The organism is Streptococcus orisratti DSM 15617, assembly GCF_000380105.1.
Lineage (GTDB): Bacteria > Bacillota > Bacilli > Lactobacillales > Streptococcaceae > Streptococcus > Streptococcus orisratti.
In genome coordinates, this window is record NZ_KB904471.1 from 1 (window position 1) to 83,387 (window position 83,387).

The 83,387-nt window shown below is 38.7% G+C and carries 75 protein-coding genes and 1 pseudogene; 21 read left to right on the plus strand and 55 right to left on the minus strand.

Annotation, left to right across the window (positions count from 1 at the left end; translation table 11 throughout):
- Positions 1–151: 151 nt before the first annotated feature.
- Complete coding sequence (locus tag A3I7_RS0106245) at positions 152–538, minus strand: YwiB family protein (protein WP_018375930.1); 387 nt, start codon at positions 536–538, stop codon at positions 152–154.
- Positions 539–929: 391 nt separating this feature from the next.
- Between A3I7_RS0106245 and A3I7_RS0106250 the strand changes: the two genes are divergently transcribed.
- Positions 930–2,231, plus strand: coding sequence for an HD domain-containing protein (locus A3I7_RS0106250; protein WP_018375931.1), 1,302 nt, complete (start codon positions 930–932; stop codon positions 2,229–2,231).
- 261 nt (positions 2,232–2,492) lie between these two features.
- Here the strand turns inward: A3I7_RS0106250 and A3I7_RS0106255 are convergent, their stop codons facing one another.
- Positions 2,493–3,041, minus strand: a complete 549-nt coding sequence (locus tag A3I7_RS0106255; RefSeq protein ID WP_033418611.1) for a GNAT family N-acetyltransferase — start codon at positions 3,039–3,041, stop codon at positions 2,493–2,495.
- Positions 3,042–3,185: 144 nt separating this feature from the next.
- Here A3I7_RS0106255 and yidA point away from each other — a divergent pair, with 144 nt between their 5' ends.
- Genes yidA through A3I7_RS0106270 form a run of 3 tightly spaced genes read left to right on the plus strand, consistent with a single transcriptional unit; the run spans position 3,186 to position 6,441 of the window.
- Entirely contained in the window at positions 3,186–3,995 is an 810-nt protein-coding gene (yidA, locus tag A3I7_RS0106260; protein ID WP_018375933.1) for a sugar-phosphatase, read from the plus strand.
- Positions 3,995–5,206, plus strand: coding sequence for an aminoacyltransferase (locus A3I7_RS0106265; RefSeq protein ID WP_018375934.1), 1,212 nt, complete (start codon positions 3,995–3,997; stop codon positions 5,204–5,206). Before yidA ends, A3I7_RS0106265 begins: the two co-directional genes overlap by 1 nt.
- Complete coding sequence (locus A3I7_RS0106270) at positions 5,206–6,441, plus strand: aminoacyltransferase (RefSeq protein ID WP_018375935.1); 1,236 nt, start codon at positions 5,206–5,208, stop codon at positions 6,439–6,441. The genes A3I7_RS0106265 and A3I7_RS0106270 overlap by 1 nt, the downstream gene beginning before the upstream one ends.
- Positions 6,442–6,534: 93 nt before the next feature.
- On the opposite strand, the gene tpiA is transcribed toward A3I7_RS0106270, so the two are convergent.
- The 5 genes from tpiA to ftsW form a co-directional block, all read right to left on the minus strand.
- Positions 6,535–7,293, minus strand: a complete 759-nt coding sequence (tpiA, locus tag A3I7_RS0106275; RefSeq protein ID WP_018364060.1) for a triose-phosphate isomerase — start codon at positions 7,291–7,293, stop codon at positions 6,535–6,537.
- A gap of 231 nt (positions 7,294–7,524) precedes the next feature.
- On the minus strand, positions 7,525–8,721 hold the full coding sequence (gene tuf / locus A3I7_RS0106280) for an elongation factor Tu (protein ID WP_018375936.1): 1,197 nt from the start codon (positions 8,719–8,721) through the stop codon (positions 7,525–7,527).
- A 119-nt stretch (positions 8,722–8,840) separates the two neighbouring features.
- Positions 8,841–9,821 carry an anti sigma factor C-terminal domain-containing protein gene (locus tag A3I7_RS0106285; protein WP_018375937.1) on the minus strand — a complete coding sequence of 327 codons (981 nt, stop codon included), beginning with the start codon at positions 9,819–9,821 and terminating at the stop codon, positions 8,841–8,843.
- Positions 9,808–10,314, minus strand: coding sequence for an RNA polymerase sigma factor (locus A3I7_RS0106290; RefSeq protein WP_018375938.1), 507 nt, complete (start codon positions 10,312–10,314; stop codon positions 9,808–9,810). Before A3I7_RS0106290 ends, A3I7_RS0106285 begins: the two co-directional genes overlap by 14 nt.
- A gap of 247 nt (positions 10,315–10,561) precedes the next feature.
- Positions 10,562–11,839 (minus strand): cell division peptidoglycan polymerase FtsW, encoded by a 1,278-nt coding sequence (gene ftsW / locus A3I7_RS0106295; protein WP_018375939.1) that lies wholly within the window; start codon positions 11,837–11,839, stop codon positions 10,562–10,564.
- Between the two features lie 305 nt (positions 11,840–12,144).
- On the opposite strand from ftsW, the gene A3I7_RS0106300 reads away from it, so the two are divergent.
- Positions 12,145–12,597, plus strand: a complete 453-nt coding sequence (locus A3I7_RS0106300; protein WP_018375940.1) for a universal stress protein — start codon at positions 12,145–12,147, stop codon at positions 12,595–12,597.
- A gap of 48 nt (positions 12,598–12,645) precedes the next feature.
- Here the strand turns inward: A3I7_RS0106300 and A3I7_RS0106305 are convergent, their stop codons facing one another.
- Entirely contained in the window at positions 12,646–14,043 is a 1,398-nt protein-coding gene (locus tag A3I7_RS0106305; RefSeq protein WP_018375941.1) for a Cof-type HAD-IIB family hydrolase, read from the minus strand.
- A 68-nt stretch (positions 14,044–14,111) separates the two neighbouring features.
- On the opposite strand from A3I7_RS0106305, the gene A3I7_RS0106310 reads away from it, so the two are divergent.
- Positions 14,112–15,080, plus strand: coding sequence for an asparaginase (locus A3I7_RS0106310; RefSeq protein WP_018375942.1), 969 nt, complete (start codon positions 14,112–14,114; stop codon positions 15,078–15,080).
- A 35-nt stretch (positions 15,081–15,115) separates the two neighbouring features.
- A complete protein-coding gene (locus A3I7_RS14300; RefSeq protein ID WP_018375943.1) occupies positions 15,116–15,289 on the plus strand; it encodes a hypothetical protein in 174 nt (57 codons plus the stop codon).
- A 448-nt stretch (positions 15,290–15,737) separates the two neighbouring features.
- Here the strand turns inward: A3I7_RS14300 and A3I7_RS0106320 are convergent, their stop codons facing one another.
- The 12 genes from A3I7_RS0106320 to celB form a co-directional block, all read right to left on the minus strand.
- Positions 15,738–16,652, minus strand: a complete 915-nt coding sequence (locus A3I7_RS0106320; RefSeq protein ID WP_018375944.1) for an aldo/keto reductase — start codon at positions 16,650–16,652, stop codon at positions 15,738–15,740.
- A 656-nt stretch (positions 16,653–17,308) separates the two neighbouring features.
- A complete protein-coding gene (locus A3I7_RS0106325) occupies positions 17,309–17,665 on the minus strand; it encodes a hypothetical protein (RefSeq protein ID WP_018375945.1) in 357 nt (118 codons plus the stop codon).
- 343 nt (positions 17,666–18,008) lie between these two features.
- A complete protein-coding gene (gene recG, locus A3I7_RS0106335) occupies positions 18,009–20,024 on the minus strand; it encodes an ATP-dependent DNA helicase RecG (RefSeq protein WP_018375947.1) in 2,016 nt (671 codons plus the stop codon).
- Between the two features lie 45 nt (positions 20,025–20,069).
- Positions 20,070–21,494, minus strand: coding sequence for a CHAP domain-containing protein (locus tag A3I7_RS0106340; RefSeq protein ID WP_033418614.1), 1,425 nt, complete (start codon positions 21,492–21,494; stop codon positions 20,070–20,072).
- Between the two features lie 245 nt (positions 21,495–21,739).
- Complete coding sequence (gene alr, locus A3I7_RS0106345; RefSeq protein WP_018375949.1) at positions 21,740–22,843, minus strand: alanine racemase; 1,104 nt, start codon at positions 22,841–22,843, stop codon at positions 21,740–21,742.
- A 314-nt stretch (positions 22,844–23,157) separates the two neighbouring features.
- Positions 23,158–23,514 (minus strand): holo-ACP synthase, encoded by a 357-nt coding sequence (gene acpS / locus A3I7_RS0106350; protein ID WP_018375950.1) that lies wholly within the window; start codon positions 23,512–23,514, stop codon positions 23,158–23,160.
- A 70-nt stretch (positions 23,515–23,584) separates the two neighbouring features.
- Positions 23,585–24,646 (minus strand): 3-deoxy-7-phosphoheptulonate synthase, encoded by a 1,062-nt coding sequence (locus A3I7_RS0106355; RefSeq protein WP_018375951.1) that lies wholly within the window; start codon positions 24,644–24,646, stop codon positions 23,585–23,587.
- A gap of 1 nt (position 24,647) precedes the next feature.
- Entirely contained in the window at positions 24,648–25,679 is a 1,032-nt protein-coding gene (locus A3I7_RS0106360) for a 3-deoxy-7-phosphoheptulonate synthase (RefSeq protein ID WP_018375952.1), read from the minus strand.
- Positions 25,680–25,869: 190 nt separating this feature from the next.
- Positions 25,870–28,398, minus strand: coding sequence for a preprotein translocase subunit SecA (gene secA / locus A3I7_RS0106365; RefSeq protein WP_018375953.1), 2,529 nt, complete (start codon positions 28,396–28,398; stop codon positions 25,870–25,872).
- A 121-nt stretch (positions 28,399–28,519) separates the two neighbouring features.
- The gene (manA, locus tag A3I7_RS0106370; protein ID WP_018375954.1) at positions 28,520–29,470 is read right to left on the minus strand and encodes a mannose-6-phosphate isomerase, class I; all 951 of its coding nucleotides are present in this window, start codon (positions 29,468–29,470) and stop codon (positions 28,520–28,522) included.
- A 75-nt stretch (positions 29,471–29,545) separates the two neighbouring features.
- Positions 29,546–30,271, minus strand: coding sequence for a GntR family transcriptional regulator (locus A3I7_RS0106375; protein ID WP_018375955.1), 726 nt, complete (start codon positions 30,269–30,271; stop codon positions 29,546–29,548).
- A 38-nt stretch (positions 30,272–30,309) separates the two neighbouring features.
- A complete protein-coding gene (gene celB / locus A3I7_RS0106380; RefSeq protein ID WP_018375956.1) occupies positions 30,310–31,578 on the minus strand; it encodes a PTS cellobiose transporter subunit IIC in 1,269 nt (422 codons plus the stop codon).
- A gap of 146 nt (positions 31,579–31,724) precedes the next feature.
- On the opposite strand from celB, the gene A3I7_RS0106385 reads away from it, so the two are divergent.
- Complete coding sequence (locus A3I7_RS0106385; protein WP_018375957.1) at positions 31,725–33,122, plus strand: glycoside hydrolase family 1 protein; 1,398 nt, start codon at positions 31,725–31,727, stop codon at positions 33,120–33,122.
- Between the two features lie 297 nt (positions 33,123–33,419).
- On the opposite strand, the gene A3I7_RS0106390 is transcribed toward A3I7_RS0106385, so the two are convergent.
- From A3I7_RS0106390 to A3I7_RS0106415, 6 genes are all read right to left on the minus strand, one after another.
- Entirely contained in the window at positions 33,420–33,833 is a 414-nt protein-coding gene (locus tag A3I7_RS0106390; RefSeq protein WP_018375958.1) for a cupin domain-containing protein, read from the minus strand.
- Between the two features lie 64 nt (positions 33,834–33,897).
- Positions 33,898–34,212: a PTS cellobiose transporter subunit IIA gene (locus A3I7_RS0106395; RefSeq protein WP_018375959.1), complete on the minus strand. Its 315-nt coding sequence runs from the start codon at positions 34,210–34,212 to the stop codon at positions 33,898–33,900.
- A 10-nt stretch (positions 34,213–34,222) separates the two neighbouring features.
- Complete coding sequence (locus tag A3I7_RS0106400) at positions 34,223–34,537, minus strand: PTS cellobiose transporter subunit IIB (protein WP_018375960.1); 315 nt, start codon at positions 34,535–34,537, stop codon at positions 34,223–34,225.
- A 30-nt stretch (positions 34,538–34,567) separates the two neighbouring features.
- Entirely contained in the window at positions 34,568–35,446 is an 879-nt protein-coding gene (locus A3I7_RS0106405) for an ROK family protein (RefSeq protein ID WP_018375961.1), read from the minus strand.
- Positions 35,447–35,635: 189 nt separating this feature from the next.
- Positions 35,636–36,517, minus strand: coding sequence for a fructokinase ScrK (gene scrK, locus A3I7_RS0106410; RefSeq protein WP_018375962.1), 882 nt, complete (start codon positions 36,515–36,517; stop codon positions 35,636–35,638).
- Positions 36,518–36,661: 144 nt separating this feature from the next.
- Complete coding sequence (locus A3I7_RS0106415) at positions 36,662–38,599, minus strand: sucrose-specific PTS transporter subunit IIBC (protein WP_018375963.1); 1,938 nt, start codon at positions 38,597–38,599, stop codon at positions 36,662–36,664.
- 203 nt (positions 38,600–38,802) lie between these two features.
- Between A3I7_RS0106415 and A3I7_RS0106420 the strand changes: the two genes are divergently transcribed.
- From A3I7_RS0106420 to A3I7_RS0106430, 3 genes are all read left to right on the plus strand, one after another.
- A complete protein-coding gene (locus A3I7_RS0106420; protein ID WP_018375964.1) occupies positions 38,803–40,242 on the plus strand; it encodes a sucrose-6-phosphate hydrolase in 1,440 nt (479 codons plus the stop codon).
- Positions 40,242–41,207 carry a LacI family DNA-binding transcriptional regulator gene (locus A3I7_RS0106425; RefSeq protein WP_018375965.1) on the plus strand — a complete coding sequence of 322 codons (966 nt, stop codon included), beginning with the start codon at positions 40,242–40,244 and terminating at the stop codon, positions 41,205–41,207. Before A3I7_RS0106420 ends, A3I7_RS0106425 begins: the two co-directional genes overlap by 1 nt.
- Positions 41,208–41,842: 635 nt before the next feature.
- Entirely contained in the window at positions 41,843–43,192 is a 1,350-nt protein-coding gene (locus A3I7_RS0106430) for a hypothetical protein (RefSeq protein ID WP_018375966.1), read from the plus strand.
- 119 nt (positions 43,193–43,311) lie between these two features.
- On the opposite strand, the gene nusB is transcribed toward A3I7_RS0106430, so the two are convergent.
- From nusB to A3I7_RS0106465, 7 genes are all read right to left on the minus strand, one after another.
- Entirely contained in the window at positions 43,312–43,740 is a 429-nt protein-coding gene (gene nusB / locus A3I7_RS0106435; protein ID WP_018375967.1) for a transcription antitermination factor NusB, read from the minus strand.
- Complete coding sequence (locus A3I7_RS0106440; RefSeq protein ID WP_018375968.1) at positions 43,733–44,122, minus strand: Asp23/Gls24 family envelope stress response protein; 390 nt, start codon at positions 44,120–44,122, stop codon at positions 43,733–43,735. Before A3I7_RS0106440 ends, nusB begins: the two co-directional genes overlap by 8 nt.
- Positions 44,123–44,156: 34 nt before the next feature.
- Complete coding sequence (efp, locus tag A3I7_RS0106445; RefSeq protein WP_018375969.1) at positions 44,157–44,717, minus strand: elongation factor P; 561 nt, start codon at positions 44,715–44,717, stop codon at positions 44,157–44,159.
- Positions 44,718–45,214: 497 nt separating this feature from the next.
- A complete protein-coding gene (locus tag A3I7_RS0106450; RefSeq protein WP_018375970.1) occupies positions 45,215–45,673 on the minus strand; it encodes a deoxycytidylate deaminase in 459 nt (152 codons plus the stop codon).
- 157 nt (positions 45,674–45,830) lie between these two features.
- Entirely contained in the window at positions 45,831–46,892 is a 1,062-nt protein-coding gene (locus tag A3I7_RS0106455) for a M24 family metallopeptidase (protein WP_018375971.1), read from the minus strand.
- Between the two features lie 337 nt (positions 46,893–47,229).
- Positions 47,230–47,706, minus strand: a complete 477-nt coding sequence (locus tag A3I7_RS13165; protein ID WP_018375972.1) for a class I SAM-dependent methyltransferase — start codon at positions 47,704–47,706, stop codon at positions 47,230–47,232.
- Between the two features lie 182 nt (positions 47,707–47,888).
- Complete coding sequence (locus A3I7_RS0106465) at positions 47,889–49,037, minus strand: low temperature requirement protein A (RefSeq protein WP_018375973.1); 1,149 nt, start codon at positions 49,035–49,037, stop codon at positions 47,889–47,891.
- Positions 49,038–49,211: 174 nt separating this feature from the next.
- Between A3I7_RS0106465 and A3I7_RS12585 the strand changes: the two genes are divergently transcribed.
- Positions 49,212–49,703 (plus strand): GNAT family N-acetyltransferase, encoded by a 492-nt coding sequence (locus A3I7_RS12585; protein ID WP_018375974.1) that lies wholly within the window; start codon positions 49,212–49,214, stop codon positions 49,701–49,703.
- A gap of 1,162 nt (positions 49,704–50,865) precedes the next feature.
- Here the strand turns inward: A3I7_RS12585 and A3I7_RS0106475 are convergent.
- From A3I7_RS0106475 to A3I7_RS0106505, 7 genes are all read right to left on the minus strand, one after another.
- Positions 50,866–51,345, minus strand: a complete 480-nt coding sequence (locus A3I7_RS0106475; protein ID WP_018375975.1) for a hypothetical protein — start codon at positions 51,343–51,345, stop codon at positions 50,866–50,868.
- 11 nt (positions 51,346–51,356) lie between these two features.
- Positions 51,357–52,862 (minus strand): J domain-containing protein, encoded by a 1,506-nt coding sequence (locus A3I7_RS0106480; protein ID WP_018375976.1) that lies wholly within the window; start codon positions 52,860–52,862, stop codon positions 51,357–51,359.
- 62 nt (positions 52,863–52,924) lie between these two features.
- A complete protein-coding gene (locus A3I7_RS0106485; RefSeq protein WP_018375977.1) occupies positions 52,925–54,646 on the minus strand; it encodes an Hsp70 family protein in 1,722 nt (573 codons plus the stop codon).
- Positions 54,647–54,960: 314 nt separating this feature from the next.
- Positions 54,961–55,380: an acyl-CoA thioesterase gene (locus A3I7_RS0106490; protein WP_018375978.1), complete on the minus strand. Its 420-nt coding sequence runs from the start codon at positions 55,378–55,380 to the stop codon at positions 54,961–54,963.
- 9 nt (positions 55,381–55,389) lie between these two features.
- Positions 55,390–57,726 (minus strand): endonuclease MutS2, encoded by a 2,337-nt coding sequence (locus A3I7_RS0106495; protein WP_018375979.1) that lies wholly within the window; start codon positions 57,724–57,726, stop codon positions 55,390–55,392.
- 459 nt (positions 57,727–58,185) lie between these two features.
- Positions 58,186–58,722, minus strand: a complete 537-nt coding sequence (locus A3I7_RS0106500; RefSeq protein WP_018375980.1) for a CvpA family protein — start codon at positions 58,720–58,722, stop codon at positions 58,186–58,188.
- A 2-nt stretch (positions 58,723–58,724) separates the two neighbouring features.
- Positions 58,725–59,033: a hypothetical protein gene (locus A3I7_RS0106505; RefSeq protein WP_018375981.1), complete on the minus strand. Its 309-nt coding sequence runs from the start codon at positions 59,031–59,033 to the stop codon at positions 58,725–58,727.
- Positions 59,034–59,153: 120 nt separating this feature from the next.
- On the opposite strand from A3I7_RS0106505, the gene rnhC reads away from it, so the two are divergent.
- The 4 genes from rnhC (at position 59,154) to A3I7_RS0106525 (ending at position 63,747) form a co-directional block, all read left to right on the plus strand.
- The gene (gene rnhC / locus A3I7_RS0106510) at positions 59,154–60,059 is read left to right on the plus strand and encodes a ribonuclease HIII (RefSeq protein ID WP_018375982.1); all 906 of its coding nucleotides are present in this window, start codon (positions 59,154–59,156) and stop codon (positions 60,057–60,059) included.
- A gap of 10 nt (positions 60,060–60,069) precedes the next feature.
- Positions 60,070–60,663 (plus strand): signal peptidase I, encoded by a 594-nt coding sequence (lepB, locus tag A3I7_RS0106515; protein ID WP_018375983.1) that lies wholly within the window; start codon positions 60,070–60,072, stop codon positions 60,661–60,663.
- 54 nt (positions 60,664–60,717) lie between these two features.
- Complete coding sequence (recD2, locus tag A3I7_RS0106520) at positions 60,718–63,165, plus strand: SF1B family DNA helicase RecD2 (protein ID WP_018375984.1); 2,448 nt, start codon at positions 60,718–60,720, stop codon at positions 63,163–63,165.
- Positions 63,166–63,273: 108 nt separating this feature from the next.
- Positions 63,274–63,747 carry a hypothetical protein gene (locus A3I7_RS0106525; protein ID WP_018375985.1) on the plus strand — a complete coding sequence of 158 codons (474 nt, stop codon included), beginning with the start codon at positions 63,274–63,276 and terminating at the stop codon, positions 63,745–63,747.
- A gap of 61 nt (positions 63,748–63,808) precedes the next feature.
- Here the strand turns inward: A3I7_RS0106525 and dinB are convergent, their stop codons facing one another.
- Positions 63,809–64,903, minus strand: a complete 1,095-nt coding sequence (dinB, locus tag A3I7_RS0106530) for a DNA polymerase IV (protein WP_018375986.1) — start codon at positions 64,901–64,903, stop codon at positions 63,809–63,811.
- A 17-nt stretch (positions 64,904–64,920) separates the two neighbouring features.
- Complete coding sequence (locus A3I7_RS0106535; RefSeq protein ID WP_018375987.1) at positions 64,921–65,580, minus strand: hypothetical protein; 660 nt, start codon at positions 65,578–65,580, stop codon at positions 64,921–64,923.
- A 227-nt stretch (positions 65,581–65,807) separates the two neighbouring features.
- Here A3I7_RS0106535 and pflB point away from each other — a divergent pair, with 227 nt between their 5' ends.
- From pflB to A3I7_RS0106555, 3 genes are all read left to right on the plus strand, one after another.
- Positions 65,808–68,135, plus strand: coding sequence for a formate C-acetyltransferase (pflB, locus tag A3I7_RS0106540; protein WP_018375988.1), 2,328 nt, complete (start codon positions 65,808–65,810; stop codon positions 68,133–68,135).
- Positions 68,136–68,204: 69 nt separating this feature from the next.
- A complete protein-coding gene (locus tag A3I7_RS0106545) occupies positions 68,205–68,645 on the plus strand; it encodes a GNAT family N-acetyltransferase (RefSeq protein WP_026217160.1) in 441 nt (146 codons plus the stop codon).
- A gap of 215 nt (positions 68,646–68,860) precedes the next feature.
- On the plus strand, positions 68,861–69,553 hold the full coding sequence (locus A3I7_RS0106555) for a DUF975 family protein (RefSeq protein WP_018375991.1): 693 nt from the start codon (positions 68,861–68,863) through the stop codon (positions 69,551–69,553).
- Positions 69,554–69,629: 76 nt separating this feature from the next.
- On the opposite strand, the gene A3I7_RS0106560 is transcribed toward A3I7_RS0106555, so the two are convergent.
- The 5 genes from A3I7_RS0106560 to gla all read right to left on the minus strand — a co-directional run bounded on the left by A3I7_RS0106560 (position 69,630) and on the right by gla (position 73,550).
- Positions 69,630–70,244 carry a DUF1269 domain-containing protein gene (locus A3I7_RS0106560; protein WP_018375992.1) on the minus strand — a complete coding sequence of 205 codons (615 nt, stop codon included), beginning with the start codon at positions 70,242–70,244 and terminating at the stop codon, positions 69,630–69,632.
- A 107-nt stretch (positions 70,245–70,351) separates the two neighbouring features.
- On the minus strand, positions 70,352–70,885 hold the full coding sequence (locus tag A3I7_RS0106565) for a DUF1697 domain-containing protein (protein ID WP_018375993.1): 534 nt from the start codon (positions 70,883–70,885) through the stop codon (positions 70,352–70,354).
- A complete protein-coding gene (locus A3I7_RS0106570) occupies positions 70,886–71,815 on the minus strand; it encodes a serine hydrolase domain-containing protein (RefSeq protein WP_018375994.1) in 930 nt (309 codons plus the stop codon). It lies immediately after the preceding gene.
- Positions 71,812–72,564 (minus strand): CppA family protein, encoded by a 753-nt coding sequence (locus A3I7_RS0106575; RefSeq protein ID WP_018375995.1) that lies wholly within the window; start codon positions 72,562–72,564, stop codon positions 71,812–71,814. The genes A3I7_RS0106570 and A3I7_RS0106575 overlap by 4 nt, the downstream gene beginning before the upstream one ends.
- Before the next feature lie 122 nt (positions 72,565–72,686).
- Positions 72,687–73,550 (minus strand): aquaglyceroporin Gla, encoded by an 864-nt coding sequence (gla, locus tag A3I7_RS0106580; RefSeq protein ID WP_018375996.1) that lies wholly within the window; start codon positions 73,548–73,550, stop codon positions 72,687–72,689.
- A 120-nt stretch (positions 73,551–73,670) separates the two neighbouring features.
- Here gla and A3I7_RS0106585 point away from each other — a divergent pair, with 120 nt between their 5' ends.
- On the plus strand, positions 73,671–75,950 hold the full coding sequence (locus A3I7_RS0106585; protein WP_018375997.1) for a Xaa-Pro dipeptidyl-peptidase: 2,280 nt from the start codon (positions 73,671–73,673) through the stop codon (positions 75,948–75,950).
- A 246-nt stretch (positions 75,951–76,196) separates the two neighbouring features.
- On the opposite strand, the gene A3I7_RS0106590 is transcribed toward A3I7_RS0106585, so the two are convergent.
- The 7 genes from A3I7_RS0106590 to A3I7_RS0106620 are packed head-to-tail and all read right to left on the minus strand — an operon-like array spanning position 76,197 to position 82,538.
- Positions 76,197–77,849 (minus strand): ATP-binding protein, encoded by a 1,653-nt coding sequence (locus A3I7_RS0106590; RefSeq protein ID WP_018375998.1) that lies wholly within the window; start codon positions 77,847–77,849, stop codon positions 76,197–76,199.
- Positions 77,842–78,519 carry a winged helix-turn-helix domain-containing protein gene (locus A3I7_RS0106595; RefSeq protein ID WP_018375999.1) on the minus strand — a complete coding sequence of 226 codons (678 nt, stop codon included), beginning with the start codon at positions 78,517–78,519 and terminating at the stop codon, positions 77,842–77,844. The genes A3I7_RS0106590 and A3I7_RS0106595 overlap by 8 nt, the downstream gene beginning before the upstream one ends.
- Positions 78,516–79,169, minus strand: coding sequence for a phosphate signaling complex protein PhoU (gene phoU / locus A3I7_RS0106600; RefSeq protein WP_018376000.1), 654 nt, complete (start codon positions 79,167–79,169; stop codon positions 78,516–78,518). The genes A3I7_RS0106595 and phoU overlap by 4 nt, the downstream gene beginning before the upstream one ends.
- Positions 79,166–79,915: a phosphate ABC transporter ATP-binding protein PstB gene (gene pstB / locus A3I7_RS0106605; RefSeq protein ID WP_018376001.1), complete on the minus strand. Its 750-nt coding sequence runs from the start codon at positions 79,913–79,915 to the stop codon at positions 79,166–79,168. The genes phoU and pstB overlap by 4 nt, the downstream gene beginning before the upstream one ends.
- A complete protein-coding gene (gene pstA / locus A3I7_RS0106610) occupies positions 79,908–80,786 on the minus strand; it encodes a phosphate ABC transporter permease PstA (RefSeq protein ID WP_018376002.1) in 879 nt (292 codons plus the stop codon). The genes pstB and pstA overlap by 8 nt, the downstream gene beginning before the upstream one ends.
- 2 nt (positions 80,787–80,788) lie before the next feature.
- Positions 80,789–81,634, minus strand: a complete 846-nt coding sequence (gene pstC / locus A3I7_RS0106615; protein WP_018376003.1) for a phosphate ABC transporter permease subunit PstC — start codon at positions 81,632–81,634, stop codon at positions 80,789–80,791.
- A 10-nt stretch (positions 81,635–81,644) separates the two neighbouring features.
- Complete coding sequence (locus A3I7_RS0106620; RefSeq protein ID WP_018376004.1) at positions 81,645–82,538, minus strand: substrate-binding domain-containing protein; 894 nt, start codon at positions 82,536–82,538, stop codon at positions 81,645–81,647.
- A gap of 250 nt (positions 82,539–82,788) precedes the next feature.
- Between A3I7_RS0106620 and A3I7_RS0106625 the strand changes: the two genes are divergently transcribed.
- Positions 82,789–83,088 carry a YbaB/EbfC family nucleoid-associated protein gene (locus A3I7_RS0106625; RefSeq protein WP_018376005.1) on the plus strand — a complete coding sequence of 100 codons (300 nt, stop codon included), beginning with the start codon at positions 82,789–82,791 and terminating at the stop codon, positions 83,086–83,088.
- 156 nt (positions 83,089–83,244) lie between these two features.
- Here A3I7_RS0106625 and A3I7_RS14060 read toward each other — a convergent pair.
- A pseudogene (locus A3I7_RS14060) lies at positions 83,245–83,387 on the minus strand (IS4 family transposase); the annotation flags it as partial.

Genomic DNA, 83,387 nt, shown 5'->3' on the forward strand with positions numbered 1-83,387 from the left:
GCATTTTAGGCAAAAACAGAACTTAGTCTGAGACTAAATTCTGTTGGTTTTATGCAGTTTTCTCAGAGTAACTTCTGGAAGGACGGGAACTAGAACTTACTTTGAGAATTTACCAAAACAAGCAATCTTTCTCAAAAAGTCAAGTCGTATTTTATTGCCAACTGAGTTCTAGTTGATACTCTGCAAAAAGCGCTTCAGTCTCTAATTGTCTTAACTGATAGTCAATGGCTATCATCTGTTTTTCAAAATCAGTATAAAATTTCTGAGTAACCGTTACTAATTGTTGGAGTCCTAAAGGTGTAGGTATAGTCACAAGAGCTGGACTATCACGATGAAAACGCATAATAGACTTCGGAAGTGAGTAACGAGTCATGAGCATTTCATTTTTTGAGCATTTAATAATTACTTTTTCATTTTCCTCGTTGGTATAAATAAGGTACAATTGATGATTTTTTTCAGTGACTTCAACAGTATAAACTTGTTTGATAAGCTCTGTCTGATCATCAAGATTGATTCGATTTTTGATGGTAAGTTGCACTTTTTCTCCTTTTCCTATATGGCTTTGCCATTTCTGAGAACCAATAATCGCTATAAGCTATTGTAAATTAAAGTCAGGTATTTGTAAAGAAATCACAAGTAAACAACCATGACATACGCATGAAGAAAAAAGTTCCAATAAATTTCTGAAATACAAAAATTTATTCTAAAAAGTTAAGGTGTCAAAAATAATAGTTACAGAAAGCAATTTTTTCAAGAGCTATTTTTGGAAAAGAAGACAACCATTTTTGAGTAAACTCTCTCGAAATACCTAAAAATTTGAGATTTTTAGGTTTTCAAAAGTTTTTCAACAAATGATTTCCTTCATACATTTGTTCTGAGTAAACAACCTATTTTCAGGCTTTTTCAAGACTTTTTGTTATAATGAAAGCATGAATGAAAAAGTTTTCCGTGACCCCGTTCACAATTATATTAACGTTAACAATCAGGTTATCTACGACCTCATCAACAGTAAAGAGTTTCAACGCCTTCGCCGAATCAAGCAAGTGCCAACAACTGCTAGCACTTTTCATGGTGCTGAACACAGCCGTTTCACCCATTGTTTAGGCGTTTATGAAATTGCCAGACGAGTGACTAATATTTTTGACCGCAAATATCAAGAGTTTTGGAATCCAGATGAGTCTCTGCTTACAATGACAGCAGCCTTACTCCATGATGTCGGTCATGGTGCTTATTCTCACACCTTTGAACGACTTTTCGAGACCGATCACGAAGCCTACACACAGGAAATTATTACTAGCCCAGAAACAGAAATCAACGCCATCTTAAAACAAGTATCTCCAGACTTTCCCGATAAAGTGGCCAGCGTCATCAATCACACCTATCCAAATAAACAGGTTGTACAACTAATTTCTAGCCAGATTGACTGTGATCGTATGGACTACCTACTGAGAGATTCCTATTACAGTGGTGTTAGCTATGGACAATTTGATTTGACACGCATTCTTAGAGTCATTCAACCTGTTGTCGACGGAATTGCTTTCAGCTCTAGCGGTATGCATGCTGTAGAAGACTACCTAGTCAGTCGCTATCAGATGTATATGCAAGTTTATTTTCATCCTGCTAGCCGTGCGATGGAAGTACTCTTACAAAATCTTCTCAAACGTGCCAAGTCACTCTATCACCTTGATCAGGGCTTTTTTCAAAGAACCTCACCCAATCTCATTCCTTTTTTTGAAAATAGGGCTGAGCTAGCTGATTATTTAGCTCTGGACGATGGCGTGATGAATACCTATTTTCAAACATGGATGACATCAGAAGATAGCATTTTAGCTGACCTCGCAAGTCGGTTCATCAATCGAAAAATATTTAAATCCGTCACTTTCAACCAAGAAGCAGAAACAGAATTACATCACTTATCAGAACTTGTCAAATCTGTCGGTTTTGACCCAGACTACTACACAGGTATTCATGTCAACTTTGATTTGCCATACGATATCTACCGACCTGAAAAGACGAAACCTCGCACCGAAATCAACATGCTACAAAAAGATGGGACAGTTGTAGAATTATCAAATCTTTCAGCACTTGTACAAACACTAATGGGCACAAACTATGGAGACCGCCGTTTCTATTTTCCAAAAGAAATGTTGATCCTTGATGACCTCTTTTCATCCGACAAAGAAACCTTTATGTCCTACCTATCAAACGAACACTTTAATCCTGAAAATTGATGTAAGATTAACTTTTTAAGATGTTTTGACTGACAGACAAATTAAAAATTTTTATCAACCACTCTTACGCCAGGCAGATAAAAAAAAGAAATTTTCTACCTAGAATCGTTAAAAACGCTTCTTAGTTTGTCATATACTCTTTTCATCCATCTATTAAGACTTCTACGACTGAGGACTTCGATTCCTGATTTGCCACTTCAAATCGTTCACTGGACATAGAACTCCCTAATCTCGCACTAAAAACGACATAGTAGGTTATGCTTAGTGGGATTTCAACTCATAGGTATAGGTTAAACAAATCTCACCGCGGCTATTGTTTGCTTGGTCATCTTGCGCAATCTTTTGAAAACCACATTTTTTAAGCAAAGCAATTGACGCGTGATTGTCAGCGATAACTGTTGCTTGAACGGCCTGCGCAGCTATTTTATCAAAAGCCAACTGACAAAGAGCACAAACAACTTCAGTCCCCAAACCTTGCTGCCAATAATCCTTGTTCAAAGTATAACCAATTTCCAAGACTCTTTCTTGAGTTGGGCGCAGACTAGCATTACCAATTAGCTTCCCTTCAGATAACAACTCAATACCATAGCGCCCCAATGGCTGAGATAAATTCCACTTAACCAGAGATAATTCACTCTCAGCCAAATTTTTATGAGGGAAATAGTCAAATTTGAGTACCTCTTCATCAGATGTGTACTCATGGTAGTCGGTCAGATCTTCTATTGTCATAGGTCTCAACTGTAGCCGTTCAGTTTGCAACTGCCTATTTTTTGAAAAATCAATTAAAACCTTATCTTGCCACTTCATCATACTCCTCCTTTTCTTGTTTTAGTATAGTATAGTATAAACCTATTCTTTTGGCAAAACATCCACATTTCTACATCACCCATGACAAATATCAGGATTTTTAGTAAGATAGTAGATAGAAAATTTATGAGATAAATGGAGAAAATCATGTCTATCAAACTAGTTGCTGTTGATATTGACGGCACCCTCATTACAAGTGACCGAAAAATAACACCCGAGGTCTATCAAGCTATTCAAGATGCAAAAGCTCAGGGAGTCAAGATCATCATTGCTACCGGTCGTCCCATTGCTGGGGTACAAAATTTACTTGATGAACTTAATCTCAAAGATGCGGGTGACTATGTGATTACCTTCAATGGCGGTCTAGTACAAGATACCTCAACTGGTGAGGACATTGTCAAAGAAATCATGACCTATGAAGATTATCAGGACATTGAATTTCTCAGCCGTAAATTAAATGTTCATATGCATGCCATCACCAAGGAAGGAATCTATACTGCCAATCGTAATATCGGCAAGTATACCGTTCATGAGTCAACTCTGGTTAATATGCCAATTTTTTATCGAACACCCGAAGAAATGGCTAACAAGGAAATCGTCAAAATGATGTTCATTGACGATCCAGAGATTCTAGATGATGCCATTGCAAAGATTCCTCAAGAATTTCATGACAAGTATAATATCGTTAAATCAACACCTTTCTACCTTGAGTTTATGAACAAAAACACAAGCAAGGGGAATGCTATCATTCATCTCGCTGAAAAGATGGGGCTTAGCAAGAATCAGACCATGGCCATCGGTGACGCCGAAAATGACCGCGCCATGCTAGAGGTCGTTGGTAATCCTGTCGTTATGGAAAATGGCACAGCAGAACTCAAGAAAATCGCTAAATATATTACCAAATCAAATGAAGAAAGTGGCGTTGCACACGCTATTAGAGAGTGGGTATTAAAATAATGTACACATATAAAGTTGGGATTTCAGCCCAAGAACACGATGAATTTGCTAAGTCGAGTTCACAAACTAATTTATTACAAAGTTCAAATTGGGCAAAAATCAAAGATAATTGGGGCAATGAACGCCTCGGTTTCTATCAAGATGGGAAATTAGTTGCCTCTGCATCAATTTTGATTAAGTCCTTGCCACTTGGATTCACTATGCTCTATATTCCACGTGGACCAATCATGGACTACAATAATAAAGAATTGGTTGACTTTGTGGTTAAATCGCTAAAAAAATATGGGAAAAGTAAACATGCTCTTTTTATTAAGTGTGATCCGGCTCTATTATTGAAACAGTATAAGATTGGTGAAGATGTCGAAGAAAATGCAGAGACGTTGGCAGTTGTTGACAACCTCATCTCTGCAGGAGCTGACTGGACAGGCAGAACAATGGAAATTGCTGAAAGTATCCAACCACGTTTTCAAGCCAATGTTTACACACAATCCGATATGACCTCTGCTTTCCCAAAACACACGAAACGCCTCATGAAAGATGCTATCAATCGAGGTGTTGTTACTAGCCGAGGAAATATTTCCGACGTGAAGGCTTTTGCCGATGTCGTTGCTCTAACAGAAAATCGTAAAGGCGTTGCTCTCCGAAATGAAGAATACTTCCGAAAAATGATGGAAACCTATGGTGACGATGCTTACCTCCATCTTGCAAAGGTTAATCTTCCAAAACGCTTAGTAGAGTATAAAGAACAGTTAGCACAAATCGAAAAAGATTTAGCTGAGACTGCTGAGCACCAAAAAAAACGCCTAACTAAACTTACCCAACAAAAAACATCTGTTCAAAAATATGTAACAGAATTTGAAGAATTTGTTGGTAAATACCCAGATGAACTCATCATTGCAGGCATCCTATCTGTCTCATTTGGTAATGTTATGGAAATGCTCTACGCTGGTATGAATGATGAATTTAAAAAATTCTACCCACAATACTCTCTTTATCCTAAAGTTTTCGAAGATGCCTTTGCTGATGGCATTATCTGGGCAAATATGGGAGGAGTTGAAGGCACTCTTGACGATGGATTAACGAAATTTAAATCCAATTTTAACCCAAGTATCGAAGAATACATTGGTGAGTTTAACATCCCAGTCAGCCCATTTTATAAACTTGGCATGCTAGCCTACAATTGGCGCAAAAAAGCAAGGAGTAACCATTAATGGCATTAGAAATTCTAACACCAGAAAGTTTTCAAGAATTCTGTGGGAAAGCCCAAATCAAGTCCTTTATGCAGTCTCTGGAAATGGCTGAGCTTCTTTCAAGACGTGGTTGCAAAGTGACTTATCTAGGCCTTAGACATGGTGGCAACATTCAAGTAGCTGGAGTACTATATAGTCTTCCTATGACTGGTGGACTTCATATGGAAATCAATTCTGGGCCAGCTTCTCTTGACCAAAAATATCTGGGACAATTTTACCAAGAACTCCAAAATTATGCCAAAACAAATGGTGCACTTGAGCTTATTGTTAAGCCATACGACACCTATCAAACCTTTGACACAAAGGGAGAACCAGTTTCCGGTGAACACACGGAACTCATCCAAACTTTGACAAAGCTCGGCTTTAGCCACGACGGGCTCTTGACGGGTTATCCTGGAGGTGAACCTGATTGGCACTATGTCAAGGATTTATCAGGACTAACACCAGATACTCTGCGTAAATCTTTCAGCAAAAAAGGACGCCCCTTGGCTAATAAAACGGCTTCTTTTGGTATCAAAATTCGCAAATTAAAACGCGATGAACTCCATCTGTTCAAAGAAATTACAGCAGCTACCTCTGAGCGGCGTGAATACGCAGATAAATCACTAGATTACTATCAAGATTTTTATGATAGCTTCAAAGATTCTTGTGAATTTGCTGTTGCAAGTATTAATTTTCAAGATTACATTACCAATCTAACCCAAAATCAACAACAACTTTCAAAACAAATTTCTAATCTTACATTACAATTGGAGAAAAATCCTACTTCGTCTAAGAAAAAAAATCAGAAACGTGAATTGCAACATCAATTTGATACATTTACAGATCGTATCTCTGAAGCTCAAGAGTTTATGAATCAGTATGGTAACAAAGATATTATTTTAGCTGGTAGTCTCTTCATCTATACACCGCAAGAAGCTATTTATCTGTTTAGTGGATCATACCCTGAATTCAATAAGTTTTATGCCCCTGTTGCACTTCAAGAGCATGTTATGCTAGAAGCTATCAAACGAGGAATCACCTTTTATAACTTCCTTGGTATTACTGGGGAATTTGACGGATCAGATGGGGTTCTTCGTTTCAAACAGAACTTCAATGGTTACATTGTCCGCAAAATGGGGACCTTTCGCTACTATCCAAGTCCTATTAAATACAAATTTATTCAAGGAATTAAAAAACTCCTTGGACGTCATTAACCATATCTCTCCTTTATCCAAGGAGAGATTTTTTATAAAGCAAGAATACAAAAAAGCCCTAGCCTAGCTAGGACTCTCCTATTTAATTAAAACTTATTTGACAAAATCAAGCAATGCAAGGAAACTTTCTGGGTCAAGTGATGCACCACCAACGAGAGCACCGTCCACATCAGGACAAGCCATGTATGAAGCAACGTTTTCAGGTTTAACTGAACCGCCATATTGCACACGAACTTTGTCAGCTACAGCTTGACCAAAGTCTTTCGCAACTACATCACGAACAACTTTACACATTTTTTGTGCATCGTCTTGGCTAGCTGATTTACCAGTACCGATAGCCCAGATTGGTTCGTATGCGATAACAAGTGATGAAACTTGCTCTTCAGACAATCCTGCAAGTGCTGCTGATACTTGAGCACCTACAAATTCTGCTGCTTTACCAGCTTCGTAAGTTTCAAGCGTTTCACCACAACAAATGATAGGAAGCATACCATTTGCAAAGATTGCTTTTGCTTTTTTATTAATATCTTCATCAGTTTCGTGGAAGTATTCACGACGTTCTGAGTGACCAATAACAACATAGTTAACGCCCATTTCAGACAACACTTTTGGAGAAGTTTCACCAGTGAAGGCACCAGCATCTTCAAAGTAACAGTTTTGTGCAGCAACCTTAAGTTCTGAGTCTTTAGCGAACCAAAGCAAAGCATTCAAATCAACTGCAGGCGCTGCGATAGCAGCTTCTACTAAGTCAGCAGAAGGCAATTTTCCTGCAATGGCCTCAACAAAAGCTTGTGCTTCTTGAGGGTTTTTGTTCATTTTCCAGTTACCTGCGATAAATGGTTTACGTGACATTTCACATACCTCTTCTTTTTTTATTTACACCCTTATTTTATCATACTTTAGCTATCTTTTAAAGATAAAGCAAAGCTTTTCTGAAAATTTCCTAGCTTCAATCCACAAAATTCTACTGTTCTTTATCGAAATAAAATTTGCACTATTTCTTTATCGAAAAAAGGCCTCCAACAAGGAGACCTTCACAAATAAAGTGTCTGGCTTTAATTGTTCAATGGGAACTTAATTTGATTAAGCTTCGATTTCTGAAACGATACCTGAACCAACAGTACGTCCACCTTCACGGATAGAGAAAGTAGTACCTTGTTCAACAGCGATTGGGTGAATCAATTCAACGTCAATTGTAACGTTATCACCAGGCATTACCATTTCAACACCTGCTGGCAATTCGATTGAACCAGTTACGTCAGTTGTACGGAAGTAGAACTGTGGACGGTAGTTATTGAAGAATGGAGTATGACGTCCACCTTCTTCTTTAGAAAGGATGTAAACTTCACCTTTGAATTTAGTGTGTGGGTTAATTGAACCTGGTTTAGCAATAACTTGACCACGTTCGATTTCATCACGTTGCACACCACGGAGAAGCACACCAACGTTATCACCAGCAAGACCTTCGTCAAGTTGTTTACGGAACATTTCAACACCAGTAACAACTGCTTTACGGATTTCGTCTTTGATACCAACGATTTCGATTTCATCGTTGACACGAACAGTACCACGGTCGATACGTCCTGATGCAACAGTACCACGTCCAGTGATTGAGAATACGTCTTCGACTGGAAGAAGCAATGGTTTATCAGTATCACGTTGTGGTTCTGGAATGTATTCGTCAACAGTATCCATCAATTCCATAACGATATCTTCATAGTGAGTATCGCCTTCAAGAGCTTTAAGAGCTGAACCTTGGATAACTGGAAGGTCATCACCTGGGAAATCGTATTCTGAAAGAAGGTCACGAATTTCCATTTCAACCAATTCAAGCAATTCTTCGTCATCAACCAAATCAACTTTGTTCATGAAAACGATAAGGTGTTTAACACCAACTTGACGTGAAAGAAGGATGTGTTCACGAGTTTGTGGCATTGGTCCATCTGTAGAAGCTACTACAAGGATAGCTCCGTCCATTTGGGCAGCACCAGTGATCATGTTTTTAACGTAGTCCGCGTGTCCTGGAGCGTCAATGTGAGCATAGTGACGTTTAGCAGTTTCGTACTCAACGTGTGCAGTGTTGATTGTGATACCGCGTTCGCGTTCTTCAGGAGCAGCATCAATAGACGCATAGTCTTTTGGTTGGTTAACTGCTGAAGGCAAACGACGTGCCAATACAGTAGTGATAGCTGCTGTCAAAGTAGTTTTACCGTGGTCAACGTGTCCAATTGTACCAATGTTAACGTGTGGTTTACTACGATCGTATTTTTCTTTTGCCATTTTAGGAAAAGCCTCCAATAAAATATATTTTATAGATAGACAGTAGGCAATACGGTCTAACTTTACCTTACTATTTTAACAAATTATAGCGGAAATGCAAGTATTTTATGCTGAATTCTTTATTTTATAAGTTGATGATATGGTTGTATGGTTACGCTTTGTCCAATGTTTGATGCAAAAATCCATTTAGCGCTTTCAAGTTGTGCAAAATTTTCAGAACGACCGGTTAGAATAACTCCTGAAAACTTAGCAGTTTTTAGTTTTTTATTTTTATTAAGGTATTTTTGAGCATCCTCAGCCAAATTAAATGTCTGTTTTTTCCCGTTTTGATCACTACCATTTTCTGTCATATCTAGATACCCTTTGCTTACTGCTTTCTCTAAATTCTTTCTAAACAGAGAGTAACTGTAATCATTTAGTTGTTCCCCATCATATGTAGAAATCCCCAATTGCTTGTCAGGTGTACGTTCCGCAGTATCAAAATCACTACTACTTCCAATCCAATACCAGTTCACAAGAAGGTTCTCTGGAATCATTTTTTGTATTTCTTGGTAAGTGTAGGGTTTATCAAATGTTATTGCCATTTCTATAGCTTGATTAGACATTTGTGCTGCAAGAGAGATGTCGTTTGTAGGAGCGAGGTCATCTTTATTTGTATAATCATGGTTAATATTATAAAACATAGGAGATTTATAGTAACTACTATGCGTATAGGCAGATTTTTTATCAGATGACATCGTTAACCAAACATTAGTATCATACGAGTCTGCGAATCTTATTGAATAATAAGCTTCCATTTTTTCATATGGCACCTCAATACCATCTATATTTTTAAATCGATCTGAATGAAACTGTCCTGTATAGCTTGACGTTGCGTTAAAATACCAATTGTTATAAGAGATATTTGGATAGGCGATTTCTGACATTAGCAGGTATGTGTCTTTGACAGCCTCTCCATGACGGCTCGCAACCTCCGTTAAGCACCTAACAATTATTCCTAAACTAGCTAGGGCAACTAGAGTACTCAGGACAACTAGTTTAATTCTATTTTTCACTTTGCTTCTTTGTGCTATTTTTTCAAAATCATTAAAAGTCTTCATAACAATAACCTTCTTTCTCTAAAATCTTTCTAAGTTCCTGACGTCCACGCATAAGATCGACTTTGACCTTGCTTACAGAGACATGAAGAACTTTTGCAATTTCCTTGATGGATAAATCTTGAAAATAATATAAATCAAGAACTATGCGAAATCTATCTGATAGTTTCTCAATAGCTTGATGAAGCGGAAGATAATCAGGGGTTTCAAATTTCAGGTCATTCGCTTCATGGAAGAAATCACGTTGTAAAATATCCAAATATTTCTTATCACGTCTGTAATAATCAATATAAAGACGAATAGCGGCACGATACATCCACGCTCTCATTTTTTCAAAAGGGAGTACAATATCACTTTCCAACATTTTCACCAAAATATCTTGACTAATGTCTTTGGCCTGTTCAGGACTAGCACCCGACTTTCGTAAATAGTAGGAAATCTCCTGTGCAAATCCTACTAATTCTTTTTCATAATCATCCAGTTTAATCCTCTTCACCCCTCTCTTTAAAAATGATTACTTCCATTCTTCGCTAATATAACGAACAACTCTGAGTTTGGTTACAATTTTTCATTCAAAAGAAAAAATCTCCAAAGGGAGATTTAGAACTTTTATTCATAGGCGGATTCTTCCGTTTAAGACTAGATTTACACTACTCATCATTCTTCAAAAAACTATCCTGAGTATTTTAAAAACTTCCTTAAATCAAAATACGATTCTCACCTACAAATACAATTTCTTGGATTTAATAAAAATCATCAATGTGAACAATTTTGTCATCGGCAACATCCTCTGGCATCGTCTGAAGTTCTACTTCTGCATCTTTTAATATCCGTTCTCGCTTCTCGCTGGCATCAATATTAAGAACAAAACCAATTGCCGCTGATAAAACTAAGAGACTGTTTCCTCCTTGTGAAAGAAACGGAAAAGTAACACCTGTAGAAGGAATTAGACCAGAGATACCACCAATGTTAACAAAGATTTGCATCAACATCATGCCTCCAACACCCAGAGCAATCATTGAATTAAAGGCATTTTTTGATTTTAAACCAACATTCATGATACGTAGAATAAGGAAAAAAACAAGGGCTAATATCAAACCGGCACCAATCAAGCCGAGTTCCTCAATAACAATAGAAAATACAAAGTCTGTTTGTGCTTCTGGTAAATAGCCGCGTTTTTCAATTGAATTTCCTAGGCCAAGCCCAAACCAACCACCATTGCTCATGGCATAGTAAGAATTCGCTAATTGATGTCCTGAGTCACCAAGATCATGAAAAGGATTAAAGAAAGCGCTAAAACGTTTAGCAACGTAACCAAAAACAGGAACTTTACCAACATTATCAACGCCAATAATCGCAATGCCACCTAAAAAAGCTGCCGACAAGGCTGTAATTGTTGTTAGTATAGCGGAAAACCATCTATAGCCAATCCCACTCAACGAATACATAATCAGTGAGGTTAGTACAATAATAGCAGCATTTCCCAAGTCTGGCTGAATAGCTACCAAACCAATCATAAGAAGGGAATAAACCCGCCAATCCCTCAAATCACTCCAGCTATGGAACCACCAGCGACGCCTTGTCAACGCCTGATAATCATAGATACCAATTTGTTCTTGCTTTCTTGCAAAGGTAAAAGCTAGATACCAAACTATAATAATCTTCAGGTATTCCGCTGGTTGAAAACTAAGTGGTCCTACAACAATCCAACCATGTGCTCCGTTAATCTTTGCAGCAAACAGCCTCGCATAGCCTAACATTAGTATTTCGATTAACATCACAACGGTTAGAACTTTAGAGTTTTTTAAAAAGTTTAATTTTAACTTATAGATAAACACGATAGCTATCAAACTAAGAATCCAAAAAGCGCCTTGATTAATGACCGATCTAAATGGATTAAGACCTTTTTGGATAAGAGTGGTACTTGTCGTTGAATAAACAACAATCAAACCAATAACCGATAAAATTAAATACGGTATAAGTATAGAATAATTTAGCAGATGCCTCTTGTCAATTTTCATAGTGTCCCCTACATTCGAGATAGTCTCCTAGCATTATACCATCTTTCTAAATTTAAAAAAAGTAAAAGAAAATCTACTGATTGTGGTAAAATTTAAAAAAATTTCAGGAAAATCCATAAAACGCTTTCATTTTGGGTTCTAAAGGAGTATAATTAAGCTGTAAGGATTTTGATTAGCTAACTTACTGCTAAAAATCTAGTTATACTCTGTAAAAATCAAAAGACTATGTTCAAACTCACTTGAATTGCGATTCCATTATCGACTTTTGGTTTTCACTGAGCGCCATTTGCTAAGGAGGGTACAAAATGTTACAAAAATATGAACGTATTATGGTTGCCATTGATGGCTCTTATGAATCTGAACTTGCTTTTGAAAAGGGAATTAACATTGCCCTCAGAAACGATGCTGAATTATTATTAGTGCATGTTATTGATACACGTGCACTCCAAAGTGTAGCCACTTTTGACACTTATATCTATGAAAAACTAGAACAAGAAGCAAAAGATGTTCTGTCAGACTACGAAAGTCAAGCCCGTAAACGCGGTTTAGAAAAAATCCGTCAGATAATTGAATTCGGCAACCCAAAAACTCTTCTGGCACACGATATTCCTGATAAGGAAAGTGTTGATTTGATTATGGTGGGTGCAACAGGTCTCAATACGTTTGAACGCCTTCTCATTGGATCATCTTCTGAATACATCATGCGACATGCGAAAGTTGATTTATTGGTTGTTCGTGATACTGCCAAAACACTTTAAAGCTTTTACTATACTATTCAAAATGAAAAGCAAAAGACAGCCGGATTTTTAGTATCCAGCTGTCTTTTGACGTTTAAATGATTTTTGAATCTGCCGATCAATCTCACGTTTGATGGCTGGTTCTGGAGCAAAGCGCTCCTCCCAATCATCTGGCTTGAGGATTTTATGGCTAATCGGATCAAAATGGGCCTTCCCATCTGGGAATATCTTACCCATATTGGCTTCGTGTACAGTATCAAATAGTGGTTTAGGATCAACTCCCATCAATACGAAAGAACCATATGTAAGGTATAATAAATCTGTCAAGGCATCAACCTGACCAACCAGTGGCGTTTCTGGATGTTCTTTTGATTGAACTTTTTCAGCAGCCTTATCAATCGCAGCATGCAAATTCAAGAGGGCTTGAGTGAAAGTTGCTTTATCTTTTTGACTAGCAGCATATAAAAATTCGACAATTTCTTCAACTTTAAAATCTGAACGATGTCCTGCCTCAACAACGTCATAAGTCCTTGGAGTCTCCAAAGTTTCACCATCCATGAGGTGATGAAAATCTTTAACTTTGTTGAAGTTTTCATCGCGACTTCTGAATATCTTGTCGCTATCTAAGGAAATCAAACCGTAATGAGCCAGTGCTTTCGAAATGCCATCATTATTATTTGTCGCTGTTGTGTAAATTGCCCTTTCTTTAACAACATCAGCTGCATTTCCCATAGCAACCCCTATTCCAACACCAGAAAGCATTTCCAAGTCATTTTCTGAGTCACCAAAAGCCATAACTTCAGACAAATCAAATCCAAAAATCTTACCAAGGCGTTCAATTCCTTTTATTTTGGATTGACCTTTAGAAATTAAATCTGCTGAGTAGGGGCTACTCCTCGTCACCTTCAATTGAGGGAATCGTTTCTGAATATTGGCAGTCTCATTTTCGGTTGCGACCAAAACAATTTGATAAATTGGCTCCCTAATCATCGTTCTAAAACTATCAAGGCTTTGAGGTTTAAAGCGACGAATCAGATGTTTGAAACTACGTTCAACAGTTTTCGCCATTTTTTGGGGAACAACGCTACTCAATATCTGTCCCACCTGGCTGGTACCAATTCCAATAATTCGTGAACCAACCAGACCAGAAGCTGTTCCTAAAGAAATCTCACGACGTTTATCAATGGCGTAACGTACAACCTTATATATTACAGGCTTGGTAAGCTGATTATCATAGAGCACCTGATTACGGGTAAAAATATACTGGCCATTATAGGTAACCGCAAAATCTAACCCTAGATTTTCTAAATAGGGTTGTACAAAAGCCGGTCCGCGCCCCGTTGCCACGCCTACAAATACGCCTTGCTGTTTAAGACTTTGAATAGCTTTTTGTGTAGATTTTTGCACATTTTTTCGATCGTTGACCAGTGTACCGTCAATATCAAAAAAGACTGCCTTTATCGTCAAATCAATTCCTTACTTTCTATTCTTTATGATAAAATAAATTATAACATATTTTTGAAAGAAGTATTAGAATGACAAAGAAAATCCTTGTATTACATACAGGTGGTACAATTTCCATGCAAGCTGATGATTCCGGAAGCGTCAAGCCTTCTACTGACAATCCCATGAATCACGTTGGATTTGAGCTTGATGATGTTGAACTAACTGTTATAGACTTTTTCAATATTCCCAGTCCTCATATCACCCCCTACCACATGATGGCCCTTTACCATAAAATTAGAGAAACTACTGGGCAATACGATGGCGTTGTCATCACGCATGGCACTGACACTTTGGAAGAAACAGCATATTTTTTGGATACTATGGCCATTCCTGAGATTCCTATTGTTTTGACAGGGGCAATGCGAAGCTCAAACGAGCTTGGTAGCGATGGCATTTACAATTACCTTTCTGCTCTGCGCGTGGCCATCCATCCAAAAGCTGCTGACAAGGGAGTGCTGGTTGTTATGAATGATGAAATTCATGCCGCTAAATATGTCACCAAAACCCACACGACCAATGTTGCAACCTTTAACACCCCAACGCACGGTCCGCTAGGCATCGTCATGAAACATGATATTCTTTTCTTCAAGACAGCCGAACCACGAGTCCGTTTTGACCTCAATCAAATATCAGGTACGGTCCCTATCATCAAGGCTTACGCAGGCATGGGATTAGGTGAAGGCATTATCAGTTTACTGGATCCTGATAAGATCGACGGGGTCGTCATCGAAGCCTTAGGCGCTGGAAATCTCCCGCCCGAAGCCGCTCAGGAATTGGTGCGTTTAATGGCAAAAGGTGTTCCAGTTGTACTCGTCTCCCGTTGCTTTAACGGCATTGCTGAACCCGTTTATGCTTACGACGGAGGTGGCGTTAAGCTTGCCGAATCTGGTGTTATGTTTGTCAAAGAACTTAATAGCCAAAAAGCTCGACTTAAACTGCTCATCGCACTCAATGCTGGCCTCAAAGGACAAGATTTAAAAGAATACATCGAAGGCTAAAGCACCGCCATTTCCCAAAAGAAGGGTTGAAAATCATGAAACTAACCATCACTGCTACCGACAAACCCAAAGAACAAGAATTCCACTATGAGTTGGAAATCTCAAACAAGCAGGTTATCACAACGACCATCTGCACTACTCTCATCATCTGCTCAGCCATCTGGACCAAAGCATCCTTTAAATCAACTATAGCGGTTAGTCACCTTTGACAAAATATCAAATAAGAGAAAATTAGACACATCCTACTTAAAAAATACTTACAAGATGCCTCACAATTGCTCCAGTGAAAAGGAAAGCCCCAAAAGACCGTAACTGATGAATAATACTTACTAATGTTCAGAGAAAAAAATAAGTAAGGTCTTATAAAACTCACGTAAAACGGCAATTGGTAGTCTGGGTTGCTCAAACAGGTCAAGGCAAATAATCTGACCATTATAGTGACAAGTTACATGAGTAGAGTAGCGCTTTGGAATTCAATGTTTTTCGAGTTTACTGATATTAGCAAATTTAACCTTATTCGGATAAAAAAAGTCTACCGAGAAGAGCAGACTTTTTCGACTTCAAGAACGAAGGATGACTTTTAGAAAATACTGCAAAGCTAAAAATTTTATAACTCTCTCCAAACTCTTATAATTATCAATCCTCTTGTTTTCACTTTTAAGGTAAGCTGTTACCTGCACTGCGATAAATGTCGTACCACTCTGAACGACTTAAAATCACTTGTTCTGCCGCAGCAATTCTAGCAATACGCTCAGGATTCATGGAACCAACGATAGCTTGCATTTTAGCAGGATGACGCAAAATCCAAGCCACAATGATTGCTTCAGAAGATAGGGCATACTGCTTTGCATATTTTTCAATTGTTGCTGTCAACTCTTTATAGTTGGGATTTCCCATAAAAAGGCCGCGTCCTAAGTCAATTTGGAAAGTTGACCAAGCCTGAAGAGTAATATGGTGTAAGCGACAATAATCAATAACACCGTTATCACGGTCAATAGCAGAGCTATTTTTCATATTCACGTTCAAACCAGTATCAATCATCGGCGTATGAGCTGGCGATAACTGCATCTGATTGACAGCCAAAGGTTGATCAAGATAAGCTTGCAAAAGAGCAATTTGGTGAGGATTTTGATTACTGACACCAAAATGTTTCACCTTACCAGCTTTTTTAAGCTGATAAAAAGCCTCTGCCACTTCTTCTGGCTCCACCAAAGCATCTGGGCGATGCAAAAGTAGAAAATCGAGGTAATCTGTTCCTAAACGCTCCAAGATACCATCCACCGAGGACAAAATGTACTCTTTTGAAAAATCAAAATATCCCTGACGGATACCGCATTTGGACTGTAAAAGATATTGCTCTCTGGACAGACCTAGAGTCTTCACAGCCTCACCAAAACGTCTCTCCGACTCTCCTCCGCCATAAATATCAGCATGATCAAAAAAATTTATATCATGATTTAGAGCACTGGCGATGACTTCTTGTGCCGCAGTTGTATCCAGAGCCGCCATTCGCATACATCCAAGAGCGATACGTGACCCCTCAAGTCCCGATTGTCCAATTTTTTGTTTCATAAAAGACTTCCTTTAATTTTCTTAGAACCTGTATTCACAAGCGAAGTGCTTGTAAATAAGAGATAGTTTTTCACTAATCAAGGCAGTTTTTTGGGGGGAGTACTAATTGTACTTTGAAAAAAACTAACGATGAGTAGCTGAAAAATTAGCCTTAGATAAAGGTGCTGAACTGTGAATACAGATTCTTATTATTGTAACACTATTTGAAACCGTTAACAAGAAAAAGGGTACTAACTTACCACAAAGGCATACAAATATATTTTCTGTAACCTGTTCCATCTAACCACTGTTAAAATAAAAATATTTTACTTTTTTGAAGTACCCAACAACCTAAGAAATGAAGCATAGTTAACGAAAATCAAAATAACACAAAAAACTTCGCTAAGATTATATTTCTAGCGAAGCACTTTTTTTTATTAACTGTCATTATTTTATGGACAATTACATATCAATAGGCCTATTCTTTGACATCATTTTGAATGATAATAAAGATAGAGTTGCTGTGCTGTGTTCTGTTTAACAAATGTCTTCTTGTAATTCACTTTGATTTTCATAAACATGACCCCATTTCTTTTTAGTGATTTTAGTATAAAGGGAAAAACTTAAATATAGCTTTCAAAAAACTTACAAAAATCTTAAGGTAGCCTAGCAACACACTACCATTTAAATTGCTTCAGATTATCATGAATACTCTCAATCTTTTCAGCATCTAAATCGTTTCTGTCCTTACTTTCTGGGTCTAGTGCCTTGAGAGTTTCTGTAAAAACATCCACGAGATATTGATACTGATAAGGACTCAATCGCTTGATTTGGTGATTAATAAAAGCAATAGCTAAATCAAATTTTTCATCAATGACTAATTGATTCAAATAATCATTTCCATTTACTAAACGTCCCTCTTCGTCCTCTGTCATCCCCAAATCAATCTGGATATTTTCCAATTTGAAGACTTTTCCAATCATATTCGCTGTGCCTCGGATTTGACTAAGGAGCCAATCACTGTTAAAAACCATATGCAACCTCCTTTTCTAAGAAATCGAAATACCGATTCTCTTTCCATTGTAGCATTTTTAGTTTTATAAATAAAGCGTTTTCATTTTTGGTCACACCGTTCGCATGAAGAAAATGCATGTAGCTGTTTTCCAGTTACATGCATTTTTTCAAAAATATTTTCATGAAATTTACATAGTTGCTTTGATTTATCCTCGTTTTCACTGACATTATAACAAAATTTTATGATAAAAATATAATTTTTTATGAAAAATCGTTATCTGAAAACAAAATTTTCTTCATGCATTTGTCGTAATTTTGGGGCTTTTTTAAATCTCCAGCCTATGAACCAGAAATTTAAAATTTTTAATCAAACTCACCCTTTTCACGTAGATTTCGGACGATAGGTGCCCAACGTTCATTAGTCTTCCAATTTTTGTCAGAGACAATCTCCGCTGCAACACGGCGAGCTTCCTCTAAAATATTGTAATCTTCTACGATGTCTGCCACTTGAAACTCTGGAATACCAGATTGGCGTGTACCAAAAATCTCTCCTGAACCACGCATTTTGAGATCTGCTTCTGCCAATACAAAACCATCGGTGGTCTCGCACATGGCTTTCATCCGCTCCTTGCCACTATCTGTCTTAGGATTGGCAACCAAGATACAATAAGATTGCTTATGACCACGACCCACGCGACCGCGCAGCTGGTGCAGTTGGCTGAGTCCAAAACGGTCCGCATCCATGATAATCATCACAGTGGCATTTGGCACATTAACCCCAACTTCAATCACGGTCGTGGAAACCAGAATTTGGGATTTCTTGTCCTTGAAATCTTGCATGATTTGGTCTTTTTCCTCATTTTTCATGCGACCATGCATGAGGGCAACCGTGGCTTGACCCGCAAAACGGTCAGACAATTCTTGGTGCAGAGCGACAGCGTTTTTCAAATCCAAGGCCTCAGACTCCTCAATCAAAGGTGAAATCACATAGATCTGAGCTTCTTTGGTCAGCTCTTTCTTTCCCCAATCCAAAACCGTATCCAGCTGCTCATGCCTGACCCAACGCGTGATGATAGGCTTGCGTCCCGCAGGCATCTCGTCAATAATGGACACGTCCATCTCACCGAATGCCGTAATGGCCAAAGTCCGTGGAATAGGTGTTGCAGTCATCATGAGAACATCAGGATTTTCACCCTTTTCACGAAAAATACGACGCTGATTGACCCCAAATCGGTGCTGTTCATCCGTGATAACCAACCCGAGCTTGTGATATTGAACGGTGTCCTGAATAAGAGCATGCGTTCCCACAACCATGTCCACAGAGCCATTGGCAATCTGCTCTAAAGCGGTGCGCCTAACTGGTGCTTTCATGCCAGATGTCAAGATAGCAATAGACAAGTCAGGAAAGAGCTGTGACAAACTTTCAAAATGCTGCTCAGCTAGAATTTCCGTGGGCACCATGAGAGCAGATTGAAAGCCAGCCGTGTAAGCAGCATACATGGCCAGACTAGCAATAACAGTCTTCCCAGAGCCCACATCTCCTTGCAAAAGACGGTTCATGTGAGCACCTGAGTGCATATCTGCCAGAATTTCCTCTAAACTGCGCTTCTGAGCAGTTGTCAATGGAAATGGCAGAGCTGCAATCTGATCAGCCACTGCATGTTCATCATAAGCGATGACTTGACCATTTGTTTCCGATTTATTTTCTGCCTTTAAAACTTGAAGATTCATTTGGAAGTAAAACAGTTCTTCAAACTTAATACGACGCAAAGCCTGCTTATAGTCTGTCAAATCTCTTGGAAAGTGCATAGCAGCTGTCGCCTGACCGCGACCAAGTAGCCTGTATTTGTCAATCAAGGTCTGGGGTAAATTTTCTGGTAGCCAATCCACTGCGCCAGCATCAAAAGCTGCTTTGATAGCTTTAATCAGAGCAGTCTGTGAGATGCCTTGAGCAACTCGATAAACAGGTTGCATGTCATCTTCCACCTGTGCCAAGATTTTCATCCCCGTCAAAGCAGACTTAGCTGTATCCCATTTGCCAAAAATAGCCACATCTTGCCCCAATTCAACCTTATCAGCTAGATAGGGCTGGTTAAAGAAAGACACAGCAATCACTGCCTCCCCTTGCTTGATTTTAAAGGAAAGACGATTACGCTTGAAACCATAATATTGAACATTGGCAGGTGTGATGACGGTTCCCGTGACAACTGCCTTCTCACCGTCAGTCAATTCAAAAACCGATTTACTCTTAAAATCCTCATATCGAAAAGGGAAATAAAGCAACAAATCCTCAATGGTATAGATACCCAATTTATAAAATTTTTCAGCAGACTTAGGCCCCAGCCCTTTGAGTTCTGCAAGTGATGATTGTAAATTCATAGTTTAATTATAACAAAAAGACGCACCAATAGACGTCTTTCAGATTTATTTTTGTCCAATAACATATGTCAATTGGCTAGCTTGGGCTGCAGTAAAAGTACGGTACGACACCACACCACGTCCAACAGCATTCGATTCAGAAATGAGAATTGAACCGTCTTCTCTTACCTGCTCAACAATGGCTACGTGACCGTATGTGCCATCAGCACCTGCCTGACCAGGAGCGAAAGAAACCGCATAACCAACTTTTGGTTCATGAGTTGTTTCATAACCAGCTTTCAATCGCCAGTCACCACCGTTACCCATGTAAGGGTCAAAACTATAACCAAGTTCCTTAGCGCGGTTGTAAACATACCAAGTACATTCTCCCCAAGCGTAACTTGTTGCACTGTAAAGTGTTGTATTAACTGCAATATCAACATCAAAACCTTCAGGAATACTTGTCAAACTAACAGTGTCGAGTTGACGTAATTCTTCAGGGATTTCAGGTGTTCCTCCATGCTCATCAATCCAGCGATCCAAATTCTCCATAATTTGAGCACGTCGTTGACCTGTACCAGAAATATCAGTAAAATAAACTCCACCATCCACCGCAAGGTTAAGAAGACCCGAAGCAGCCTTTTGTGCCTTTTGATCTTGAACTTGGAAAGTTAAGTTTTTATTTTTGATAATGGTTTCAGTAGCCAACTTACGAATAGCCCTATCATCATTAAAATTCAAAGCAGTTTCGGGAGATAAATCAAAGGCAGCATACCCAAACATATTGGCACCACGATATGTAGCTATTCCCTGAGTTCCAAGTGAACTTTCAGCCATAGCAATTGCTACAATAGCACGAACGTCCAATCCACTCTTTTTTTCCCACTCTAACAATTTAGTACCATTGATACGTTGGCTGTCGTAAGCAATTCCTGTAGATTTCAAAAAACCATCTAACTGCTCAGCGGTAATACCATAGCGATGTGACAATAAATTATGACTATAAGCATCCTTACCAGACCAATGCTCAACATAAGTTGTGTACGTTAATATATTGTTATCATCAAGAACGGTGTCCTCGTAGTTATTTGATACAGCGTAAAAAGAATTAAACTGTCCAAGTGTGGGTTGGATGGATTGCTGAAGCTGTGTCTCTATCGGAGTTTCAGAAGATGTGACTACTCGCTCTGAATTAGTTCCACTAGATGGAGTACTAGAAGTTTCTACCTTATCTGATTTTACCTCTTGTGACGAAGAAGGAAGTGTCTCATTGGTTTCTGATGATGAACTTGGAAGTGTAGTACTTTCAGTCTGCGAAACATCACTAGAATTTTTCGTGACTGTCCCGACAGAATTTGAAGAGCTAACTTCACTTTTTACATCGGTTGAACCAGAGGTTTCATTATTCGTCGTTTCAGGATTAGGATTCAAGATTGTCTCTACTATATCTGTCCCTACTGGTAAACTTGTCTGTAAATTATTTGAAACAATTGCTGCTTCTGTTGTGGTTTCAGATAACTCCGGAACACTTTCTTGAGTTGAAACAGCCGTACTTTCAGTGCTAACTTCTTCAGCTAATACAGGGAAACTCGATACATTTGAAGACAGTAGAATAACTAATAAACCTAGTGCGCTCATCTTATTCTTTGTCATAATTTGTCCTTTCTAAGACATACCTATTGCTATCATTATATCACAAAATGCTAATTTTTCCTAATATTTCTATCGTATTAGCACTACTCATAATACCTAGGAATACGATCACTCAATAGGCACAAAACTTCGTAGTTGATTGTCTTACGTTTCTGAGCCACATCTGTTGCTGAAATTTCATGATCCCCTTCATGACCAATTAAAACGACCTGTGTCCCCAACGGATAATTCTTAGGTAGTCTAACTGTAATCTGATCCATTGAAACACGCCCTACAATTTCACAAAATTGCCCATCAATTAGAACTGAAAAGCCTTGCAAATCTCTTGTCCAGCCATCTGCATAACCAATCGGAATGGTTCCAATAAATTGTTTTTCTTTAGCTACATAAGTTGCCCCATAACCAACACTTGAACCTGGAGCAATTTCCTTAACATGGACTAAGACAGATTCTAAGCGCAAAGATGGTTTTAAAGGGTAAGGTAAAGCCAGTTCCGTTCCACTTGGATTTAAACCATAAATGACAATTCCTAAGCGAACAGCGTTAAAAATTGTTTCACTATGCCAAATACTAGTAGCTGAGTTACTAGCATGAACTAGGGTAGGTTTATCTGAAAGATTGTTGACTAAATTGGTGAAGAACTGTAACTGTTCATTGAATTTTGTCTGATCAACTTCATCAGCCGTTGCAAAATGCGTAAAAATTCCTTCGACTTCAGCACCAGCCTTTTTTAGACCAGCAATTAGTTTTTCTGCATCATCTAAAGAACGTACACCAATGCGTCCCATGCCAGAATCCACTTTAACATGAGCTTTGAGCCCCTTCAACGAAATTCCTTCTGATAAAGCTAATTCTAACCATTCTAAGCTCGCAACTGCTATGCTAATGTTACATTTAACAGCCAAAGGTACTTCGTCAGGCATGACAACCCCTAGTATCAAAATAGCTTCTTCTATATCTGCCTCACGCAGCTCTAAAGCTTCATCAATATTTGAAACACAAAATCCATCAACTAAGGAATGCACATGCTTAGCAACTTTAACAGCCCCATGACCATAGGCATTTGCCTTGACAACTGCAAAGCTTTTTTTTCCTTGTGGAATATGCTTCTGTACTACCTTTATATTTTCTGAAATAGCATTCAAATCAATGATCGCCTTGGTAGGGCGATGAAAACTTGAAATCATCTGATTTCCTCCTTCTTTCAAAAAGCCAACAATCAAAAAAGGCTTTTAGTCACTTTTACTCAACATTATACTCTTTTTGCTTATCTTTAATGGCTTAAACTTTATTTCCCGCTTTTTCTCTTCCGATAATTCAGCTAATTATTGGAAATTGCTTTGCCATGCTCTAGTACAACATACGTCCGCTATGATGGAGGGAAGCTAGAACCACTCCCTTTCATCAACATAGCTAGACAGTACACTACGATTGCTATGCTACTTTCTACTAGATAAAAGTAACCTCAAAGACTATATTATTACTAACAAAAAACTGATTTTTACTTTTCTTCTAAGATAACACTTGCTTGTGCAAAACCGCCACTATGCGCAATGGACAAAAAAACAGTTCCACCAAAAGGAGACTTAGTTACAGAAGGGCGTTTTTTCTCATCAGGCAAAATCTCTATGTCATGAAAGCCAAGTTTTCCAATACCTGTTCCCACAGCTTTTGAAAAAGCTTCCTTGGCAGCCCAGCGACCCGCTAGAAATTCGATTTGTCGCTTATCGGACTTAAACGACAAAAATATAGCTAGTTCATTATCAGTCAAAACACGTTGGGCAAATTTAGGATTTTTTTGATAAGCTTTTTTTACTTCGGAAATATCCTGTAAATCAATTCCATGTCCTATTATCATAGTTACTCCTCTTATAATGCACAAAAGGAAGAAGCTGAGATTTTTCCCAGCTCCACTCCTTTATCATGTCTTAGTCTTTAACAATAATATCTTCACTAGATGTTTGACTTAATGTAGCATAGATTTCATGGATTAATTTTTCGGTCTTATCCCAACCTAAGCATGGATCTGTAATTGATTTTCCAAATACTTCAGGACTATTTTGACGTCCATCTTCCAAATAAGATTCAATCATGAAACCACGAACATAACGACGAATATCTTCATTCCATTCGCGATTTGTCAACGTTTGACGCACAATACGAACTTGCTCCAAATAGTCTTTACCTGAATTATCATGGTTAGTATCTAAAACGATAAAAGGATTCTTCAAGCCCATTTTTTTATAACTAGCTATTGCCTTTACCAAGGTATCGTAGTAATAGTTGGGTTCATTTTCACCATGTTCATTGGTTGCACCACGTAAGATGGCGTGTGCTAAAGGATTACCATCCGTCTCCACCTCTGCATTATGGTAAATGAAATTTTGTGAATTTTGAGCTGCGTAAATGGCATTGAACATGACATTAAGGTTTCCTGAGGTAGGATTTTTCATTCCGGTCGGAGCATCAATTCCAGAAGCGACGAAGCGATGTTCCTGATCTTCAACCGAGCGGGCACCAATCGCGTGATACGATACCAAATCATCTACGAGTGGCAAATTAGCTGGATAGAGCATTTCATCGGCTGTTGTCAACCCCGTTTCAGTAATGACACGGTAGTGTAAATGACGTACAGCAGCAATACCGTTAATCAAATCAGGCAACTTGGAAGTATCTGGTTGATGCATCATACCTTTATAGCCATCACCATTTGTCCGCGGCTTAGCAGTATAAACTCGCATAACCATAAAAATTTTATCATCAACTTCTTTTTGAAGGGCAGACAGACGTCTGGCGTATTCCAGAACAGCCTCTTCATTATCAGATGAGCAAGGACCTATAACCAATAGCAGACGTTGATCATCTCCATTGATAATAGCCTGCAATTCCTGATCTCTTAACTCTTTCCGCGTTAAAAATTCGCCTTCAAGTTTAGAAAGTTGCTTAACCTGTGAAATGTTAATACTTTCACTTTTTTGATGTATTCCCATCTTATTCTCCTAAAGTCTTGTAAATTTCACGAATAAGTTCCTCAGTCTTATCCCAACCTAAACAAGGGTCAGTGATAGATTTTCCGTAGACATCAGGCTGATTTTGACGACCGTCTTCTAAATATGACTCAATCATGAAGCCACGAACATATTTCCTAATTTTATCATTCCAGTCTTGATTAATTAAAGTTTGACGGACAATACGAATTTGTTCCAAATAATTCTTACCTGAATTATCGTGGTTGGTATCAATAATGATAAACGGATTTTCCAGTCCCATTTTCTCATACTGTTCAATGCTATCAAGCAAATTATCGTAGTAATAGTTTGGAATATTTTTCCCGTATTCATTAACTGCACCACGCAAAATAGCATGAGCTAGAGGATTTCCTGAAGTCTCAACTTCTTCACCGTTAAACAAGAAATTCTGTGAAGATTGGGCCGCGTAAATCCCATTAAACATGATATTAAGATTTCCTGAAGTAGGATTTTTCATGCCTGTAGGCACATCAATACCTGATGCTACAAAACGGTGTTGCTGATTTTCTACTGAGCGTGCTCCGATGGCAATATAGGATACCAAATCATCAATAAGTGGTAAATTTTCAGGATAGAGCATTTCATCAGCTGTTGTTAAACCTGTTTCTGTAATGACACGATAGTGCAAGTTTCTAACTGCACGAATACCATTAATCAGATTAGGCTCACCCTGTGCATCTGGTTGATGGACAAGACCTTTATAGCCATCACCATTTGTTCGTGGTTTAGCAGTATAGACACGCATAACCATGAAAACACGTTCCTTAACTTCTTCTTGGAGTTTTGCCAAGCGGTTAGCATAATCTAGGACAGCTTCTTCGTTATCTGATGAACAAGGTCCAATGACCAAAAGTAAGCGGTCATCTTCACCTTTAATAATAGCTTCTAATTCACGATCACGCGCCTCTTTATTTGCAAGAATACTACCAGTTAAAGTTGATTCTTCTTTAACCTTTTTGAAATCAATTTTATCACCAAGAGCCTTAAATGACATTGTTTTTCCCTTTCAACTTACTGAATATGTAAACCAATAGATTTTAAAAGTGCTTTAGACACACTCCTTGTGCGGTCACCGAAAAAAGTATCTAAATCAATCTATTGAAATTTTTAAATTTTTTCTATTATACCATTTTAGAACTCTTTTTCAAGAAATTTTTCAGAATTTTCAGCACAAAGCCACATCTCTAAAACTTTTTACGTCCATGACAGTTTTTAAATTTTTTCCCAGAACCACATGGACAGAGGTCATTACGACCAACATTTTTAAATTCTGTAGTTTCTTGTGTTCCCTCAGAGATAGTCTGAGCTGAGATATTTTTTTCTGCTGTTGTGGTTGCCTTTTGGCTAGCATGTTCACGTTCGCGTTCATGAATTTGTGCTTTCATCATGGTACGAGTCACATCAAATTCAATTGAACCAATCATATCTTGGAACATGCGGAATCCTTCAGACTGATACTCAACAACTGGATTGTTTTGAGCGTAGCCTCGAAGTCCTACAGCTTGTCGCAATTGATCAAGAGCATCAATATGATCAGTCCATTTATTGTCAACAACCATCAAAATTAGGACTTTTTGGAATTCCAGTTTAGCATCTTCATCACGCAACTTAGCCATCTGGCTGTCATAGACTGCTAATGCACGGTCGTAAAGTTCAGATTTTATTTCACTAAATTTCAATTCTTCAATGTCCGATAGGGTGATTGATTCTTCTGGAACCAAACTTGTTTTAGCAAAATTTAAAATAGCTTCTAGGGCTTCTTTTCGATCGTTGCTACTATGTCCATCAACAGTCCTATTGATAGTTCGTTTAATCATAGCTTTAATTTCAGGGCCAAGATCACGTTCAGCAGTGATAACATCGCGACGCTCCGCATAAATGATTTCACGTTGTTCGCGCATAACATCATCGTATTGGAGGACTTGTTTACGTGTATCGTAGTTGTTACCTTCAACACGTTTTTGAGCGCCTTCAACTTGTTTAGTTAACATACGTGATTTAATAACCACGTCCTCTTCACCATCACTCAAACGTTCCATGAAAACTTTAATGCGATCTGAGCCAAAACGGCGCATCAAATCATCTTCAAGTGAGAGATAAAATTGTGATTCTCCTGGATCACCTTGACGTCCTGAACGTCCGCGTAGCTGATTGTCAATACGACGGCTTTCATGGCGCTCTGTACCAATAACACAGAGTCCGCCGAGTTCACGTACACCCTCGCCCAACTTAATATCAGTACCACGACCAGCCATGTTGGTAGCTATAGTAACAGCTCCGCGCTGTCCAGCGTTCATGATGATTTGAGCTTCCTTAAAGTGGTTTTTAGCATTAAGAACTTCATGCGGAATACCAGCTTCAACCAACTTTTTAGAAATTAAATCAGAAGTTTCAACCGCTACTGTACCAACAAGAACAGGCTGCCCTTTGGCATGGCGTTCTTTCACATCTTCAATTACTGCTCTAAATTTAGCTTCCAATGTTGGGTAAAGAAGGTCAGTGTTATCAATACGAATAACTGGACGATTTGTCGGAATTGGAATAATTCGCATGTTGTAAACTTCACGAAATTCTTCTTCTTCTGTTTTCGCTGTACCCGTCATCCCTGCTAATTTTTTATACATGCGGAACATGTTTTGATAGGTGATGGACGCACTTGTTTTTGACTCTTCTTGGATTCTAACCCCTTCTTTAGCTTCAATAGCCTGATGAAGACCATCTGAGAAGCGGCGTCCTGGCATGGTACGACCAGTAAATTGGTCAACGATGAGAATTTCTCCATCTTCAGAAACCACATAGTCAATGTCCAGAAGCATAATGTAATTTGCACGCAAAGCATTGTCAATGTAGTGAGTCAAAGCAACATTTTCAAGGTCATAAAGATTTTCCAAATGGAAATAATCTTCCGCTTTATCAATACCATAATCAGTCAAACCAATGGTTTTTGTTGGAACATCTATGATATAGTCTGTACTTTCCAACGTTTTCACAAATCGGTCTGCCCTAATATAAAGCTGACTTGTTTCTGAGCTAACTGCCCCTGAAACAATCAGAGGAGTACGTGCCTCATCAATCAAAACAGAGTCAACTTCGTCGACAAGTGCAAAGTTAAGCGGACGTTGCACCATGTCTTCTGCACGAACAACCATATTATCACGAAGGTAATCAAAGCCTACCTCTGAGTTAGTCGAATAGGTGATATCACAATTGTAGGCTTCACGTTTTTCAGCAGGTGATTTTGCGGCAAGGTTAATCCCTACAGAAAGACCAAGCCAGCTATAAACTTCACCCATTTCAGTTGCATCACGTGTTGAAAGATATTCGTTAACTGTAATAACATGAACCCCTTCTCCAGCAAGTGCATTTAAATAAACCGGCATAGTAGCTGTCAAAGTCTTACCTTCACCAGTACGCATTTCTGGAACATCACCGTTATGGAGAACAATCCCCCCCATAATCTGAACATGATAAGGATAGAGCCCTAAAACACGTTTTGCCGCTTCACGAACAACTGCAAAAGCTTCCGGTAAAAGCTGATCTAAAGTTTCTCCTTTTTGATAACGTTCTTTAAATTCTGGTGTCTTTGCTTGTAGTGCTTCATCAGATAAGGCAGACATCTCATCCGCGTATGCCTCAACTTTTTTAGCCATTTTTTCTAATCTTCTTAATTCGCCTTTGTCATTTTCAATGACAGTTCGTAGAATATTTGCCATCCTAATTCCTTTCGAAAGTCTTATCAGTTCATTTTATCACAAAAATACAGTCAATTCAAGGATTGTATGCATTTCAAAAGAGCCAAAGCAAGCTTTGACTCTCGTATTTCATAATCTTTTATCAAACGTTGTTTGGATGGCTAACAATCATCTCTAAATTGCCATCAAATTCCCATTCTGAAATCGTATGAGGTAAGATTAAATGGCTTCCTTTTTGAAGATTGTACAACTTATTATCAACAAGTAAACTCCCTTGCCCATCAATCACACTAAGCAAAAGATATGGAGCTACTCGGCGCATTTGAACAAGTCCTTCAACCTCCCATTTATAAACTGTAAAAAATTGATTTGAAACTAAACAAGTTGTTCTTAGATGATGAAGCTCCAAGGTTGCCGGAACACTATTTTCAGGCTCTCCGATATTCAAAACATCAATAGATTTTTCAATATGTAATTCACGAAGGTTCCCTTGCGCATCTTTACGATCAAAATCATAAACACGATAAGTTGTATCACTAGATTGTTGCGTTTCAAGAATAAGAATTCCTTTGCCGATGGCGTGCATCGTTCCACTTGGTACATAGAAGAAATCACCAGCTTTGACTGGAATGCGCGTTAGCAAATGCTCCCAATCTTTTTCTTCAATCATCTGACGTAGTTCTGCTTTAGACTTAGCATTGTGACCATAAATAATCTCAGCTCCCTCATCTGCAGCAATAACGTACCAACATTCTGTCTTTCCCAATTCTCCCTCATGCTCTAAACCATAGGCATCATCTGGATGGACTTGGACGCTAAGCCAATCGTTAGCATCTAAAATCTTAGTCAGTAGGGGAAAGACTTTCTCTTTTGGATGACCAAACAAAGTCGGTTCATTTCGATAGAGTTCATCGAGCTGATGCCCTTCAAATTGACCATTTGCTACTACCGAAACACCATTGGGATGAGCGGAAATAGCCCAATACTCTCCAGTAGTTTCTGTTGGAATATCATATCCAAAAACCTCTCTCAACTTGGTTCCACCCCAAATTTTATCGTGCATTAGCGATTTCAAAAATAAAGGTTCAGACATTGTTCTCCTCTTTTCTTTTAGTTAAGAATAATCACTAAGAAACCAAATTTCAATCAGGTTTCCTAGTGATTCATGTTAAATATTTTTGACATCCAACAGTGAGTATCCTCTGGTGTCGAAACGATTGCGACTCCGTGAATATTCAATCGGACGTCCATTTTCTAAATAAACAACTTGTTCAACTTCCAAGGTCGGATCATTATCCTTGCAGTTCAAGTATTGCTTATCATAGTTATCAGGCTTATCTGCCGTGATGTGTTTATAAGAACCGGCAAATTTTAATCCCAGATGATTGATGAGAAAATCATAAATAGAACTCTTCAAAATGGACTCATCCAATCCTGGTACTAAATCCACAGGCATGTAAGTATGCTCTATAACATAAGGTTGATTATCAAGAAGTCGAAGACGAACAATGCGATATACAGGAGCAGTTGCATCAAGCTGCAATCTTTCTGAAACTTCTTTTTTGGGGAATTCAACCTCAAATTCAATCACTTCGCTGCTCAAACTGACTGCCCGTTCCTTCAGATCCTTGCTAAGACCATTGTTGTTATTAAGCCGAAACTTAGCATCTTCCTTATCCCAAAATGAAGAATTAAGAACCTTTGTCCCATTTCCCTGTTTCGAAAATACCAACCCTTCAATCGTTAGGATTTCAATTGCTTTTTTAACCGTCATACGACTAACACCAAATTCTTTGGCTAAATCTGACTGAACGGGTAATTTTGTATCTACTGGATAGATTCCTTCGGAAATCCTCTCTCTGATTATTGTGGCTATTTCTTCGTACTTGGGCATGAGCTACTTCCTCGCAACTTTGATTACTTATTACATCATTATAACTCAGAATCTACCTGTCTGTCCAGTACAAGAAGGAATGGATACCAGATGATACCAACCAGAAGCACATCAATCAGTTGGAGAATACCACCCATAATAGAGTTCGTAGCCATCATACCACTAAAGAATACTGGCACCGTCCATGGAACAGATACCCCTGTTGGCGCTGGAACAATACCTAGAGCCATTACGGAATAATTGAGCGTTGTTACAATTAAAGGAGCTATTAACCAAGGAATCAAAATGGTAGCATTCATCACGATTGGAAGACCAAAAATAACAGGTTCATTCACGTTAAAAATACCAGCTCCGAGTGCTAAACGACCAACATCTCTGTACATTTTTTTCTTTAACACAAAAGCCATGATGATGATAACTGCTAAGGTCATACCAGAACCGCCCAGACCGACAGTGAAGGTTTCCATAAATGCTTTTGAAATGATGTGCGGAACTTCTTTTCCAGCATTGTATGCTTCAAGGTTTTCAAGATTAAGTGTATTCCAGATTGGATCCATAACAGAGTTAACGAGAATTTGACCGTGCAGGCCAAAAAACCACAACAATTGAACAAAGAACAGAGCAATCAAAGTCGCTCCAAGGCTAGAACCTAGCCCCACTAAAGGTTTTTGGATAACTTGATAAATAACATCGTGCAGATTAACATTGAAAACACCTGTTACAATAGCATTTATTCCTAAGAAGATTGATAAGGTCAAAGTGCCAGGAATCAATGCTGCAAATGATTTAGCCACTGCTGGTGGTACCGTTTCTGGCATCTTGATTTGCCATCCCTTATTACTAAAGCGACTATACAATTCAGCAGCGATAAAAGCGGTAATCATTCCAAGAAACATTCCTTTAGCTCCTAGACGATCAAGACTAAGAACGTTTGAAACAGTTTCTCCACCATCTGTCTGAGTGTGAAAAGGTGTCAACAAAAGGAAACTAGACAAAGCAACTGCTCCACCAAAGACCCCCTCAACGTTGTAACTTTTTGAAAGATAGTAGCCAATACCAAAAACAACAAAAACTGTCATAATTGACATCGTTGCCAACTGACCATTACCTAACAAGTCATATAAAGTTCCTTTTAGATTATCACTAAAGAATGGCAGATTGTTAATAACAACAATGATAGAACCAAACATAGTGATAGGGAACGCCAACATGAAAGCATCTCGCAATACTCCCAAATATCTGTTGGAGCCAAGAACATTCGCTAGCGGAAGTAACTTCGCACTAATTGCATCTAAAAACTTATTCATAAGTTTTACCTACCTTTTTTGTTATTTGTTGATTAAATTATATAATATTATTAAATAAATATCTATACATTTTATATAAAAAGATTGATTTTTTTAAAAAAAGATATATAATATACCTATAAACAAAAATAAACAAGGAGTATTTTATGTCAAAGTATACTTTTCCGAAAGGATTTTTCTGGGGGACTGCATCAAGCGGGCCTCAAACTGAAGGGCGTTTTGAGGGTGATGGAAAAGGCGATAGCATTTGGGATTACTGGTATGAAAAAGAACCTGAGCGTTTCTTTAATCAAGTAGGACCAGATAAAACCTCTTATAACTACAAACGCTATAAGGAAGATGTCCAATTAATGAAAGCAACTGGACACAATTCGTTTCGTACTTCCATCCAATGGAGCCGCCTAATTCCAAATGGTGTCGGTGAAATTAATCCCGAAGCTGTTAAGTTCTACAACGCCTATATTGATGAGCAAATTGCAAACGGTATTGAACCTTTCATAAACCTTTATCATTTTGATATGCCAATGGTTCTGCAAGAAAAAGGAGGCTGGTTAAATCGAGAAACAGTCGATGCTTATGTCACTTTTGCCAAAACCTGTTTTGAACTTTTCGGTGACCGTGTCAAATATTGGTTCACTCATAATGAGCCTGTTGTTCCAGTTGAAGGTGGTTATCTCTACGACTTCCATTATCCAAATGAAAAAAATCTCAAGCACGCTGTTCAAGTTGGTTTCAATGAAATACTCGCTAGCGCACTTGCCATCAAAGCATATCATGAAACACAGGATGGAAAAATCGGTATCATTCTCAACCTGACCCCAAGCTACCCACGCGATGAAAAAAATCCCGAGGATGTCAAAGCTGCACAAATTGCCGATGCCTTCTTCAATCGCTCCTTCCTAGATCCAGCTATTCACGGCACATTCCCAGAAGAACTTTTAACAATTGTCAAAGAACTCAACATTGTACCTGAACATAGCACCGCAGATCTTGAAAACATTAAAGAAAACACTATCGATATCCTCGGTGTCAACTACTATCAACCCCGCCGTATCAAGGCTAAAGAAAATCCTGCAGACAAAGATCCTGAAAATCCTATGCCTGAAGATTACTTTGATAACTACGATATGCCAGGTAAAAAAATGAACCCTTACCGAGGCTGGGAAATTTACGAAAAGGGTATCTACGATATTATGATTAATGTCCGTGACAACTATGGTAATATCCCTTGCTATATCTCAGAAAATGGTATGGGAGTTGAAGGAGAAGAACGTTATGTTAACGCAAAGGGGCAAATTGAAGATGACTACCGTATTGAATTTGTCAAAGACCATCTTCGCTACCTTCATCAAGCTATCCAAGAAGGAGCTAACTGCCTAGGATACCACATGTGGACATGCATGGATAACTGGTCTTGGACCAACGCCTACAAAAACCGCTACGGCCTCATCGCCGTTGACCTTGATAAGGAAGGCAAACGTACTATTAAAAAATCAGGTTACTTTTTCAAAGAACTTGCTGATCAAAACGGTTTTGAAGACTAAATCAGTTATAAAACGCAAGAAGCTGGACACTTTCGTTCCAGCTTTTTATGTTTTATAAACTTTTGCCTCGCACAATGCAGTAGTTAGGAGATATTTTTCTTTGAAGGTTAAATTCAGACATTCTTGTCTTGATTTGACGAGAGAAAATCTCCAGTAGAGGTTTTCAGCCTGTTACCTCAAAATTATAAAGAAACATAATTCTGTCTGCGTCGCATGGTCTAATTTTGATTTTCAGTAAGCATTAAAACAGAGGCTACGAAGCAAATATCAAAAAGGTCTGAGATAGATTATTTCTGTTCAGTTTTTCAACATTGTTTTGACAAGTTCTTCGCAGTCACATTTGTCATTCTTTATGATATCGGCTTGATCAATTCCTTGAGGAACAAATCGAAACACAATAAAAGAGGCAGATTCACGATTTCTATTCACCAGTCGATGGATGCTATTTTTCACACGCAGAACATCGCCTTGATTCACTTCTCTTGTTTCTATTTTTTCATTTTCTATTGCCTCTACAGATATTTTTCCGCTAGTAACGACAATTACTTCTTCAATACGATGATGGCGATGCCAATCTTGAATACTTCCTGCCGGAATTTTGTTTGTATGTACTTCAAATTCTGGATATAAAAAATAATGAACCTCTGTCCCATTTTCCTTAACGACCGAAAGAGCTTCTTTACTTTGTTTGATTTCAATTTCTTGTGCCATTATTTCCCTCCAAATCAAAAAACTCTATTGAAAGTAAATCAATCAGTAGAGTTTTTTTAATGCGCTAAACTACTTTTTTGTAGAGCTCCAACATCTCTAATGCTACTTCACGAAGGGTCATTGTAGTCATCAGATGATCTTGAGCATGAACCATGATAATTTCCATGTTAATCTCAACACCACCAGCGTAATCTTGCAGCAATTTTGTTTGAGCATGGTGCGCTTCAAGTAATTCTGCATTAGAGGTTTCAAGTTTTTCAGCTGCTAAGTCCAAATCGCCCTCACGCATAGCAGCAAAAGCCTCGTGAACCGTTGTTCTAGCATTACCACTGTTTAGGATAATTCCAAAGGCCGCAAGCTGTAATTCTTCTTTATCCATGGTACCCCCTTTAAATGCTATCTATAATCAATTTAGCCATCTTTTCAACCCCCATTGGAATTGGAACATAGGCTTGAGGCGGAACTTGAACAACTGGTTTACCAACTGTCTTACCGAGTTCTGCAAATTGATTGAAATACATTTTTGTTTGAGGACTGATAAGGTAAACATCAAACTGCGCTTCACTAATCACTTTATTGCCTTCGGTCGAGCTGATAGCTTCTACAGTAATATCTTTTCCTTCTTTTTGAAAAAGTTCCGTTGTTTTTTTAGCCATTAGAGATGAAGACATCCCTGATGCACAGATAATTAACGCTTTTGTCATAATAAAAACTCCTTTTTAGTTATTAAATCATTACAAATTTGGGAAGGTGGACATAAACTTACTCACTGCACCGAGCAAGTTGGCATCACTTCTGAAATGACAAATTTCCAACTCAAATGATAAATCAGATGCCCCTGTTTCTTTTTGAATCTGCTGAATTCGCTGAATCAATGCCTCTCTTAGATTTTTTCCAGCAGAGACAGCACCACCTATTGCAACCAGCTCAGGGTTGAGGACAACGAGGGTATTGAAAATGCCTCTCGCCAAATCATCATAAAATTGATTGACAACTGCATTAGCAGAGACATCTCCCTGTTCAGCCAAATCAAACAGGTCTTTACCAGAAAAAGATTCACCTAGTCCATGTTTTTGAGCGTAACGCTTTGCTACTTGAACTGGGCTAACCGTTTCACTCAAAGTATCCTTGCTTGTCAGTCGCATAAGACCAAATTCTCCAGCAAACAAATCTGGACCTTTTCTCAACTGCCTATCAAGAACGACAGCTCCTCCAACACCCGATCCGATAATAAAGAAAAGAGCATCCTTAACATCCTTTGCCACTCCGAATGTAAGTTCAGCCAAAGCAGCACAGTTAGCATCATTTTCAATACTTACCGGCAAACCAAGAAGAGATTCAAGCGCTTCCAAAATTTTGAAGTGATGGATATAAGGAAGCGCACTTAGTCCTTTAACAATACCATTCTCAGAATCCACTGCACCAGGTGAACTGATAGCTACACCTTGCAATGGAAAATCTTTACTAAATTCTTCTTTCAAAGAAAGTAACTGCGCTGTCATTTGTTCCCAGGTTTCTGGTGTTTTAAAAGACGATTTACGGTGTAATTCATCATCTTCATAGACAGCATACTTTACCGCCGTTCCACCAATATCAATTGTCAATATTGCCATAACAGCCTCCTTATCTTTATGTTTTAATTATACCATTCCCTTGATTAAATGTATAGTCTTTTTTTATAAAAAATATATATTTTAAAAAGGATTGAAATCATTTCAATCCTTATACAATATAAAAAGCTACAGTGAATGCTAAAACTTATCAAAATAAATCAACAACTATAAATTATAACCAACTCAATCTTATCGTTCAGATATTTTCTTAGCTAAAGCAAAATTACCAAATGTTGCTGAGCCATTTTCAGCAATAGCCGGTGTTACAATATAATCTTCAAGATCTGGCACTGGAAGATATCCGTTCAATAGCGAATCAAATTTTTCCCGAACACGTTTAAGCATATGTGGTTGCGCCATAACACCACCACCAAACACGATTACTTGTGGTCGATAAAGTAATGTAGCCTGTACTGCGGCTTGTGCAATATAATAAGCCTGAACATCCCAAACATCAGAATTCTTCTCAATCAACTCTCCACGAATCCCCGTACGTGCTTCAAGTGAAGGACCAGCAGCCATCCCCTCTAAACACCCTCTATGGAAAGGACAAACACCTGTAAACTCGCGTGCAACATCATGCGGATGAAGTGAGACATAGGTGTGACCAGCTTCTGTGTGGCCACTTCCACCGATAAACTCACCACGTTGAATAGCACCAGCACCGATACCTGTACCAATAGTATAATAAACCAGACTATCCACACCCTTGCGCACCAAAGTTTCTCCATAAGCAGAACTATTAACATCCGTCGTAAAATAGAACGGAATTTTGAAATCTTTGGCAATTAGACCAACTAGATCAACGTTAGCCCAATTTGGTTTTGGTGTTGATGTAATATAACCATAAGTATCTGAATTTTCATCAATATCAATCGGACCAAATGAACCGATAGCAACTGCTGCTAATTGATCCTCAAAACGTTTAAAGAAAGCAACGGTCTTTTCAACCGTTTCATAAGGCGTTGTCGTAGGAAATTGTACTTTTTCCACCACTTCAAAATTTTCATCACCAACGGCACAGACAAATTTTGTACCTCCAGCTTCCACGCTTCCGTATAGTTTCGTCATAACTTCTCCTTGTTCAGTAATTAGTATATACTTATTATATGTTTTTTCTTAGATTGTTGCAACTTTCTGTTTGAACACATTTTTAGAAAATCCCCCTCTAATATCAGCAAAAAGAGGAATAGTTTCCTACTCCTCAGTTGGAGGCTATTTAACCTCTAATAAAGCATCACCTGTTGCAACTTTTCCTGAAGCAATTGAAGCAACATCTGCATAATCAGCTGTATTGGTCACGATAACCATTGTTGTATCATCAAGACCTGCTGCCGCAATTGCTGCACTATCAAATGTTCCAAGGACATCACCTTTTTTAACCTTTTGATCAGCTTTCACTTTTTGATTAAAACCTTTTCCATCCATAGAAACTGTATCAATACCAATGTGGATGAGAATTTCGGCACCGTTATCTGATTTGATACCATAAGCGTGACCTGTTGCAAAAGCAATTTGTACAGTACCATCAACTGGTGAGACTACTGTGTTTCCACTTGGTTTAACAGCAATACCTTTACCCATTGCTTCTGAAGCAAAAACTGGATCATTTACAGAAGTAAGAGCAACTGTTTCACCAGCAAGTGGAGCAAAGATTGTTTCGGATGTTACCTTAACAGCATTGTCAACTGTATCAGAAACAGTTTTTGCTTCAACTGTTTCATTTACCGAAACGCTTGCAACCGCTGCTTCGGCTTCAAAAACACTCGCTGCTTTTGTCTTTCCATAGAAGTAAGTAATTGCAAATGCCGCAGCAAAGCTAATAAGTTCACATACTACATAGAACGGAATAGAGGTTGCATTAATTGACAAGAAACCTAGGAATCCAGCTGAACCAAGTGAAACCGCAACAACTTTAAGCAATCCTGCCACTGCCGCTGCAATAGCAGAACCAATCAAAGCACAGAAGAACGGGAAGCGATATTTCAAGTTAACCCCAAATAGAGCAGGCTCAGTGATACCAAGAAGTGCCGATACACCTGCAGATGAGGCCAAACCTTTAGTTTTAGAGTTCTTAGTCAAGAACCAAATAGCAAATGTCGCAGCACCTTGTGCAACGTTTGCCATGGAAGCAACTACGAAAATGAAATCTCCATATCCGACACCCTTTTGCCATGCTGAAAGCAATTGTGTCTCAATTGCTGGAAATGATTGATGAAGACCAGTCATAACAATGAGAGAGTATGTGCCACCAAAGATACCCATTCCAATAAAGCCAGTTGTATTATACAACCAAACAATAGCATCAGTAATACCATTAGATACAAGTAACATTACTGGACCAATAACAGTAAAGGTTAAGAAACCAGTAATCATCACCGAAAGTAATGGTGTAAAGGTAAAGTCAACAGACGATGGAAGTCTCTTGTGAAAGAACTTTTCCAATACTGATAATAACCATACAGCTGCTAATACTGGAATAACTTGATAGGCATAATTCGTTTGTGCCACGTGATAACCAAAGACATTCCAATACTCACTTGCTCCACCGAGGTCTGGAGTGGTCATAATCATACCAATCGCAGCACCTAGAAATTGGTTTGCTCCAAATCTTTTTGCCGCCGATATACCGACTAAAACTGGTAAGAACATAAATGGTGCAGCTGACATCAATTGAATCATTGCAGAAATTCCCTTAATTGCAGGGTACATCTCTTCAATTGACTTAGGTCCGAATAAACCAGCTGAAGTCAAAAAGTTCCTTAAAGCCATCAACAAACCACCTGCAACCAGAGCAGGAATGATTGGCACAAAAATATCTGATAGTAATTTTATCAATGCCATAATTGGATTGAACTTCTTACCGTTGCTGACAATTTGTTTCAAATCATCAGTTGAAACCTCTGACAGACCTGTTTCTTTAATAAGTTCATCATACACAAAGTTTACATCTCCGGCACCAATAATAACTTGATATTGTCCATCAATTTTGAATGTACCTTTAACATCGGGGTTATCATCCAATGCTTTTTGGTTAACTTTTGTATCGTCCTTCAATACCAGACGAAGCCGTGTCGCACAATGTGCAGCTGCAACAAGATTTTCTTTTCCGACTGCTTTAACAACGTCGGAAGCTACCTTAGCATAATCCATCACAGTAACTCCTTTTTACATTTTTCTTTTCAGCGATCGCTTTTTGAAAGCGTTTCACTTTATTACACTATCTATTCTAACATCTTTTAAAAATATGTCAAGCGTTTTGCATATTTTTTTGATTTTTGCGTTAAATTATTGATTTTTAAGTAGAAAACGTTTACTATATAGATAAAGAGTTTTACACAGAAAAGGAGATCCTTATGAATCTACCAACGGAAGTCCGTTACCGCCCCTACGCAGATTGGAGCGAGGATGAAATCAAACAAATAAATGAAAATGTTGCGCGCTCTCCTTGGCATGCGACCTATCACATTGAGCCAAAAACTGGGCTTTTAAATGACCCAAATGGCTTTTCCTTTTTTAACGGGAAATTTACTTTATTCTTTCAAAACTGGCCTTTTGGTGCAGCCCATGGGTTAAAATCTTGGGTTCACACTGAAAGTACTGATCTTGTTCATTTTAAGGAAACTGGTGCTATTTTACTTCCTGATAATCCTCACGATAGTCATGGGGCTTATTCTGGTTCAGCTTTTGAAATTGATGGTCGCCTTTTCCTCTTTTATACAGGCAATGTTCGAGACGAAAATTGGGTTCGTGATCCTCTTCAAGTAGGCGCTTGGATGGATGCAGATGGAAAAATTGAAAAATTCGATGACGTTCTGATTCAACAACCCAGTGACGTTACAGAACATTTCCGTGATCCTCAGATTTTTGATTACAAGGGACAATTTTATGCCATTGTTGGCGCCCAAAGTCTTGACAAAAAGGGATTTATCAAGCTGTATAAAGCGGAAAATAATGATGTTAAAAATTGGAAATTCATCGGAAATCTGGATTTTGGTGGCACAGGTTCAGAGTACATGATTGAATGTCCGAATCTTGTTTTTGTTGATGATAAACCCATTCTACTCTACAGTCCACAAGGTCTTGATAAATCAGAATTAGATTATCAAAATATTTATCCGAACACCTACAAAATCTGTCAATCGTTTGACAGTACTCACGCCAAACTTATTGGTGCTTCTCAAATTCAAAATCTTGATTACGGTTTTGAAGCCTATGCCACACAAGGTTTCAATGCCCCTGATGGACGGGCTTTAATTGTCAGCTGGATAGGACTACCTGATGTTGATTATCCAACCGATCAATATGATTATCAAGGTGCTATGAGTTTGGTGAAAGAATTATCTCTAAAGAATGGTAAACTGCATCAATACCCCGTTGATGCGATTAAAACTTTACGTATAACATCAGAAACATTTTCAAATAAAGTAAAAACCAACAACACCTACGAACTTGAATTGACTTTCCCAGCTGGTGAAAAATCTGAACTCCTTCTCTTTTCTGATGGAGAAGGAAATGGACTTCGTCTAACAATCGACACTGAAAACGGTCAGATTATCCTTGATAGAAGCCAAGCGGGTATTCAATATGCAACAGATTTTGGTACAACTCGTCAGTGTGACATTGATAAGAAAGAGACAACAGCTAACATTTTTGTTGACAAATCAATCGTTGAAATTTTTATTAACAAAGGAGAAAAAGTATTTACAAGTCGTGTTTTCCCTGAAAACGAACAAAATGGTATCCAAATAATCTCTGGTCAGCCAACCGGTAAATACTTTGAACTGAAGTACTAATGGTCGCCAAATTAACAGACGTTGCAAAACTTGCTGGAGTTAGCCCAACAACTGTTTCGCGCGTCATCAATAACAAAGGATACTTGTCTGAAAAGACAATCCATAAAGTAAGAGAAGCCATGAAAACCCTTGGCTACAAGCCCAACAATCTTGCTAGAAGCCTGCAAGGAAAATCTGCGCAGCTTATTGGGCTTATCTTTCCTAATATCAGTAATGTCTTCTATTCTGAATTAATTGAGCACCTTGAGATAGAACTCTTTGCTCATGGCTATAAATCCATTATCTGCAATAGTGAAAATAATCCTATAAAAGAAAAAGAATACCTTGAAATGCTAGAAGCTAATCAAGTTGATGGTATCATCTCCTCTAGCCATAACCTAGGTATTGATGATTACGAACGTGTCGAGGCTCCAATTATTGCTTTTGACCGTAATCTTGCCCCTAATATTCCGATAATTTCCTCAGATAACTTTGAAGGTGGAAAATTAGCAGCTAAAACACTACAAAAAAATGGTTGTAAAAAAATTATCATGATTACTGGTAATGACAACACAGATTCACCAACAGGATTACGTCAACTCGGATTTTCTTACCAACTGAATAAACAATCTGAGATTATCAAGCTTCCAAATAACCTTTCGACGATTCGACGTGAAATGGAGATTCGTTCTATCTTAGCAACACGTCAGCCTGATGGCATCTTCACATCGGATGATCTGACGGCCATTCTCACAATGAAGGTCGCCAAACAATTGGACATGTCAATTCCTGATGATTTAAAAATTATTGGGTATGATGGCACTAAATTTATTGAAAACTATTTCCCACAACTCACAACCATCCAACAACCTGTACAGGAGATTGCTCGACTAACTGTTGAGGTTCTTATCAAAAAAATCAATGGTGAAAAAACAAGTAAAGACTACGTCTTGCCTATCACCCTACTCCCAGGCGGTAGCATTTAGCTGATGAACCTGTTTAATGTAGATAAAAGTCAGTTTTTAGTAACCCTTGATTTTGCACCAACCTTAGAATAAATGAAAGATTTCCTAGGTAGGTTTGGCATGCTAATTTTTCGCATCTTCTTCAAATTTTGAATTTGCTAAGTCTTTGCATTATCTTTATAAAATATAAGCTCCATTTTTTCTGTGTTGCCTAACCTTCCTCAGAAACGATGGAGTTTTTTGTAGTACTATAGCAGAAATCTACGAATAGAAGCACCAAAGAAAAAACTTGTTAGAAGCCGCCCGCAAATGTTGAAACAAAAAGAAATCACCTCATAATACGTCATTACATTTTTCTATTATGACCATCTGAAATTTAACTTGAGGTAAGAGCAAACACAGCACAATATCTCGTATAAGCGCTGACCATACCAGATTAAAACTGAAAAATTTATCTAATATTTTACTAAAGTTGGAAGTAAAAGAGAAATTATAAATGTATTATTTCCTATAATGAGCATTACCAAGAAGAACAAAAAGAAGCCATGCTCGTTAGTTTGTTAAATGATATTTTTAAAAACCAACAGTTCTAGCAAAACTTGTCGTTTTATTCTGATCATAATGTTTTATAATAAGAATAAATAGGAGGTATACACATGCTTGAACAATTAAAACAAACAGCCAATAAATTAGATCGTATGCGTAAAGAACATCTTATCAACCAATCAGGCTCAACTGCTGATGATAGCTTGGATAAGGTACGTTCAGGACAATCTTATCTTTATATGAGCCAAGGCATGGACAGTGAGGTTTTTGAGGTTCGTTTTAAAGAACGTGTCTCTGGTAGCGATTTAACTGAAGCCATTCGTTATGCTTTAGTGCGTTTTCCTTACATCAATACACGTTTGATTGAATTAGATGGTGACTTTTACATCGTGCAAAATCCTGTCGCCATGGTTGCACATCCCACAAAAAACCTTGGAAAGCTTGGCAGTCTGCGTACTAATGAACACTTGGTAGAAGTAACTTATCATAAAAACTCTGCTTATTTTGCTTTTCACCATGCCCTTTGTGACGGTCGCGGTGTCAAGCCATTCATTGAAACAGTCATTTACTACTATTGCCAACGTTTTTATCATCCTAATGCTCAAGCCGAAGGCATTCATCTCAAAGATATGCCACTTTTACCAAATGAAACCGCTGATGCTTTCTGGGAGTTTTACGATTATGATGACAGCAAAGACTTTCCAACTTTCTCTCGTGATGCCTATGAAATTCCTGAAAGCAAGCCAAATGATGACAGCAACGACTATCGTTTTGAGATTACCATTCCACAAAGTGACTACATGGCAGTTGCAAAAGTTAACAACGCAACACCTGTCATTTTACTAAGCTATGCGATCAGTCAAACCATTGCCAAACTTTTCCCTGATTTTGATAAACCAATCAATGCTAACATTGCCACCGATATGCGTGCAGCACTTGGTTATGAAAACACCTTTAAAAATACTGTCAAATCAATGATTCTACCATACACTAAAGACGATACAAGCAAAACGTTTAAGGAAATTGCAACTAATTATCGTACCTATCTCAATCAACAAAAAGATATTGATTTCTGTAAAAGAGAAGCCAACAATATGGTAATGCTCTTTAATAAACTAGATGAAGCACCATCATTTGAAGAGAAACAAAAGCTATTAGCTTTCATGGAAAATATCCACCTCAACACCTATACCATCAGCTATATTGGTCAATTTATTCTCAACGAAAACGAGCAATATATTGATAGTATTCACCTTTATAGCGCAGGAACAATCGGCCTTTCTATCAATATGATCTGCGCTAGCGATAAATTCACTATCAATGTCAAACAAAACTTTCCAGAAGATACCTACGTCAAAACCTTTCTTGAAACCTTGGCTGAATTGGGTGTAGCAAATGTCCAAGTTTCTGAAAGTATTCCATTTACCACACCAAAGGACGGTTTAAAAAAGCGAAAATAAAAGGACTCAATAATCTCTATAGTCGGGAAATTACGCTTTAGCATTATTGAACCGAATAAACCCCAGAAGCGACCGACACTTCTGGGGTATTTTTAATTGCGATCATTGACATTACTTCGTTAATTTTGAACGAATTGGCTTAGCAAACCATTCACAAACTTTGCCGATGTGTCATCTGAATATTTTTTTGCTATTTCAATAATTTCATTCACAGCAACACGATCTGGCGTTTCATCGAAATAGTTAATTTCATATAGTCCTAGGCGCAATAAATTCTTATCTGTCAGGGTCAGACGTGATAGTGACCATCCAGCTTTTAATTTACTTTCAATAACGCTATCTAACTCTGTTTTATGAGAGCATACACCATTTACCAGATTAAGTAAAAATAATGGAATGTCTAAAACCTGATCTTCAGGTAAATTTTTGTCATACTCATAGGCAAATTGGGTGGCTGTTAAAGCTTCACCACCAAATTCAAGGCTAAAAAGGGCTTGAAAAGCACGTTCACGTAAATCTCTTCTTGAATCAATAAATACCTTAGTCATCCAGAAAATCCTCATCAAATAAGGCTTTCAAATCTGGTTTCGGTGTCTTTTCTGGAACAATGCCCACAACGTGGACATTAACCGCAGTAATGGTGACTTCTGCCATGTCAAAAACAGCTGCTTTAACGGCTTGTTGGATAGCAATAGAAACTGCTGGAACATTTACACCATATTGTAGATAGACATAGATGTCAGCATTAACAGTACCATCTTCATCTGTGCGCAAGTAAACACCTTTACCAAGTGTAGTTTTGCTCAAACCGTCTGCAACCGTTTTATTATGAAGAGAATGAACCCCATCAACTTTAGCAGTTGCAATGCCTGTAATTACTTCCAAAACGCGTGGTGAGATGACGATTTCACCAATATTTTCGTTTGTCATAGCTCTTCCCTCTCTATTTTAGAAATCGCTGATTTTAAGCACGTGAAACGTAAGTACCTTCAGCAGTATTGATAATCAATTTTTGACCCGCTTCAATGAAATCTGGGACGTTAACCACAAGTCCTGTTTCAAGAGTAGCTGGTTTACCTGAACCTGTAACAGTAGCACCTTTGATTGATGGTTGTGTTTCAGTAACAGTTAACTCAACAGTTGTAGGAACTTGAACACCAATAACTTCAGTTCCGTAAAATTGAATTTTTACGTCAGAATTTTCAAGAATATAAAGCAATTCATTTTCAACATTAACAACTGGAATTTCATACTGATCGTAAGTTTCAGTATTCATGAAATATGCTGTATCATCCATTTTGTAAAGGTATTGAGCTGGAACTGTCTCAATGATAGCTTGTTCAAACTTTTCTTCTGGACGATAGCTTGTATCAAAAGTTGAGCCAGTACGAACATCACGCAATTTCATGCGCATGATTGTATTACCTTTACCTGGTTTATGGTGACTAGCTTCAAGAACACGGATCAATTTTCCATCTGCTGTTTCAAAAGTCATACCTGCTTTAAGCTTACTTGCTTCAATCATTCGTTAATTACCTCTTATAAAATATTTATCACTTCATTTTATCATAAAATCCATCGAGTCTCAAATGTTTTATGAGGCTTTTGAAAAATGGCAGAGCTTTTACAAGCTACTTATGTTATCCCCTGATGAAATCAGTTTAAAACCTGTATTCACAAGGGAATGCTACCTGTATTTTGAAAAAAACTAACCTTATACTCTTCGAAAATCAAAATTATCCGTTGTCAACTTGCCTTGATGAACTCAAGTTCTATCGTCGGCTTCGTTTCCTAGGCTACTTTTGATTTTCATTGAGTATTAGATGGAAGTGCAAAACTGTGAATACAGGTTCTTAACCCTAAAGCGCAAAAAAACTCACTGCCTATACAGTGAGTCAATTTTATAGAGGTAAGTCTTTTTTAGAAAAAGCTAGACCGCCAACTGCAAAAGTTGTTACTCCAATTCCACCTAAAATAGCCAATTGGGCTAACTAATCACAGATTGTCCATAATCAAAACCTATTAACTATCATCCATACCCAGACGCACTTCCGGTACATCGTGTTGTACATATTCAACGCCTTTTTGTTCCATCAGTTCAATGGCAAAAGGGTGAATACGATAGGCATGTTTATAAGTAATTTTTTTAATTCCTGCCTGCAAAAGTGCCTTGGTGCAATTGATACAAGGAAAATGCGTAACGTAGATTTCCGTGCCATTGGTTGAAATGCCTTCTTTGGCACATTGAATCAAAGCATTCATCTCAGCATGAACAGTACGAATACAATGTCCATCTTCCATTTGATGTCCAACTTCATTACAATTATCTGTAGCAGCAACACCGCCATTATAACCTGTGGCAATAATACGATTATCTTTGACTAAAACAGCACCAACAAAAGCACGGTCACAAGTCGAACGTTTGGAAATCAGCTCAGCATTTGCCATAAAATAATCTTGCCAAGAAAGTCTATCAGTCATCTTCTTTCCTCTTTTTTATCATTTCATTTTCAATTTTCGCCAAGTCGCAGTTGTTCCTAAAAGAATCGCAAGAAGGAAAATCATGCCTGCTATTACAACCCCAATAGAACTAGCATTATCAATCACCAAACAAGTCAGCAAAAAGATTACTATATTACTATAGAACAATCAACTCTTTTGGTGCTAATGTTAAGACCTCACAACCAGTTTCAGTCACAACGAGGTCGTCTTCAATACGAACACCGTATTTACCATCCAAATAAATCCCTGGTTCGTCTGTCAATACCATTCCAGCCTCAATAGGCTCATCAGAATAACCAAAATAAGGAATTTCATGGATATCAAGCCCAATCCCGTGACCAATTCCATGTGTAAAGTGGGCTCCATAACCCGCATCATTGATAACTTGACGTGGTACACGGTCATAGTCAATACGACTCATTCCTGCTTTTGCTGCTTCAATCAGAGCCTTATTGGCACGCAAGGCCACATCATAAATCTCACGCTCTTCATCACTCGTCTGACCGATATGAATTGTTCGCGTCATATCACTAACATAATGATTATAGTAACACCCAAAATCCATCGTAAGAGTCTCTCCAGATTGGATAATCTTGTCACTTGCCACGCCATGAGGCATAGCAGAGCGTTCACCAGATGCAATGATAAAATCAAAAGAAGCACCTGAAGCACCTAGTTGACGCATGCGAGCATCAAGAAAATTCATAACATCAAGTTCAGATGTTTTTCCTGGTTTGATAAAGTCAAGAACATCAAGAAAAGCACGGTCAGATATGGAACAAGCATGACGAATCGTTTCAATTTCACCAGCATCTTTAATCATACGAATCTTTTCAATAAATTCAGTCATTGGAACTAAAGAACGTCCTACAAAAACTTTCTCTAATGTTTTAAAATAGTGATAAGAAACTTGGTCATCAAACCCAATTTTCACTAGCTGATCATCTGCTGTTAACTTAGCAATCTCAGCTAAGGCATCACGTGTTTCAATAATATCAAAACCTTTAACAACGCCCTTAGCAATTAAAGTATATCGCGAATCCGTCAAAAACAAGCGTCGGTTCTTGCTAATAAAAACGGTCGCTTCTGTTCCCGAAAAACCAGTCAAATAATAAATATTTTTCAGATTAGTTACCAAAACTGCATCACAATCAGTCTTAGCCAATGCAGCCTCTAATTTTTGAACTCTATTTTCCATGAAATACTCCTTTGTTTTCTTTCCTTTAAGTTTACCACGATTGCAAAAGATTGGAAAGGGAAAGTAATACTTTGTTTGTACTCGTTTTTCTCTCCTAAGGTTCATTAAATCCACACCTATTACATCAAATCCCATTTGCTCATCTAAATAGGCGTAGCCCTCTCTAGCTGTAACAAGGTAATACGACCCCTTCTGTCTCGTCTTCAATCAAACCTATTTTTTAACTTTGATAATCAAAAAATCTGGCCGATGAAATAAATCCTCGTATTCAGGGTGTAGTTTCAGAATATCGTTATCGGGTAGAGGTTCCATAATTTTTTCAATTTTGAATCCTGCATCAACAAACTAGACCACATCTCGCTCTCCCCTCTCTTCCATAGTTAGAAATATTCGCACAAAGTTTCATCCCATTATCATTTTTGATCCATCTTTCTCCCTGTGAATGGCTTGTCACTAATGGATGTTCTTGTGAAAAGAGCAAATAGCCTCCATCTGTTAATAAGTGATAGATATCTTTAATTAGTTTCGGATAGGCTTCAACATAGTGAAAAGCTAATGAACTCACTACTATGTCGAATTTTTGATTTAAAGTTGCTAAATCCTCCATAGATAGATGGATATCGTCAATTTTGGGACTGTGATTTTCTATTTTAGCCACTTCTATCATTTTTTGTGATATATCCAAGCCGACTACTTTTTCAGCACCTATTTCTACAAACAGTTTACAGTGTTCACCAAAACCACACCCTAAGTCTAAAATCCTTTTTCCAACCATGTTTGGCAATATAGATAATAAGGCGGGAATTTCAATCAAGTATTAGCATTAACTTCTTTGTCTCTGATTGTCTTGTAACCCTCGAAAAATACTGGATTATCATATATATTTTATTTAGCCATACTGCTTCCTCACTTCTAATTTACTTCCCACTATTATATCAAATTCCTCACTTTGACATGTGAAAACCCTGACACCTATCATGGAATCAGGGTTAAATATCAAATAAAATAAATCTCATGCGGGTCTTGAGAGGCTTTGTGCTGTCTGAGATAGAAACGAATAAAGGTCAGCCAGATGAGAAAGATAACTGCGGTGGTGATGTAAACGACCATATGACTATAAGCTGCAAAGGCCAAACTTAGGATTAGACCCATCACAAAGAGTACAGCTGTTTTCACGAGGTAGTCTCTTGTCCATTGGTAAGCTGGTTTGTTATAACTACCGTTTAACAGAACAGCTATTAAGAATAAGAAAACGCCTGTATAGAGGAAACTGACAGCAAACCAGTGATTGACCTCATGCTCTGCCAAAAAACTCAGTGACACGGTCATCATGAGAATACCTGTGAAAATCAGGTAATGACTGTAAATGAGACGCATGCCCAAAGTCTTTTTACTTTCATCGAGGGCATGGTCAAATTCACCAAAATAAAAGAGAAAAAGGAAGACAACTATAAGTAGATAGCAAACTGAATTGATACTAAAAGTTGCTGGCGTGAAGAAATTAGCCACTCCCATAATCATCTCCCCAAAGGTGATAATGACTAGAAGCGAAATTCGCTCCACTAAGTGTGGGAAATTGATAGGCACCTGATTCATCTTCTTACTGAAAAAGAGAGGCATGACAAAGGAAATCAAGATAGCCGAAAAGTAAACCCATATAGCTATATCATAAGGCAGTAGAGCACTGAGAAAGACTCCACCCGTTCGTGTTCCTAGAATATAAAAGAAGCCTTTGATCATCTCCTTATCTTCTGGATTGCTACTTGGCTGTCTGTACTGAACCCAATATTGCAGGAAAAGGGTAAAAGACAGGATACCAAGCACCCAAGCAAAGAAATAAAAGTTACTCTGCCAATGCAAGGTAAACATATTGGACAAAAGCATGAGCAGACCCATATCTGCAAACATAACCATCATGTTAAAGAGAGAATTTCTCCCGTAACGGTTAGTAAACATAGTCTGCAACATCCAAGTATTAACCAAGACGAGTAGACAGGTCAAGAAAGTGACAAAGGCAGGCGGTGCTAACACTCCTCCTTGCAAATGGTGAATGAGACCTGTCGTTTTGGAAATAGCATAAACGAAAACCAAATCATAGAAAAGCTCAGTGAATTCAACCCGCTTATGCTGAATCAGTGATGTCATAACAATTCCTTTCAAAATATGATTTTCCCTAATGTTTGGGAAGACAAAAACTAACACATACTATATCACAAAATTCCCAACAAAAACAAGTAAATACTTAACTACTGCTACGTAAGAGTACAGCCTTCACTACTGTCAAGTCACTTATGTTATAATGGCATTAGGAGGACGACTATGAAACTTATTCCACTAGAAAAAGCTGACTGGAAAGCATTTATAGCTGATTGTCAGCGCTCTTTTTCTCTTGCTGTTAGTGAGGAAGATGTTGCTACTGAACTCATTCCCTCAACAGCTGACCTGTTGCAAAGTCTTGAGCACCCACAAGTACAAGCTTTCTATATCTATGATGGCGATACCTGCGTAGGTGGTGCTACTATCCAAATCACACCTAACCAGCACAACCATCTTGATTTCTTCTTTATTAAGACAGACTTCATTGGTCAAGGATATGGTAGCCAAGCTTGGCGTACCATTGAGACAACCTTCCCAGAAACCAAGGTCTGGGAAACTGTTACTCCCTATTTTGAAAAGCGCAATATCGCCTTTTATCTCAAAAATTGTGGCTTCAAAATCGTTGATATCTTCCCCTTTGGAGATAATGTCAATGAGATGATGTTTCAATTTGAAAAAGTAATGCCACAAATTTCTAGAAAAAGTAAAAATTAGTATTTTACGAGCGAAGCAAGCACTAAACCAAGACTTTCCACTGTAATAAAATGCTCGAAGCTGGTGTGTTTCAGGCATTAGGAAGATTGGCAACTCTAGGCTAAAATCTTAGGTATGGTATTCCATGGATTTCTGAAATCATCCACTGAGTCATTTCACTTACCATCCGCTATCACCTGAGGAAAGTCTAAAAAGAGACGTTATCTTCAGTCTTAAGCTAGGACAATTTGTCATGGCCTTTTCTCCACTTAATCTATCAACCCCAGCAGGATCTTGCGTAACAGGCCCGACTTTAGCGCATGCTGTGTTATCAATAATGGGACACCATGTGCACAACATGCCACGCCTAGTGTCCAAGACGCATCAACGAGGTTAGCTTCCTTAACCATCTTGGGATAAGCGTTAGTGGCTTTTATTACGATTTCAAGATATCCTAATACGGTCTCTCTGCTGTCTATTTGAATACGCTACGCCTGTTCTAAAATGCGCTTCCATTCTGATATGATAAAAATTTCTTTTCCCAATCTTGACTATACCAAACAGAATTTTATCCAGATAAGTCCGCCATCTGAAAAAACAATTCACATGCCATCCGCCAAGTGAGCTAAGTCATTGACTTAATTTGCAGAGCTAGGTCAGCCAGTGAAAATGATTTGCCTCTTCCACACTAAGAACCTGTATTCACAAGCGAAGTGCTTATAGATAAGAGGAGATAGTTTTTCGCTAATCAAGGTAGTTTTTTTGAGAGAATACCGACTGTATTTTGAAAAAAACTAACGATGAGTAGCTCAAAAACTAGCCTTAGATAGAAGTTCTGAACTGTGAACACAGGTTCTATAGTCTTTTAGTTTGCTTTTAGTACTAGGCAACGAGCTGCAGGCAGTACTGGAGTACGGCAAGGCGAGTTAACGAAGTAATAAAAGATAAACTAATTGACTATAATATCTTCAAAGCATAAGCAAAACCTTCATAAGCACAGTTGACATCATCAACTAACATCTAAATGAGTGATCACTACAGTTTCACCTTTATAGCTCTGCTATTTACAAAAGGATTATCTTGATTTTCATTAAATATTAGCCCTAGTTCAAGCTAATCGCAAAAAAAAGAGCTTGTACAAAGATGGTTCCAAACTCCTCTTTTCATCGTATTTGTCCCACTTTCAGTTTACAAGATAAAGCTCGGTCCGTACTAACTGTCCCTTATGCGAGATAAATTCTTTTCTGATTTTGATCCGTTGTTCAATGGCATAGTTGTTAAAGTTCTCACGGCTAACGACAAATTCCTTATTTTTATCATCTGCAAAGACTTTGATGTAGAAAGTTTTCTGTGCATGTCTGTTAACATGAACACGTTTATTGATAACCATACCTGGAATAATCTTATTCGTTTGGGTGTAAAAGCCTTTGACAAATAGTAGCTTTCGAATAAAGGAATAAGGAATCACCCAAATAAACATGGTAATCATAAAACTCAAAGCAATATAAGCAAGAATTAGAAAGATAGCCCCCTTACTCTCCATAGCAATTTGGAGCAACCAATGAATAGCATCAGCAAAACAAGCAACTACAATACCAATAATTATAGCTGTCACAAAACCACTTAGAAGATAATCCATATAAGCGATAACAAATTTTTTCATAGCTACTCCTTTTAATTTACTGGTTTAACTGCAATCTGACCATTAACAATAGTTATCACTGATGATGCAGTTAATTGATCTGTCCCTGTTATAGTTCCTCTGACTTGACCATCATCACTTAGAAGCTGCCAGGTCTTATCGTCTGTTGTCATAACAATAGCTTTTTCTCGTTTTCCATTTTCTTCAACGTCTAAAACCATCACATCTTTGGCATTCGGAATGGCTTGCTTATTGCCAGTTGCACTATTTTCAATGGAATAAGTGTGAGTATCACTGTCATAAGTCACCGTGATGGTATCCGTTACAGTTTTGGGAATGGACTTTACAACCTCATCAATTGCTTCTCGTACTTTTTGAGTATCGCTGGATGGTACCGGAGTATAGCTGTAAGAAGAGCCGCTATTTGTTTTTAGGTCAGTCTTTGTGCTAGAAGACTGGACTCTCTGGTAATTACTAGGAGTCTTATTTGTTGAAGAAGATGAAGGAGTAAGCGTTGGCATAATCGCTATAAGCGCCCCAATTAATAAGAAAATAAGGCAAGTATATTTAAAATATTTCCAATTTAGACTGCGATTTTCCTCTTTTGTTAAGGCGCCCTTACTTTTTCTTTGAAATTCCAACTCTTCTAGATAGGCTTCAAAACCTGTCAAACCGCTTGATTTAGACAACATCAGCATAAACTGAACATTCTCTGGTCTGACTTGACTGTCACGCATATGAACTATCAAAATATCTGAAAAAGCTACTTTAAAATCTGGATCACTCAATAACTTTTCAGACTGTGCCATGTTCAATAACCGCCTGAAGAGTGACAAGGTCACTCCCTTCTCCAGAAGTGGATCAATCGTGTCCAGAAAATCATGAATTTTTTCATAAGTATTCTCTACACCCAACTGAAAAATGTCATCTCTACGCAATCCCATTGATTGACCTAGCCAGCTATCATTATCTAACAAATTGATATTAATGAAGGGTTCAGCTCCATCATTCTTTGACCATGAGTTTGACTGGTCACCATCAATCGGTTGATTAATATCAGGTTTAACCGACTTCCGGTCAGTTTCAGCATTTGGCAAACCCATGTCACCAATATGGACATTCTTGTCGTTTTTAGATTCTGGATTTAGCTGACTACCATCAATTGGAGCGTTAGTCTTAGATGTAACTGACTCAGACTCCTCATCTCCTCTAATCGTAGGCAAACTGTGACCAAATTGATCAAAGTCTAGCCTAGACTGGCCAACTTCTGGCAACTCTAAATCGCCTAAATATCCCTGTCTAGTTGCTTCAGGCTGGCCTAACAGGCTATCCAAATCAGGCACTGCAGGCGCTTGCACTGCGTGCGCCACTTGTCGTTTTCGCCAAGCCATAGCCTCCTTATAGGCTTCTTGGATGCTTTGAAATTTTTCTGGAAATTCCTCAGGATGATATTGTCGGCTTTGTTGAGCGTAAGCTTGCTTGATTTTACGTAAATCGGTTGTCGGGTCAATCCCTAAAACACGCCAGAAATACTCCACCTGTCATTAACCTCCTTTCCTTACTAAACTGTTCTTTTTTACTCTCCAAATTTTTGACTCATTCAGTTATCATCGTCCAAGTCTCTGAAAATGTCCAAATCTTCCCCATAAACATAAGATTCCAATTGCTCCAAGTAACGTTTAAAGACATAAAGGATTTCCTGTTTTTTCTTAATATTGTTAAAGGCAGTGTCATAGTCTCGTGAAAATTGAGCAATTTTTTCGATGAATTTTGGTTGAATATGGTAAGGTAACTCTTGACAAATTCGCTCTGCTTTTTCCATCAAAGCCTCATAAACAGGCTCTGAGTTGAGATTGCTTGAAATGGTCTTGATGCGATCCAAGTGACTGGATTTGCTTAGGCGTTCCATATTCTTGCCTCTACCCATCTGGTAAATGTAGTGCTCCTTGGTGGATAGTACATCAACTTCGACATAGAGTAGCGAATTGATATCATAAGAGAAAGTCACTTTGACAACTTCATGTTTTTGATGGTTGACAGGTACATCAATGGAAAATTCTCCCAATTTTAGGTTAGAATCTACATTGAAAGATTCCCCCTGATAAATATTAAACTGAACCTGAGATTGACCTAAATCGTGCGTTTGATAAAAAGCCGAGGCACTGGCTGGCAGGACAGTATTTTTAGAGATGATTTTTGAAAATGCAACCTTTTGGAAATCCTCATTGAAAGAATCAACCCCCAACGAAAAAGGACAAATATCGGTCACGACGAGGTCTTTGACCTGTTCCTTACGCTCTTTGATAGCTAGATATGTTCCCAGACCACGCGCCACCAACTCGTCCATGTCTGCCACTTTCTTGATGGGGATATTGAGGATATGCTTAAGGTATTGCTGAACCAGAGGCATCTGACTGGATCCTCCCACGAGGATAAAATAATCCAAGTCCTGTGCGGTGTAGCCACTTTCTTTGACTGCACGAGCAATAACCTTTTTCACGCGATGCAGGACTGGTTTGATGATTTCTCTGACATCATCCTGACTGTATTTTTTGAAATACAGTTCTTCCTTGACAACTAGGGAGATTGTGGCAGTTTCTTCATCTTGTAGTTTTAGTTTGCAACGCTCTGCTGCCAACAAAAGGCTAGACTGAACCGTCTTATCCAGACTATCAAAGTCGAGTCCCTGAACCTGACAAAAATGCTCTGCAATGGCCTTGTCAAAATCGCTACCACCAAGAAAGTTATCGCCTGCAATAGCCGTAATGGAGATAACATTCTCAAAACAATCAACAACCGAAACGTCCAAGGTCCCACCGCCAAAGTCAAAGACGATGAAGAGCTCATAGGTGCCAAGTTCATGACAAGCAATGGCCGCTGAGGAAGGTTCGTTAATTAGACGCTCAACCTTGATATTAAGTACCTCACCGATGGCCTTGGTTGCCTGCCGCTGGCGATCATTGAAGTAGGCTGGTACGCTGATGAGCACCTCATCCACTACTTCACCCAAGAAGGCCTCGGCATCAGCGATAAGCTGTTTAACAACTAAGGCTGATAAATCAAGTGCTGTAAAAACCTGGCCATCTAAGACAAAGCTATCATTAGTTCCCATAGAACGCTTAAAAAGCTGAGCTGTATTAGCACTGTCGGTAACCAAACGCTCCTTGGCTAACTTGCCAACAGTTAAGATATCTTTTGACACATGAACCACACTCGGTGTCAAAAATTCACCAAAACTATTGGGAATCAAGACCACTTCACCATCTAGATAAGCAACAGCTAAGCTGTTTGTCGTTCCCAAATCAATACCAATCGTTGCCATCATCAGCCTCCAAAAACAATTTTGTTTATTATAACATAATGAGGAAGCAAGGTAAAACATCCCCATAATTACCTCGATTGCTAAATCCGGTAAGACTGTAATTTCCAAATGGGCGGTGTTTGTCTCTCATTTGGAAATGGTCAGATTGAAAATTCCCAACTTGTCAGCTAGTTGCATCTAATTGAAGTCCAATGCCAAACGCAGATTTTTAACGTTACCGCCGATTGTTTTCACAAGATGCTTCAGAAAATATTTCTAAGCTTGCTTGATGATTTAGTTATAGCCCTTCATATTTGCTCCTTAAACCAGCTTGATTAAAAAGCATTTTTATTCTCCAACTCCTTCAAAGCCTGATAAAAGTTTGGAAAATCTCGTTTTAGGAGGACAAAGTTGCCATCTCGGTTGAGAAAACTGTGTTCTGAGTGGCCTTGGCAGGCAAGAATCTGGTCTTGATTTGTCATGGTGTAATCCAGCGCCAGCCTTGCCCCCTTAACACTAGCCACTTCGATGACAATCGTAATCTCATCTGCAAAAGTCGAGGTTGCCTTATAGCGACAATCCACAGCTGTAACGGGGGAAATGATCCCCTTCGCCTCTATACAGTCATAAGGAAAACCAATATCCTTTAACAAAAAGGAGCGTGCTTCTTCCATCCAGCGCACATAATTGGAGTGGTGGGTAATCCCCATGCGATCCGTTTCATAGTATTGAACGCTATGTTTGTATGCTTTCATGAGATTCTCCTAACCAAGGTTAGCAATGGTACAGCCACTACCTCCGGCATTTTGCGGTGCGTAGGCAAAGGATTTGACGTGTTTGTTTCGGCGAAGATAGTTGGTGACACCTTCGCGAATGACACCTGTTCCAATACCGTGAATGATGTCCACTTGTGCCATATTATTGAGCAGGGCTTGGTCAATAAATTCGTCTAGCTCTTGCATAGCTTCTTCGTAACGTTTACCACGGAGATCCAAACGAGCTCGTGGTCCACCACCTGACTTGGTCTTCTTAATGACATTAACTTGCTTCTTCTTAGGTTTTTGAGTTTCTTCTTGTACCTTGACCAGACTAAATTCGTCCTCTTTCAGGGTCATCTTAATCAAACCAATCTGCGCTTCCCACTTACCATCCTTGAGTTGGCTGATGAGGGTCCCGTGTTGACCATAAGCAGCGACAATAATGTCATCCCCCACACGCGGCGCACGAAGCTTCTTAGCTTTTTTGAGTACCTTATTCTTAGACAGGTCAACCTGCGGAGCTAGTTTTTTGAGTTTACTTTTGGCTTCAATGATTTCATGTGGCTTGAGTTCAGCTTTATCATGCAGATGTTTGAGAATGTCATCACTCTCAGCAAGAGCCAAGTCAACAATTTCTTGGGCCTGAGCAATAGCTTTTTCCATTTCCTTGTCACGTTCATGCGAGAATTCATTATAAAGTTTTTTGACTGCACGGTTGAATTTAAGATTTTCCTGCTCTACTTCCTTGATATGCCCAAGTCGTTTACGGGTCTCCAAAGTCTGCTGCTCTAACTGTTCAATGATACGATTAACATCACTGTCCGCATCAGTCATTTGCTCTGCTTCATTGACAATAACCTCTGCCAATCCCAAACGGCGAGCAATCTCAAAGGCGTTAGACCGACCTGGAACCCCCTGCATAAAATGATAAGTAGGGCTCAAAGTTTCAGTATCAAACTCCATGCTGGCATTTTCCACAAAGGCAGTCTCAATCCCGTAAGCTTTAAGCTCCGGATAGTGAGTCGTCGCCATAGTCTTGATTTGCATCAGTCGTAAGTGTTCTAGGATAGCCATAGCCAAGCTAGCACCCTCTTGCGGATCCGTACCGGCTCCCAACTCGTCAAAAAGGACAAGACTATCGCTGTCTGCCACCTCTAAAATCTCCACAATGTGAGTCATGTGACTTGAAAAGGTTGATAAACTCTGCTCAATGGATTGCTCATCACCAATATCTGCAAAAATAGCATTAAATACAGCAACCTTGCTACCCTTATCTGCCAAAATAGGCATACCAGACTGGGCCATGAGTTGAGCCAATCCCAGTGTTTTCAACATGATGGTCTTACCACCTGTATTTGGACCTGTAATGACAATGGCTGTCAAATCGTTCATGAAGTGTAGGTCATTAGGAACAGGGTTGGTCAGCAGCGGGTGACGAACATTGAGCAACTGAACCGTTTTGTTTGCTGAAAGGCTGGGCACCGTAGCCTGATTATCCTGCATGAAGAGATACTTAGCCCGTACAAAATCAAGGTGTCCCAGCAACCAAGCATTATTGCGAATGACATTGGTATGAGGACGGAGCATGTCTGACAATTCACGCAGGACACGCGCCATTTCATGTCGTTCATCTGCACGAAGCTGCGTGATTTCTTCGTTGAGCTGAACAACTGCACGTGGTTCAATATAAACCGTACTACCAGACGCTGAAATGTCATGGACAACCCCTGCTACACGGTTACGGTATGTATTTTTGACAGGTAGGACACTTCTACCATTACGACTGGCAATGAGATTTTCTGACAGGTAGTCTCCCTGTTTTTTGAGGACGTCTTGCAGGACCTGACGAACCTGGCTTTCACTGGCAGTAATTTGACGACGGATTTTCTCCAACTCTGGACTGGCAAAATTCTCAATAAAACCACCATCATTAATGGCTTGCAAACTGCCTTGCAAGGTTGGAAAAGTCTCCAGTTTTTCAAATAAATCCTTGAGAGCTGTTAGCTGAACGTTTTCCAAGTCAGCATAAAAGCGCTGCATTTCCGCAGAGACTTGCAGGACTTTCTTAATATCAATCATTTCAGGAATATTGACATCCGTTTCTAATTCTAAGCGGCGCAAGGGCTCCGAAATATCACGCAGATTACCCATGCCAAAGGAATGGTGCTCAATGAAAAGCTGTTCCATATCCACCATTTCTGCAAATGCTCGACGAATCCGCTCACTGTCAGTCATCGGTAGCAATTTGCTTAGTTCCTCCTGCCCTTGTTCAGTTTGGAGATAGGCTGCAAAAAGCTGTTTGACTTTATCAAATTCTAACTGTTCCAAAATCTTAGTATTCATAGGCTCTATTATACCAAAATTTCAGAAATAATGACGGAAATGTCACACGAGAGCAACCTCTCTTTACTTTGAAGAGCAAAAGTTGACGCTGTAAAACTTTTGAGGGGATGTCACTTTTATCCAATTAAATTGGCTAACTCAAATTTTCAAATGCTTAAAAACCTTTTAGCCTGAGATAAAGCTCAAAAGATCAATGTTAGACAAAAAATAATTGAAATTTCTTTGTCTGTCAACGTAAGAAATGACTATAAAGCAATCTAAAATATCATAAACGCTAAACTCGCCAACTACCGAAAACAAAAAAACAAGCTTGGAACAATTAAGTCCCAAGCTCATTTTCGGAGATTATGAAAAATTTTGAAATCAGTTCGTAGAAAACTAATCTCATAAAAATTTAGGATTGAACATAGTATAGCACATGCATCAATAAAATGCAAAAATCTTGACTCATACAAGTCATTATGCCACCCAAAGCTGGCTTAAAAGTCCCGAAATAATTGGAAAATGGTTAACCAAAAATTTTATGACACCACTAGAAGCCAAGGTATTTTGTACAAAAGGCATTGGAACTGTCGCAAGAACACTAAGGCCTAGTTCCAGAAAAAGACATGTCACCAAAATCGCTAAAAGACCACTTACAAGATTGGTCTTTCGACTTTCAAAACGATCAAGCGGCGCAAAATGAACAAAAATTCCTAAAAGACGAACCAATAGGTACGATAAAAAAAATAAGATACAAAAAGACACACCAGCGTAATAGACCGAACTGAGCTTAAAAACATTAATCGCTGTATAAAAAGACATGGTCACGCCTTCAGCCGGATTTGAGAAGGGTATCCAAAGAGAAATTTTTTCTGCCACTTTCTGATAATAGTTTGAAGCAATAATAAATGAAAACACTGCCCCAACACTATAAAAAACCTGTAAAATGATACCACGATTATAGCCAATGTAAAAACTCCAAGCTAAAATCAGCAAGATTAAGAATGATAACATACTTACTCCTCACCAGTGTCTGCCCGACTTGCTTTTTCCTGCAAATCACTAATAGCTGTTTGACGCAATTCTTGGACTTCTTTTTCAATTTTTTCAACTTCAAGTTCACGTGTCAGCTGAGTTGATAGAGAGTTGATAGTCATCAAGATGGCGATCGTTTCATTATCAGCTTGAGGGAGCCTTTCTTTGATTGCCTGATATTTTTCTAGAGCAACACGTTCAACCTCTTCCATAAAGAGATTATCTTTATCTGTTGTCAGCGTCAGCACTTTTTCACCAAATGTAAATTTATAGCGATTCTTATTTTTCATACTAGTTACCTCTTTTAGCATTATACCGTAAAATTTAGCTTTCGTAAAATGATGAAAGAAAAACATCTCTAAAAACAGTTAAGACGTCCGTATTTTTTAGTTTTGTGATAAAATAGTGACATGACTGCAATTGTAATGACACTCGGTCAGGGACGAACGACCGACATTCCTCAAGAACTATCCCGCTTTCAAGTAAATAGTAATAATCCTTATGTCAGTTTTGCCGCCAAAACACGAGAAGCTTCCGTCCTCATCTATACATCTGGCAAGGTCGTCTTTCAGGGGACTGGTGCCTCAGTTTTAGCTAGTCAATTTGGCTATCAGGATATTTTGGAAAATAGCAAAGCTAAAAGTCCAGCTGGGCAAAATCTTGCCTTAATTGGGTCTGATGAGGTAGGGAACGGTTCTTACTTTGGTGGTCTTGCAGTCGTTGCTAGTTTTGTCACTCCAGATGAACATGCTTGGCTAAAAAAACTCGGTGTGGATGATTCCAAAACTCTCAATGATATCAAGATTCGACAACTAGCACCGGTCTTAGAAGAAAAAATTCCCCATAAAGCTCTGCTATTATCCCCACAAAAATACAATCAAGTGGTCGGCAAGGGAAAGCGTCACAATGCTGTCTCAGTCAAGGTTGCTCTCCACAATCAGGCCATCTATCTGCTCTTACAAGAAGTTGCAAGACCTGACAAAATTGTGATTGATGCCTTTACTAGCCAGAAAAATTATGAAAAATATGTTAAGGCTGAAACCAATCACTTTGACAATCCACTGACATTCGAAGAAAAGGCCGAAGGGAAATATCTAGCAGTTGCCGTTAGTTCTATCATTGCGCGTAATCTCTTCTTGGAAAACCTTGATAAACTAAGCCAAGAAACAGGTTTTATCTTACCAAGTGGCGCCGGAAACAAGTCCGATAAAGTTGCCAGTCAGATTTTAGCAGCCTATGGCATGTCTGGCTTGGAGCATACTGCCAAGCTTCACTTTGCAAATACACAAAAGGCACAGGCCTTACTAAAAAAATAAGGAAAGATTAATGAAACATTTTATCAAAGAATGGGGACTTTTTATCCTCTTCATGCTAGCATTTGGCTTATCACGCTGGTTCATTTGGCAACCAGTCAAAGTTGATGGTCACTCTATGGATCCGACATTAGCAAATAGTGAACGTTTAATCGTGATTCGCACAACCTCTATCGACCGTTTTGACATTGTTGTCGCTAGAGAGACTGAAGATGGTCAGACCAAAGACATTGTTAAACGTGTTATAGGTATGCCTGGTGACACTATCTCTTACAAAAACGACATCCTCTATGTTAATGGCAAAAAAGTCAGTGAAACTTATCTAAAAACCTATCAAAAAGCTTTCAAAGACGATAAATTACAAAGCATCTATTCTTATAACAGCTTTTTCCAACAACGCGCACAGACTTCTACTGCTTTCACGACAGATGCTAGCGGAAATGCTGAATTTACAGTAACTGTCCCAGATGGAGAATATTATTTGCTCGGCGATGACCGTATTGTCTCCAAAGACAGTCGCGAGGTAGGTACTTTCAAAAGAACTGCCATTATTGGTGAAGTCAAATTCCGCTTCTGGCCTCTTTCAAGTTTTGGTAGCGTCGAATAATCTAGAGGGCTGGGCTCAGACTCAGCCTTTTCTTTGTAGAGTAGGAAAATCACTATGGAAGTTTATTTTTCAGGAACTATTGACCGTATTATTTTTGAAAATGCCAGTAACTTTTTTAAAATTTTATTGCTAGAAATTGAAGATACTGACTGTGAAGACTTTGATGATTTTGAAATTATCGTTACAGGAACCATTGCGGATGTCATGGAGGGTGAGAATTACACCTTTTGGGGTGAATTGACCCAACACCCTAAATATGGTGAGCAACTCAAAATCAATCGTTATGAGCGCACCAAGCCCAGCTCATCTGGTTTGGTCAAATATTTTTCTAGCGAGCATTTCAAAGGAATTGGTAATAAAACTGCTGAAAAGATTGTGGCACTTTACGGTGACAACACCATTGATAACATTTTGGAGGATCCTAGTAAGCTAGATAGCATTTCTGGGCTATCCAAAGTCAATAAAGAACGTTTCATTGCCAAACTTAAACTCAACTATGGTACTGAGCAAATTTTAGCCAAACTCGCTGAATATGGTTTAACCAATCGTATCGCTGTTGAGATTTTCAACGCTTATAAAGATGAGGCACTGACCATCATTCAAGAAAATCCCTATCAATTGGTTGAGGATATTCAGGGTGTAGGTTTCAAAATCGCTGACCAATTAGCAGAACAATTAGGCATTGAAGCCGACTCTCCTCAACGTTTTCGCGCTGCTCTCGTTCACAGTCTCCTAGAAACCTCGCTAGAACAGGGTGATACCTATGTAGAAGCTAGAAAATTACTCGAAAATGCTATTGTCTTGCTTGAAGAAGCACGACAAATTGAACTAGATCCCGCTACTGTAGCGCAAGAATTAAGTAATCTCATCGCCGAAGATAAGGTACAAAATATTGATACAAAGATTTTTGACAACAGTCTTTTTCACGCAGAAGCGGGTATCAAAAAACACCTGACACGCATCTTGGATACACCGCTGAATACTGATTTTTCAACTGAACAACTCGCTGAAGAAATCACTGAAATTGAAAATAATCTCGGTATCAGCTATGATGACGTTCAAAAATCCGCCATCCAGCAGGCTCTTCAAAGTAAAGTTTTTATTCTGACTGGCGGACCAGGGACAGGGAAGACTATGGTTATCAATGGTCTTATCGCAGCCTATGCTAGTCTTAATCGACTTGATCTCAACAAGGGAGACCTCCCTATCGTTTTAGCAGCACCGACAGGTCGTGCTGCCCGCCGCATGAGCGAATTAACTCACCTCCCAGCAGCAACTATTCACCGCCATCTAGGTCTCAATGGTGACAATGACTACCAAGCCATGGACGATTATCTAGACTGTGACCTGATTATCGTTGATGAATTTTCTATGGTTGATACTTGGCTAGCCAACCAACTCTTTAGTTCCATTTCATCTAACACTCAAGTCATCATAGTGGGTGATAGCGATCAGCTGCCTTCCGTTGGTCCAGGACAAGTCTTAGCAGATTTACTAAAAATAGCTGAGCTGCCTCAAGTAGCGCTTACCAAAATTTTCCGACAATCGAAAGACTCTACCATTGTCACCTTGGCCGCGCAGATGAGACAGGGACAACTACCTCATGATTTTACCCAGAAAAAAGCTGATCGTTCCTATTTTGAAGCCCAAGCTCAACATATCCCGACTATGGTTCAAAAGATTGTCAGTTCTGCCATCAAAAGCGGTATCTCCCCACAAGAAATCCAAATCTTGGCACCTATGTATCGTGGGCAGGCTGGTATCAACAATCTCAATGTCCTCATGCAAGAACTCCTCAATCCTCTAACTGATGGCATAGAATTTCTCTTTAATGACATTAAATTCCGAAAAGGCGATAAAGTTTTACACCTTGTCAATGATGCCGAAGCTAATGTGTTCAATGGTGATATTGGCTACATTACCGACCTTATTCCAGCCAAATATACTGAGTCCAAACAAGATGAAATCTTCATAAACTTTGATGGAACTGAAGTCATCTACCCGCGTAATGATTGGATCAAAATTACACTTGCCTACGCTATGTCTATCCATAAATCACAGGGAAGTGAGTTTCAAGTTGTCATTTTACCCATCACACGTCAGAGTGGTCGTATGTTACAACGCAACCTCATTTACACTGCTATCACACGCTCAAAGAGTAAGCTGGTTATGCTGGGAGAAATCTCAGCCTTCGACTACGCCATTAAAAATGAAGGTGCCAAGCGAAATACCTATCTTGTAGAACGTTTTAGTCCTGACCTCATACCTCTACTGCCAGCTTCCGATTCTTTGAGACTACAAAGACAAACCTCAGACAAGACTGACCCACCCAAAGCAAACAAAGATGTCAGTTGCCAGTCAGACAACCAGTTAAGCCTAAACTTAGATGATGTTAATCTAGAAAATGAAACAATTGAACACCGCCTTACTGAGGAAAATCTTCACTTCATTGATCCTATGATTGGTTTAACGCAAACTGATATCAAGCATTTTTTTAAATGATTTTTCTGTCCACTTATTGAAAAAATCATTTAAACATATTTACATTTTCAGTTTTTGTGCTAAAATAATTGTATATTAAATCTAATACAATTATTTTGGAGGTCTTCTATGATTTCTTATGAAAAAGTTAAACAATCTTTTCGTAGCTTTACCATTTTGAGTATTGTTATCAATGCTATCGTTACGGTTATTTATCTATTGGGTATTGCTGGTATTTTATTACTTATGGCAAATCTAAACAATCCTAAGTTCACAGCCGCCTATACAGATAATCAATTGGCTACTCTAAAACTTTCAATCACACCCTTTGCTATTTTCATGTCTGTTTTATCACTTGCTATTGCTATCTCAATTATTGTTTTCAGTGCCCTAAACTTGTCCAAATTAAAGAAAAATGCAGAGCTTAGCTATGTTCCACATTTCTTAGGTATCGGCGTATCGGTTCTTAGCATTTTATTTAGTTTTACAGATCAAATTAGCATTTTAACCTTGGTTATCCAAGCTGCTCTTATCGCTATGTATTACTATACCTATTCCCGCGCAAAATTGCTTAATCAGCAACTTGAAGAGGAAGAAGATTAATATCTAAAAACACGAACTGATCTCAATCGGTATTCCACCGATAGAGATTAGCACGTGTTTTTTATACTTCTAGTAAAATATCTTGCTTCCCATTTTCCAGTCCAGTGACCGTCACACCAAGCAAGCGGACACCGGCTGAACTCTCTTCAAGACTATCATAAATCGTCTTAGCAGTTTGATTGATTTTATCAAAATTATCTGTCACATCATCTAAAGTCACACGCTTGGTCAAGGTTGAAAAATCAGCATAGCGTACCTTTAAGACCACTATCCTACCAACCTTTTTATTTCGGCTCAAGGTGTCAGCGACACGTTGAGCATTTTTGGAAATTTCTGCCTTAATGTCATTATCGTCATAGAGTAATTTCGCATAAGTCCTCTCACTGCCGATAGACTTACGCACTCGATTGGGTTTGACTGGTGAATTAGAAATTCCGCGAGCCTTACGATAAAGATCATAACCAAAACGCCCAAAGCGGTCAATCAAGGTCCACTCAGGAACCGCCAATAAGTCTTTTCCAGTAAAAATCCCCATGTCATGCAACTTTTCAACAGAGCGTTTCCCTACGCCATGAAATTTTTCGATGGGGAGTTTTTCTAAAAAAGCTTGCGCTTCTTCTGGCAAAACTAAGGTTAGACCACGCGGCTTTTCAAAATCTGAAGCCAACTTTGCCAAAAATTTATTATAAGAAATACCCGCAGAACACGTTAAATGAACTTCCTCCCAAATATCATACTGAATCATCTTAGCAATCTTAACAGCTGATTTAATGCCTAGCTTATTCTCTGTCACATCCAGATAAGCTTCATCGATAGACATGGGCTCGACTAAGTCAGTATATCGCTTAAAAATCTCACGAATCTGATAACCAATCTCACGATACTTGCGATGATTGCCAGAAATAAAAATAGCTTGAGGACAACGTTCGTAGGCTTCCTTGGAGGACATGGCTGAATGCACTCCAAACTTTCTGGCTTCATAATTACAAGTTGACACCACTCCACGTCCACCCGTTTGACGTGGATCGCTACCAATAATAACAGGTTTCCCCTTGAGTTCTGGATTGTCTCGTTCTTCAACAGACGCAAAAAAGGCATCCATATCGATATGAATGATTTTCCGAGATGTGTCATTTATCAAAGGAAAAATTAACATGAAGCCTCCTTAAAGTCTCAAAGCATGAATAAAATAGTCACAATAATAAAAGTTTTCTTATAGTCTTTATTGACCAAAAGATAGACACTACCAAATAAAAAGCCTGCTAAACAGGTCATGATACCTGTCAAAACACTGCCTTTTGACAAAATGTGCATCAAGCCCCAAGTCAGCCCAAGTAAAATACCGCCATAAGGGATTTTATCATTTTTAAACCAGGTTTCAAAAGCCTTTTGCCCAAAAACCAATACTAAGGAAATCAAAAAACTTTCAGCAATATAATAGAGGTATTGGAAGATAAACTTTAACCAACCTAAGCGCTGGAATTCAAGGAGAATTTTGAAGCCATTCCAGTCCCAGTATTGCACAAGCGTAACTAGAACGAAACTCAAAGCAATCGCTAACCATTGCCAAGGTAATATTTCCTTTTTTTCACTACTTAAGAGATTAAAGCCTGTCTGTTTCTTGGCCAAAGCAATGATAGCTAAGCCTATACCCAGCCAACCTAGGCTTGTTATGGTCCAGTGAGCAATCATCTGCAAAGTGCTTGCCTGACTGAGAGTAATACCCAAGAAATTCTCAACAATAACCAAGACAATTTCAAATAGAAAGGCAGCTGTTGCATACAGAGCTAGCCACAAAAAAGTAAAACCTGTAACATTGTTGTTTTTCATCATGAGAGACCTCCTTTAACTTTGCAATTTCCTAATTTTATTATACTCCTTTTCATCATTTTCATCCAAATTTTCATATTTATAGGACAGATAAGATATCTTTAAGAAACTGTATTATAAAAGAAATACTATTTTAGAAGTTTTTTCACTTTGGAAAACGCTTCCTGTATGATAAACTATACTTGTAAATGTAACAGATGTGCTGTTACTAGATTTAAGGAGACAAATAAATGGCAACTGTAAAAACTAACACAGATGTTTTCGAAAAAGCCTGGGAAGGCTTCAAAGGAACTGACTGGAAAGAAAAAGCAAGCATAGCACGTTTTGTACAAGCTAACTACACACCTTATGATGGTGATGAAAGTTTCTTGGCTGGCGTTACTGAACGTTCACTTAAAATTAAAAAAATTGTAGAAGAAACTAAAGCTGGTTATGAAGCTACTCGCTTCCCTTACGATAGCCGTCCTACTTCAATTGCTGGTATCCCTGCTGGCTACATCTCAAAAGAAGATGAATTGATTTATGGTATCCAAAATGATGAATTGTTCAAATTGAACTTCATGCCAAAAGGTGGTATCCGTATGGCTGAAACTGCTATGAAAGAAAACGGTTATGAACCTGACCCAGCAGTTCATGAAATCTTCACAAAATATGTAACAACTGTTAACGATGGTATTTTCCGTGCTTATACGTCTAACATTCGCCGTGCCCGTCACGCACACACTGTAACTGGTCTTCCAGACGCTTACTCACGCGGACGTATCATTGGTGTTTACGCACGTCTTGCTTTGTATGGTGCTGACTACCTCATGCAAGAAAAAGTTAACGACTGGAATGCTATCACTGAAATTGACGAAGAATCAATTCGTCTTCGTGAAGAAGTTAACCTCCAATACCAAGCACTTGGTGAAGTTGTTAAATTGGGTGACCTTTATGGTGTTGATGTACGCCGCCCTGCTATGAACGTTAAAGAAGCTATCCAATGGGTTAACATTGCTTTCATGGCAGTCTGCCGCGTCATCAATGGTGCCGCTACCTCTCTTGGACGTGTGCCAATCGTTCTTGACATCTTTGCAGAACGTGACCTTGCTCGTGGTACATTTACAGAATCAGAAATCCAAGAATTTGTAGACGACTTCGTTATGAAGCTTCGTACAGTGAAGTTTGCTCGTACTAAAGCTTATGACGAACTTTACTCAGGTGACCCAACCTTCATTACAACTTCTATGGCTGGTATGGGGGCTGATGGACGTCACCGTGTGACTAAGATGGACTACCGTTTCTTGAACACACTTGATAATATCGGTAATGCTCCAGAACCAAACTTGACTGTACTTTGGACTGATAAACTGCCTTATTCATTCCGTCGCTACTGTATGAAGATGTCACATAAACATTCTTCTATCCAGTATGAAGGTGTGACAACAATGGCCAAAGATGGTTACGGTGAAATGTCATGTATCTCATGTTGTGTATCACCACTTGACCCAGAAAATGAAGAACAACGTCACAACATCCAATACTTTGGTGCTCGTGTAAACGTCCTTAAAGCTCTTCTTACTGGTCTCAATGGTGGTTACGACGATGTTCACAAAGACTACAAAGTATTTGATATCGAACCTGTCCGCGATGACGTTCTTGACTTTGATACTGTTAAAGCTAACTTCGAAAAATCTCTTGATTGGTTGACTTCAACTTACGTAGATGCTCTTAATATCATTCACTACATGACTGATAAATACAACTACGAAGCTGTTCAAATGGCCTTCTTGCCAACGAAACAACGTGCTAACATGGGATTCGGTATCTGTGGCTTTGCCAACACTGTTGATACTTTGTCAGCTATTAAATACGCTACTGTTAAACCAATCCGTGATGAAGATGGCTACATCTATGATTATGAAACAACTGGTGAATACCCTCGTTGGGGTGAAGATGATCCTCGTTCAAACGAATTGGCTGAATGGTTGATTGAAGCTTATACTACTCGTCTTCGTAGCCACAAACTTTACAAGAACGCTGAAGCAACTGTATCACTTCTTACCATCACATCAAACGTTGCTTACTCTAAACAAACTGGTAACTCTCCAGTTCACAAAGGGGTTTACCTCAACGAAGATGGCACAACAAACCTTTCTAAACTTGAATTCTTCTCACCAGGTGCTAACCCATCTAACAAAGCGCGTGGTGGTTGGTTGCAAAACCTTAACTCACTTGCAAGCCTAGATTTCTCATATGCTGCAGATGGTATCTCACTCACAACTCAAGTTTCTCCACGTGCCCTCGGTAAAACATTTGACGAACAAGTTGACAACTTGGTAACAATCCTTGATGGTTACTTCGAAAACGGTGGTCAACACGTTAACTTGAACGTTATGGACCTTAAAGACGTTTATGACAAGATTATGTCTGGCGAAGATGTTATCGTTCGTATCTCTGGTTACTGTGTCAACACTAAGTACCTCACAAAAGAACAAAAGACTGAATTGACACAACGTGTCTTCCACGAAGTTCTTTCAATGGACGATGCTGCTGAAGCTATCTCAGGCCAAGCCTAAGCCTTAGCTCATACTAGAAAAGAGATTTGTTACTTGGCAAATCTCTTTCTTTTAACTATAATAAAAGACATGATAATCAAACAAACACGCAATACGCTATCAGATACCTACCTTGACGCACTAAAAATTCGACAAATCGTTTTTGTCAAAGGACAAGGCGTTCCACAATCACTTGAGATTGATGAAAATGAAGCACATTGTTTGCATTTTGTTCTTTACGATGACAATGGTAAGGCTGCGGCTACCTGCCGTATTTTACCTAGTAAAGATCTGACTTCTGCAACCCTGCAAAGAATGGCTGTACTATCAGACTATCGTGGACAAAGTCTTGGTAAACAGTTGCTTCAACAAGTAATCTCGTTTTGTCAAGAGCAAAACTTTCAAAAAATAACACTACATGCTCAACTAACAGCAGAGGGTTTCTATCGCAAGATAGGCTTTCTACCTTGTGGTGACATTTTTGAAGAAGCTGGTATTAAGCATGTTACCATGGAAAAAGGATTAAACTAGACTAATGATCTATTGCCTAAAGAGCTAAAACCAAAGTGTTTGAGCTCTTTTATTATTCCTCACGCCCGTCAGACATTGATGAGCGCCAAATCAAGGTCAGTATTATCAAATTTACTTTGAAGTATCAAATTAAAATCATTGAATATTCTGAAATATTGGCAATTTAGTTATTTTATGATATACTTGTTGAAGTAAATTTAGAAAAGGGAGTTTTTATGAAAACCAGAAAAGAACTTAAACAAGAAGCAAAAGATGCCTTAAGAGGGAACTGGGGGTGGGCTATTGCCCTATTTGTTCTCCCATATACCATCATATCTGCTGTACTATATGCGTTGATCTTTGTGATTGCACTGATTGCTTCTGTGACATCTGATCCTTATAGCGGTGAAATATCTCCTGTTATTATCTTAATCTTTATCCCATATATCCTAACTCTATTTGCCTACATTGGTGTTCACTCTAGTCTAGATTCTTCTTATCTTGATCTTATTCGAGGTAAAAAAGAGGATCTATCACTGGCATCTACCTATGCTTTTAGAGAAAAACGCTACTGGAAATTCTTCTTAACAGGATTATGTCAATCTATCTTCACCTTTCTTTGGACATTACTTCTCTATATTCCAGGCATCATTAAAACTTACAGTTATTTCATGACTAGCTATATTCTAAAAGATGATTTGGATAATGGCAACTCAACAACTGCTACTTCTTCGATCACTAAAAGTCGTGCATTGATGGATGGACATAAGTGGGACTTCTTCGTTCTCAACTTAAGCTTCCTTGGTTGGGCATTTCTGGCAACATGTACTCTGGGTATCGGATACTTTTGGTTAATTCCCTATATTCGTGCAACTTATGCGGCATTTTATAACGATTTAGTAAAAAATGCTACTGTAGAAACCGAGTAAAGTTCTCTAATCTTACTTTAACTAAAAACCAGCTCCTTATAAATAGAGATGGTTTTATATTACTATCCGTGATGCCTTATTTCTTCCCTCTTAGCCTCTTAAATGTTGCTTTAATAGTATCAGCAATGTCACTGCTTTGTTCTTTAAGATGTTCCATACGACGCTTATTCATATCTTCTTGCACCTTACCGTAAAGATCATCTTGAACTTGACCAGCTAGTTCAACTTCTCGTCCAATTGCCAGAGCATCCCAACGCATAATGTTCACTTTAAATGGAGCAAAGACATGGTTAAGTATAGATTCATCCTCCTCATGAACCAGTGCAATGACAGCTACATCACCATCAAGCAACTTAGTAGTAACTTCTTCAATCAAATTATTGTCAGTTGAATCTGTCATACTCCCACTTGCTGCGCCAGCTAAGGCTCCCAAACCATAGCCAAAAATAACTCCTAGAGGGCCACTTAGAATGCCAATAAGTCCACCGACGATACCACCAATAGTAGCATAATCACGAGTAGCATCATCAAAATCAACAGAATCCTTAATTGAAACCTTTCCCGCTTCGTTCTTAACGAGTGCAATCTGTGCAATCTGAGTCCTATCATCCTGCTTAAAAGACTTTAATTCAGAAAAAGCCTGATAAGCTTCACTTTGAACATCGAAAACCGCAACTAAAATATTTGCCATAAGATCTTCCTCCATTTACACGAAAAACAGTAACCGTTTTCTTTATTTTCATTATACCACCTTATCATAAAAAAAGCTGAGAAAAAATAAATTTCTCGGCTTTTATTTTATAAAAAATCAGCTAACTTTTCGTAGGTCCTACCATTACTAATGGTCACTTCCTTGTAAAGTGGTGTCTTGATTAGCTCCTTATGATAGGCTGTTTTCAAATATTGGCTTTCGCTGTATTTTCCCCAGAAAATGGCAAAGCTGCCAAAGTGAACCACTTCATCAACTAGGTTCATCTGACAAATCAAATCTTGAGCAAGCTTATGCTGGTCGGTTGAGGTGTAAAAAAGGACATCTTTTCGCGCCAAGTCACTGTGCCACCAAGCAGGAAGTTGGTCATAATCATCTTGATACTCTTTCTGACTAAGCAAACAAAAATGCTGAATGAATGGATAATACTCTGCAAAGAAAGCTTGCAATTTATTACTAATCAACTCTGCGGGCCGCTGGCTGTCAAAAAAGAGATTACCACTATTGATGTAGCTGGTCACCTTCTCGAACCCCAATTCAAGTAAACCTTGTTTTAAATCTGCCATGATAACCTTGTTCTTGCCACCAACATTTATCCCTCGTAAAAGTAAAATGTAACGCATCTAGCCCCTCAACTCTTCCTTGATAGCATCACGAATAAGACGACGCCTTTCAATCCATAGTGGCCGATCATCATATTCAAAAGTACGATTAGTCAAAAAAATGGCCGCCAACTGCTCTTTTCTATTGACCATGACAAAAGGACCAGTGTAACCTGTGTGGTCGATCCAATCACCATCTAAATTCCAAGCAATCGAACGCGGTTTAACTTGACTGCCATAATATTGCCAGAGTTTTTCTGCAAAATCATCACTCAGATAATGCTGACAAAATTTCTCCAAATCGTTTAGGGTTGAAAATAGCCCAGCTGATCCCGCATGAATATCTAATACTCTCGCTTTGGGATCGTGAACATAGCCATCCGATATTCCCTTAACTGTTGGAACTGCTCCTTCAACTGGGCCAAAGCTTGTTTGCTGCATAACAAAAGGCTTGAAAATCTGTTCTTCAAACAGACTAGGCAGGAGTTGCCCAGATAGTCTTTCCAGCATAAAACCAAGCAACAGAAAATTGATATCGGTATATTTAAAATCCTTATCCTCAGTCACTCGAATATGATTGATAGCCTGTCTAAGTTCTTCTGCATTCATCTCATCACGATTTGGAATATAGGGGTCAATACCGCTAGTATGGGTCAAGAGCTGACGCAATGTCACAGAAGCATCATGAAAATCAGGATAATAAGCTGTCAGAGACTTATCCAGATCTAAAGCTCCGCTATTGACCATAAAAATCACCACAGTACCCACACCCACAACCTTTGAAACAGAGGCTAAGTCGTAAATCAATCCCTTCTCAACTGGCTGAATACCATCAATCGTTCCCAAGTAGTATTCTGACCACTGGGCATTACGGTAAATTGCTAAACTGGCACCGTGATAAAGATTTTCACCAATCTGCTTCCTGATAAGTTCAAGTGTTTTTTGACTCATTTGACAAACCAAATTTCAATCTGGCTAGGGTCTGAAATCACCAGAATATTTTCTTTCTTATCAAGATATAAAGCCAAATTTTTGCTGATAAAATAATCTCTAAGTGCTGTCAAGTCATAATCTTTTGGCACTTGACATTTCATAATTTCTAAATCCCAAGTAACATTTGGTTCCACGGCTAAATCCGCCCCTTTAGCCTCAACAAATTCAAGTTTCAAAGGAAATTGACCATCAAAAACAGTTTGATAAAAATTCTTTGATGCCACTAAATCTGAAACATTTAAAACAATGCGCTCAAAATGATAAGCTGATAAGCCCTTGATTTCTGGTTGAACTGGTAGATTAGGGCGAGCAATGACTTGTAAATCATTGATATCATCCTCAGCATGTAGGAGGAAAAGGTCTCCTTCTGGTGACAAAGTTTCGTAGGCATAACCTTTCTTTCCTTTAAAAACTTGTTGCGCTGTGGCACCATTTGCTAAAAGTGCCGCAATCTCATCAGGATTTTCAGCCTTAACTGAAATACGATTGACCTTCTTTATCCCCTCTACAGCCCTTGTACGCATGGACGGAGATTCTTCAATGATAAAACTAGAGGTTTTATGACCATAATCAGAAAAAATGGCAATCGCATTTTCCTCGCTAACTAATTTAAAGCCAAGACATGTTTCGTAAAATTCAATGTTTCTGTCGCGGTTATTTACTCGTAAAACAGGATGAGCAAATCTAATGTGTTCAAATAATGACATAGTGTCCTCCCTTACAATCTCTTCTATTTTAGAAAAAAACTCACCATTTGACAAGAAATTATGTGCTAACTCTCTGAAAATTTATAAACAAAAAAGAAGGCTTTCGCCTTCAAAGTTAATTCTTAAAGATACAAGTATTTGAACAAAGCTACTGCGGCAAGGGCAGCAAGAATAGGTGCTACAACGGGTACCCAAGCATACCACCATTTTGAATCGCCTTTAGCTTGGCCAAGGATTGTTTTTGGAAGCAAAGCATGGACGATACGAGGTCCAAGGTCACGCGCTGGGTTAAGTCCAGGACCAGTTGGTCCACCAAGAGAAGCAACAAGTGTCATCACCAAGAAACCAATTCCAATGTGTGCCACTGACAAGCTTCCTCCTGCCATTAGGGAAGCAGATGGATTTTGAGAAAGGAAATCAGACTCAGTTATCGCACCAGCGTATTGTTTCACGGTAGCAAGGATTGCTTCATGACCAAAGTAGTTTTTTGTCAAAGCAAGAGCTCCGAAGAAAAGAACGAATGAACCTAAGAACTCATTCAAGAAACCGTTAACCCAAGCTGCTTTGTGGCTTGTTGGAGTGCCATCGTCAACGTTAGAGATTGTTGAGAATGAACCCAAGATATGGTTTGGATTTTCAGTTTGCAAGTAGTAAGGCTTGTGAACCATAACTACCATCAATTGACCAAACATAGCACCGAGCATTTGTGCAACGATATAAGGTGCAACGTGTTGCCATGGGAAAAGTCCTGATACAGCAAGACCGAGTGTGAAGGCAGGGTTGATGTGGTTTCCTGATACGTTACCAAACATAAGCGCAGGCATCATCACACCAAAACCATAACCAAGAGCAATGATAACCCAACCAGAGTTATTTCCCTTAGTACCCTTTAAGTCAACGTTTGCAACGGCACCATTCCCCAAAATAAGCAAGAAGGCTGTTGCGATAAATTCAGTGATGTATTTCACTGTCCATGTAACATCCATGTGTCTTTATTTCCTCCAAAATGATAATAATTTAGACATCTACCATTTTATCAAGTATAATAGACATTGTAAAGATGATAATAATAATTAAAACGTTTACTTTTTAGAAGGGAAAATTTCATGAAATACAATCAATTCTCTTACATTCCTGTCTCCGTAGAAATAGCAGAACAAGAATTACAGGCCCTAGGCTTTGATGTTGCCAAGGAAAAAACTCCAAAAGAAAATCTGGAAATCTTTGTTCGAAAAATTCATTTTAATTATGCTGATACCGATTATCCTTTGTCAAACCTCATTTCTGATTTTGAAACTGACTTATTAGATTTTTTCCAGTCTAGTCGTAATTTGACTATTGAAGTTTTTAATACTATCGCTCTGCAAGTACTAGGTTTTATCCCAAATGTTGATTTTTCAGACATTGCTAAGTTTGTTGAACAGATTGATTTTCCTGTACTTTTTAATGAAACTGAGTTTATCAGAACCCTACATCATTTGCTAGCCACTCGTATGAAAAAAGGTATGACTCTCATCGACGACTTGGTCAGCCGTGGCATGATTCCAATTGACAATGACTATCACTTTTTCAATGGTAAGTCTCTAGCAAGCTTTGATACCAATGACCTCATTCGTGAAGTGGTCTATGTGCAAGCTCCAGTGGACACCGACGACGATGGGGAGTTGGATCTTATTAAAGTCAATATTATCCGCCCTAAGGCAGCGCAAGCTATTCCTACCTTAATGACTGCAAGTCCCTACCATGAAGGCGTGAATGGCCCTGCTAATGATAAAAAACTCCATAAGATGGAAGGTCAATTGTCTGTTAAGAAATCTGGTCAAATCTCAATTGAGAGTCAAGACTTTACTCCACTTGAAGTTCCAAGCTGTCATCTTCCTATTACCGAAGCAGAACAAACCCTTAATTACATTGACAGCTATAGTCTCAATGATTACTTTTTAGCTCGTGGTTTTGCCAATATCTACGTTTCTGGTATCGGAACAGCTGATTCAACAGGTTTTATGACCAGCGGAGACTATGCACAAGTGGAAAGTTTCAAAGCTGTGATTGATTGGCTCAATGGCAGAGCAGTGGCCTTTTCTAGCCACCGTCGTGATAAACAGGTGTTAGCAACCTGGTCTAATGGTCTCGTCTGTACAACCGGAAAATCTTATCTTGGAACACTCTCAACAGCTCTAGCAACCACAGGTGTTGAAGGCTTGAAAGTTATTATTGCTGAATCTGCTATTTCATCTTGGTATGACTATTACCGTGAAAATGGATTGGTCTGCAGTCCTGGCGGATATCCAGGTGAAGATCTGGATGTACTCACAGAATTGACCTATTCTAAAAATCTATGGGCTGGAGATTATTTACGTAACAACTCCCACTACCAACTTCTTTTAAATGCTCAGTCTGAAGCCCTTGATCGTGAGTCTGGTGATTATAATCAATTTTGGCACGATCGCAATTATTTGCCTCATGCACACAAGGTAACTGCTACTTGTGTCTATACCCACGGTCTACAAGACTGGAATGTCAAGCCACGACAGGTTTATAATATCCTCAAAGCGCTGCCATCTTCTATAGAAACACATGCATTTCTACATCATGGTGAACATGTCTATATGCATAACTGGCAATCATTAGATTTCCGCGAAAGTATGAACACTCTCTTGTCTGAGAAGCTACTGGCTCAAAATTATCACCTAGACTTACCAAATGTGCTCTGGCAAGACAATAGTCAAGAACAAACCTGGAGGGCCTTAGATCATTTCGGGACAACCACTTCCGTTAATCTATCTTTAGGGATGGGGAACCGTATCATTGACAACTATTATGACAAAGAGGACTTCAATCGTTATGGCAATGATTTTAGAACTTTTAAGACTGACCTCTTTGCAGGTAAGGCTAACGCTATCTGTCTAGACATCACTCTTGAACAAGATATTCATCTCAATGGGGAAATGATTCTTCACTTAACTCTCAAATCTAGTGAAAATAAAGGCATACTATCTGCTCAAGTCCTTGATTTTGGCAAAAAGAAACGCTTTACAGATATTCCTGGCTTTGTTGACTACAACGCTATTGATAATGGTCGTAATTTCGCTCGTGAAGCTTTACGTGAATTACCATTCAGAGAAACACCATATCGGGTTGTCTCAAAAGGTGTTCTCAACTTACAAAACCGCACTAGTTTGCTGACTGTAGAGGAAGTGCCTACCGATCAGTGGATGACCATTGATTTCAAACTACAACCTAGTCTTTACAAGTTCAGTAAAGGAGATAAGGTTCGCGTGCTTCTTTACACAACAGATTTTGAACACACCATCCGTGACAATTCTAGCTATGATTTGACCATTGATTTAGACAAATCAAATTTGGAAATTCCTATAGAGAAATAGCACGGGGCTTTGACGCAGAAGCATCCTCTAGGTTCTCAGAGAAAAAACACCTCCTCTTGTTCATAGAATCTAGAGGAGGTGTTTGTGTTTTTATTCTCAACGAAAATCAAAATTGGGATAAGTAACGCAGTTTCAGATAGAACTCAGCTATTTTATAATTTTGGAATGACAGGCTAAAAACTTCCGTTGGAGGTTTTCACTCCTCAAATCAAGTCACAAACGTCTGCGTTTAATTTTCAAAGAGGTTTATTTGTGAAAGGTCACGGTCATTTTAGTTCCCAAGCCTAGCTGACTTTCCACCTTAATATCGGCATGATGTTGATTGACCGCGTGCTTGACAATGGAAAGCCCCAAACCAGTGCCACCCAACTTCTTCGAGCGACTCTTATCAACCCGATAGAAACGCTCAAAAATGCGTTCCTGCTCATCTTTGGCAATCCCAACTCCAGTATCCTGTACTGTCAGAACAATATCGTCCTCATTCGAGGTGATACCTACAGTCACATCTCCCTTATCACGGTTATAGATAATAGCATTATCACAAAGATTATAAATCAAGGAATGAATAAGGGCATGATTACCAGTAATATAAGCTGGTTCCCCTAATAAATGCAAGTTGATATGACGTTCATTTGCCTTAGCAGATAGACTCTCTAAGACTTCCTCTGATATCTGATAGAGATTGACGGGTTCCATAGCTAACTCTTCTGACTCATCAAGATGTGACAGTTTAATAATATCTTCTACCAACTGAATCATACGTTGAGACTCACTATGGATTTTCTCAGCGAATTGTGGAACATCTTTTTGCGCAACAACATCACTGGCCAACATTTCAGAATACCCAGAAATCAGATGCAAAGGTGTTTTCAGTTCATGAGAAACGTTTGCTGTAAATTCACGGCGCAGCTGCTCTGCCTGAAGTTGCTCTGTGACATCAAAGAAAAGAAGCGCTAAACCAGTCACCTTATCCTCAGACTGAATAGGACGCACCATAACTTTGTAATGCGAGTCATCTAATTGCAAAATCCCTTCTTGCTTGCGACCTTGAAGACCTTTTTCAAGCCAATTATTTAGTGATAGGTTACGGATAATTTGTAACATATCTTTGCCCAAACACGTTTGATCAGTCTGTAAAATATCCTGTGCCGCCTGGTTGATACTGATGATGCGACAGTTATTGTCTAACAAAATCATGCCTTCTTTAATTTTAGAAATAATGGTGTCAAATTCTGATTGACGTTGCTCTATCACAACTTCTCGCTCAGTGACTTCCTTTTGATGTCTGGCAATCCGTCTTAGAAGTGGTGAAATTTCTTCATAGGCATCATTTTCAAGCGGATGATCAAGATCCAGCCGATTCAATGGTCCCACGACACTCTTAGCAATGGAGTGTGAAAGCCATAGAGAGAGGAAGAAGGCCAATACAAGAATAAGAGCCAAGGGCTGGAACATCCGAAACAAAAGCACTAAAATACTATGTCTTGTCACAGATAAACGAATAACAGTTCCATTATCCAAGCGCTGAGCAGAATAAAGAGACTGAGTGGTTAAAGTTTTCGAGTAGCGAACACTCTCACCGTAACCATCTTTCAAAGCTTCTTTGATTTCTTCTCGATTGGCGTGATTGTCCATGGTCCGTGCATCAGACTCATTATCATAGAGAACCTTTCCTTGATTATCAACCCAAGTGATTCTGACATTTGACATCTTGAGCTCATTAAAATAATCTTGACCTTCCAGAGAAGCCCCTTGAGCAGCTAAGGCTGTCTCCGTCTGCAACTGCTCCTTTTGTACTTGAGTAAAGTAACCATAAAGCAAGCCAACAACCATAAATAGGGTCACAAGAAGAACGCCTAACGTGGCAAAAAAAGTTGAACGAAAGATTTTCTTAATCATCTGTCACCTCCAAACGATAACCAACACCACGAACTGTCTTAATCAGATGACTAGCATCTCCAAGTTTCATGCGAAGGGTTCCAATATGGACATCAACTGTTCGTGTTTCTCCGATAAAGTGTTCTCCCCAAATTTTATCCAAAAGTTCTTGCCGCGTAAAAACACGGTCAGGATTTAACATCAATAAAGATAACAGCTCAAATTCTTTCAGAGTTAATTCGATTTTTTGCCCATTTTTTCTAACCGTGTAATTTTTTGAATCCAGAGCGAGGTTTTTTATTGTCAAATGAGTTTCCTGCTCCTGACTGGATGTACGTCTGAGGACTGCTTTAATGCGAGAAATCATTTCCATCATACCAAAAGGTTTAACCAAGTAGTCATCTGCGCCCAAATCTAATCCTTTGACTTTATCGAATTCTGTTCCTTTGGCAGTTGTCATGATTACTGGAATATCTTTTGTCATGCCATTTTCGCGTAGAGATTTCAAAATGGTCAATCCATCATCTACAGGCAGCATAATATCTAACAGTATAAGTTTTGGTGGCTCTTCTTCCATGGCTTTCCAAAATAGAAGGGAGTCAGGGAAACCCTGAGCCTCAAACCCTGCTGTTCGTAAAGTATAAAGCATCAGTTCTCGGATATCATCATCGTCTTCAACGCAGTAAATCATGTTTCTTCTCCATTTAGTTCACCAGTGATTGAAAAAATTACCCACTTAGCGACATTGACGGTATGGTCACCAATTCTTTCCAAATATTTGGCAATCATCAAAACATCAATAGTATATTCACCATCATTTCCAAGTTCAGCAATATGGGCAATTAAACTTGCCTTTATTGTATCAAATTCTTTGTCCACTGTGACATCTTTTTGGATAACTTTTAAAGCTAAAGCCTCATCATCATGGACAAAGGCATCCACACTGTCTGTTACCATATTGACAACGTGTTTAACCATTTGCTTGAGATGACGAAACTCAGCTCCTTCATGAACATGACCATCACCAATAATATCAGCAATTTCAGCAGATTGTGCACCAATACGCTTCATATCATAAACCATTTTTAAAGCAGCTGAAATACGTCGCAAATCCTTGGCTACTGGCTGTTGACGAAGCAATAGTTTAAGACATTGTGATTCAATATCTCTTTCCATCTGCTCAATTTTTTGATAGGTTTTACTGACATCATTGACCAGATGATGATCATTTTCACTGATGGGCATTAAGGATTTTGAAATGATATCCTCACATAAAGACCCCATCAAAATTAAATTGGTATTGAGTGCATGCAGTTGATTTTCAAAGGTTGAGCGTATCATCCGAATCTCCCTGTTATATAATTTTCTGTGCGTTCGTCTTGGGGCATTGAAAATAGTTGGCTTGTTTTGTTGTACTCAACAATTTCTCCCAAGAGGAAGAATGCTGTCTTATCAGAAATCCGCACAGCTTGTTGCATGTTGTGGGTCACCATGACAATAGTATATTTCTTCTTGAGTTCAATAACCAAATCTTCAATTTTTGCTGTTGAAATCGGATCTAAGGCACTTGTTGGTTCATCCATGAGGAGGACATCAGGTTCAATGGCCAAAGCTCTAGCAATGCAAAGCCGTTGCTGTTGACCACCAGACATTCCAAGAGCAGATTTATTGAGGCGATCTTTGACTTCATCCCAGATAGCGGCTTGTTTTAAGGAACGCTCCACAATTTCATCCAATTGAACTTTATTGTGAATGCCATGAGTTCGAGGCCCGAATGCAATGTTGTCATAGATACTCATCGGAAATGGGTTTGGTTTTTGAAAAACCATACCTACTTTTTTACGAAGGACATTGATGTCCAAATCGCGATACACATCTTCTTTATCTAATGTGACCTCTCCAGTAATACGGCAATTTTTCACCAAATCGTTCATTCGGTTAAGACTTTTCAGTAAGGTCGATTTTCCACATCCTGATGGACCAATGAAAGCTGTAATTTCATTGCTGGCAATTTCCAAATTAATGTTTTTTAAAGCCTTGAAGTCTCCATAGTAGAGATCCAAATTTTTAATTTCTATTTTATTCATCGCTTGTTTTACTTCCTAATCGTCTAGCAATCAAACCCGACACTAGATTAATGATAATAACTAACACTAAGAGAACCACTGCTGTAGCATAGGTTTGATTGACATAAAGTCCCTCTCCTGATATGGCATACATATGCACAGCCAAAGTCCGTGACGAACTGAAAACACTCTTAGCCACTTCAGCAACCGTACCTGCCGTAAAAATCAAGGCAGCCGATTCTCCCACAATTCGCCCAATCGCTAAAATAATTCCTGAAAAAATTCCTGGCATGGCGCTAGGAAGGACAATTTTAAAAATTGTTCGAAGTTTGCCCGCTCCAAGTGCAAAAGCCCCTTCACGATAAGAGTCTGGTACCGAAAGCAAAGCTTCCTCTGTTGTTCGCATAATCAGAGGCAAAATCATGATACTAAGTGTAACAGCTCCTGACAGCAAGGAAAGTCCCATGTGAGCGAACTTAACAAAGAAAAGGGCACCAAACAGTCCATAGATGATGGAGGGAATCCCAGAGAGCGTTTCGGTTGCAATCCGAATAACACTAACAAAAGGATTATCCCGGCGCGCATATTCTGCCAAATAAATAGAAGCCCCTATACCAATAGGTACGGCAACACTTAATGCCAACATGGTCATAAAAATCGTATTGATTAAGGCCGGTAACAGAGAGACATTCTCACTATTGTAAGTCCAAGCAAACAAACTCATGTTTAAATTGGGCAAGCCTTTAACCAGAATGTAGCCTACCGTGAAAGCAATGCCTACAAAAGTTGCCAAAGCAGCCCCATAAACTAAAAAGTACAAAATTAGTGACACCAGATCCCGCCGACGTGACTGCCAATTTTGCTTGAAGCTGCGGTGATTGATATTTTCCATACTCACTCCTCTTTATGTAACAACGAAAAGCTGATGTTAATGATTAGGACAAATATAAAGAGAACAACAGCTGTCCCTATAAGAGCCTCTCTGTGAAGACCACTAGAGTAACCCATCTCCATAACAATATTGGTTGTCATAGTTCTGACTCCTGATGTCAAGGAATCTGGCAAGACAGCTTGGTTACCTGCAACCATGATAACTGCCATAGTTTCTCCGATTGCACGTCCAACCCCTAAAATGACAGCTGCCAAAATTCCTCGCTTCGCTGCTGGCAGTACCGCAAAAAAGATGCTACGCTCATGGGAAGCCCCAAGAGCTAAACCACCTTCATAATACGACCTAGGAACAGCACGAATAGCAGCCTCAGAAACACTGATGATGGTTGGTAAAATCATCAAACCAAGCAAAATCGAGGCGGTAAGAACCCCCATGCCAAAGCCACCGATGTTATCACGAACAAAGGGAACTAAAACAACCAAACCAAAGAAACCATAAACAACCGATGGAATTCCTGCCATGAGGTTAATAGCCGCCTTGAGTGGTCTGTAGATGGCTTCAGGACAAAAAGAAGACATAAAAACTGCTGTCAAAACCCCAACGGGTACTCCAATAATAAGAGCCCCTGCTGTCACATAAAGTGAGCCGACAATCATTGGGAAAATACCAAAAAGATTGTTAGCCGGTCTCCATACCGTCCCGAAAAGAAAGTTACCTAAGCCAATTTTGTGAATAGCAGGAATCCCACTCGAAAACAAAAAGAGGCAGATTAGTAGTACGGATAGAACAGAAATGCAGGCGGTAAGGAAAAATACCGCTTGCATCATTTTTTCTTTTGTATGATTCATTCATGACCCCTTAGTCTGAAAGACCGTCCCAGCTTGTTGTCTTACCTGTAAAAATCGTCTTGACTTGTTCGCTTGTTAAGCCATCAACTTTGTTATCTTTATTAACAATAACAGCAATACCATCCATAGCAATAACTGTTGAGCTGACTCCTTTAGATGTTTCTTCATCTTTCAAATCACGTGACGCCATTCCAATTTCAGCTGTTCCCTCAATAGCATTTGTGATACCAGTTGAAGAGTCGCTTTGTTGAATTTCTACTTCAACCTTAGAATTGACTTTGCTATAAGCTTCTTTTAATTTTTCCATAACTGGTGTGACAGAGCTTGATCCTGAAACGACAATCTTGCCAGAATCAACTGAAGATTGATAAGCTTTGGTATCGTCAAGTGGAATGTAACCATTTTTTTCTACGACAGCTTGACCATCAGAACTTAAAATAAAGTTGATGAAATCTTGAGCAGCTTCACTTATCTTATCTTTGGTAACAATGTTAAACGGTCGAGAAATCTTGTAGCTTCCGGCTTTAATATTGGCAACACTTGCTTCAGTACCATCAATTTTCAAAACCTTGACGGTATCATCCAAAGAACCTAGCGAAGCATAGCCGATGGCTGACTTATCTCCAGCTACTGTCGTTAGCATAACAGAGGTCGAGTTAGTAACAATGGCTTTGTCAGTTGTCAAATCAACCTTTTCACCATTTTGCTCTTCTTGGACTCCGAAAAGTTCAACAAAGGCGCCGCGCGTCCCTGAACCATCTTCACGGGAAACAACGCTGATATTACCAGATGCAGATGAAGAAGTAGACGAAGAGCCTCCGTTTGATTTACCACAAGCTGAAAGTCCCACTAGAGCCGTCAAACCAGCTAAAGTCAGTACTGAAAACAATTTACATTTTTTCATGATGTTCTCCTTTAAAATCTTTACAATGACCATTATAGAGAGCAAACATCAAATCTATTACCATACTTTTGTAAAGTTTTTGTAAAATCAGCACCAAACGCTCGCTTTTCTCACACAGTTAAATAGGCAGTTGCTTTAAAAAATGCTATAATAAATGAAGCTTTAAGAAATACCCAAAAGGCAACATAAGGCAACGAAAATTTACAAACAAGGTCTAAACCCTTGATACGAAAGGAATCTTAAAAATCTTATGATGAACATGCAGCAAATGATGAAGCAAGCACAAAAAATGCAAAAACAGCTAGAAAAGAAACAAGCTGAGTTGGCAGAAACAAATTTCACTGGTAAATCAGCTCAAGAGCTCGTTACCGTAACTTTCACAGGTGATAAAAAACTGGTTTCCATTGATTATAAAGAAGCTGTCGTTGATTCTGAGGATGTCGAAACCCTACAAGATATGACTGCACAAGCCATCAATGATGCACTCAGCCAAATTGACGAAGCAACTAAAAAAACAATGGGAGCATTTGCAGGTAAATTACCATTCTAGAAAACAAAAATGGATTGGCAGAGCCCAATGTCATTAAGTTAAGCATTTGACCAATTAAAGAAACTATTCCCGTCTGAGCAGTTCATGACAAAACGGGAATAGTTTTTATATTTAGGGCGCACAAAAGGAAGGTTCTTTTGCCCTATTTTTCAACTATTATGTTACTCTATAAGTGAAGCTTACAGGTAGCTGGCTTCGTATTTTTCTTCGGAATGTTCGATTGGGTCGAATAATAGATAGGTGCTTGGCAATGTAAGTTTCTAATTGGGAGGAAGTGAGTTTGTCTCTAAGAAATTTTC

Coding starts and splice junctions, on each gene's coding strand:
- A3I7_RS0106250 (WP_018375931.1), top strand. CDS start 930: ATGAATGAAAAAGTTTTCCGTGACCCCGTTCACAATTATATTAACGTT.
- A3I7_RS0106255 (WP_033418611.1), bottom strand. CDS start 3,041: ATGATGAAGTGGCAAGATAAGGTTTTAATTGATTTTTCAAAAAATAGG.
- yidA (WP_018375933.1), top strand. CDS start 3,186: ATGTCTATCAAACTAGTTGCTGTTGATATTGACGGCACCCTCATTACA.
- A3I7_RS0106265 (WP_018375934.1), top strand. CDS start 3,995: ATGTACACATATAAAGTTGGGATTTCAGCCCAAGAACACGATGAATTT.
- A3I7_RS0106270 (WP_018375935.1), top strand. CDS start 5,206: ATGGCATTAGAAATTCTAACACCAGAAAGTTTTCAAGAATTCTGTGGG.
- tpiA (WP_018364060.1), bottom strand. CDS start 7,293: ATGTCACGTAAACCATTTATCGCAGGTAACTGGAAAATGAACAAAAAC.
- tuf (WP_018375936.1), bottom strand. CDS start 8,721: ATGGCAAAAGAAAAATACGATCGTAGTAAACCACACGTTAACATTGGT.
- A3I7_RS0106285 (WP_018375937.1), bottom strand. CDS start 9,821: ATGAAGACTTTTAATGATTTTGAAAAAATAGCACAAAGAAGCAAAGTG.
- ftsW (WP_018375939.1), bottom strand. CDS start 11,839: ATGAAAATTGACAAGAGGCATCTGCTAAATTATTCTATACTTATACCG.
- A3I7_RS0106300 (WP_018375940.1), top strand. CDS start 12,145: ATGTTACAAAAATATGAACGTATTATGGTTGCCATTGATGGCTCTTAT.
- A3I7_RS0106310 (WP_018375942.1), top strand. CDS start 14,112: ATGACAAAGAAAATCCTTGTATTACATACAGGTGGTACAATTTCCATG.
- A3I7_RS14300 (WP_018375943.1), top strand. CDS start 15,116: ATGAAACTAACCATCACTGCTACCGACAAACCCAAAGAACAAGAATTC.
- A3I7_RS0106320 (WP_018375944.1), bottom strand. CDS start 16,652: ATGAAACAAAAAATTGGACAATCGGGACTTGAGGGGTCACGTATCGCT.
- A3I7_RS0106325 (WP_018375945.1), bottom strand. CDS start 17,665: ATGGTTTTTAACAGTGATTGGCTCCTTAGTCAAATCCGAGGCACAGCG.
- recG (WP_018375947.1), bottom strand. CDS start 20,024: ATGAATTTACAATCATCACTTGCAGAACTCAAAGGGCTGGGGCCTAAG.
- alr (WP_018375949.1), bottom strand. CDS start 22,843: ATGATTTCAAGTTTTCATCGCCCTACCAAGGCGATCATTGATTTGAAT.
- acpS (WP_018375950.1), bottom strand. CDS start 23,514: ATGATAATAGGACATGGAATTGATTTACAGGATATTTCCGAAGTAAAA.
- A3I7_RS0106355 (WP_018375951.1), bottom strand. CDS start 24,646: ATGGGAATACATCAAAAAAGTGAAAGTATTAACATTTCACAGGTTAAG.
- A3I7_RS0106360 (WP_018375952.1), bottom strand. CDS start 25,679: ATGTCATTTAAGGCTCTTGGTGATAAAATTGATTTCAAAAAGGTTAAA.
- secA (WP_018375953.1), bottom strand. CDS start 28,398: ATGGCAAATATTCTACGAACTGTCATTGAAAATGACAAAGGCGAATTA.
- manA (WP_018375954.1), bottom strand. CDS start 29,470: ATGTCTGAACCTTTATTTTTGAAATCGCTAATGCACGATAAAATTTGG.
- A3I7_RS0106375 (WP_018375955.1), bottom strand. CDS start 30,271: ATGCCCAAGTACGAAGAAATAGCCACAATAATCAGAGAGAGGATTTCC.
- celB (WP_018375956.1), bottom strand. CDS start 31,578: ATGAATAAGTTTTTAGATGCAATTAGTGCGAAGTTACTTCCGCTAGCG.
- A3I7_RS0106385 (WP_018375957.1), top strand. CDS start 31,725: ATGTCAAAGTATACTTTTCCGAAAGGATTTTTCTGGGGGACTGCATCA.
- A3I7_RS0106390 (WP_018375958.1), bottom strand. CDS start 33,833: ATGGCACAAGAAATTGAAATCAAACAAAGTAAAGAAGCTCTTTCGGTC.
- A3I7_RS0106395 (WP_018375959.1), bottom strand. CDS start 34,212: ATGGATAAAGAAGAATTACAGCTTGCGGCCTTTGGAATTATCCTAAAC.
- A3I7_RS0106400 (WP_018375960.1), bottom strand. CDS start 34,537: ATGACAAAAGCGTTAATTATCTGTGCATCAGGGATGTCTTCATCTCTA.
- A3I7_RS0106405 (WP_018375961.1), bottom strand. CDS start 35,446: ATGGCAATATTGACAATTGATATTGGTGGAACGGCGGTAAAGTATGCT.
- scrK (WP_018375962.1), bottom strand. CDS start 36,517: ATGACGAAACTATACGGAAGCGTGGAAGCTGGAGGTACAAAATTTGTC.
- A3I7_RS0106415 (WP_018375963.1), bottom strand. CDS start 38,599: ATGGATTATGCTAAGGTAGCTTCCGACGTTGTTAAAGCAGTCGGAAAA.
- A3I7_RS0106420 (WP_018375964.1), top strand. CDS start 38,803: ATGAATCTACCAACGGAAGTCCGTTACCGCCCCTACGCAGATTGGAGC.
- A3I7_RS0106425 (WP_018375965.1), top strand. CDS start 40,242: ATGGTCGCCAAATTAACAGACGTTGCAAAACTTGCTGGAGTTAGCCCA.
- A3I7_RS0106430 (WP_018375966.1), top strand. CDS start 41,843: ATGCTTGAACAATTAAAACAAACAGCCAATAAATTAGATCGTATGCGT.
- nusB (WP_018375967.1), bottom strand. CDS start 43,740: ATGACTAAGGTATTTATTGATTCAAGAAGAGATTTACGTGAACGTGCT.
- A3I7_RS0106440 (WP_018375968.1), bottom strand. CDS start 44,122: ATGACAAACGAAAATATTGGTGAAATCGTCATCTCACCACGCGTTTTG.
- efp (WP_018375969.1), bottom strand. CDS start 44,717: ATGATTGAAGCAAGTAAGCTTAAAGCAGGTATGACTTTTGAAACAGCA.
- A3I7_RS0106450 (WP_018375970.1), bottom strand. CDS start 45,673: ATGACTGATAGACTTTCTTGGCAAGATTATTTTATGGCAAATGCTGAG.
- A3I7_RS0106455 (WP_018375971.1), bottom strand. CDS start 46,892: ATGGAAAATAGAGTTCAAAAATTAGAGGCTGCATTGGCTAAGACTGAT.
- A3I7_RS0106465 (WP_018375973.1), bottom strand. CDS start 49,037: ATGACATCACTGATTCAGCATAAGCGGGTTGAATTCACTGAGCTTTTC.
- A3I7_RS12585 (WP_018375974.1), top strand. CDS start 49,212: ATGAAACTTATTCCACTAGAAAAAGCTGACTGGAAAGCATTTATAGCT.
- A3I7_RS0106475 (WP_018375975.1), bottom strand. CDS start 51,345: ATGAAAAAATTTGTTATCGCTTATATGGATTATCTTCTAAGTGGTTTT.
- A3I7_RS0106485 (WP_018375977.1), bottom strand. CDS start 54,646: ATGGCAACGATTGGTATTGATTTGGGAACGACAAACAGCTTAGCTGTT.
- A3I7_RS0106490 (WP_018375978.1), bottom strand. CDS start 55,380: ATGAAAGCATACAAACATAGCGTTCAATACTATGAAACGGATCGCATG.
- A3I7_RS0106495 (WP_018375979.1), bottom strand. CDS start 57,726: ATGAATACTAAGATTTTGGAACAGTTAGAATTTGATAAAGTCAAACAG.
- A3I7_RS0106500 (WP_018375980.1), bottom strand. CDS start 58,722: ATGTTATCATTCTTAATCTTGCTGATTTTAGCTTGGAGTTTTTACATT.
- A3I7_RS0106505 (WP_018375981.1), bottom strand. CDS start 59,033: ATGAAAAATAAGAATCGCTATAAATTTACATTTGGTGAAAAAGTGCTG.
- rnhC (WP_018375982.1), top strand. CDS start 59,154: ATGACTGCAATTGTAATGACACTCGGTCAGGGACGAACGACCGACATT.
- lepB (WP_018375983.1), top strand. CDS start 60,070: ATGAAACATTTTATCAAAGAATGGGGACTTTTTATCCTCTTCATGCTA.
- recD2 (WP_018375984.1), top strand. CDS start 60,718: ATGGAAGTTTATTTTTCAGGAACTATTGACCGTATTATTTTTGAAAAT.
- A3I7_RS0106525 (WP_018375985.1), top strand. CDS start 63,274: ATGATTTCTTATGAAAAAGTTAAACAATCTTTTCGTAGCTTTACCATT.
- dinB (WP_018375986.1), bottom strand. CDS start 64,903: ATGTTAATTTTTCCTTTGATAAATGACACATCTCGGAAAATCATTCAT.
- A3I7_RS0106535 (WP_018375987.1), bottom strand. CDS start 65,580: ATGATGAAAAACAACAATGTTACAGGTTTTACTTTTTTGTGGCTAGCT.
- pflB (WP_018375988.1), top strand. CDS start 65,808: ATGGCAACTGTAAAAACTAACACAGATGTTTTCGAAAAAGCCTGGGAA.
- A3I7_RS0106545 (WP_026217160.1), top strand. CDS start 68,205: ATGATAATCAAACAAACACGCAATACGCTATCAGATACCTACCTTGAC.
- A3I7_RS0106555 (WP_018375991.1), top strand. CDS start 68,861: ATGAAAACCAGAAAAGAACTTAAACAAGAAGCAAAAGATGCCTTAAGA.
- A3I7_RS0106560 (WP_018375992.1), bottom strand. CDS start 70,244: ATGGCAAATATTTTAGTTGCGGTTTTCGATGTTCAAAGTGAAGCTTAT.
- A3I7_RS0106565 (WP_018375993.1), bottom strand. CDS start 70,885: ATGCGTTACATTTTACTTTTACGAGGGATAAATGTTGGTGGCAAGAAC.
- A3I7_RS0106570 (WP_018375994.1), bottom strand. CDS start 71,815: ATGAGTCAAAAAACACTTGAACTTATCAGGAAGCAGATTGGTGAAAAT.
- A3I7_RS0106575 (WP_018375995.1), bottom strand. CDS start 72,564: ATGTCATTATTTGAACACATTAGATTTGCTCATCCTGTTTTACGAGTA.
- gla (WP_018375996.1), bottom strand. CDS start 73,550: ATGGATGTTACATGGACAGTGAAATACATCACTGAATTTATCGCAACA.
- A3I7_RS0106585 (WP_018375997.1), top strand. CDS start 73,671: ATGAAATACAATCAATTCTCTTACATTCCTGTCTCCGTAGAAATAGCA.
- A3I7_RS0106590 (WP_018375998.1), bottom strand. CDS start 77,849: ATGATTAAGAAAATCTTTCGTTCAACTTTTTTTGCCACGTTAGGCGTT.
- A3I7_RS0106595 (WP_018375999.1), bottom strand. CDS start 78,519: ATGATTTACTGCGTTGAAGACGATGATGATATCCGAGAACTGATGCTT.
- phoU (WP_018376000.1), bottom strand. CDS start 79,169: ATGATACGCTCAACCTTTGAAAATCAACTGCATGCACTCAATACCAAT.
- pstB (WP_018376001.1), bottom strand. CDS start 79,915: ATGAATAAAATAGAAATTAAAAATTTGGATCTCTACTATGGAGACTTC.
- pstA (WP_018376002.1), bottom strand. CDS start 80,786: ATGGAAAATATCAATCACCGCAGCTTCAAGCAAAATTGGCAGTCACGT.
- pstC (WP_018376003.1), bottom strand. CDS start 81,634: ATGAATCATACAAAAGAAAAAATGATGCAAGCGGTATTTTTCCTTACC.
- A3I7_RS0106620 (WP_018376004.1), bottom strand. CDS start 82,538: ATGAAAAAATGTAAATTGTTTTCAGTACTGACTTTAGCTGGTTTGACG.
- A3I7_RS0106625 (WP_018376005.1), top strand. CDS start 82,789: ATGATGAACATGCAGCAAATGATGAAGCAAGCACAAAAAATGCAAAAA.